The 93,891-nt window shown below is 71.4% G+C and carries 71 protein-coding genes, 2 tRNA genes and 1 riboswitch (1 of these 74 cut by a window edge); of the genes, 30 read left to right on the forward strand and 43 right to left on the reverse strand.

Features of this window, described 5'->3' with window-relative positions; translation table 11 throughout:
- The 5 genes from GWK25_RS37300 to GWK25_RS37320 form a co-directional block, all read right to left on the reverse strand.
- Positions 1-316, reverse strand: partial view of a hypothetical protein gene (locus GWK25_RS37300; RefSeq protein WP_215455884.1) — the 5' portion only. It extends 47 nt beyond the left edge of the window; the window shows 316 of its 363 coding nt (coding positions 1-316); the start codon lies at positions 314-316; its stop codon lies off the left edge, out of view.
- Between the two features lie 137 nt (positions 317-453).
- Positions 454-1,578: a hypothetical protein gene (locus GWK25_RS37305; protein ID WP_374200665.1), complete on the reverse strand. Its 1,125-nt coding sequence runs from the start codon at positions 1,576-1,578 to the stop codon at positions 454-456.
- 12 nt (positions 1,579-1,590) lie between these two features.
- A complete protein-coding gene (locus GWK25_RS37310) occupies positions 1,591-2,355 on the reverse strand; it encodes an LPXTG cell wall anchor domain-containing protein (RefSeq protein ID WP_215455885.1) in 765 nt (254 codons plus the stop codon).
- A gap of 140 nt (positions 2,356-2,495) precedes the next feature.
- Positions 2,496-3,011 (reverse strand): ATP-binding protein, encoded by a 516-nt coding sequence (locus tag GWK25_RS37315; RefSeq protein ID WP_215455886.1) that lies wholly within the window; start codon positions 3,009-3,011, stop codon positions 2,496-2,498.
- A 402-nt stretch (positions 3,012-3,413) separates the two neighbouring features.
- Entirely contained in the window at positions 3,414-3,782 is a 369-nt protein-coding gene (locus tag GWK25_RS37320; protein WP_215455887.1) for an STAS domain-containing protein, read from the reverse strand.
- A gap of 247 nt (positions 3,783-4,029) precedes the next feature.
- On the opposite strand from GWK25_RS37320, the gene GWK25_RS37325 reads away from it, so the two are divergent.
- Together GWK25_RS37325 and GWK25_RS44920 are read left to right on the forward strand one after the other, a co-directional pair.
- Positions 4,030-4,932 (forward strand): RNA polymerase sigma factor SigF, encoded by a 903-nt coding sequence (locus GWK25_RS37325; RefSeq protein WP_215457863.1) that lies wholly within the window; start codon positions 4,030-4,032, stop codon positions 4,930-4,932.
- Positions 4,933-5,162: 230 nt separating this feature from the next.
- Entirely contained in the window at positions 5,163-7,301 is a 2,139-nt protein-coding gene (locus GWK25_RS44920) for an RICIN domain-containing protein (protein WP_215455888.1), read from the forward strand.
- 39 nt (positions 7,302-7,340) lie between these two features.
- Here GWK25_RS44920 and hutI read toward each other — a convergent pair whose 3' ends face one another.
- Genes hutI through hutU form a run of 4 tightly spaced genes read right to left on the reverse strand, consistent with a single transcriptional unit; the run spans position 7,341 to position 13,115 of the window.
- Positions 7,341-8,666 carry an imidazolonepropionase gene (gene hutI, locus GWK25_RS37335; protein WP_215455889.1) on the reverse strand — a complete coding sequence of 442 codons (1,326 nt, stop codon included), beginning with the start codon at positions 8,664-8,666 and terminating at the stop codon, positions 7,341-7,343.
- Positions 8,663-10,051 carry a formimidoylglutamate deiminase gene (locus tag GWK25_RS37340; protein ID WP_215455890.1) on the reverse strand — a complete coding sequence of 463 codons (1,389 nt, stop codon included), beginning with the start codon at positions 10,049-10,051 and terminating at the stop codon, positions 8,663-8,665. The genes hutI and GWK25_RS37340 overlap by 4 nt, the downstream gene beginning before the upstream one ends.
- Positions 10,048-11,448, reverse strand: a complete 1,401-nt coding sequence (locus GWK25_RS37345; RefSeq protein ID WP_374200666.1) for an allantoate amidohydrolase — start codon at positions 11,446-11,448, stop codon at positions 10,048-10,050. Before GWK25_RS37345 ends, GWK25_RS37340 begins: the two co-directional genes overlap by 4 nt.
- Positions 11,445-13,115: a urocanate hydratase gene (hutU, locus tag GWK25_RS37350; RefSeq protein WP_215455891.1), complete on the reverse strand. Its 1,671-nt coding sequence runs from the start codon at positions 13,113-13,115 to the stop codon at positions 11,445-11,447. The genes GWK25_RS37345 and hutU overlap by 4 nt, the downstream gene beginning before the upstream one ends.
- Positions 13,116-13,272: 157 nt before the next feature.
- Here hutU and GWK25_RS37355 point away from each other — a divergent pair, with 157 nt between their 5' ends.
- From GWK25_RS37355 to GWK25_RS37385, 7 genes are all read left to right on the forward strand, one after another.
- Positions 13,273-14,694, forward strand: coding sequence for a diaminopimelate decarboxylase (locus GWK25_RS37355; protein WP_215457865.1), 1,422 nt, complete (start codon positions 13,273-13,275; stop codon positions 14,692-14,694).
- Positions 14,695-15,018: 324 nt separating this feature from the next.
- Positions 15,019-15,417: a hypothetical protein gene (locus tag GWK25_RS37360; protein WP_009327980.1), complete on the forward strand. Its 399-nt coding sequence runs from the start codon at positions 15,019-15,021 to the stop codon at positions 15,415-15,417.
- Positions 15,414-16,592 carry a hypothetical protein gene (locus GWK25_RS37365; protein ID WP_215455892.1) on the forward strand — a complete coding sequence of 393 codons (1,179 nt, stop codon included), beginning with the start codon at positions 15,414-15,416 and terminating at the stop codon, positions 16,590-16,592. Before GWK25_RS37360 ends, GWK25_RS37365 begins: the two co-directional genes overlap by 4 nt.
- 37 nt (positions 16,593-16,629) lie before the next feature.
- The gene (locus GWK25_RS37370) at positions 16,630-17,238 is read left to right on the forward strand and encodes a roadblock/LC7 domain-containing protein (protein ID WP_215455893.1); all 609 of its coding nucleotides are present in this window, start codon (positions 16,630-16,632) and stop codon (positions 17,236-17,238) included.
- 16 nt (positions 17,239-17,254) lie between these two features.
- A complete protein-coding gene (locus GWK25_RS37375) occupies positions 17,255-17,629 on the forward strand; it encodes a hypothetical protein (protein ID WP_215455894.1) in 375 nt (124 codons plus the stop codon).
- Positions 17,630-17,764: 135 nt separating this feature from the next.
- Positions 17,765-18,475, forward strand: coding sequence for a lipoprotein (locus GWK25_RS37380; protein WP_215455895.1), 711 nt, complete (start codon positions 17,765-17,767; stop codon positions 18,473-18,475).
- Positions 18,476-18,571: 96 nt separating this feature from the next.
- Positions 18,572-19,933 (forward strand): APC family permease, encoded by a 1,362-nt coding sequence (locus GWK25_RS37385; protein ID WP_215455896.1) that lies wholly within the window; start codon positions 18,572-18,574, stop codon positions 19,931-19,933.
- A 114-nt stretch (positions 19,934-20,047) separates the two neighbouring features.
- Here GWK25_RS37385 and GWK25_RS37390 read toward each other — a convergent pair whose 3' ends face one another.
- The 3 genes from GWK25_RS37390 to GWK25_RS37400 form a co-directional block, all read right to left on the reverse strand.
- Positions 20,048-20,617 (reverse strand): hypothetical protein, encoded by a 570-nt coding sequence (locus GWK25_RS37390; RefSeq protein WP_215455897.1) that lies wholly within the window; start codon positions 20,615-20,617, stop codon positions 20,048-20,050.
- Between the two features lie 121 nt (positions 20,618-20,738).
- Positions 20,739-21,599 (reverse strand): MurR/RpiR family transcriptional regulator, encoded by an 861-nt coding sequence (locus GWK25_RS37395; RefSeq protein ID WP_215455898.1) that lies wholly within the window; start codon positions 21,597-21,599, stop codon positions 20,739-20,741.
- Positions 21,596-23,230 (reverse strand): aromatic amino acid ammonia-lyase, encoded by a 1,635-nt coding sequence (locus GWK25_RS37400; RefSeq protein WP_374200667.1) that lies wholly within the window; start codon positions 23,228-23,230, stop codon positions 21,596-21,598. Before GWK25_RS37400 ends, GWK25_RS37395 begins: the two co-directional genes overlap by 4 nt.
- A gap of 170 nt (positions 23,231-23,400) precedes the next feature.
- On the opposite strand from GWK25_RS37400, the gene GWK25_RS37405 reads away from it, so the two are divergent.
- Positions 23,401-23,850 carry a hypothetical protein gene (locus GWK25_RS37405; RefSeq protein WP_215455899.1) on the forward strand — a complete coding sequence of 150 codons (450 nt, stop codon included), beginning with the start codon at positions 23,401-23,403 and terminating at the stop codon, positions 23,848-23,850.
- Between the two features lie 518 nt (positions 23,851-24,368).
- On the opposite strand, the gene GWK25_RS37410 is transcribed toward GWK25_RS37405, so the two are convergent.
- Positions 24,369-25,763 (reverse strand): cystathionine beta-synthase, encoded by a 1,395-nt coding sequence (locus GWK25_RS37410; protein WP_215455900.1) that lies wholly within the window; start codon positions 25,761-25,763, stop codon positions 24,369-24,371.
- Between the two features lie 169 nt (positions 25,764-25,932).
- Here GWK25_RS37410 and GWK25_RS37415 point away from each other — a divergent pair, with 169 nt between their 5' ends.
- The 3 genes from GWK25_RS37415 (at position 25,933) to GWK25_RS37425 (ending at position 29,703) form a co-directional block, all read left to right on the forward strand.
- Positions 25,933-27,021: an SGNH/GDSL hydrolase family protein gene (locus GWK25_RS37415; protein ID WP_215455901.1), complete on the forward strand. Its 1,089-nt coding sequence runs from the start codon at positions 25,933-25,935 to the stop codon at positions 27,019-27,021.
- 386 nt (positions 27,022-27,407) lie between these two features.
- On the forward strand, positions 27,408-28,625 hold the full coding sequence (locus GWK25_RS37420) for an acetyl-CoA C-acetyltransferase (RefSeq protein WP_215455902.1): 1,218 nt from the start codon (positions 27,408-27,410) through the stop codon (positions 28,623-28,625).
- Between the two features lie 295 nt (positions 28,626-28,920).
- A complete protein-coding gene (locus GWK25_RS37425) occupies positions 28,921-29,703 on the forward strand; it encodes a hypothetical protein (protein ID WP_215457867.1) in 783 nt (260 codons plus the stop codon).
- 55 nt (positions 29,704-29,758) lie between these two features.
- Here the strand turns inward: GWK25_RS37425 and GWK25_RS37430 are convergent, their stop codons facing one another.
- Positions 29,759-30,070 (reverse strand): hypothetical protein, encoded by a 312-nt coding sequence (locus tag GWK25_RS37430; RefSeq protein ID WP_215455903.1) that lies wholly within the window; start codon positions 30,068-30,070, stop codon positions 29,759-29,761.
- 103 nt (positions 30,071-30,173) lie between these two features.
- On the opposite strand from GWK25_RS37430, the gene GWK25_RS37435 reads away from it, so the two are divergent.
- The gene (locus GWK25_RS37435; RefSeq protein ID WP_033524870.1) at positions 30,174-30,404 is read left to right on the forward strand and encodes a DUF4287 domain-containing protein; all 231 of its coding nucleotides are present in this window, start codon (positions 30,174-30,176) and stop codon (positions 30,402-30,404) included.
- 95 nt (positions 30,405-30,499) lie between these two features.
- Here the strand turns inward: GWK25_RS37435 and GWK25_RS37440 are convergent, their stop codons facing one another.
- The 3 genes from GWK25_RS37440 to GWK25_RS37450 all read right to left on the reverse strand — a co-directional run bounded on the left by GWK25_RS37440 (position 30,500) and on the right by GWK25_RS37450 (position 31,947).
- Complete coding sequence (locus GWK25_RS37440) at positions 30,500-31,381, reverse strand: Bax inhibitor-1/YccA family protein (protein ID WP_215455904.1); 882 nt, start codon at positions 31,379-31,381, stop codon at positions 30,500-30,502.
- A gap of 164 nt (positions 31,382-31,545) precedes the next feature.
- Complete coding sequence (locus tag GWK25_RS37445) at positions 31,546-31,710, reverse strand: hypothetical protein (protein WP_215455905.1); 165 nt, start codon at positions 31,708-31,710, stop codon at positions 31,546-31,548.
- 154 nt (positions 31,711-31,864) lie between these two features.
- A tRNA-Leu gene (locus GWK25_RS37450) sits at positions 31,865-31,947 on the reverse strand.
- 511 nt (positions 31,948-32,458) lie between these two features.
- On the opposite strand from GWK25_RS37450, the gene GWK25_RS37455 reads away from it, so the two are divergent.
- Both GWK25_RS37455 and GWK25_RS37460 read left to right on the forward strand, forming a co-directional pair.
- A complete protein-coding gene (locus GWK25_RS37455; protein WP_215455906.1) occupies positions 32,459-33,229 on the forward strand; it encodes an ABC transporter ATP-binding protein in 771 nt (256 codons plus the stop codon).
- Positions 33,230-33,367: 138 nt separating this feature from the next.
- On the forward strand, positions 33,368-35,908 hold the full coding sequence (locus GWK25_RS37460) for an ABC transporter permease (protein ID WP_215455907.1): 2,541 nt from the start codon (positions 33,368-33,370) through the stop codon (positions 35,906-35,908).
- 84 nt (positions 35,909-35,992) lie between these two features.
- Here GWK25_RS37460 and GWK25_RS37465 read toward each other — a convergent pair whose 3' ends face one another.
- From GWK25_RS37465 to GWK25_RS37535, 15 genes are all read right to left on the reverse strand, one after another.
- Positions 35,993-37,294, reverse strand: a complete 1,302-nt coding sequence (locus GWK25_RS37465) for a class I SAM-dependent methyltransferase (protein ID WP_215455908.1) — start codon at positions 37,292-37,294, stop codon at positions 35,993-35,995.
- A gap of 319 nt (positions 37,295-37,613) precedes the next feature.
- Positions 37,614-38,999 carry an NAD(P)/FAD-dependent oxidoreductase gene (locus GWK25_RS37470; protein WP_215455909.1) on the reverse strand — a complete coding sequence of 462 codons (1,386 nt, stop codon included), beginning with the start codon at positions 38,997-38,999 and terminating at the stop codon, positions 37,614-37,616.
- 481 nt (positions 39,000-39,480) lie between these two features.
- Positions 39,481-40,422 (reverse strand): Ppx/GppA phosphatase family protein, encoded by a 942-nt coding sequence (locus GWK25_RS37475; RefSeq protein WP_215455910.1) that lies wholly within the window; start codon positions 40,420-40,422, stop codon positions 39,481-39,483.
- Entirely contained in the window at positions 40,419-40,970 is a 552-nt protein-coding gene (locus tag GWK25_RS37480) for a DUF501 domain-containing protein (protein WP_215455911.1), read from the reverse strand. Before GWK25_RS37480 ends, GWK25_RS37475 begins: the two co-directional genes overlap by 4 nt.
- A gap of 58 nt (positions 40,971-41,028) precedes the next feature.
- Positions 41,029-41,511, reverse strand: coding sequence for a septum formation initiator family protein (locus GWK25_RS37485; protein WP_215455912.1), 483 nt, complete (start codon positions 41,509-41,511; stop codon positions 41,029-41,031).
- Positions 41,512-41,622: 111 nt separating this feature from the next.
- Complete coding sequence (gene eno / locus GWK25_RS37490; RefSeq protein ID WP_215457868.1) at positions 41,623-42,909, reverse strand: phosphopyruvate hydratase; 1,287 nt, start codon at positions 42,907-42,909, stop codon at positions 41,623-41,625.
- Positions 42,910-43,347: 438 nt separating this feature from the next.
- Positions 43,348-44,025 carry a transglycosylase family protein gene (locus tag GWK25_RS37495; protein ID WP_215455913.1) on the reverse strand — a complete coding sequence of 226 codons (678 nt, stop codon included), beginning with the start codon at positions 44,023-44,025 and terminating at the stop codon, positions 43,348-43,350.
- A gap of 4 nt (positions 44,026-44,029) precedes the next feature.
- Positions 44,030-44,229, reverse strand: a riboswitch (cyclic di-AMP (ydaO/yuaA leader).
- 182 nt (positions 44,230-44,411) lie between these two features.
- Entirely contained in the window at positions 44,412-45,455 is a 1,044-nt protein-coding gene (locus GWK25_RS37500; RefSeq protein ID WP_215457869.1) for a transglycosylase family protein, read from the reverse strand.
- Between the two features lie 205 nt (positions 45,456-45,660).
- Positions 45,661-46,971: a cytochrome P450 gene (locus tag GWK25_RS37505; protein WP_215455914.1), complete on the reverse strand. Its 1,311-nt coding sequence runs from the start codon at positions 46,969-46,971 to the stop codon at positions 45,661-45,663.
- An 83-nt stretch (positions 46,972-47,054) separates the two neighbouring features.
- Positions 47,055-47,546 carry a hypothetical protein gene (locus tag GWK25_RS37510; RefSeq protein ID WP_215455915.1) on the reverse strand — a complete coding sequence of 164 codons (492 nt, stop codon included), beginning with the start codon at positions 47,544-47,546 and terminating at the stop codon, positions 47,055-47,057.
- Between the two features lies 1 nt (position 47,547).
- Positions 47,548-48,564 carry a nucleoside triphosphate pyrophosphohydrolase gene (locus GWK25_RS37515; protein WP_215455916.1) on the reverse strand — a complete coding sequence of 339 codons (1,017 nt, stop codon included), beginning with the start codon at positions 48,562-48,564 and terminating at the stop codon, positions 47,548-47,550.
- 56 nt (positions 48,565-48,620) lie between these two features.
- The gene (locus GWK25_RS37520; RefSeq protein ID WP_215455917.1) at positions 48,621-49,292 is read right to left on the reverse strand and encodes a SurA N-terminal domain-containing protein; all 672 of its coding nucleotides are present in this window, start codon (positions 49,290-49,292) and stop codon (positions 48,621-48,623) included.
- Positions 49,293-49,429: 137 nt separating this feature from the next.
- On the reverse strand, positions 49,430-50,923 hold the full coding sequence (locus GWK25_RS37525; RefSeq protein WP_286014685.1) for a serine/threonine-protein kinase: 1,494 nt from the start codon (positions 50,921-50,923) through the stop codon (positions 49,430-49,432).
- 44 nt (positions 50,924-50,967) lie between these two features.
- Positions 50,968-51,609, reverse strand: a complete 642-nt coding sequence (locus GWK25_RS37530) for a hypothetical protein (RefSeq protein WP_215455919.1) — start codon at positions 51,607-51,609, stop codon at positions 50,968-50,970.
- Positions 51,610-51,816: 207 nt separating this feature from the next.
- On the reverse strand, positions 51,817-53,847 hold the full coding sequence (locus GWK25_RS37535; RefSeq protein ID WP_215455920.1) for an N-6 DNA methylase: 2,031 nt from the start codon (positions 53,845-53,847) through the stop codon (positions 51,817-51,819).
- A gap of 238 nt (positions 53,848-54,085) precedes the next feature.
- On the opposite strand from GWK25_RS37535, the gene GWK25_RS37540 reads away from it, so the two are divergent.
- Positions 54,086-54,823: a hypothetical protein gene (locus GWK25_RS37540; protein ID WP_215455921.1), complete on the forward strand. Its 738-nt coding sequence runs from the start codon at positions 54,086-54,088 to the stop codon at positions 54,821-54,823.
- A 39-nt stretch (positions 54,824-54,862) separates the two neighbouring features.
- Here the strand turns inward: GWK25_RS37540 and GWK25_RS37545 are convergent, their stop codons facing one another.
- Positions 54,863-55,582, reverse strand: coding sequence for an HNH endonuclease family protein (locus GWK25_RS37545; RefSeq protein WP_215455922.1), 720 nt, complete (start codon positions 55,580-55,582; stop codon positions 54,863-54,865).
- Positions 55,583-55,706: 124 nt separating this feature from the next.
- Positions 55,707-59,240 carry a transcription-repair coupling factor gene (gene mfd / locus GWK25_RS37550; protein ID WP_215455923.1) on the reverse strand — a complete coding sequence of 1,178 codons (3,534 nt, stop codon included), beginning with the start codon at positions 59,238-59,240 and terminating at the stop codon, positions 55,707-55,709.
- Positions 59,241-59,531: 291 nt separating this feature from the next.
- Between mfd and GWK25_RS37555 the strand changes: the two genes are divergently transcribed.
- Positions 59,532-60,998 (forward strand): DUF2079 domain-containing protein, encoded by a 1,467-nt coding sequence (locus tag GWK25_RS37555; RefSeq protein WP_215455924.1) that lies wholly within the window; start codon positions 59,532-59,534, stop codon positions 60,996-60,998.
- 134 nt (positions 60,999-61,132) lie between these two features.
- Here the strand turns inward: GWK25_RS37555 and GWK25_RS37560 are convergent, their stop codons facing one another.
- Positions 61,133-63,712 carry an ABC transporter permease gene (locus GWK25_RS37560; RefSeq protein ID WP_215455925.1) on the reverse strand — a complete coding sequence of 860 codons (2,580 nt, stop codon included), beginning with the start codon at positions 63,710-63,712 and terminating at the stop codon, positions 61,133-61,135.
- Positions 63,709-64,497: an ABC transporter ATP-binding protein gene (locus GWK25_RS37565; RefSeq protein WP_215455926.1), complete on the reverse strand. Its 789-nt coding sequence runs from the start codon at positions 64,495-64,497 to the stop codon at positions 63,709-63,711. The genes GWK25_RS37560 and GWK25_RS37565 overlap by 4 nt, the downstream gene beginning before the upstream one ends.
- A 649-nt stretch (positions 64,498-65,146) precedes the next feature.
- On the opposite strand from GWK25_RS37565, the gene GWK25_RS37570 reads away from it, so the two are divergent.
- Complete coding sequence (locus GWK25_RS37570) at positions 65,147-66,562, forward strand: MFS transporter (RefSeq protein ID WP_215455927.1); 1,416 nt, start codon at positions 65,147-65,149, stop codon at positions 66,560-66,562.
- Positions 66,563-66,642: 80 nt separating this feature from the next.
- Here the strand turns inward: GWK25_RS37570 and GWK25_RS37575 are convergent, their stop codons facing one another.
- The 3 genes from GWK25_RS37575 to GWK25_RS37585 all read right to left on the reverse strand — a co-directional run bounded on the left by GWK25_RS37575 (position 66,643) and on the right by GWK25_RS37585 (position 77,358).
- Positions 66,643-66,987: a hypothetical protein gene (locus GWK25_RS37575; RefSeq protein WP_215455928.1), complete on the reverse strand. Its 345-nt coding sequence runs from the start codon at positions 66,985-66,987 to the stop codon at positions 66,643-66,645.
- 12 nt (positions 66,988-66,999) lie between these two features.
- Positions 67,000-73,494 carry a polymorphic toxin type 30 domain-containing protein gene (locus GWK25_RS37580; protein ID WP_215455929.1) on the reverse strand — a complete coding sequence of 2,165 codons (6,495 nt, stop codon included), beginning with the start codon at positions 73,492-73,494 and terminating at the stop codon, positions 67,000-67,002.
- Between the two features lie 150 nt (positions 73,495-73,644).
- Positions 73,645-77,358 carry a LamG-like jellyroll fold domain-containing protein gene (locus tag GWK25_RS37585; protein ID WP_251829216.1) on the reverse strand — a complete coding sequence of 1,238 codons (3,714 nt, stop codon included), beginning with the start codon at positions 77,356-77,358 and terminating at the stop codon, positions 73,645-73,647.
- Positions 77,359-77,722: 364 nt separating this feature from the next.
- On the opposite strand from GWK25_RS37585, the gene GWK25_RS37590 reads away from it, so the two are divergent.
- Complete coding sequence (locus GWK25_RS37590; RefSeq protein WP_215455931.1) at positions 77,723-78,193, forward strand: DUF485 domain-containing protein; 471 nt, start codon at positions 77,723-77,725, stop codon at positions 78,191-78,193.
- Between the two features lie 107 nt (positions 78,194-78,300).
- On the forward strand, positions 78,301-79,884 hold the full coding sequence (locus tag GWK25_RS37595) for a cation acetate symporter (protein ID WP_215457870.1): 1,584 nt from the start codon (positions 78,301-78,303) through the stop codon (positions 79,882-79,884).
- Between the two features lie 188 nt (positions 79,885-80,072).
- On the opposite strand, the gene GWK25_RS37600 is transcribed toward GWK25_RS37595, so the two are convergent.
- The 3 genes from GWK25_RS37600 to GWK25_RS37610 form a co-directional block, all read right to left on the reverse strand.
- A complete protein-coding gene (locus tag GWK25_RS37600; RefSeq protein ID WP_215455932.1) occupies positions 80,073-80,948 on the reverse strand; it encodes a cellulose-binding protein in 876 nt (291 codons plus the stop codon).
- Between the two features lie 263 nt (positions 80,949-81,211).
- Complete coding sequence (locus GWK25_RS37605) at positions 81,212-84,079, reverse strand: SUKH-4 family immunity protein (protein WP_215455933.1); 2,868 nt, start codon at positions 84,077-84,079, stop codon at positions 81,212-81,214.
- A 7-nt stretch (positions 84,080-84,086) separates the two neighbouring features.
- The gene (locus GWK25_RS37610) at positions 84,087-85,073 is read right to left on the reverse strand and encodes an SMI1/KNR4 family protein (RefSeq protein WP_215455934.1); all 987 of its coding nucleotides are present in this window, start codon (positions 85,071-85,073) and stop codon (positions 84,087-84,089) included.
- Positions 85,074-85,397: 324 nt separating this feature from the next.
- Between GWK25_RS37610 and GWK25_RS37615 the strand changes: the two genes are divergently transcribed.
- Both GWK25_RS37615 and GWK25_RS37620 read left to right on the forward strand, forming a co-directional pair.
- Positions 85,398-85,898 (forward strand): YwqJ-related putative deaminase, encoded by a 501-nt coding sequence (locus GWK25_RS37615; RefSeq protein ID WP_215455935.1) that lies wholly within the window; start codon positions 85,398-85,400, stop codon positions 85,896-85,898.
- A 118-nt stretch (positions 85,899-86,016) separates the two neighbouring features.
- On the forward strand, positions 86,017-86,511 hold the full coding sequence (locus GWK25_RS37620) for an SUKH-3 domain-containing protein (RefSeq protein ID WP_184893163.1): 495 nt from the start codon (positions 86,017-86,019) through the stop codon (positions 86,509-86,511).
- 211 nt (positions 86,512-86,722) lie between these two features.
- On the opposite strand, the gene GWK25_RS37625 is transcribed toward GWK25_RS37620, so the two are convergent.
- Positions 86,723-88,090 carry a sensor histidine kinase gene (locus GWK25_RS37625; protein ID WP_215455936.1) on the reverse strand — a complete coding sequence of 456 codons (1,368 nt, stop codon included), beginning with the start codon at positions 88,088-88,090 and terminating at the stop codon, positions 86,723-86,725.
- Positions 88,091-88,258: 168 nt separating this feature from the next.
- On the opposite strand from GWK25_RS37625, the gene GWK25_RS37630 reads away from it, so the two are divergent.
- The 7 genes from GWK25_RS37630 to GWK25_RS37660 form a co-directional block, all read left to right on the forward strand.
- Positions 88,259-89,119 (forward strand): hypothetical protein, encoded by an 861-nt coding sequence (locus GWK25_RS37630; RefSeq protein ID WP_215455937.1) that lies wholly within the window; start codon positions 88,259-88,261, stop codon positions 89,117-89,119.
- A 23-nt stretch (positions 89,120-89,142) separates the two neighbouring features.
- Positions 89,143-89,217: transfer RNA gene (locus GWK25_RS37635), tRNA-Gln, on the forward strand.
- A 121-nt stretch (positions 89,218-89,338) separates the two neighbouring features.
- Entirely contained in the window at positions 89,339-90,787 is a 1,449-nt protein-coding gene (gene glmU / locus GWK25_RS37640) for a bifunctional UDP-N-acetylglucosamine diphosphorylase/glucosamine-1-phosphate N-acetyltransferase GlmU (protein ID WP_215455938.1), read from the forward strand.
- A 109-nt stretch (positions 90,788-90,896) separates the two neighbouring features.
- Positions 90,897-91,871, forward strand: a complete 975-nt coding sequence (locus GWK25_RS37645) for a ribose-phosphate diphosphokinase (RefSeq protein WP_059079911.1) — start codon at positions 90,897-90,899, stop codon at positions 91,869-91,871.
- A gap of 177 nt (positions 91,872-92,048) precedes the next feature.
- Entirely contained in the window at positions 92,049-92,642 is a 594-nt protein-coding gene (locus GWK25_RS37650) for a 50S ribosomal protein L25/general stress protein Ctc (protein WP_215455939.1), read from the forward strand.
- 75 nt (positions 92,643-92,717) lie between these two features.
- A complete protein-coding gene (gene pth, locus GWK25_RS37655; RefSeq protein WP_215455940.1) occupies positions 92,718-93,320 on the forward strand; it encodes an aminoacyl-tRNA hydrolase in 603 nt (200 codons plus the stop codon).
- 78 nt (positions 93,321-93,398) lie between these two features.
- A partial coding sequence (locus GWK25_RS37660; protein ID WP_215455941.1) for a hypothetical protein occupies positions 93,399-93,891 on the forward strand: 493 nt, incomplete at its 3' end.

Genomic DNA, 93,891 nt, shown 5'->3' on the forward strand with positions numbered 1-93,891 from the left:
AGCCGCAGCGCACGGTGGACGTCTTCTTCGGCGCAGCCCAGTCGCCGTACAGCGTCCACTGAACCACGTGTTCCCGGGCTCCTTGCACCTGTTCGCAGACGATCTTGGCGCGGTGCTGGTTCAGCGCCTTGCCCCTACGACTCCTCCAGCATTCGGAATAAGCTTCGGGCCGCCCCAGCTTGTCCAGTTGGAAGTACGCCTTGCACTTGTACCTGACCGGCGCGGCCTCAGCGGGCCCCGCCGTGGACAGGTACAGGCCCGCCATCATGAGTACGGCCGCACACGTCCCGGCCGCTGCCCGCTTCACCCGGATCATTCGTTCCTCTTTCGCACGCCACTCGGCAACGGATGGCACCACCACTACCACCGGCCTGTTCTCCCGACGGACAGCCCGTTGCCTCGATCGTCTGCGTGCCCTGGGAATCCCGAGGGTTCAGGGCTGCCGCAGCACGTTCAGGTGTCACCCTTTCGGGTTCGGCCCGCCGCGGCCTCCGAAGCCTCCGTCTGTGTGTCCGTATCGGAGGTGAACCACGGCAGGGGCGCGGATGTCGTGCGTGGGGAGGGTGGCGGGGTACGGGGCTGGGCGTGGGCGGCGGTGGTGGGGCCCGGGGTGGGAAACCAAGTGGGGAGTCGGGGTGTGCGAGGTGTCCGTCGCTTCGCGTCGAGGGACATGTGGGCAGGGCGTAGCCGGTCCACCACCGCCATGCCGATCCGGAACAGCGCGGCGGGCACGACGAGGCAGAGCATCAGCCAGAAGAGGGTGACGCCCCAGGGGCGGCCCACGCTCCACGTCTGCTCGGTGAGGACCCTCCCGCCGTACTTGAGGGAGACGGTGTAGTCGCCGTGGGCCCCGGCCGCGAGGTCGACGGGCAGGGTGATGCGGGCCTCGCCGCCCGGCCGGACCGTGCCGCGCCACCGCTGTTCCTCCCAGCGCGGCGCGAACACGCCGTGGGAGGTACCCACCTGGAACACCGGGTCCTTCACCGGGGAGGTGCCGACGTTGCCGACGGTGAGAACCAGTTCACGGGCGGGCGGCGCCCCGAACCAGGTCAACAGGCCGCTGGAGCCCGTCAGTCGGCCGTCCGTCAGCAGGGACAGCCGTCCGCCGGCCGCCTCCCGCGGCAGCGGCTCGACCGAGTGCCCCGCGACCCGGAACGCCGCGTCGGCCTCGGACTTGGGGCCGGTGATGGTGGAGACGTGCACGACGCACGGGCACGGCACCGGGGGCTCCGCCACCGGCAACTCCCGGCGGAACGCGCCCTTGTCGTCGACGGTGACGGCGCGTCCGTCGGCGTTGGCACAGGAGTCCGTGCCCCCGGGCACACCCCTCGACGGCGTCGACCGACCGCAGATCAGCACCATCAGGATCGCCTTCGGCCGCCAGCCACCGCCGGTCACGGTGACCGAACCACCGGTCCCCGCCTCCGACTTGGACAGCTTCACGGTCTGCTCTCCCGCGGCCGCCCGGGCCGGTGCGGGGCCGTCCACGAGGGGTGCCACAAGCCCCAGGGCGAGGGCGAGCACCACCACCGTGGGCACCCGTACGCACGACGTCGGGATCCGCCGCCTTCTCGTCACGTTCGGCTCCCGTCAGCGACGTACCGCCTGGTTCCTGCGCGTCACCCACAGCACGCCTGCCGTGCCCGCGAGCAGCACCGTGCCGCCGAGCGTGCCGAGGGCCACCGCCGAGTCCAGGGGCCCGGTCTGCGGCAACTCGCCTCCCGATCCACCCGAACCATCGGAACCACCCGTACTGCCCGTACCGCCCGTGGTACTCGACCCGCCCGAGCCACCCGTGTCGGACCCGCCCCCGGAACCGCCCGCGGCGGTGACGTCGAGGGTCAGCGACGGCCCGGGGTCGTTGCCCGGCGTGCAGGTGGTCACCGTGCCGAGGGCCTTGATGGTGAGCACACCCGCCGTGAACTCGACCTTGCCGGTCTCCTTCGGGGTGTACGTGCCGCTCAGGTCGTTGATCTTGATCGGGACGTTGGCCGGGATCGCCTCCTGGTTCGCCGGCCCCGTCACCGTGAGCGTGCCGCTCTCCGCACCGCCCAGTTCGATGGTGGCGCTCGGCGTCATCGCGCCCTTGCCCAGCTCGACCGGGCTGGACGAGACACCCTTCTGCCACGACATCGTGATCTTGTAGCCGTCGCCGCTCTCGACGCCCTTGATGTCGATCGGCGACACCGCGGACTTGTCCCCGATCGGCGTCTTGCAGTTGTACTCGACGTCCACGACCTCGGCACGGGCCATCGGGGCGGCCATCAGCACCGCCGAGCCGGCCAGGGCCGCGAGGGTCGCGAGCGCGGCGGTTCGTTTCTGGTACGTCCGGTACGACACCTCGGCACCCCACATTCTGACGGAACATCAGATCGGCGGCTCAAGGTACGCCGGGGGCCTTGGAGAAGGAAGACACGCGCAAGTGTCGGATGTGTGTCGACGGCTTCGGCGCGGACCTCCACGGCCGCCCGCGGTTCACAAGAAAAAGGGCGCGGCTACGCGGGTGCGCCCAGCTCCGCCCACACCGTCTTCCCGGCCGCCCCGGGGGCCCGTACGACTCCCCAGTCCAGGCAGAGCCGCTGCACGATGAACATCCCGTGTCCGCCCGGCCGTCCGGCCCGGTGCGGTGTGCGCGGCGCCGGGCTGCCCGTCCCCCGGTCGGACACCTCGATGCGCAGCACCTTGTTGTCGCACCCGATGCGCAGTTCGGCGGGACCCCCGGCGTGCAGGCAGGCGTTGGTGACCAGTTCGGAGACGACCAGCAACACGTCCTCGGCCGCGGCCCGCTGGTCCGCGGTCGCCGCCGGCAGCCACCCCCACGCGTACAGCGCCTGGCGGGTGAAGTCACGGGCGAGCGGCACCACGCCGCTCTCGCCGTCGAAGCCGAGTCGACGGGGAAGCCGGCTCGCGGCAGCGGCCTCGGGCGGGTCTCCGCCCGGCACCCCGGAAGCGCCGCCGGCACCCGGTTCCGGGCCGCGGTCGCCCGGCGAGAACGGCCGGGTGGTGCTCATCAGCGCTTCACCTCACCGATTCACCAGTTCACGATTCAGGACTTGTCACAGGACTTATCAAGGGTGCGGGACGAAGACCCGCGGTGCATGCCGTTCTCTGCAGTCATCCGTTGCGCCATCCGTACTTCCGTCACACCTCGCGGTGCACCCGTGCCGCCGGGCCGGGACCCGGTCGTATCCGGGTCACCACCGACGCGTTCAGGATGTCTCCTGCCCGAGCGAACCGTCAGAACACCCACGTTTTCGGCACAGAACCTGTGACGCGAATAACCCGACGACAGGGGTGCGACACCCGAGGGCGCCCCGGAACGCATGAGCGGCGGAGGCCGCCGACCCGCCGCCGTCGACCCTCACGGTCGACGGCACCCGTGACGGAGGTCACGGGCGGACCGGTCGGCGGCCCTAGTCACCCAGGGCGGCCTCGAGGTTGTCGTGGACGGTGAACACCGCGTCCGCCCCGGTGATCTCGAAGACCCGCGCCACCGCCGGGAGCATGCCCGCCAGATGGACGCCGCCGCCCGCCGCCTCCGCCCGGAGTCGAACGCCCAGCAGGACGTTGAGCCCGGTGGAGTCGCAGAACTCCAGGCGTGAACAGTCCACCACCAGACGGGCGAACCCCTTGTCCAGGCAGCTCTCGAGTGGCTCACGCAACAGATCGGCGGTGTGGTGATCGAGCTCACCCGCCGGGGTCACGACGGCGCTGGGGCCCTCTTCCCGCACCTCGACCCGTAGTCGGCCCGACTGTGCGCTGCCGACCGTCCCACGGTCCATGCCGTCTCTCTCCCGACCGTCGTGACTGCTGACTCGCTCTCGAACACTACGCCTTCTCCACACTCCCCGACACCCGAACAATCGCCCACAAAGGGACATTTCGCCACAGGAGGCACTTGCGACGACCTCGGGAAACCGGGTAGGGCTAGTAGTGACACCAATCGACACGGCCGGCTTTGGAGGCGCCGCACACCGCAGTGCACGTATTGGCATCGGCGGCCATATGCCGAGAACGATGGAGGACATCATGTCACCCCGGCTCGACGAATCGCATACCCAGAGGGCGACGTCGGCATCCGCCCCGGAAGAGACGCAGGACGACCTCGCCCACCATCCGGGCGACGCGCTCGCCGACCTCCCGGAGATCCCCCCGTACGACGAGGTGGGACCGGTGGACGCACGAGCCCTGTCCAAGACCCTCTTCGAGCGGCTCGAATCCCTTGAGGAAGGCACGTACGAGTACTCGTACGTCCGCAACACCCTGGTCGAACTCAACCTGGCGCTGGTGAAGTTCGCCGCCTCCCGGTTCCGCTCGCGCAGCGAACCCATGGAGGACATCATCCAGGTCGGCACGATCGGGCTCATCAAGGCGATCGACCGCTTCGAACTGAGCAGGGGCGTCGAGTTCCCGACGTTCGCGATGCCGACGATCGTCGGCGAGATCAAGCGCTTCTTCCGCGACACGAGTTGGTCCGTGCGGGTGCCGCGCAGACTCCAGGAGCTCCGGCTCGACCTGGCCAAGGCCGGTGACGAGCTCGCTCAGAAGCTCGATCGCGCTCCGACGGTGGGAGAGCTGGCGGAGCGCCTCGGGCTGACGAACGACGAGGTCGTCGAAGGCATGGCGGCGTCCAACGCGTACACCGCCTCGTCACTGGACGCCCAGCCCGAGGAGGACGACTCCGAGGGCGCCCTGGCGGACCGGATCGGCTACGAGGACCATGGCCTCGAAGGCATCGAGTACGTCGAGTCCCTGAAGCCGCTGATCGCCGAACTGCCGCCGCGCGACCGGAAGATCCTGTCGCTGCGGTTCGTGGCCGGCATGACACAGTCCGAGATCGGGGACGAACTGGGCATCTCCCAGATGCACGTGTCCCGATTGCTGTCGCGCACGCTGGTGCGTCTGCGCAAGGGGCTGACGCTGGAGGAGTGACCGTCCGTCGCGACGGAGATCGAAGTCGGCCGGGTACGGCGGGAGTTGCGACACTCCTGACGTACCCGGCCGAACCGTTCCCGGCCCGACCCCTGTCTCACCCCCTCTCACCCCCTTACCGCAAGAAACCCCTTCCCTTCGGTTCACCTTCAGCCACTATGGTCACGCGCCAGACTGTTCGGTATGCCGGAAGCCGACGGGTGGCCACGGGGGTGCGAGGAGGCACGAGGATGACTCGGGCTCGGGACGAGCGCCCCGGCGGCGACGACGGCCACGAGGACCACCGGAGCACCGGCGCGCCGGGCGCACGCCCCGACGACGTGTCCGAGCACCGGCACGCGAACGCGTCCGACACCCGGCTCACCGCGCTGTTGCGTTCCGACTCGCCGACCGCGTACGCGGCCCTGCGCGAACTGCGTGAGCGCCACCACCCCTCGGTCCTCGCCTACGCCCGGCTGTGCGCCGCGAGCGAGTCGGCGGCACGGGAGCTGGCCACCCAGGCGTTCACGGTCGCCACCAAGGAGACGGCCCGAGGCGTCGAACCGACCGTCCCCTGGCGCCACCGGCTGCTCCTGCTGGCCGCGCGGGTCGCCGCCGGCTGGGCCACCGGCGGCGGCGCGACCGGTCTCTCCCCCGCCCTGCGGGTCGTGCTGGACACGACGGGCCCCGGCGGCCGGGTCCCGCCCCTGCTCGCGGCGTTCGAACTGCTGCCGTCCCGGCCGCAGGGCCTCATCTGGTACGGCCTCGTGGAGCGGGAACCGGACGACCGTACGGCCGTCCTGCTCGGCCTCACCCCCGACGACGTCAAGTACAAGCGGGAGTCCGCGCTGCACTCCCTGCGCGAGGCCTGTCTGCGCGTGCGGCTGGCCGCCTCCGACGACCCGCGCTGCCAGGACTTCCGCCGGCTGATCGAGGAGTCCGTACGGCCGGACACCCCTCGCCACAGCACCGATCTGCAGGCCCACATGGAGCACTGCCCGTACTGCTCCGGCGCGTACGAGGAGCTGTGCGCCCTGCGCGACAGCCCGCGCACGACCCTCGCGGAGGGGTTGCTGCCGTGGGGCGGTACGGCGTACACGCGGGGCGCGACCGGGACGCGGGCCGAGGGTCCCGTCGGCGCCCTGGACGGCACGGGGGCGCGGGACGACGGGCTCAAGGCCCGGGGCGGGACCGGGGCTCGGGACGGGGCCGGTGAGCGGGGCAGTGCGGCGGAGGACTGGGCAGCGGCGGGGACGGAGACGGGCTCGGCAGCGGCGGCCGAGGCGGTGGCCGAGGCTTGGGCCGCCATTCCTGCCGGCCCTGGTACCGGTACCGATTTCAGTTCCGGTGCCGGTTCGTCTTCGGGTTCGGGTGCCGTTCCGGGTTCGGGCGGCGGCTCCGGTGTCGGTGGTGGGGAGCGCGCGGCGAGCGGCGCGGGAGCGGTTGCCGCGGCCGGGTCGGCCGGGTCGGCCGGGGTGTGGCTCGGGTCCGGTGTCGATGGCCAAGGCGGTGCGGGGAGCGGTGCCGGCCCCGGGATCGGTGCCGGACTCGGTGGCGGAGCAGCAGGAGAGAGCGGCGGTGGAGCGGCCCGGAGTGCGGGCTGGATCCGGTCGTCGCCTTCGAGTGGCGGGGAGGACGCGGCCGGGGCCTCGGGGTCCCAGTGGTCGTCGCCGCGTCGGATCGCGTTGACCTCGGTGGCGCTCGGCGTGGCGTTGGCGCCGCTGTTGGCGTTCCTGGTGTTCTCGGGGTCGGTCGGCTCGTCGTCAGACGACGAGGCGGGCTCCGGCACCACGCCTGCCGTGCCTGCGCCGAGCACGGTGACCCCGACCGTCCCGCCGAGCCCGACACCGTCCCCGACCCCCTCCGAGACCGCGAGCCCCTCGAAGCCCCCGCGGAAGGAGAAGCCGACGCGCAGCCCGAGCCCGAGTCCGTCCGACACGGGTTCACCGACGCCGTCGCCACCGTACGGAGGGCCGCTGAGCGGCGCCTACACGCAGGTGGTGAACGTCGCCTCGGGGCTGTGCCTGGACATCCGGGGCGAGTTGGCGAAGGGCACCGACGTCGTCACGGCCAACTGCTCCTCACGCGCCACCCAGCGCTGGCGGCTCGACTCCGATCGTGCCGCCCTCCAGTCGTTCGCCGATCCCGACCTGTGCCTGGACAGCCGTGGCGCGGTCGACGACGGCGTGGGCATCTGGGAGTGCGACTCGCTCGACGGCGACAACGGCGACAACCTCAGGTTCGAGGTCGACTCCCGGGGGGCGATCCGCCCGGCGATCGCGGGGCGGTTCGCCGTGACGCCGGACGCGCTCGGTTCCGTCGGCTTCGCCGTGGCGTCGGGGCGCGACGGGCAGCGGTGGCGGGCCGGGGCCGGACCGGCCCCTTCCTGAGACCGTCCCCAGAAGGCGACCGGGGCGGTCCGGGACCGGTCAGACGACGCGGACGCCCCTGCGCCACACGGCCGTGACCAGGGGCACTCCCGGCCGGTAGGCGAGGTGGACGTGGCTCGGCGCGTCCAGCAGCGCGAGGTCAGCGAACGCGCCCGGCGTGAGGCGGCCGATGTCGTCGCGGCGAAGCGCCCTCGCGCCCCCGGCCGTGGCCGACCAGACGGCCTCGTCCGGCGTCATCCCCATGTCCCGCACGGCGAGCGCGACGCAGAAGGGGACGGACGAGGTGAAGGACGAGCCGGGGTTGCAGTCCGTGGAGAGAGCGACGGTGACGCCCGCGTCGAGGAGGCGCCGGGCGTCCGGCCACTCGGCGCGGGTGGAGAACTCGGCGCCGGGGAGCAGCGTGGCGACCGTACGGCTGTTCGCGAGGGCGTCGACGTCGGCGTCGGTGAGGTGGGTGCAGTGGTCCGCGCTCGCCGCGTCCAGTTCCACGGCGAGGCGGACGCCGGGGCCGTAGGAGAGCTGGTTGGCGTGGATGCGCGGGTGCAGGCCCCTGGCCCGGCCGGCCGTGAGGATCGCGCGGGCCTGGTCGCCGTCGAAGGCGCCCTTCTCGCAGAAGACGTCGATCCAACGGGCGTGCGGGGCGCAGGCGTCGAGCATCTCGCCGGTGACGAGGGCGACGTAGGCGGCGGGGTCCTCGGCGTGGTCCGGGGAGACGATGTGGGCGCCGAGGTAGGTCACCTCGTCCGTGTGCCGCGCGGCGATGCGCAGAGCCCGTGCCTCGTCCTCGACGGTCAGGCCGTAGCCCGACTTGGTCTCGAAGGTGGTCGTGCCCTGGCGGAGGGCCTCGCCGAGGTAGCGGGTGAGGTTGGCCTCCAGTTCCTCGTCGGTGGCGGCGCGGGTGGCGGCGACGGTCGTGCGGATGCCGCCCGCGCTGTAGGCCCGGCCGGACATACGGGCGTTGAACTCGGCGGTCCGGTCGCCCGCGAAGACGAGGTGGGAGTGGGAGTCCACGAAGCCCGGGATCACCGCCCGCCCACCGGCGTCGACGCGATTGTCAGTGGCGGGTGCTTTGCTTTGATCACCGGTCCACGCGATGCGTTCACCGTCGATGACGACGGCCGCGTCCTGGATCAGTCCGAGGGGGGAACCGTCGCCGAGGGAGGGGTCGTTGGTGACCAGGGCAGCGATGTTGGTGATGAGCGTGCTGGCGGTGCTCGCCGAGTGGGCGGGGCTGTCGGTCGTCGGGCTGCTCATGGCGTCCTTGGTTGCCTGGTCGGCGGTCGGGTCGGGTTCGGGAGCGAAGTGGGGTTCGCGGACGGAGTCGGGTGCGGGGGCGGGGCGCCCGCTCGTGCCGCCGGGGGTCATCCGCGCAGTGCGGCGACGGCGTCCGCGAGGGCTCTCGGCACATCCGGCACGAGCGCGTGCGCCCCGTCCCGTACGACGTGCCGACCTCCCACCACCGTGTGCGACACGTCTGCTGCCGACGCGGCGAATACAGCCGTCTCCGCCCCGAGCCGTGGAAGCGGCCCCGCTGTCCTGACGGAGTCGAGCGCGATCGTCGTGAAGTCGGCGAGCGCTCCCGTCTCCAGGGTGCCGGCGTCGTCCCAGCCGATCGCCGCGTGGCCGTCGGCCGAGGCCGCCCGCAGCAGGGCGGCCGCCGTCCAGTGTCCCCGCGTACGGGTCCGCAGCCGCTCGTTCAGCTCCATGGCCCGCGCCTCTTCGAGCAGGTCGACGACGGCGTGGCTGTCGGAGCCGAGGGAGAGCGGGGAGCCCGCCCGCTGCAGGGCGACGGCCGGTCCGATGCCGTCCGCGAGGTCCCGTTCGGTGGTGGGGCACATACAGGTGCCGGTGCCGCTGCCGCCGAGGAGGGCGATGTCCTCGTCGGTGAGGTGGGTGTTGTGGACGCCGGTGGTACGGGGGCCCAGGACGCCGTGGTCGGCGAGCAGCCGGGTGGGGGTGCAGCCGTGCGCCGCGTGGCAGGCGTCGTTCTCCGCCGTCTGCTCCGACAGGTGCACATGGAGCGGGGCCCGCCGCTCCTCGGCCCACCGCGCCACCGTCGCCAACTGTCCCGCCGGCACGGCCCGTACGGAGTGCACGGCCGCACCGATCCGTGCGTGATCCCGGTCCTTGAGAACTGAACAGCGTTCGGCCCAGGCCTCGGCCGTGCCGTCGGAGAAGCGGAGCTGGTGGGGGTCGGGGGCCTTGCCGAAGCCGGCGGAGAGGTAGGCCGTGTCGAGGAGGGTGATCCGGATGCCCGCCTCGGCGGCGGCCTCGATCAGCGCCTCACCCATGGCGTTCGGGTCGGCGTACGGCGTGCCTCCGGGGGCGTGGTGCACATAGTGGAACTCGCCCACGGCCGTGATCCCGGCCAGCGCCATCTCCGCGTACACGGCCCGCGCGAGCGCGTGATAGGTGTCCGGGGTCAGTCGGTCCGCCACCTGGTACATGACCTCGCGCCAGGTCCAGAAGGTGCCCGAGCCGACCTGGACGGTGCCGCGCAGGGCCCGGTGGAAGGCGTGGCTGTGGGCGTTGGCGAGACCGGGCAGCGTCAGGCCGCGCAGGACGACCGCGCCGGGGGGCGGGGTGGGCGTCTCCGTGCGGACGGCGGTGATACGGCCGCCGGAGCGGTCGGAGTCACCGGAACCGCCCGAACCACCTGAGCCGCCGGTGGTGGTGACCGTGAGGGTCACGCCCGGCTCGACGTCGGTGCCGAGCCAGGCGTGTTCGAGCCAGTAGGTCGTCTCCGTCACCTGCGGGCCAGCCCTTCCAGTACGTCGGCGAGCGCGGTCACCCCGGCCAGGCAGTCGTCCTCGGCGGCGTGCTCGGCCGGGGAGTGCGAGACGCCCGTCGGGTTGCGTACGAACAGCATGGCGGTCGGGACGGTCCCGGAGAGGATCCCGGCGTCGTGTCCGGCGCCGGTCCCGAGCACCGGCACCTTCAGGTCGGCCGTGTCCCGGCCCAGGATGCGGGCGATCTCGTCCCGCAGGGCGTGTTCGAACTCGACGACGGGGGTGAAGGACTCCCGGACGACGTCCAGTTCGACGCCGTGCTCGTGGGCGACATCACGGGCCGCCTCCTCGATCGCGCCGACGACCGTGTCCAGCGTCGTCTGGTCCTCGGCACGGGAGTCGAGCCAGCCGCGTACGAGGGAGGGGATGGCGTTGACGCCGTTGGGCTCGACGGAGATCTTGCCGAAGGTGGCGACGGCTCCGGCGAGCCGGGCCTCACGGCGGGCCGCGAGCACGGTCTCCGCGTACGACAGCATGGGGTCCCGGCGGTCCACGAGCCGTGTGGTGCCCGCATGGTTGGCCTCGCCGCGGAAGTCGAACCGCCACCGGCCGTGCGGCCAGATGGAGCTGGCGATGCCGACGGCGTCGCCGGAGAGGTCCAGGGCCCGTCCCTGCTCGACGTGCAGTTCGACGAACGCGCCGATCCGTGCGAGCCGTTCCGGGTCCGGGCCGATGCCCTCCGGGTCGTACCCGGCCGCCTCCATGGCCCGCGGCAGGGTGACCCCGTCCGCGTCGGTCAGCCGGCCCGCCTGCTCGACGGTCAGGTGCCCGGCGGCGAGCCTGGATCCCACGCAGGCCAGCCCGAACCGGGCGCCCTCCTCGTCGCCGAAGTTGACGATGGCGAGCGGCTTGTCGAACCGGGCGCCCCGGGCGCGCAGTTCGTCGAGCGCGGCGAAGGACGACACGACGCCGAGGGGGCCGTCGAAGGCTCCGCCGTCGGGCACGGAGTCGAGATGCGACCCGGTGACGACAGCGTCCCCGGCGGCGGGGTCGCCGAGCCAGGCCCACTGGTTCCCGTTGCGGTCGACCTCGTAGTCCAGCCCCCGGTCCCGGGCCTGCTCCTCGAACCAGGCCCGGCAGTCGGCGTCGGCCCCGGTCCACGCGAACCGGCGGTATCCCCCGGACTCGGAGTGCCGCCCGATGGGCCTGAGCTCCCGCCACATCTGGTGGAAGGAGGCACCCTGCGCGAGGGGCGCTCGCCCAGGCTGTGGACGGTCGTTCCGCTGGGCGACGGGGGTGTCCCCGCTCGAACGGAGTCGAGAGTCGGGGAGGGTGGGCACGGCCGGGTCCGCGGGCGGCGACGAGGCCTCGGACCCCGCCGAAGCGCTGCCGCCACGCCTCCCTTCGCTCCGGGTCACGCGTCCTCGCCCTCACCCTCGCGCATCGGCACCCGTACGCCCCGCTCGTCGGCGACGGACTCCGCGATGTCGTACCCGGCGTCCACGTGCCGGATGACGCCCATGCCCGGGTCGTTGGTCAGTACCCGGCGGATCTTCTCGCCGCCCAGCTTCGTGCCGTCGGCCACGGTCACCTGGCCTGCGTGGATGGAGCGGCCCATGCCCACGCCACCGCCGTGGTGCAGGGACACCCAGGACGCCCCGGAGGCCACGTTGACCATCGCGTTCAGCAGCGGCCAGTCGGCGATCGCGTCGGAACCGTCGAGCATGGCCTCGGTCTCGCGGTAGGGGGAGGCGACGGAGCCGCAGTCGAGGTGGTCGCGGCCGATCGCGAGCGGCGCGGCCAGTTCCCCGGAGGCCACCATGTCGTTGAAGCGCTCGCCTGCCTTGTCGCGTTCGCCGTAGCCGAGCCAGCAGATGCGGGCCGGGAGGCCCTGGAAGTGGACGCGCTCGCCCGCCATCCTGATCCAGCGGTGCAGGGACTCGTTCTCGGGGAACAGGTCGAGGATCGCCTTGTCGGTCTTGGCGATGTCGGCGGGGTCGCCGGAGAGGGCCGCCCACCGGAAGGGGCCCTTGCCCTCGCAGAACAGCGGCCGGATGTAGGCGGGGACGAAACCGGGGAAGGCGAACGCCCGTTCGTATCCGGCGAGTTGTGCCTCGCCACGGATGGAGTTGCCGTAGTCGAAGACCTCCGCCCCGGCGTCCTGGAAGCCGACCATGGCCTCGACGTGCCGGGCCATGGACTCGCGGGCGCGCGTGGTGAAGCCGGCCGGGTCCTTGGCCGCGTACGACGCCATGTCGTCGAAGTCGACGCCGACGGGCAGGTAGGCGAGCGGGTCGTGGGCGGAGGTCTGGTCGGTGACGATGTCGATGGGTGCGCCCATGGCGAGGAGCCGCGGGACCAGGTCGGCGGCGTTGCCGAGGACGCCGATGGACAGGGGGCGGCGGGCGTCACGGGCCTCGACGGCCAGCTGGAGGGCGTGGTCGAGGGAGTCGGCCTTGACGTCGAGGTAGCGGTGCTCGATGCGGCGCTCGATGGCGCGGGGGTCGCAGTCGATGCAGAGCGCGACGCCGTCGTTCATGGTCACGGCGAGGGGCTGGGCACCGCCCATGCCGCCGAGGCCGGCGGTGAGGGTGATCGTCCCGGCGAGGGTGCCGGAGAACTTCTTGGCGGCGACGGCGGCGAAGGTCTCGTAGGTGCCCTGGAGGATGCCCTGGGTGCCGATGTAGATCCAGGAACCGGCGGTCATCTGCCCGTACATGGTCAGCCCGAGCTGTTCCAGCCGGCGGAACTCCTCCCAGTTGGCCCAGTCGCCGACGAGGTTGGAGTTGGCGATGAGGACACGGGGGGCCCACTCGTGGGTCTGCATGACGCCGACGGGGCGGCCGGACTGGACCAGCATGGTCTCGTCCTGCTTGAGCGTCCTCAGGGTGCGGACCATGGCGTCGAAGGAGCGCCAGTCGCGGGCGGCCTTGCCCGTGCCGCCGTAGACGACGAGCTTGTCGGGGTGCTCGGCGACCTCGGGGTCGAGGTTGTTCTGGAGCATGCGCAGGGCGGCTTCCTGCTGCCAGCCCAGGGCGCTGAGTTCCGTACCGCGCGGGGCTCGAACGGGGCGGGGTCCTGACACGGTCTGCCTCCAGCTCTATACAGCAACTATTCACATCCTTACTTACTGAATAGACCTAGTCAATACGCCTGTAGGGCCAGCGGTGGCGCGCCGTGGATGTTTGGCTGGACACACTGGCCCTGTGGGTGCGGACGACGACACGGCAACGGGGGACGAGATGGGAGACGTGACGAACGGGACCGAAGGGGAGCGGCCCGCCGGTCGGCACGACGAGGAGGAGGCCGAGCGCACGCTGCGCCTGTTCGACACCGACGGCGAGCGGGCCGCGCGGCGGGACGAGGCGGTACGGGCGGCGGTGGAGCAGGGGCTGCTGGGCCCCGGCGAGCCGGTCGTGGCCCTGCTCGACGTGACCGGGATCCGGGCGTCGGCCGGGGCGCTGCGCCGGGCCTTCGACGCGGTGACGGCGCCGGGGACGCCGGTGCTGCACGCGTTCGCGGTGAAGGCGACGCCCCTCGTGCCCGTGCTGCGGCTGCTGCGCGAGGCGGGGATCGGCGCGGAGGTGGCGAGCGCCGGGGAGCTGGCCCTGGCGCGGGCGGCCGGGGTGCCGCCGACGCTGACCGTGCTCGACTCCCCCGCCAAGACGCCGGCCGAGCTGCGGGAGGCGCTGGCGCTGGGCATCGCCGTCAACGCGGACAACCCGCAGGAGCTGGACCGCATCGACGCGCTCGTCCGGTCGGCCACCACCCGCTCGCCCCTCGGCATCCGGGTGAACCCGCAGGTCGGCGGTGGCGCGATCGACGCGCTGTCCACGGCGACGGCGACCTCGAAGTTCGGCGTGGCGCTCCGGGACGAAGACGCCCGGGAGTGGGTCGTACAGGCGTATCTGGAGCGGCCGTGGCTGAGCCGGCTGCACGCGCACACCGGGTCGCAGGGGATCCCGCTGTCGCTGATGACGCGCGGGATCACGGAGGTGTACGAGCTGGCGGAGGAGATCAACCGGCGGATCGGACGGCGGCAGATCGACACGATCGACATCGGCGGCGGACTGCCGGTGAACTTCGCCTCGGAGACGGCCACACCGACGTACGAGCAGTACGCGCGGCTGCTGGCGGAGGCGGTGCCGGGGCTGTTCGACGGGCGGTACGCGCTGGTGACCGAGTTCGGCCGGTCGCTGCTGGCGAAGCACGGGACGGTCGTCGCCCGGGTGGAGTACACGAAGAGCGCGGGCGGGCGAGCCATCGCGGTCACCCACGCCGGGGTGCAGGTGGCGACCCGGACGGTGTACGCGCCCGGGTCCTGGCCACTGCGGATCGCCGCGTACGACGCGAAGGGCCGCGTGAAGGAGGGGCCGCCGGTGCCGCAGGACGTGGCGGGGCCCGCCTGTTTCGCCGGGGATCTGCTGGCGCAGGGGCGTTCGCTGCCGTTGTTCGAACCGGGGGACTACGCGGCCGCGCTGGACACCGGCGCGTACTACTTCGCGCACCACTACGCGTACAACTCCCTGCCCCGGCCCGGGATCTACGGGTACGCACCCGGGGAGGGGCGGATGCGGTTCGCGGTGGTGCGGCGGGCGCAGACCGTGGAGGAGATCGTGGCCGAGGCGGGGGGAGCGGAGCGGTCGGGGCTGCTGAGCCTCTGACCGGCGCCCACCGGCTCGCGCTTGTGCAGGGCTTGCTCGCGCCCCAAGTTCGCAAGAGCTCCCTCTCGCACGCCCCTCGCGCCCCTCAGAATGGTGAATGCGAGGCGTTCCGTCCGCGCCCGCCATGCGCGTCGGCCGCATAGGTCCACCTCAGCGCGCCGGGCCCGTCCCCGGGCCCAACAGCGGTGAAAAGCAGGCAAGTCGACCCACCCTAGTCACCTGTCCGCATGTTCCGCCGGAAAATGCCAGATCTCTCACCCCTCGCGCACACGTTGCGTAGCGTCTGCGTCACTCAGCCGAACCGCAGGCAGGAGGGGAGCCACGGTGCCCGGAATCGACGAGTGTCTGGTGGAAGCCATGAGGCTGCCCGGTGCCTTGGGCGCCGCGGTGGTCGACTGGACCAGCGGACTGGCGCTGGGCACGGTCGGGGAGGCACCCGGCGGTGACCACGAGACGACCGCGGCGGAGGCGGCGGAACTGGCGCGGCTCGCGGCGGAGCACCGGGCGTTCGCGCCGGAGGAGGGGTCCGACTGGTCCGGGGCGGACCTGCCGGTCGAGGACCTGATCGTCAGCAACCGGGACACGTACCACGTGCTGCGGTTCGTGCGGACGACGTTCGACAGCAGCGTGTTCCTGCACCTGTGGCTGGCGCGTACGGACGGCAACCTCGCGCTGGCCCGGATCCGGCTCGGCGAGATGGCCGGACGGCTGGTGCTGGCATGAGCGTGATCACCACACCGGCGCCCCCGCTGCCCGTGCGCGGAGAACACTTCCGGCAGGCCGTCTCCCCGATGCTGAGCCGGCTCGCCGCCGAGCGGGCCACCGGCGTCCTGCTGCGCGAGAGCGGGTCGCTGTACCTGTCCGAGGGGAAGGTCGTGCACGCCGAGAGCCCCCGCTCCCCGGGCCTCGACGTCCTGCTCGCCACCGGCGGCATCCTGGACTCCGACGGCTGGCGGGAGGCGGTCGACACGGCCGGGGCGGGGCTGCGGGTCGGGCGGTTCCTGGTGGACAGCGGCCGGGTCGCCCGGGGCGCACTGGAGCTGTGCCACGCGGGCGCGCTCTTCGACGCGGCGTACTTCGTCCTCGGCCCGAGCAGCGCGCCGGCCAGCTTCCGTTACGGGGCCGCGCACTGGCTGGGGCCGATCCGGCCGGTGCCGGTGGCCACCGTGGAGCGCGAGGCCCGGCGCCGCCGCGACCTCCTGCACCGCATCTGGCCCGACCCGGCGACGGACGAGGCTCCCCTGGTCAGAGCGGTCGGCCCGGACGCACCGCCGGTCCCGGCCCGGCAGGGAGCCGTGCTCGGCCAGGTCGACGGCTTCCGCACAGCCTCCGAGATCTCCCGGAGCCTGGGGCGCCCCGCCTTCCACACCCTCGTGGACGTGCGAAGACTGGCGGCGGCCGGCCTCATATCCACGGCCCGCCGCGGCCCGGCCCCGGCACCGCCGACCCCCGCAGGGCGGGCCGCTACACCACCGGCTCCCACAGGACCGGACCCCGCCCCCGCCGCCCGCCGGGAACGCGCCTCCGCGACCCACCCGAGCCTCACCCCCGCCCGCCCGCCGGGCCCTCCGCCACCACCACCCGGCCCGGACCACTCGCCGATGCCCCACCCGGACCACCTCGTGCCGGTCGAGTCGGGCCACCCCGCGCCGCTCGACCCGCACCGGCTCCCACCGGCCGACCCCGGCCGTCCGAGCCCGCTCGCACCGCCCGCACCCGGGCACCTCAACCCTCTCGTCCCCAGGCAACCCGCACCGTCCGCCCCGGGCCGTGATCCCTCGGCCGGGCTCACGGCCGGTGTCGAGGCGGCGCACCTCACCCCACCTTGGCCGCTCACCACCCCCGACCCCGACGTGGCTCTACTGCAAAGGCTCAGGGATGCGCTGGAGGCCCTTTGAGCGGCAGCGGGAGCGTCCCGCCGAGAGGAGACTGCTGATGGCCGCGGAGGCCGAAGTCCTCGACGAACTGCACCGGTTGAGGGCCCGTGTACCCCAGTTGACCGGCGCGCTGGCGGCCAGTGTGGACGGGCTGGTCCTCGCCCACGACACCCCCGGGGTGGAACCCGAGGGCCTGGCGGCGCTCACCGCGGCCGCGCTCGGCGTCGCCGTACGGATGACGGACGCCGCCGGCCGGGGCGATCTCCGTGAACTGCTGCTGCGCGGCGACCAAGGCTATGTGGCGACGTACGCGGCGGGTTCCTCCGCCGTACTGACGCTGCTGACCCAGGACCGGGTCAACGTGGGCCGGCTGCATCTGGAGGGCCGCCGGGCGGGCGGCCGGATCGGCGAACTGGTGGATGCCCTGCCACGGCCCGACGAACAGCCCGCGGCGGGCGCCAGGTCGGCCACCAGGAACGCGGCCCGGTCCGTGGCCAGAACCGCCAACGGAGCAAGTGGCACCAACGGGACCACGGCCGCGGCCTCGCCCCAGGCACCGGCCAAGGCCACGGTCAGGTCGACCATGCCCCGCCGGACGCCCCGTGCCACCACCCCACGCCCCACCCCCCGAACCACTCCCAACACACCTACCACCAGTGAGAGTTGAAAGGACACCGCACACCATGACCAACACCGAGACCGCGCTGAAAGAGGCCCTCGCGTCCATCGAGGGCGCGACCGGCGCCGCCCTCGTGGACTACACCAGCGGCATGGCACTGGGCACGATCGGCGGCAGCAAGGGGTTCGACCTCACCGTCGCCGCCGCCGGCAACACCGACGTCGTCCGCGCCAAGCTGCGCACCATGGAACACCTCGGCCTCAAGGGCGAGATCGAGGACATCCTGATCACCCTGACCGACGCGTACCACCTGATCCGCCTGATCACCGGGCGCGGCGGCAACGGCCTCTTCCTCTACCTGGTGCTCGACGCCAAACGCGCCAACCTGGCCATGGCCCGGCACCAGTTGCGGCGGATCGAGGCGGAGTTGGAGGTCTGACCGCCCTGATCCGACGGCCGTGATTCCGATCGGCCCGGTACGACGGCTCCGGCGGCGCCCCCCCCACCCGGGGAGCGCCGCCCGCGCACACCTCGGCTACCGTGTCCGACCTCGAACGACAGGGGGAGGGTGACCGTGGGAAGAGCGGTACGGGGGACGGTGGTGGCCCAGTTGGTCCTGCTTGCCGGGGTCCTGACAGGGTGCTCGGAGCCGGCGCCGGACGGCCACGCGAAGCCGTCGGCGAGCACCACCGGGGCGGCGACCGCCGGAGGAAAGGGCACCGCCGAGGACGCGGGCGCCGCGAAGAGCGGCGGCAATGTCGGCCCGGCCGGTTCCGCCTGCCCCCTCCCGGTCACGTTCGACACGGCCGAGGAGTGGAGGCCGGAGGCCGTCGAGACCGGCACGCCCGGCGACGACGGCGGTTCCGAGCAGGACGAGCTCGCGGCCGAGCTGGCCGAGGGGCTGCTGCGGCAGGGCCCGTTCACCGCCGCGTGCGAGATCGACGCCAAGCCGGCCGGGAACATCGGCTTCATCCGGGTCTGGACGGGCGAGAAGGGAGCCGGGGAGGGCGACGCGGAGGCGCTGCTCAAGGAGTTCGTGGCAGCCGAGGGGGACACCAGCGAGGCGAAGTACAGCGCGTTCACCTCCGACTCCGACGTGCGGGGCACCGAGGTCGAGTACCTCTACACCAGCGAGGCGCTGGACGAGACCAAGAAGGAGCGGGCCTTCGTCGCCGTCACGCCGGACGGGCCCGTCGTCGTCCATCTCGGCGGCCTCGACACACAGGAGCACGAACAGATGCTCCCGGCGTACGAGCTGGCCAAGCGGACACTGAGCACGACCTGATCGCCCTCCCTGCGCCGAGAACCGGCCGCGCAGGCATCCACGGCCCGCGACCGGGCATGAGTCTCCCGGACGGATCACCGACCGGGGGAGGTTCTCTTGTCCACCGCCGAAGGCACCGCCGCGACACCCGCGCCCGCCGAGGAGACCGGCCTCAAGCGGGTGCTCGGCCCCAAGCTGCTGATCCTCTTCGTGATCGGCGACATCCTCGGCACCGGCATCTACGCGACCACGGGCAAGGTCGCCGGGAAGGTCGGCGGAGCGCTCTGGCTCCCCTTCGTGATCGGCTTCGTGGTGGCGATCCTGACGGCGGCGTCGTACGTCGAACTGGTCGGCAAGTACCCGAAGGCGGCCGGGGCGGCGCTCTACACGCAGAAGGCGTTCAAGCTGCCCTTCCTGACGTTCATCGTCGCCTTCATGGTGATGTGCTCCGGCCTGTCCTCCGCGAGCGCCGCCGCGCGTGCCTTCAGCGGTGACTATCTCGACGAGCTGACGAACGGGGCCCTGCCGCCCACCCTCGTCGCCATCACCTTCATCGTCCTGCTGGCCGCCCTGAACCTGCGGGGTGTCTCGGAGTCGGTGAAGACGAACGTGGTGCTGACCCTGGTCGAGCTGACCGGACTGCTGATCATCCTCACGATCGGCGCCTGGGCGGTGCTGAGCGGCGACGGCGAGCCGTCCCGGCTGACCGAGTTCGAGGCGAGCGGTACGGGATACGCGCTGCTCACCAGTGTGCTCGGCGCCACGGCCCTCGGGTTCTTCGCCTTCGTCGGGTTCGAGGACTCGGTGAACATGGCGGAGGAGACGAAGAACCCGACCCGGACCTTCCCCCGCGCGATCTTCATCGGGGTGGCCGTGACGGGCACGATCTACGTGCTGGTGGCCCTGGTGTCGTCGCTGCTGGTCGACGCCGGGACCCTGGAGGGCTCCAGCGGTCCGCTCCTCGAAGTGGTGAAGGCCGGCGGGGTGGACTTCCCGCACGAACTCTTCGCCCTGATCGCCCTCTTCGCGGTCACCAACTCGGCCCTGATCAACATCATGATGGCCTCCCGCCTCTGCTACGGCATGGCCAACGAACGCATCCTCCCGCGCGGCATGGCCCGCGTCCTGCCCCGCCGCCGTACGCCCGTCGTGGGCATCGTCTTCGTCACCCTCCTCGCGATCGGCCTGGTCTCCACCGGCGAGATCGAGGGCCTCGGCGACACCACCGCGTTCCTGCTGCTCTGTGTCTTCGCCGTCGTCAACATCACGGTCCTGGTCCTGCGCCGTGACCGCGTCGACCACGCCCACTTCCGGACGCCGACGGCCCTGCCGGTGCTCGGCGCCCTGACGGCCCTGATCCTGGCGAGCCCGCTGGCCGACCGCCCGGCCGACGTCTACATCCGCGCGGGCGTGCTCCTGGCCATCGGCATCGCCCTGTGGGCGGTGAACAAGCTGGTCCTGCGCACACGCGGCGAGTAGCGCCCGCACCGCCCCACCGGAGCGCGCCTCCGCGCCCCCTCCCCGACGACCGGGCGAGCCCCTCTCCCCGCCGTCGTCGGGCGGCGGCCATACGCCTGTCGGCCACCCCTGGTCCTACGCCCGTCGGCCGCCGCCGGGCGCCGCGTCGCCCGCTTCGATGCCCGTGAGCCGGTAGCCGGGCACCCGCTTGCCTGCGGGGCGGCCGGCCCGTGCGGACAGCCAGTCCACCCGGACCCAGAAGAGCTGCCCGGCGGCACGTTCGCGGCGGCCGAGCCAGGCGGCCTTGAGCCGGAGGCCGGTGCCGAGGCCGGCGAGGAGCAGCCCGCCCGCCGCGGGAAGGGCGAAGGACGAGCCCAGGGCGGCCGCGAAGCCGAGCAGCAGCCACCAGCGGTGCCCCCGGCGCCAGGCGCGCAGCGTCACGGCACGGTCCTGGAGGACATCGTGCTTGCCGGCGCGCACGCCCTCCCGCGCGGGCGCGAGATAACGGCCGCGCCCCACCCAGGCCACCACGGCGGCCGCGACGATGAACACGGCGGCGCCCGCCAGCACCCCGATCCTCCGCCCGGTCAGCCCGGACGGCAGGACACCGATCCCGGCCGCGAGCACTCCCAGCCACCACAACGGCGCCGCCCCGGCCCGCACCACGACGGCCACCCGAGCAAGCCCCTGCCCTCCGCGCGCCACGCTCCCCGCCTCCCCTGAACTCAGGTCGTACGACAGTCGCGGGCACGCTAGCGGGAGAACGTGAAACGCGCCTGAGAATCGCGAACCTCGGCCGATCGCGCGGGCTGTTCCACGACGCGGACTACTCCACGAACAGTCCCCGGGTCGCGGCCTTCGCGTCGAACTCCTCCAGCCGGGCCTGGGCCTCCGGCAGGTCGTCGCACATGGCTTCCAGAAGCACCCGGCCCAGCAGCATGGGGGCGCAGGCCGTGTCGAAGGCGAGCCCGGTGCCGACGGCGGCGGGCAGCAGCAGGTCGGAGACCTTGGCGACGGGCGCGAACGCGGAGTCGGCGACCGTGACGACGAAGAGCCCCGCCTCCTTGGCGTACGCCAGGGTCTCGACGACCTCGCGGGGATGCCGAGGCAGCGCGAAGCAGAGCAGCGCGGTCGCGCCCCCGCGCACGGCCGCGTCGACGCGGTCGTGGAGCATGCTGCCGCCCTCGTGCAGCAGCCGCACGTCGGGGTGGACCTTGGCGGCGAAGTAGGCGAACCCGTACGCCTGGGACGCCGCCGCCCGCAGCCCGAGCACCGGCAGCGGCCGGGACGCGGCCAGCAGCCGCCCGGCCCGGGCCACCGGGGCGGGGTCGGCGAGCATCTCGGCCAGGTGCCGCAGGTTCTCGATCTCGGCCTCGACGGCCTGCTGGTACTCGTTGTACGCGGTGGTGTCCGGGGCCGGCTCCGCGGGACCGACGTCCCGCAGGTGCCGGCGCAGCGCCGGGTAGCCGTCGAAGCCCAGCGCCACCGCGAACCGGGTCACGGAGGGCTGGCTCACCCCGGCCAGCTCGGCCAGTTCCACACTCGACAGGAACGGCACGTCCGCCGCCCGCCGCACCATGCTGTGGGCGATGCGCCGCTGGGTGGGCGTCAGCCGGTGCCCCTCGAAGAGCGTCTGCAGCCGCGCGGCGGGACCGTCCGTCCCGCCCGTGCCCTTGTCCGCGCTCATGACGCGCTCCCCCTCAGTGGGTTCGCCTGGACGTCCGTCCAGATCTCGGTGAACCGATCGAGCAGTACGGCCGCCGCGCCCACGTCCGCCGTCAGCGGCCGGTCGGCCGGGTCCGGGTCGAGCACGGCCTCCGCGAGTTCCAGCGCGCGCCCGACCGGCAGCCCCGGGTCCGGCCGCAGGTCCCGCTGACGCAACGCCCGTACGGCCGCGACGAGTTCACAGCCGACGACGAGCCGGTACGCGCCGCACGCCCGCAGCGTCTGCCGGGCGGCGAGCGAGGCGAAGCTGGCCTGTTCCTCGACGCCCCGGGAGAGTACAGCGTGGCCGAGCGACGCGGGCGCAGAGAAGGCCCGCAGGTCACCGAGGGCGGCCCCGGCGGCGTACTCCAGGATCATCACACCCGAGGAGGCGGGCTCGTGGTCGGCGAGGAAGGGCCGCAGCCGGGTGTACGCGGGCTCGTTGAGCGAGGAGAGCCGGGAGGTCGACAGCCGGGCCACCTGGGTCACGGCGAGCCTGAAGTGGTCCAGGGCGAGGGCGAGTTGGGCCTGGTAGAAGCCGCCGTGGTGGTACGCGGCCATGTCCTCCGGGATGATCAGCGGGTTCTCCGCCGCCGCGTTGAACTCCACCTCCAGGACGCCCTCCAGCGCGTCCGCCGCGTCCAGCGCGGGGCCGTGGATCTGCGGCAGGCACCGGAAGCCGTACGGGTCCTGGATCCGCCCCAGCGGGGGTGTGGGCCGGTCGGCCGCCCCGATCAGCTCCCGCATGCGCCGGGCCACCTCGCGCGACCCCCGGTGGGCGCGCGCGACGTGCACGGGCGCCGCGTACGCCTCGTGCGAGCCGTCCACGGCGAGGAGCGAGAGCGCGGCGACGACCTGCGTGGCCGCGATCAGCCCGCGCAGCTCGTGCAGCGCGAGCGCGGCCTGCCCGAGCGTGAGCGCGTTGCTGCTGATCAGCGCGAGGGCGTCGTTGTTGTCCAGCGGCTGCGCCTCGGGCACGCCGACACCGGGCCCGGGCCCGCCCCCGTACTGCGGCCGCGCCTCCGGCACCCCAGGCACCCCAGGCACCCCAGGCACCCGCCACGGATGCTCCCCCGCCAGCGCCAGCCCCACCTGGGCCAGGGCCGCGATGTCACCCGTCCCCACCGAACCGAACTCGTTGACCACGGGGTGCGCCCCGCTCTCCAGCGCGGCGCAGAGCGCGGTGACCACGGTCGGGCGGAGCCCGGCGCCGCCCGCGAGCAGCTGGTTGGCGCGTACGGCGAGCATGGCGCGCACCTGCCGGGCGGGCAGTTCCTCCCCGATGGCCCCGGCGTGGCTGCGCAGCAGCCGCAGGCCGTGCTCGGCGGCGGCCTCGGTGGGCACGTCCTCGGTGCGGTTGGCACCGACGCCGGTGGAACGGCCGTACACGCGCCCGGCCGCCGCGATCAGCCGGGCGGCCTCCCAGGATTCCTCGACCCGCCGCACCGCCGCCCCGTCGGGCACCGGCCGTACGACGCCGTCGGCGAGCCGGACGACGTCGGCGACCCGCAGCGCCCGCCCGTCGAGGGCGAGGAGCCCGGCCTGCGCGGCCGGCGCGGCCTGCGCGGTGACGGCGGCAGGAGCGTCCGTCGCGCCCATGATCCCAGAGGACATACCCGCAGCCTCCTCAGCCTCGGCGGAACCACATATTCAGACACCGAGAACTCTGCATGAGGCTATGCAGGACGGGCAAGGGCGGCCGGGCGGGAAACGGGGAGAGCCGTACGCCGACTGGGGGGCTAACCCCAGTGCCAGGCGGCTCCCGGCTCCCTACCGTGAAGAGCATGACCGGTATGGATGCCCGTGACGCGCAGCTCGGCGAAGCCGAGCTGAAGAAGGAACTCGCCGCCACCCTGCACGCCCGCAGAGAACTGGGCGAGGACTACGAGTCCGCGCTCGTCGACTCGTTCCTGGAGAAGGTCGACCAGCGCATCGACAGCGTGGTCGACCGCCGGGTCAGGCGTCAGGTGGCCGAGCAGCAGATGGTGGTGGCCCGTGGGAGCCGATCTCCCGACAGGTCCACCGACAGCTGGGGCGAACGCTACGGCTTCGGCGTGGTCTCCCTCGTCGCCGCCATCCCCCTGTCCGGCATCGGCGGCGGCGTGGCCGAACTGCCCGGTCTGTTCGTCACCTGGGCGGGCATCGTCGGCGTGAACGTGGCCTGGGCCCTGCGCAACTCGACCACCCTGGGCAGGCGCCGGGGCAAGAGCGGGGACGCGGACTGGGAAGAGTGACCTCGCCTTCGTTCCCGGAGCGCGTTCCCGGAGAAGGTGGAGGAGAGATATGCGCGGGGACCGCCGCACCCCCGTGTGACGGGGGGCGGGACGACGGCGGTCCCCGCGAGGGACGCGGGCCGGGTCAGGACCGGGCTGGCGCGTCCGTGGCGTCCATGGAGGTCCGGGAGCCGCTCCGGAGGTCCTTGACGCCGTTTCGGTTGCCGGCCGGGGCGGGGAGCCGCTCCCGCCCTGCCGACATCCACTAATGTGCCGGACCCGTGTTAAGCGGGTGCTGCGCGGACGTGACGCGCTCGTACCACTTCTGCGAAGTCAAACCCCCGACTGGCGCAAATCTTCGACGAAGAAGGGCCGTTCCCGGGATTTTTCCCCCGAATCAGGCGCCCTGCCCGTCAGCAGCGGCCTCTCCCTCAGGCAGACAGAAGGGCCCCTCCCGTCAGGCAGAGGCCCCTTGCGTCAGGCAGAAGCCCCTCCCGTCGGGCAGAGGCCCCCGTCGCCCGGTGCGGCCGGCAGCCGCCCTACTGCTTGACCCCGCCCTTGGCGAGGAACGCGAGCAGGTCCTGTCGGCTGACCACACCGGTCGGCTTGCCCTCGACCAGCACGATGGCCGCGTCCGCCGACCCGAGCACGGTCATCAGGTCGCCCACCGGCTCACCGGAGCCGACCTGCGGCAGCGGCGCCGACATGTGCTTCTCCAGCGGGTCGTCGAGCGAGGCGCGCTGGGTGAAGAGGGCGTCCAGCAGCTCGCGCTCGACGACGGACCCGACGACCTCGGCGGCCATGACGTCCGGGTGACCGGCGCCCGGCTTCACGATCGGCATCTGCGAGACGCCGTACTCACGCAGCACCTCGATCGCCTGACCGACCGTCTCGTCCGGGTGCATGTGGACGAGGGACGGAATGGCGCCGTGCTCCTTGTGGCTGAGGACGTCGGCGACGCGCGCGCTCGGTCCCTCGTCCTCCAGGAAGCCGTAGTCGGCCATCCACTCGTCGTTGAAGATCTTGCTGAGGTAGCCGCGTCCGCTGTCGGGCAGCAGGACGACCAGCACGTCGTCCGGGCCGAGCCGCTTCGCGACCTCCAGCGCGGCGACGACGGCCATGCCGCAGGAACCGCCCACCAGCAGGCCCTCCTCCTTGGCCAGCCGCCGGGTCATCTGGAAGGAGTCCTTGTCGGACACGGCGACGATCTCGTCGGCGACGGTCCGGTCGTACGCGGTCGGCCAGAAGTCCTCACCGACGCCCTCGACGAGGTACGGCCGCCCGGACCCGCCGGAGTACACGGAACCCTCGGGGTCGGCGCCGATCACCTGGACGCGGCCGTCACTGGCGTCCTTCAGGTACCGGCCGGTGCCGGAGATGGTGCCGCCGGTGCCCACGCCGGCCACGAAGTGGGTGATCCGCCCCTCCGTCTGCTCCCACAGCTCAGGGCCGGTCGAGTGGTAGTGGGAGAGCGGGTTGTTGGGGTTGGAGTACTGGTCCGGCTTCCAGGCCCCGGGCGTCTCGCGGACCAGCCGGTCGGAGACGTTGTAGTAGGAGTCGGGGTGCTCGGGGTCGACCGCCGTGGGGCAGACGACGACCTCGGCACCGTAGGCCCGGAGCACGTTGATCTTGTCTGTGCTCACCTTGTCGGGGCACACGAAGATGCACTTGTACCCCTTCTGCTGGGCCACGATGGCGAGGCCCACACCTGTGTTTCCGCTGGTCGGCTCGACGATCGTGCCGCCGGGCTGCAGCTCCCCGCTCTTCTCCGCCGCCTCGATCATGCGCAGCGCGATGCGGTCCTTCACGGAACCGCCGGGATTGAAGTACTCGACCTTGGCCAGGACGGTCGCCTGGATGCCCTCGGTCACGCTGTTGAGCCTCAGCAGCGGGGTGTTGCCGACGAGGCTGATCATCGAGTCGTGGATTTGCACCGTTGTCTCCGGAGCCGCAAAAAGGGATGGTCGTAATGTCCAGCCAGCCTAAGCCCCGTCCTCACTGATCTCCTCCCTTCTCCTCCCTGTTCACCTTCCGCCGGGATTGGCCGAGGGCCGGTACGGGGCAAGGAGTGGGTGTACGGCTACGAGGAGGTGGCGGCGACGCATGACGAGCATGTCCAGAGCAAGGGTGGCCCGCCGCATCGCGGCGGGCGCGGCGTACGGCGGTGGCGGCATCGGTCTGCTGGGCGCGGCGGCGGTGGGTGTGCTGCTGGCCGAGGTGCGGCTGGCCAAGCGGGTCGTGGGCAACGGGCACAGCCCGCACCCGCCGAGCGCAGAGGGCGTCTACGGCCACACGCACGGCAGCCGGTACGGCCGCGCGTACGGCTACGGCTCTTACGGCAGTTCGTACGACGTCCCCGACGATCCCCCGCTCCGGCTCGTCATGCTCGGTGACTCCACCGCCGCCGGCCAGGGGGTCCACCGGTCCCGGCAGACCCCGGGCGCGCTGATCGCCTCGGGGCTCGCGGCCGTCGCGGAGCGCCCGGTGCTGCTGCGCAACGTCGCGCTGCCGGGGGCCCAGTCGGACGACCTCGACCGGCAGGTGGCGCTGGTCCTGGAGGACCCGGCCCAGGTCCCCGACGTCTGCGTGATCATGATCGGCGCGAACGACGTGACCCACCGGATGCCGCCGACCCGCTCCGTCCGCCACCTCTCCGCGGCCGTACGGCGGCTGCGGACCGCCGGGGCCGAGGTGGTGGTGGGCACCTGTCCCGACCTCGGCACGCTCGAGCCCGTGCAGCAGCCGTTGCGCTGGCTCGCCCGCCGGGCCTCGCGGCAGCTGGCGGCCGCCCAGACGATCGGAACCGTCGAACAGGGCGGTCGTACCGTGTCGCTGGGTGACCTCCTCGGCCCCGAATTCGAACAGAACCCCCGCGAGCTGTTCGGCCCCGACAACTACCACCCCTCCGCCGAGGGGTACGCGACGGCGGCGATGGCCGTCCTGCCGACGGTGTGCGCGGCGCTGGGTCTGTGGCCGGAGGAGGAGCGGCCGGACGTCAGCCGCCGCGAGGGCTTCCTGCCGGTGGCTCGGGCCGCCGCGGAGGCCGCGTCGGAGGCCGGTACGGAGGTGACGGCGGCGATGCCGACGGGGCCGCGTGGGCCGTGGGCCCTGCTGAAGCGGCGGCGTCGGCGGCGGGTACCGGCGACGGACCCCGCGCCGACCGCCACCGCGGAGGCGCAGCCGGGCGCCTAGTAGCTCGGGGCGCGCTGCGATCAGGCGACTGCGGGTGCGTGGGGGCTGATCGCGCAGTTCCCCGCGCCCCTGAAAAGCCGGGGCTGCGCCCCATGCTTTTCAGGGCCCGCAGGGCCTGATGCTTTCAGGGGCGCGGGGAACTGCGCGAGAAGCCCCACCGGGCCCGCGCCCGCCCACGAACCCGCAGCCCCGAGTCACCAGGCACCCGAACCAAAAAAGCAAGCGCTTAGAAAAGTGCGGTCGGCGTCACACCCTCATGCCCGTGACCCGGACCATACGTACGGGTAACTTCCCCCACAGCCCTGCTTTCCGTACCCCCGCCCGTCGCCCGACCAGCGCCCCTCAACGAGGCGCTGCGCGCCGCACCTTCTGAACATGGAGCCGTGATGCCCGAAGCCGTGATCGTCTCAGCCGCCCGCTCCCCCATCGGCCGCGCTTTCAAGGGCTCGCTGAAGGACCTGCGCCCCGACGACCTGACCGCCACCATCGTCGCGGCCGCCCTCGCGAAGGTCCCGGAGCTGGACCCGAGGGACATCGACGACCTGATGCTCGGCTGCGGCCTTCCCGGCGGCGAGCAGGGCCACAACCTGGGCCGCATCGTGGCCGTCCAGCTGGGCATGGACCACCTGCCGGGCTGCACGATCACCCGTTACTGCTCCTCGTCGCTCCAGACCTCCCGCATGGCCCTGCACGCCATCAAGGCCGGCGAGGGCGATGTCTTCATCTCGGCCGGCGTCGAGGTCGTCAGCAGCAGCGCGCGCGGCACCAGCGACATCCCCACCGCCCGCAACCCGCTCTTCGCCGAGGCCGAGGCCCGCACGGAGGCGGTCTCCAAGTCGGTCGGCGCCTCCTGGCACGACCCGCGCGAGGACGGCCTGCTGCCCGACCCCTACATCGCGATGGGTCAGACCGCCGAGAACCTGGCCCGCCAGTGGGGCGTGACCCGGCAGGAGATGGACGAGTTCGGCGTCCGCTCGCAGAACCTCGCCGAGGAGGCCATCGGCAAGGGCTTCTGGGAGCGCGAGATCACCCCGGTGACGCTGCCCGACGGCACGGTCGTCAGCAAGGACGACGGCCCGCGCGCCGGCGTCACCCTGGAGGCCGTCCAGGGCCTGAAGCCGGTCTTCCGCGAGGACGGCCTGGTCACCGCCGGCAACTGTTGCCCGCTGAACGACGGCGCCGCCGCCCTGGTCATCATGTCCGACACCAAGGCGCGGGACCTCGGGCTCACCCCGCTCGCCCGGATCGTCTCCACGGGCGTCTCGGGCCTCTCCCCCGAGATCATGGGCTACGGCCCGGTGGAGGCGTCGAAGCAGGCCCTGTCCCGCGCGGGTCTCACCGTCGACGACATCGACCTGTTCGAGATCAACGAGGCCTTCGCCGCCCAGGTGATCCCCTCCTACCGCGACCTGGACATCCCGCTGGACAAGCTGAACGTGAACGGCGGCGCCATCGCCGTCGGCCACCCCTTCGGCATGACCGGCGCCCGCATCACCGGCACGCTCATCAACTCCCTCCAGTTCCACGACAAGCAGTTCGGCCTGGAGACGATGTGCGTCGGCGGCGGCCAGGGCATGGCGATGGTCATCGAGCGCCTCAGCTGACCGAGCGGCCCCGCGCGCGTCCGTGACCGCACGGAAGCGCACGGTGATGCCGTGGCCCGGAGTCCCGGAAACCGTGGGACTCCGGGCCGTTTTGTGATCCAATCTCCCCCAGGATGTGACCTATCTCCCCCCGGAGAGCGATTTACGCAGGTCAGAGCCGTTTCGCCACCAAACATCGGGGCAAGATTCCTGCCCGTTTCGTGACGTTACGCACTGACAGCTGGTTAGTCCGCCCTTCAAGCTGATGTAGGAAGTCGGGGGTCGACTTTGAACCGGGAGTACGTCAGTGAGCGCTATGCCGATCGCCTTGCTGCTCACCACGGCCGCCACAGCCGCCGTGGGCGTCGCCGTCCTGCGCACCCTCGTGGGGCTGCGCCGACAGGTCGCTGCCTTGCGCACCGAGCTGGCCGAGAGCCGGGCCGCCGGGACGCGCGCCCTGGTGCCGGCCGCCCGTCCGGCGGCCGACACGGAGGAGATACGCGCCGCCGTCGCCGAGGCCCTCGCCGAGGAGCGGGAGCGTGAGCTCGCCGAGGCCCGGGCCTTCTGGGCCGCCCAGGAGTCCCGTGACGTCACGGACACGCCTCCGCTGCTGGGGCTGCCCGAGAGCGACCTGTTCCTGCCCCGGCAGTCCGATTTCGCGGGCCTGGAGCACCTGGAGCCGGTGATCGAGCCCGGCCTGGAGAGCGACGACTACGCCGGTGACTCCGCCGAGCTGGCCGCGGCCCGCCGCCGTCACCCCTCGCACCCCGATTTCGTACCGGTGCAGTCACCCGTCACCAACGACCACGAGCGCACGGTCGCCTGCCTGGAGGACCTCGCCGCGTCCCGCACGGAGCTGGCCGACGTCCGCCCGGGCCCGCTTGGCACCCTCGACGTCTACGTCTTCGCCGACGGCACCACGCTGTGCATGACCCCCGGCCACCGCGAGACCGCCGAGCGGCTCGCCACGGCCCTCCAGACCGGCGACGTCCCCGTTCTCCTGGGCGGCTCGGGCATCTCCGGCGCCTACACGCTCACCTTCGAGTGCGGCGAGGACATGGTCTACATCCTGGCGGACAGGGTGATCGCGTCGCTGTAGCCGGCGCCTTTCACGCCGCCGGGTGGTGCGACGCCCTTCAGGGGCGCGGGGAGCCTCAGACTCCCGCCCGCCGCTGAGCCTCCTCCACGAGGGCCACCGCCTCCGCCAGCGCAGCCTCGTCGCCCAGCACCAGCGCGAGATCGTTTCCCGCGACGGTCACCTGGTCGGCCGCCGCGAACATGCCCGCGTCCGGCATCTCGTGAAACGGCCCCTCGGGCATCTCCAACCGCTGGGCACGCAGTGCCAACTCCCTGGCCAGCGCCAGCGCCTCCGCGGCGGCGCTCCGCTGGAGCCGGCTCTGCGGGGCCGCCCGCAGCCGGTCGGCGAAATGATCCACGGCACGGGTCAACGGCGTCGTATCAAGCACGCCGCGAGAGTACGCGCCTTGGCCGGACTGTTGCCAACAGGCCGCCACTCAGGCAACGTGACCTGAAGGACCGGCTTACATTCCCTTTCGTCCGGAGGCGCCGATGTCCCAAGTCTTCTCCGAGGAGACCCATCGCAACCTGCTCGCCCGCATCCCCCACTGCACCGGTCGTGAAGTCTCCGACTGGATCCGCAAAGTCGACGAAGGCCCCGCTCTCTTCAATTTCGAGGAGAAGGTCAGCTGGCTCCGGCACGAGTACGACCTCGCGTACGGCCACGCCAAAGCGATCATTCACGAGTACGACCTGAGGAGGGCCGCGCGGAAGCTCCGGTGAAGCCGCCGAGAACCTACGAAGGGCCCCCGAACCGCGAGGTTCGGGGGCCCTTCACCGAGGGGGCCGGGGTAGGTCCCGGCCACCGCTCGTCACTCCTAGTCGTCGCCGCTGAAGATGGCGACCAGGCGGAGCATCTCGATGTAGATCCACACGAGGGTCATGGTCAGGCCGAACGCGGCCAGCCAGGCCTCCTCGCGCGGGGCGCCGTAGGCGATGCCGTCCTGGATCTGCTTGAAGTCCAGGGTCAGGAAGAACGCGCCGAGCAGGATCGCCAGGATGCCGACGATCGCGCCGAGCGGGCCCATGCTGCGCAGTCCGCCGTCGGGGGCGAGCCCGAAGACGACGAGCAGCAGGTTGACCGCCATGACCAGGATGAAGGCGATCGCGATGGTCATACCGATGCGGGCGTACCGCGCGGTGACCCGGATCCAGCCCGCCTTGTAGACCAGGAGGGTGGCTCCGGAGACGGCCATGGTGCCGAGCACCGCCTGGAAGGGCGCACCGCTCCACTGCGCGTTGAACATCTCACTGAGCACGCCGAGGAAGACACCCTCGAACGCGGCGTACGCCAGGATCAGCGCGGGCGAGGCCTTGCGCTTGAAGGACTGCACCATCGCGAGGACGAAGGCGATGAGCGCGGCGCCGATGGCCAGGCCGTAGCTCGTGGGCGACACCGGCAGGAGGGCCCAGGCGAGGACCGCGCCGACGACGACCGTGCCGAGCGTCATGGCCGAGCGCATGACGACGTCGTCCATGGTCATGGCGCCCGTGCGGGCCGGGGCCTGCGGCGGGGTGCCGTGCTGGACGCCCTGCTGGGCGTACGGGTTCGTCGCGTACGGGTTGCCGCCCTGCTGGGCGTAGGGGTTGCCCTGGGTGCCGACAGCTGCTCCCCCGGCCTGCGGCGCGGTGTTGAAGCCCGCGTAGCCGTTGTCGCGGCTGAACCCCCGTCGCGAGAAGACCGGGTTGCTGCTCCTCATTTCACTCCTCCATGGCCACCCTGCGTGGCCTTGGCTCAAGAGTAATAGGTAGGCAAAGGATTGACCCTAGTGCTTGGGGAGGATCTTTCCCCTGCCCTGACATCGAACACGCTACGCGTCCCCATGATTCCCCGCCCCACCCCCCTCAACCCGGCCCCACCCCGCTACACCCCCGTGACCTCCCAGAGACCTGCCGCACCCGCCGCGCCCGTCCAGGAGCGGTGGGTGACCTCCCCGCCCTCGGCCATGGTCGTGACGTTCGCCGTCACGGTGGCCGTCGCGGTGGCTCCGGCGGCGTCGCCTCGCTCGGAGTCACCACCGAGGGCCACTGCGTTGCCCGATGTCCGTGCGGCGGGCCACGCGAGGGCCCGCTGGAGTGCCGGGGCTCGTGCAGGAGAGCGTGCGCCAGGCGATTGAGAGGCGCACCTTGCCGCTGGGAGGTGGGTGGGGGTTTGGGGGTAAATGGTCTGGTTTGATCGGAGGTGCCCGGAACCGGACTTGAACCGGTACGCCCGCGAGGGGCAGCGAGGTTTAAGCTCGCCGTGTCTGCATTCCACCATCCGGGCAGGCCATGGGCTCCGCGCTGAGGTCCCGAGCCTATCGGGACGCTTCCCCCGAACAGTCGAAGAGCGGACCGATGTTGTCTTATTTTATTGACGTCTGAGGGTGCATCAGCCCACGGAACACGCCATCCGCACTTGCCAATAGCCTTACGGACGGCAAGACCGCCCGTGTGCGGAATGACGGAATTTCACCGCCCGAACGAGCGGTCCCTCGTGTGACACGTGCGGTGACGCGGTGACTCGTGTCTGCCAGGGCCCCGCCACTCGGGGTCTGAGCCCACCGTCATCCCCAGGTATGACGCGACGTCCGCCGGTCCGTCAGAAGTCTGCCCCCGGAACCGGAACAGCGGCTGACTACACGGCGCCCCCGCGCCGAGACGATGGAGCCCTCCACGAAACGAGCAGCGAACGGCCCCGGCATGCCCCCGGCACGCGCCACGAACCGCCCGTCGCCCGGCCCGCCCGGCCGTTCCCGCACACCTCAAACGCCGTCGTCCCGACAGGAGTTCCACCCGTGACCAGCACCCCTCTCGCCGCCCGGTCCACCGCCGTGGCCGCCCGCGCCACGGAACTGTCGAAGGTCTACGGACAGGGCGAGACCCGGGTGGTCGCGCTGGACCAGGTCACCGTCGACTTCCGGCAGGCCCAGTTCACCGCGATCATGGGCCCCTCGGGGTCCGGCAAGTCCACGCTGATGCACTGCGTGGCCGGCCTGGACACCTTCTCGGCCGGTTCCGTCCGCATCGGCGAGACCGAACTGGGCTCGCTGAAGGACAAGCAGCTCACCAAGCTGCGCCGGGACAAGATCGGCTTCATCTTCCAGGCGTTCAACCTGCTGCCGACCCTGACCGCGCTGGAGAACATCACCCTCCCGATGGACATCGCGGGCCGCAAGCCGGACAAGCAGTGGCTGGACACCGTGATCCGGATGGTGGGCCTGGCCGACCGGCTGAGCCACCGGCCCGCCCAGCTCTCCGGCGGCCAGCAGCAGCGCGTCGCCGTGGCGCGGGCGCTCGCCTCCCGGCCGGACATCATCTTCGGGGACGAGCCCACCGGAAACCTCGACTCGCGCTCGGGCGCCGAGGTGCTGGGCTTCCTGCGCAACTCCGTACGGGAGTTGGGGCAGACGGTGGTGATGGTGACGCACGACCCGGTGGCCGCGGCGTACGCGGACCGGGTCATCTTCCTCGCCGACGGGCGCATCGTGGACGAGATGCACGAGCCGACGGCGGACCTGGTGCTGGACCGGATGAAGAGGTTCGACACCAAGGGGCGGACGAGCTGAGGGAGTTCGCCCCCTCGTCACCTCCCCCTCGCGCATCCCGCGTACCGCGCGCCACGCACCACGCACCACGCACCCGCGCTCCGCGCCTCCGCGCGCACATCCGCTCCGCCCTGCCCGCCCCGACCCCAGGACCCCTTCATGTTCCGTACCGCCCTGCGCAACGTGCTCTCGCACAAGGCCAGGCTCCTCATGACCGTGCTCGCGGTGATGCTCGGCGTGGCCTTCGTGTCCGGCACGCTCGTCTTCACCAACACCATCTCCGACGCGCTGCAGAAGAGCTCGGCCAAGGGCTTCGACCACGTGGACGTCGCGATCCGGCCGGGGTTCCAGCCGGACGAGGGCGACACCGTCGCCGACCAGCCCAAGCTGACTCCCGAGATGCTGGAGAAGGTCGAGCGGGCGCCCGGCGCCGAGTCGGCGATCGGCGTGGTGAGCGGGTTCACCGCCCTCGCCGGCAAGGACGGCAAGCTGATCGGCGGCGGCTTCCAGTCGCAGGGCGCGAACTACTGGGGCACGGACGACCCCCGGTACCCCATCCGGGACGGCGGACGCGCGCCGAAGGGCGCGGACGAGGTCGCGATCGACTCGGAGACCGCGCGGCGGGCCGGGTACGAGGTGGGCGACACCGTGCGGCTGTCCGTCGACGGCCCGGTCCTCACCCCCACGGTCAGCGGCATCTTCACGACGGACGACGGAAATGTCGCCGCCGGCGGCAGCCTCACCCTGTTCGACACGGCGACCGCGCAGAAGCTCTTCCACCTGGAGGGCGAGTTCGACACGATCAACGTGACGGCGGCGGCCGGCACCAGCCAGGCCCAACTGCAGAAGTCCGTCGAGGACGTCCTGCCGAAGGACTCCGTCGACACCACCACCGGGCAGCAGCTCGCGGACGAGCAGGCCACGCAGATCGCCACCGAGATGAGCGGCCTGAAGAACGCGCTGCTGGTCTTCGCCGGGATCGCCCTGTTCGTGGGCACGTTCATCATCGCCAACACCTTCACCATGCTGGTGGCCCAGCGCACCAAGGAGCTGGCGCTGCTGCGCGCGGTCGGCGCCTCCCGCCGCCAGGTGACGCGCTCCGTGCTGATCGAGGCGTTCGTGGTGGGCCTGGTCGCCGCGGTCACCGGCCTGGCCGCCGGTGTCGGGATCGGCGCCGGAATGCGGGCGCTGATCAGCGCCCTCGGCGAGACCGTCCCCGCCGGCCCGCTGGTGGTCTCCCCCGGCACGGTCGCCACCGCGCTGCTCGTCGGCGTACTGATCACGATGCTGGCGGCCTGGCTGCCGGGCCGGCGTGCGGCGAAGATCCCGCCGGTCGCGGCGATGAGCAGTGTGCACGCGAAGGAGACGACCAAGTCGCTGGTGGTCCGGAACACGATCGGCGCGCTGTTCGCCGGCGCGGGCGTGGCCACCGTGCTGTACGCCACCACCATGGACGGCTCGGACGGGCAGGCGCCGATGGGCATCGGCGCGGTGCTGCTGATCATCGGTGTCTTCGTCCTCACCCCTCTCCTGTCCCGCCCGCTGATCGCGGCCGCGGCTCCCCTCATGCGGGTGTTCGGGATCTCCGGCAAGCTCGCCCGGCAGAACTCCGTGCGCAACCCGCGCCGCACCGCGGCGACCGCCTCGGCGCTGATGATCGGCCTGACGCTGATCACCGGCATGACGGTGATGGCGGGCAGCCTCCAGGCGGCCATCGGCAAGATGGCCGCCGACGCGATCAAGGCGGACTACGTCGTCTCGATGGCCAACGGCAACTACCTCTCCCCCGACGTGGAGAAGAAGCTCTCCGCCACCGAGGGCGTCACCGCCGTCTCACCGCTGCGCAACGCCGAGTCCCGGATCGGGGACGAGACCGAGTACCTCACGGGCGTGAACGGCACGGCCATCGGGAAGCTCACCAGCCTGCCGCTGGACAACGGGACGTTCGAGGTCGGCGGCGGCAAGGTCGTGGTGGACGCGGACACCGCCGAGCGGCGCGGCTGGAAGGCCGGTTCCGAGTTCACCGCCGGGTTCGAGGGCAGCGAGAAGGAGAAGCTGACCGTCTCCGGGGTCTACCAGAGCAACGAGCTGATCCGGGGCATCCTGCTGGACAACGCGACGCTCACGAAGCGGCTGCCGGCCGGCGCGGACCCGGCGGACATGATGGTCATGGTCAAGACCTCGGCCGGAGCCTCCGACGCCACCAAGGACCGGCTGGAGAAGGCACTCGGCGAGAACCCGGCCATCAAGGTCCAGAGCGGACAGGACCTCTCCGACGACATCGCGCAGATGTTCACGCTGATGCTGAACATGCTGTACGGCCTGCTGGCCATGGCGGTGATCGTGGCCGTCCTCGGAGTGATCAACACTCTCGCCATGTCGGTGTTCGAGCGCTCGCAGGAGATCGGCATGCTCCGTGCGATCGGTCTCGACCGGCGGGGCATCAAGCGGATGGTCCGTCTGGAGTCCCTGGTCATCTCCCTCTTCGGCGGTGTCCTCGGCATCGGCCTGGGTGTCTTCTTCGGCTGGGCCGCCGGCGAGCTGATCGCCAGCCGGATGCCCACGTACGAACTGGTCGTCCCCTGGGCCCGGATGGCCGTCTTCCTCCTCCTCGCCGCCACCGTCGGCATCCTGGCCGCCCTGTGGCCGGCCCGCCGCGCGGCGAAGCTGAACATGCTGGCCGCGATCAAGTCGGAGTAGCCGCCCGGGAGACGGCGGGAGAGCCCTGCGGGAGACATACGGACGGGGGCGCGTACATGACCGTACGCGCCCCCGTCCGGGCGTTCACGCCCCCCAGGTCCGGGCCCTGAGCGGGAGGCCCGACGCACCCCCTTCCGGCGGCCGTACGGCCAGTACCTGGTTGACGCCGAGGTGGTTGCGTTCGAAGCCGAGGGCGCAGGCCGCCATGTACAGGCGCCAGACGCGGGCCCGGCCGGGACCGACCAGGGCGACCGCGTGCGCCCAGCGGGCTTCGAGGTTGGTGACCCAGGCGCGCAGGGTCAGGGCGTAGTGCTCGCGCAGGGACTCCACGTCGCGGACCTCGAAGCCGGCGCGTTCGAGCTGGGTGACGGTGGTGCCGATCGGGGCGAGTTCGCCGTCCGGGAAGACGTACGCGTCGATGAAGCCGTCGAGTGAGTACGCGCTCTCGTCGAGCCGCGGCCGCCGGGAGATCTGGTGGTTGAGCAGCCGCCCGCCCGGGGCGAGCAGCCGGTACAGGTTCTCGGCGTACTCCAGGTACCGGTCCGCGCCCACGTGTTCGGCCATGCCGACGGAGGAGATCGCGTCGTAGGGCCCGTCGACGACGTCGCGGTAGTCCTGGACACGGATCTCGACGCGGTCGGTGAGGCCCTCGTCGGCGACGCGTTTGCGGGCGTAGGCGGCCTGCTCCTGGGAGAGGGTGACGCCGACGACGTGGACGCCGTACTCGCGGGCGGCGTGCGCGGCCATCGAGCCCCAGCCGCAGCCGACGTCCAGCAGCCGCTGCCCCGGGCGGAGGCCGAGCTTGCGGCAGATGAGGTCGAGCTTGTCGTGCTGGGCGGCCTCCAGGGTGGTGGTGCCGTCGGAGGCGGCCCAGTAGGCGCAGGAGTACACCATCGACGGGCCGAGGACGGCCTCGTAGAAGTCGTTGCCCACGTCGTAGTGGTGGCTGACGGCCCGTCTGTCGGTGCGTCTGGTGTGCCGGTGGCGGCTGCGGACCTCCTCGCGGGGCGGTGCGGGCGGGACCAGGACGGCGGGGCCGGCCAGCTTCAGCAGCTCCTTGACGGCCGTCCGCGCCTGCGGGTCGCGCAGGACGTCGGCGAGGCTCCGGGCGTCCTCGTCCCGCTCCCACACGTGTGCGGCCACCAGGTCCAGTACGGCGTACAGGTCGCCGTCGACAGCGAGGTCACCGGCGACCCAGGCGCGGGCCAGGCCCAGTTCGCCGGGCTTCCACAGCATTCGGCGCAGGGCCCTGCGGTTGCGTACGACGAGGGCGGGCGCCTGAGGCGGTCCCGCCGTCGATCCGTCCCAGGCCCGCAGGCGGACCGGGAGCGGGGCCCCCGACAGCTGCTCGAACAGGGTCTTCAGCCGCGACGCGGCGTCCTGCATGGCGCACACCTCCGTGACAACAGATCCCGGAATGTCCAACGTCACGGTAATCACCGGCGAGGCCGTGCCGTATTCCCCGTGCGAGGTGTGTTGTTCGGCCGCGGGTGCGCAGGGGCTGGTCGCGCAGTTCCCCGCGCCCCTTGAAAGCACCGGGCGCGACCCATGCCGCCAGGGGCGCGGGGAACTGCGCGAGAAGCCCCACCGGGCCTGCGGTCGCCAACGCATCCGCACCCCCGAATTCTTCGGCACACGCCGAAGGGCCCCCCGCACCACGGATGGCGGGAGGCCCTTCAGGTCGAGCAGAGGGTGACCGGCAGGGTCAGGAGGCCTTGGCCTTCTCCCCGGTCTTGGCCGGAGCCGCAGCGACCGGCGCCGGCTTGGCCGCCTCGTAGAACTCCTCGCGCGGAGTCTCGATCGCACCGAGGGAGACGACCTCGCGCTTGAGGAACATCGCGAGCGTCCAGTCGGCGAAGACCCGGATCTTGCGGTTCCAGGTCGGCATGGCGAGACCGTGGTAGCCACGGTGCATGTACCACGCCAGGCGCCCGCGCAGCTTGATCTTCATCTTGCCCATGACGATCATCGCGACGCCCTTGTGGAGGCCGAGACCCGCCACCGCGCCCTTGTTGGAGTGCGCGTACTCCTTCTGCGGGAAGCCCCGCATGCCGGAGACCACGTTGTCGCCGAGGACCTTGGCCTGACGCAGCGCGTGCTGCGCGTTCGGCGGGCACCAGGCGTTCTCGACGCCGGCCTTGCGGGCGGCGACGTCCGGGACCTGGGCGTTGTCGCCCGCGGCCCAGATGTAGTCGGTGCCGGTGACCTGGAGCGTCGGCTGGGCGTCGACGTGGCCACGCGGGCCGAGCGGCAGGCCGTAGCGGGAGAGGACCGGGTTCGGCTTGACGCCGGCGGTCCAGACGATCGTGTTGGAGTCGACCTCCAACCCGTTCTTCAGCACGACGTGGCCGTCGACGCAGGAGTCCATGGAGGTGTTGAGGTAGACCTCGACCCCACGGCCCTCCAGGTGCTCCTTGCCGTACAGGCCGAGCTTCGGGCCGACCTCGGGGAGGATCTTGTCGGCGGCGTCGACGAGCACGAAGCGCATGTCCTCGCGGGACACGTTCTTGTAGTACTTCGCGGCGTCGCGGGCCATGTCCTCGACCTCGCCGATGGTCTCCGCGCCCGCGAAGCCACCGCCCACGAAGACGAAGGTCAACGCCTTGCGGCGGACGTCCTCGTCGGTCGTGGAGTCGGCCTTGTCCAGCTGTTCGAGAACGTGGTTGCGCAGGCCGATGGCCTCCTCGATGCCCTTCATGCCGATGCCCTGCTCGGCGAGGCCGGGGATCGGGAAGGTGCGGGAGACCGCGCCGAGCGCGATCACCAGGTAGTCGAAGGGCAGCTCGTACGCCTCGCCGACCAGCGGCGCGACGACGGCGACCTTGCGGTCCTGGTCGATGGTGGTGACCCGGCCGGTGAGGACCTCCGCCTTGGGGAGCACGCGTCGCAGCGGGACGACGACGTGTCGGGGGGAGATGCTGCCGGCGGCGGCTTCGGGGAGGAAGGGCTGGTAGGTCATGTACGACCGGGGGTCGACGACCGTGACGGTCGCCTCTCCGTAGCGCATCTTCTTGAGAATGCGCCGAGCTGCGTACAGGCCTACGTACCCACCGCCTACTACGAGGATCCTGGGACGCTCCGTGGTGCTCATGCCATCGAGTATGTACCCGCCATACGGGGGTCGCTCGTGCGCCCCTTCACAAGCTTCTTCACACCCTCTGCTACACTGCGCGACCCCTCTGGCGAGGCACCTGACCCACCAGGGGACCGGCCGGGGGGTTTGACCGTTGTCAAGGCCGCGTGAACTGCCGTTCCGGCCTCTCGGGGACCCTGGACCACCCTTCCGTTTCACACGGACGAGACCCCCGCGAAAACCCTTCGGGGACGCCCCGTTGACCCCTTGGAGCCCCGGAACGCTCTGCGGAGCCTCAAAACATCGCTCAACAGGGGCGATTCTCTTGTGAAGAACTTCACGAAGTTTGTCGGCGCCGGGTCGACGAGAGGTGCCGGAGCACCCCTCGGACGCGCTCATACGTTATCCGAACAGCTCAAGCGAGGCTACCGGCGAGTAGTAAACACTTGCTCACAAGCGCCCGCGGGCTGCCGGGAGGACCCCGGCGGCCACCCCCGGACTACGCCACGGACCAGGCGATGCCGTCCAGAATGTCGTGTTCGCTCACCACGACCTCCGCCGCCCCGATCCGCTCCATGATCGACAGCAGGACGAGGGCGCCCGCCGCGATCACGTCCACCCGCCCGGGATGCATCGAGGGGACCGCCTCCCGCTCGGCGTGCGTGGACCGCAGCAGCCACTCGGTGATCTCGCGGACCCGGTCGTAGGCGATCCGCGAGTGGTGGATGGCCGCCGAGTCGTACGCGGGCAGGTCCTGGGCGATCGCGGACAGGGTGGTGACCGAACCCGCCAGCCCGACCAGGGTGTGCGCCTCGCGCAGCGGCACGTCCCGCTCGGCGAGGTCGAGGGCCGCCTCGATGTCGGCGCGGATCGCGGCGATCTGCTCCGGCGCGGGCGGGTCGACGACCGCCCCGTCCCTGACGAGGTGCCGCTCGGTCAGCCGTACGCAGCCGATGTCCACCGAGCGGGCCCCGCGCACCCGCCCGTCGCCGACGACGAACTCGGTGGAGCCGCCGCCGATGTCCACCACCAGGTACGGCGTGGTGAGGTCGGTGCGGCCCGTCAGCTCCTTGGTGGCGCCGGTGAAGGAGAACTCCGCCTCCCGGTCGCCGGAGATCACCTCGGGCTCGACGCCGAGGATGTCGAACACGCCGCGCACGAAGTCGTCCCGGTTCTCGGCGTCCCGGGAGGCGGAGGTGGCCACGAAACGGATCCGCTCGGCGCCCAGCTCCTTGATGACGGCCGCGTACTCACGGCAGGCCGCGAAGGTCCTCTCCAGCGCCTCGGGGGCCAACCGGCCCGTGCGGTCGACCCCCTGGCCCAGCCGCACGATGATCATCCGCCGGTCCAGCTCGACGAGGTCACCGGTGGCCGGGTCGGCGTCGGCGACGAGGAGCCGGATGGAGTTCGTACCGCAGTCGACGGCGGCGACCCGGGTCACTGGTCCTCCCCCTGCTCGGTCTTCTCGGGCGCCGACGCCGGCACCACGCACGGGCCCTTGGCCCACCACTCCGGCAGCATCGCGATCGCCTCGTCGCCCAGGGGGTTGACGCCGGGACCGGCGGCCAGCGAGTGGCCGACCAGGACGTGCAGGCACTTCACCCGGTCCGGCATGCCGCCGGCGCTCGGGAAGCCCTCCAGGACCTCGATCTCGTCACGACGGGCGATGTAGTCCTCGTGCGCGGCCCGGTAGGCGGCGGCCAGCTCCGGGTCGGTCCCCAGCCGCTCCGTCATCTCCTTCATCACGCCGTTCGCCTCCAGCGTGCCGATCGCGGAGGCCGCGCGCGGGCACGTCAGGTAATACGTCGTGGGGAAGGGCGTCCCGTCCGGCAGGCGCGGCGCCGTCTCGACGACGTCCGGCTGTCCGCAGGGGCAGCGGTGCGCGATGGCGCGCAGCCCGCGCGGCGGGCGCCCGAGCTGCTGCTGGAAGGCCTCGACGTCGGCGTCGGTCGGCTCGGTGCGCGGGGTGGGCGGCGGAGGGGTCTGCATAACCTGCTACTCAAGTCCTCGGTGTGGCTCATCGGTTGACGGTCACGAAGGTGGCCGTTCAGCTGTCGGCGGCGTCGGCCTTGTCGACCCCGTCCCAGACATTGGTGTACCAGGGACGGTCGGCCGCCCCCTGGTTCGTACGGGACTGCTTCGCCGCGTCCGGGTCGATCATCGTGTAACCGGTCTCGCCCGGCATCACATAGTGCAGCCGCTCGCGGATGCGCTGCTCGGCGTACGCGTCGTCCTGCCAGCGCGCCTTGAGGTCGCGCAACTCCTCGACCCGCTCGCGCGCCTCCTCCCGCTCCCGCTGCATGTCGGCGATCTCGGCGCGCTGGGAGACGTACTGCCTCATGGGATAGGCGAGCGCCACGATCATCGAACAGAGGACGAGGGCGAGCAGCGCGGCCCGGCCGGTCAGCCGGGAGCGGCGGACCTGGCGCTTGGCCTGGGAGCGGTAGACCCGGGCGGCCGTCTGCTCGCCGAGCACCTTCAGCCGGGTCGCGGTGGAGAAACGGTCCCGGTCCCGGTCCTTCACGGCCATGTCCCGCTTCCCCTTCCGCTTCTGCCTTCTCCGGCGCGCACGCACGTACGTCCCCGCACACGGTACGGGACCGGTACGGGGACGTACGTACGACGCTTCCTACTGTTGCCGTCAGCCCTTGAAACGGGGGAAGGCGCTGCGGCCGGCGTAGACCGCGGCGTCGTCGAGGATCTCCTCGATGCGCAGCAGCTGGTTGTACTTGGCGACGCGGTCCGAGCGGGCCGGGGCGCCGGTCTTGATCTGGCCGCAGTTCACGGCGACGGCGAGGTCGGCGATGGTGACGTCCTCGGTCTCGCCGGAGCGGTGGGACATCATGCACTTGAAGCCGTTGCGCTGGGCCAGCTCGACGGCGTCCAGGGTCTCGGTCAGCGAACCGATCTGGTTGACCTTGACCAGCAGGGCGTTGGCGGAGCCCTCCTCGATGCCGCGGGCGAGACGCTCGGGGTTGGTGACGAAGAGGTCGTCGCCGACGATCTGGACCTTGTCGCCCAGCTTGTCGGTGATGGTCTTCCAGCCGGCCCAGTCGTCCTCGAACAGCGGGTCCTCGATGGAGACGAGCGGGTACGACGCGACGAGGTCGGCGTAGTACTCGGTCATCTCGGCGGCGGAGCGCTCCTTGCCCTCGAAGGTGTAGACGCCGTCCTTGTAGAACTCGGAGGCGGCGACGTCGAGCGCCAGGGCGATCTGCTCGCCGGGGGTGTAACCGGCCTCCTTGATGGCCTCGATGATGAGGTCGAGGGCGGCGCGGTTGGACTCCAGGTTCGGGGCGAAGCCGCCCTCGTCGCCGAGACCGGTGGACAGGCCCTTGGTCTTCAGCACCTTCTTGAGGGTGTGGTAGACCTCGGCGCCCCAGCGCAGGGCCTCGGAGAAGGACTCCGCGCCGATGGGGGCGATCATGAACTCCTGGATGTCCACGTTGGAATCGGCGTGCGAGCCGCCGTTCAGGATGTTCATCATCGGAACGGGCAGCAGGTGCGCGTTCGGGCCGCCCAGGTAGCGGAAGAGCGGCAGGTCGCTGGCCTCGGAGGCGGCGTGGGCGACGGCGAGGGAGACGCCGAGGATGGCGTTGGCGCCGAGGGAGCCCTTGTTGTCGGTGGCGTCCAGGTCGAACATCGCCTGGTCGATGAGGCGCTGCTCGGTGGCGTCGTAGCCGACGAGCTCCGGGCCGATCTGCTCGATCACGGCGAGGACGGCCTTCTCGACACCCTTGCCGAGGTAGCGGTTGGGGTCACCGTCGCGCAGCTCGATGGCTTCGAAGGCACCGGTGGAGGCGCCGGACGGGACGGCGGCACGACCGGTGCTGCCGTCGTCGAGGCCGACCTCGACCTCGACGGTGGGGTTGCCTCGCGAGTCGAGGATTTCCCGGGCTACGACGACGTCGATGGACGGCACGAGCATCTCCTTCATGGGATGTGACGCGGAAGTGCGGGGCCCGCGGGCCTTGCGACTAGAGCCTAACCGCCCCGGGCGCGTCGGCAGCCGACCGACCGTCCCGTGGACAGACAGACGGTACCCATTGTTCCAGTCCGGAACAAAGGGGGGTGGGCGAGAAAGTGAACCGGAAGGGTCCGATGGGGCGGGCCCGAGGGGTGCACGGGCATGAAAAAACCCCGCCCCGGTGCGTACGGGGGAATGCGCACCGGGGCGGGGAGCCCGTGGGGACGGGGGGACGGCCTCACGGGGTCTTCACTACGGAGGACACGGATGTGAGCGGGCGGTGGTTCAGCTGGGAAGCGGCCCGATTTTCTCGGCCCAGCCGAACCCGCCCCGCCTGCCCGGCCATGGGGGCGGCCGTGGGGGCGGCAGGCGTGTGGTGGCCGTCGCCTACGCCAGGGGTCAGCTCAGGTGGAGCTGCTGGCCCGGGTAGATGAAGTCGGCATCGTCGATGATGTCCTTGTTCAGCTCGAAGAGCTTCTCCCAGCCACCCTTGACGTTCTTCTTCTCGGCGATGGTGCTGAGGGTGTCGCCGCTGACGACCTTGTACTCGCCGTCGCCCTTCTCGACCTTCTTGCCGGTCGGGGTCTCGACGGTGGCGCGCTCGGAGGAACGGGAGGCGCGGCTCTCCTCGCTGCTCTTCTCGGTGCTCTTCTGCGAGGAGCCGGAGTTCGAGGAGGAGGAGGCGGCGGCGCCGTCGTACGAGGCGCTGGACAGGCCCTTGCCGCAGACCGGCCAGGCACCCTCGCCCTGGCCCGCGAGGACCTTCTCGGCGATCGCGATCTGCTGGGCCTTGGTCGCCTGGTCGGCGGTGGAGGCGTACTGCGTGCCGCCGTAGCCGGCCCAGGTGGAGGCGGAGAACTGCAGACCGCCGTAGTAGCCGTTGCCGGTGTTGATGGACCAGTTGCCGCCGGACTCGCACTGGGCGACGGCGTCCCACTCGGAGGCGGTGGCGGCGGAGGCGCTGCCGGCGGCCATCAGCGGGGCGGCGACGGCGGCGGCGCCGGTGACACCGGCGACGGCGATGGCGCGAGCGGCCTTGGACGGACGACGGTGCTTGCCCTTGCTGGAAAACAGCATGGAGAGATCCCCTCACCGACGCCTGCGAGGTGAGCTGTCGGGTTCGGGCCGGTTGAGTTGCCCGGCCGCACCCGCTCGCCTCTCGGCTCACGTGGCGCGGCTTCACCCCGAGCCGGTTCCGGACGTACGCCCCCGAAGGGCCGCAACCACCGGACCCGGCACTTACCTTGGGTCCCCCGCTCCTGCCTACGGCGCTTGACGCGACGACTGTTCCTTGCGGCCGTTGGCAGGATTCGGCGTACCGACCGCAGGGGCCCGCTGTGGCGAGCGGTCACGACCGTAAACAGGTGATTGCCCGAATTTCAAAGACGATCAGGGGGTCTGTGATTCATCTCCCACAGAGATCAAAACGGGCATTCATGGGCGAAAGGTGACCCGAACTCTCGCTACTTTTCGCCCGTTTCGGCACCGACTTCGAGGGTCTGACCGGGCAGGATGAGGTCCGGATCGGTCCCGACCGTGGTCTCGTTCTCGGCGTACAGCTCGCGCCACCCACCGGTCAGGTCCAGCGAGTTGGCGATCCGCGTCAGGCTGTCGCCCGCACGGACGGTGTACGCGCCGTCCGCGGCCTCCCGCGCCGTGTCGCCGCCACGGGAGGCGTGACGGCCGGAGGGGGTGGCGTCGACGGCGCGAGGACCCTCGGCCCCGTCCGTGCCGGCCTCCGCGTCGGCGGCGGCGCTCTCGTCGGCGCTGGCGCCGCGGTGGCGGCCGGTGCCGGCCTCACTCTCGTCGACCGAAGAGCTGTCGCTCTGTGCAGACTTGTCTGACTTTGCACCCTCGGAGGTCGCGGAGTCGTCCGTGCCGGCCTCGGCCTTGGCGGAGCCGTCGGCGTCGCCGGAGGCGGAGCCGGCCGAGCCGGACCCGTCGGCCTTCCCGGCCGAAGTGGACGAATCAGATGAATCTGCCGAATCTGCCGAATCTGCTGAATCCGCCGAGTCGGAAGAATCCACGGAACCGGAGGAGTCGACCGAACCGGATGAATCAGATGATTCGGCGGAATCGCCCGACTTCGCCGAGTCGTCCGCGACGCCCGTGTCCACGTCGGCCGAACCGGAGTCGCCACCGAGGTTGTGCAGCAGACCGCACGTGGCCCAGACGCCGACGCCCTGGTCGGCGAGCACCTTCTCGGCGACGGCTATCTGCTGCGAACGGCTGGCCTGGTCGGCACTGGTCGCGTAGTCGAGGCCGCCGTACTTCTCCCAGTTCGCCTGGGTGAGCTGGAGGCCGCCGTAGCGCCCGTTCCCGGTGTCCGCGCTCCAGGAGCCACCGCTCTCGCACTCCGCCACCTGGTCCCAGGTGGTTCCGCTGGCCGCGCTCGCGCCGGTGGCGCCGAGCAGGGGGATCGCGATGGCCGAGCCGGTCACTCCGGCCGCGACGAGGAGGGCGGGTGCCTGACGGGGGCGACGGTGACGACCGTTCCCGGAGAGCATGCGGTTGCCTTTCACACGACAGCAGTGACCGGTGCGAAGGGAAGCGATGCCCCTTCGCACTGACGTGTGAACGTAGCCGCAGTCGATCAGTTGTCACAAGTTAATGCAGCGTAGATCACGTGAAGATCACAGAGTTGAGTGAGCGTCATTTTCCGCCATGGAATGCGGTAGTGCTACGGGCTGCCCGGGTACTACTACGTACCGTTCACGCGCCGCCCACGAACCGCCCCTGCGGGGTGAATTGCACCGGAAGCGTGCGCAATCCCCGCATGATGAGCCCCCCTCGCCATCTCAAATCGGTTGAATCCACCGCGAGTCGAAGGTCGGGGAGGCGGGTGAGGAGCGTCGCCAGCGCGGTCTGGCCTTCGAGGCGGGCGAGGGGGGCGCCGAGACAGTAGTGGATGCCGTGGCCGTAACCGAGGTGCTGGTTGTCACGGCGGGAGAGGTCGAGGGTGTCGGGGTCCTCGAAGCGGGCCGGGTCGCGGTCGGCGGCCGCGAGGACGACGAGGACGGGGTCGCCCGGGGCGATGTCCTGCCCGCCGACGGTGAGGGGGCGGGTCGCGAAGCGCCAGGTGGCGAGTTCCACGGGGCCGTCGTAGCGCAGGAGTTCCTCGACGCCGGTCTCGAGCAGCGCGGTCTCCCCCGCGGCGAGGGAGGTCTGGAGCCGGGAGCGCTGCTCGGGGTGGGTGAGCAGGGCGTAGGTGCCGTTGCCGATGAGGTTGACGGTCGTCTCGAAGCCGGCGAAGAGCAGGATGAACGCCATCGCCGCGGCCTCGTTCTCGGTGAGGTGCTCGCCGTGGTCGGAGGCGCGGATGAGGCCGGAGATGAGGTCCTCGCCGGGGGCGGGGTGCTCGGTGAGGGCGTCCCGCTTGCGGTGGATGAGGTCGGCGAGATAGCCGCGCATCTTCTTGACCGAGCGCGCGACACCGCCCCTCGGGCCGCCGCCGTGCCGGATCATCATGCCCGCCCAGTCCCGGAAGTCGTCCTGGTCCTCGCGGGGGACGCCGAGCAGGTCGCAGATGGCGTGGATGGGCAGGGGGAAGGCGAAGTCGTGGATGAGGTCTGCTTCGCCCGTCTCCGCGAAGCGGTCGATGAGCTGGTCGGTCAACTCCTGGACCCGCGGGGCGAACTCGGCGACGCGGCGGGGTGTGAACGCCTTGGAGACGAGGCGGCGGAGCCGCGTGTGGTCCGGCGGATCGATGTTGAGCAGATGGGTCATCAGCTCGGCCTTGCGCTCACCGGGGATGCCGGTCTTCCCCTTGGCGTGGGCGGGCTCGGCGTGGTGCGCGGGGTTCTTCGACAGGCGCGCGTCGGCGAGGGCCTGCTTGGCGTCGGCGTAGCGGGTGACCAGCCAGGCCTCCACACCGCTGGGAAGCCGGGTCCGGTGGACCGGCGCGTGCTCCCGGAGCCAGGCGTACGCCGGGTAGGGATCGGTGGCGAACTCCCAGGTGAACAGGTCGGGCGCGGGGGATGCCGCGGGAGTGCCGGTGGGGGTGGGTGCGGGCTGCTCGGTCACCCGTCGACGGTAGCGGGCGCCCCGGGCGACCTCCCTCCCGGCCAGGGTCTGGTCGTCCCGCGCACCCCCGGGGTCGACGGGCCTCAGTCACCCAGCACCCGGACGCGGCCGAGCACGGGGTCGTAGCCGAGCACCGGGTGGTCGTACGCCCCCTCGGGGCACATCACGACGGGCTTGCCGAGGTGGCGGCCGAGGTCACGCAGAAACCCACAGAACGCGTCGAGCCGGTCCTGGCCCTGGATCTCCCGCAGGTCCATGTCGAAGTCGATCTCCTCGTCCGAGAGGAAACGGAAGATCGCGAGCATGCCCCCCGTCGGCCACACCCTCAGCTGAGGGCATTCGGCGCCGACCGGTCGCGCGAGGGCGTGGGCGGCACTCGGCACGGCCAGCGGGGTGCTGCCTTCCAGGTACTCGTGCTTCCAGCCGCTCCGCGCGGCGAGATCGAGCAGTGCCTGCCAGTGCCGCGCCGAGGTGGCCGGGACGTACAGGTCCGGCAGGGTGCCCATCAGTCCGGGGTCGAAGCACTCCTTCACCTCGTGCCACAGCAGGTCCGGAGGCTCGTCGTTCCGGGTCATGTCAGCCCGCGTCCAAGCCCTCCGCGGCTCGGATCGCGTCGCGGTAGGCGCGGGACGCCGCCCGCAGGGCCGCCTCCGGGTCGACGCCCTCGGCCTCGGCGCGGGCGGCGAGGGTGAGGAGTTCGTAGCCGACGTCGTGGCCCTGGGGCGGCGGCACGGCGAGGCCGGCGGTGCGGACGCGGAAGGCGAGCTTGGCGGCGAGGGCGAGGCCGGGCTGGCCCAGGGGGACGCCGTCGGTCACGGACTCCCGGCGTTTCTCTATCGCCTTCGTGCGCAGCCAGTGCGCCTTGACCTCCTCCGGCGTGGTGGCCGTGGCGTCGCCGAAGACATGGGGGTGACGGTGGATCAGCTTGGTGATGATGCCGGCGGCGACGTCGTCGATGGAGAAGGGGGCGTCGGGGTCGTCCTCGGCGATACGGGCGTGGAAGACGACCTGGAGGAGGACGTCGCCCAGTTCCTCACGGAGTTCCTCGCGGTCGCCCTCCTCGATGGCCTCGACGAGTTCGTACGCCTCCTCGATGCCGTACTTGGCGAGGCCCTTGTGGGTCTGCTGGGAGGACCAGGGGCATTCGGCCCGGATGCGGTCCATGACCTGGACGAGGTCGAGGAGACGCGCGCCGGGGAGGTCGTAGGAGGCGGGGAGCAGTTCCAGGGACGGCATGGTGAGGCGGCCCGAGCCGGCGAGGCGGGCGAGACCGTCGGTGAGGCGGGGTTCGCCCTCGCCGGCGGCCACCACGACCACGGTGCGGCCGCCGGCGCAGGCGTCGACCAGTTCCTCGGCCGTCGGGGTCGCCCGCTCGACCGTGACGCCGGCCTCGCGCAGATAGGGGAGCTGCGGGTGCGCCTCGTCCGCGCAGAGGACACGGTCCGCCCCGTGCAGCGCCTGCCACGCGGGCCAGGACAGCAGGCCGGGCGCCACCCGGTGGCTGGTGGTGAGCAGGACGACTCGGCCGGGGTCGGAGGACGACGTCTGGGGGGCCGTGGGGGCGGGGTCGCCGTCGGGGCGGTGTGCGTTCACCCCACGAACGTAGCCCACGCCACCGACGGCCCCCGAAGCTCCGGTTCCGCCCGGCGCTACGCCGACTGCTGTGATCCCGCCCCGGTGACTTCCTTCACCCACGGGGTCTTGGCCTCCAGGAGACCGACGCGGCCGGAGGTCTTGTCGACGCCCCAGCTGCCGTAGCGGGGGTTGAGGTCGACGTCGAGTTTCTCGGAGGCCGCCGAGAGGGCCTTCCAGAAGACCTCGCCGCCCTGCGGGCTGTTCAGGTCGGCGCCGAGGGCGGCGGCGAGTTTCTGGACCTCGACATCGCTGCGGAGGCTCTCGTCCAGCTGCTCGGGGGCGACGCTGTAGCGCTGCAGGTAGGCCGCTTCGAGTGCCTCGGCGCCGCCGGCCTCCGTCTCCAGACCGGAACGGTACTGCTGGACCTCCTTGCGGGTGACGGTCACGCCCGCGTCCTTCAGCGCCTGGTCGAGGACCTTCTCCAGGACCATGCCGTTCAGGGTGTTGCGGGTGAGGGCGCTGGTCTGGGCGACGGCCTGCTGGTACTGGCTGTCGTCCTTGCTCGCGGCGCGCTGGGCGGCGCGCACCTCGTTCACCCGGTTCTCCAGCTGCGCGACGGTGATCCGGTCGTCGCCGACGACGGCCGCCGCGCCGGGATGCGCGTCGCTCCCGCAGGCGGTGAGGAGCGGGGCCGCGGCGGCGATCGCTGCGGAGAGGAGGAGCGCGGTGCGACGGCGGCGGTGCAAGTGAGCCTCCCGAGGAGATTGTGCGGCGGTGCACAAGGTCTTGCGGTGATCGATGGTAGGCAGTGGCCCTGCTCTCGGCCAGCCATTCGACCAACGATTCACGTCGACTTCCGGCACCGCCTCGTGCCACGTCCGGCTCAGCCCCGCACTTGCCCCAGCCACTGCAGGGTGCGCCGCACCTCGCCCGCCAGCGGGTGGCCCGGTCCCCGCAGCCGTTCCACGTCGAGCAGGAGCCGGCCCAGGGTCTCGTGGGCGGCGCCGCGGTCGCCGAGGGCGAGGAGCAGGTGGCCCATGCGGCGGCGGACGTCGAGGGCGAGATCGGGGTCGCCGCCGACGTACTGGTTCTCGTAGTACGGCAGCAGGGAGCGGTACTCGGCGAGGGCCGCGGCCGGTTCGCCGAGCTGTTCGAGGCACTGGGCGGAGTCGTAGCGGAAGCGCAGTGCCTGGGTGTCGGCCTGGCCGGCCTCGGCGGCGCGCTCGTCGGCGAGCCGGCGCAGCTCGGGCAGGGCGCGGCGGTACTGGCCGTCGTCCATCAGGGTGGCCGCGTACTGCTTGCGCAGGGTGCGGACGACGGGTGAGTGCTCGCCGTGCTGGGCGGCGGCGGCCGGGAGGATCGCGCCGAGGATGTCGACGGCCTGGGTGATGCGGCCCTCGCCGAGGAGGCGCTTGACCTCGTCGACGGCGCCGGCCACGTCGGGCTTGTCGGCCGCGGGCGCGGGGTCGGGCGCGGCGGACGGCTGGGGCGCGGGGATGCGGGCGCGGTCCGGCCAGGGGGCGTGCGGGCGCAGGAAAGGGCGCGTGGGGTCGAGCGGGGAGCCGGTGGGCATACCGCGCGCGGGCAGCAGCGGGAGGAGTTGCTCGTACGTCTCCTGGGCGGAGGACGGGCGGTGCTGCGGATCCTTGGAGAGCAGCCGGAGGACCAGGGCCTCCAGGTTCTCGGGGACCTCGGGGCGGATGCGGCGGACCGGGACCGGCGGCTCGTAGAGGTGGCGGTGGAGGACGCCGAGGGCGGTCGAGCCGGTGAACGGGACGTTCCCGCTGAGCAGTTCGTGCATCAGCACACCGAGGGCGTACAGGTCGGTGTAGGGGCCGACGGCGCCGCCCATGGCCTGTTCGGGGGCCATGTAGGCGGGGCTGCCGATGGGCGAACCGGTGTGGGTGAGGCGGGTGGTGTCGGTGTCCATGACGGAGGCGACGCCGAGGTCGAGCACGGTGACCGTGCCGTCCTGCTTGACCATGACGTTCCGCGGCTTGAGGTCGCGGTGGATGATCGGTACCGCGTGCACGGCGGACAGCACGGCGCACAGCTGGGCGGCGACCGAGACGGTCCACTGCCACGGGTACGGGTCGTGTTCGGCGAGGTGGTCGGCGAGGTCGGCCCCGTCGACGTACTGCATGACGAGGAACAGTTCCTCGCCCTCGCTGCCCGCGTCGTGCACGGTCACCAGGCCGGGGTGGTCGACCTGGGCCGTGACCCGGCACTCCCGCACGAAGCGGCGGCGCAGCTCGTCGGCCTCCTGGCCCGCGACCTTGTCCGGGCGCAGCAGCTTGACCGCCACCCGCCGGTCGAGGCGCTGGTCGTAGGCCGTCCACACCTGGCCCATGCCGCCCTGTCCGATGAGCGTGGACAGTTCGTAGCGGCCGGTGATCAGGCGGCCGGTCCCCTGCCCCTGGGTCACCGGTCTCCCTCGTGGTTGCGGAGATAGTCACTGAGCTCGTCCAGCTCGGCGCGCACCTGGTCGATACGGGCCGGCCCGGGGCGCTGCGGGTCCGGGCCCTGCTGGTGCTGCGGCGGGGGCTGCTGCACGGGCGGCTGCGGGACCGGCGGGGTCGGGGTGTAGGGCTGGGGGACCTGGACCGGCGGGTAGCTGTAGCCGGACTGCTGGGGGTTGTAGCCCGAGGACTGGGTGTTGTACCCGGTCTGGCCCGAGTACGCCGTGGTCTGGGCGAACGGCGGCGGCGGAGCCGTACGGGCGAGGCTGAAGTGACGTATGTCCGCGTACAGGTAGTAGGCGACGATCGCCGTGAGTCCGCCGAAGAGCAGCCCCATGCCGACGTCACCGCGCCAGGTGGTGAACTCTTCCTTGCCCGGGTCGGTGCCGATGATGTACAGCGTCACGACTATGTGGACGAGCGCCAGGGCGAACAGCCACCAGTCGCGGGGCCTGCGGGTCACCGAGGCGAGCCGCAGCAGGCAGGCCCAGGCGAGCAGCCCACAGCTCATGACCGCGACCACCACGAAGATCACACGGAGTGTGACCTGGCCCCCCTGGTTGGGGCCGGGGGGCGGTGTCGGCGCGTAGCCGTGGCCTTGCATGGCTGCTCCTGAGGGCCTGGTGAGAGTGGACGTGCGATGTCGTCCCGAGGGTATCGGTCGACCACGACATGAGGTCCAGGGTTGTGGACAACCGTTGTAGTACCGCAGTGCTGGTCACGCCGTCCGGGGCCGGAGCGGTTCCGTCCGCCAGGCGTGGGAACGGGCGGCGCCCGGGAGTTGGTGACGCGCGGTCGGCCGTGCGCCGGCTCAGTCCGGGGCGACCGTGCCGTCCGTCAGGCCGTCGTACATGCCGCGCACCAGGCGTTCGCCGAGGCGGCCGGCCCGCCTCAGGGCGTCCTCGAAGGCGGCGAGGGCACGGAAGCGTTCGCCGTAGCGGCGCTGCTGCTCCAGCGGCAGGCGGGGCAGTTGGAGGCGGCGGACGTCGAGCCGGGTCGCGGTGGAGGCGTAGCTGCTGGCCTGGCGGCTGTTGGCGGTCGAGCGCAGGAACCCGGCGACGAACCAGGGGTCGAGCGCCGCCGTGTCGGGTCGCAGCAGGGTGAGGTTGCGGCCGAGGGCGGCGCCCGCGGTGTCCTCGTCGACGACCCGCGCGATCCCGCCGCCGCCGAGGACGGGGACGACGACGTCGCCGGGCGCCACCAGCACGGGCGCCTCGCCCGCGGTCTCGGGCAGCGTTCCGGAGGGTGCCGTGCCGGCCAGGACGTCGTGGTCGGTGAGCACGCGCGCGTGGGGGCCGTTCCCGCCGGTGCGCAGCACCAGGGCTCCCCCGCGCGCGAGTTCGCCGACCGTGGTGAGCGGCCAGCGCGCGAGCCGCGCCTCCTCGGGGAGCGGGGGCGTGAGGTCGGCGGTCAGCCGGAGGGTCTCACCGAGGCGTGCGCGCACGGCGGTCAGTTCCTCGGCGCCGCCGCCCGCGGCCGGGGGCGGCAGGTGCCGGGCGGGGGCCAGGTCCACGTCGTCGTCGAGCAGGTCGATGACCGGCAGCGCACGGCTGAGCCCCGGCCGTTCCACCGCCTCGCCCACGCGGTCGAAGGGCCGCCAGGCGTCGAGCACGGCGGCGCGCACCGCCGCCCAGTCGAACCCGCTCCGCCCCTCGGGCACGAGCCGTCCGGTGTCGACGAGCAGCAGCCGCGGCGGCACGGCCGCCCTGCCGGGCCTGCGCAGCACCCACAGGTGCAGGGGGATGTTGTACGGGGGCGCCGCGCCGACCGGCAGGGCGATCACGGCGCGCAGGGCGCCCCGGCGCAGCAGGTCGGCGCGGATCCGGCGCCCGGAGCGGCGGCTCGCGGCGGCCGGCGGCATCAGCAGCACGGCGGTGCCGCCGTCCTCCAGACGGGCCAGCGCGTGCTGCACCCAGGCGAGTTCGGACTCCGTTCGGGCCGGGAAGCCGTACTCCCAGCGCGGGTCGTAGGCGAGTTCGTCGTGGCCCCAGTTGCGCTCGTTGAACGGCGGGTGGCACAGGACGGCCTCGGCCCTGAGGTTCTCGTAGGCGTCCGCGCGGAGGCTGTCCCCCGGGGCGGTGCGGACGGTGCCGCCGGTGCGCAGGGCGAGGCGGAGCGCGGTGAGGGCGGCCAGTTCGCCGGCGCTGTCCTGGCCGTACAGCTCCTGGCCGGGGCGAGTGGCGACGGCCCGCAGGAGGGCGCCGGTGCCGCAGGCCGGGTCGAGCACCGACCGGGCGGGGCCGGCGAGTTCGGCCATCAGCTCGGCCAGTTCGCCCGGAGTGAGCGTGTACTGGCGCGGGTTGGCGTCGAGGTGCCGGGCGAGCAGGAACTCGAAGACCTGCCGCGCGCCGAGGTCGGCCGCGAGTTCGGTGGCACCGCGCAGCAACGGGATCGAGGGCAGGATCTCGGCGGGCAGCGGCCGGGGCACGGCGGGCTCACGGGCCGGGCCGAAGCGCGGGGTGAGGACCTCCCCCAGCGGCTCGGGCAGCAGCCGGGCCAGTTCCCCGTCGTCGGCGACGGCGCTCAACTCCAGCCAGGCCAGGGGCCGTTCGTGGAGGAGCAGCAGGGCGCAGCCCGTGTGCACCAGGGCGGTGACGGGTCCCTCCGGGTGACCGGTGACCTGCTGCCAGACGCGCTCCTTCAGGGGCACCTCGGCGAGTTTGCCCTGGTCGCGCAGCCACTCCTCGACCTCGCTGAGCGCGAAGGCCGGACTGGTCTCGGTGCCGCCGACCGGTTTGGGGAAGTCGGCGTGCCGACGGCGCCAGTTGCTGACGGCGGCGCGACCCACCCCGGCGAGCCGCGCGATGTCCGCGGCCGTGACCTCTGTCTGGTTCCCCTGCACGCGCCCGGCTCCCCTCGTACCTGGTGGTGTGACGTCGAGCATACCGACGCACGCAAGATCTACCCCTTCACGCCGTGAACTCACAGGCTTCCGTGAACCGTGTTGACTCGGTTCACAAGCTCTGCTCTTATTGACCCATCGAACGGCGGACCGCCCGATCCAAGTGATCACACGTCTGCGCGCTGTGTACCGACGCCCGCCGCTCCGCTCACTCATCGATTCCCAGGGGGGAACTCCCATGCGTCGCACCGCTCTCGCCGCTCTCTGCATCGCCGCCGCGGCGACCTTCTCGCTCACCGGCTGTCTGCCCGGCGAGGAAAAGGCCGAGGGCCCCTTCGCGGGCCTGACCGGCGGCGAGATCGCCGACAAGGCCGTCAAGGCCACGTCGGACGCCGAATCGCTCCGGATGAAGGGCGAGATCCAGGACGAGTCCGCCGGCGGCACGGTCCAGATGGACATGGCGATGAACAAGAAGGGCGACTGCGCCGGCACCATGAGCATCGGCGGCGAGGGCGAGGCCGAGCTGATCAAGGTCGGCGACACCCTCTACATGAAGTACGACGAGGCCTTCCTGCGCGCCCAGTCGAAGGACTCCTCCAAGGAGGAGGCGGACATGGTCGTCGACATGCTCGCCGGCAAGTGGACCAAGACGTCCGCGACCGCCGCGGACTCCAAGGACATCGCGAGCTTCTGCGACCTCGACACCGTCCTCGCCGACTTCGAGGACGTCGACTCCGGCGCCACCCGCGGCAAGACCGCCGAGGTCGACGGCACCCCTGCCTTCACCCTGAACGAGAAGGACGGCAAGGACCGTTACACCCTGTACGTCGCCACCGAGGGCAAGCCGTACCTGCTGCGGGTCGTCAGCAAGTCCGCGAAGGAGCCCGGCGACCTCGTCTTCACCGACTACGACAAGCCGGTGCCGGCCAAGGCCCCCGAGGGCAAGGTCATCGACCTCGACAAGGACTTCAGCTGACCCGTCCCGCTTCCGCGAGGCGGCAACCCGACGAAGGCGTCAGTCCGCGTGGAAGCGGGCCGGCGCCTTCGTCGGGTTGCCGCCGGTGGGCAGCTTCTGCTCGGGGCAGGTGCTCAGGACCCGCTTCATCGCGTCCTGCTCGGCGGCGGTGACCCACAGGCCGTACTTCGCCTTCACCGCGACCTGCGCGGCCACATAGGTGCAGCGGTAGCCCTTGTTGGGCGGCAGCCAGGTGGCCGTGTCACCGTCGCCCTTGCCGCGGTTGGTGCCGGAGTCGACCGCGAGCAGGTTGAGCGGGTCGTTGGCCAGCGCGATGCGTTTGCTGTCGTCCCACTGCTGGGCGCCCTTCTGCCAGGCGTCGGAAAGGGCCACGATGTGGTCCACGTCGATCCTGCTGCGGCCCCGGACGTACGGCACGTCCTCCCCGGTGTACGGGTCCGGGTCGAGCACACCGGAGACCACCGTGCAGTCGTCGTCCCGGAACTTCACGTCGTCCAAGTCGCGCTTGAGTATGTCGTCGCGGGTGTCGCAGCTGTTGGAGTCGGTGTCGGCCCAGGGGCTGCCGAACTCGCCGCGGTCGTAGTTGCTCTTGGGCGCCCGGCCCTTGACGGTCAGCGCCTCCGCGGCGGCGAACGCGGCACCGCCCCCGCCGGGGACCTCCTGCGGTCCGGCCGCGCCGCCCGCGTTGTCCAGTTCGCAGCCGGTCGCGGTGACCAGTACCAGAGCGACGGCGGCGACCCCACCCCTCAGACGCACCACGCGACACCCCTTTCCTCTGTCTGTGCTCGCACGCGGTCCTGCGAGGGTTCCCCGTCCCCCCGGCTCGACACCGCGGCCGGCCGGGGGGACGGGGACACGAACCCTACGACCCCGGGATCGACCCCTACGACCCCAGGATCGACGCCAGGAACTCCCCGGTCCAGCCCAGCAGTTCCCGCCCGACCAGCGGCTTCCCGCCCACCTTCGCCGTCTTCGGGCGCGGCACCAGCACCTGGTGGACGGCCGGCTTGATGACCGTGCCCGGGTACAGCCGCTTCAGGCGCAGCTCCTGCGACTCCCGCAACTCCACCGGGGCGAAGCGGATGTTGGTGCCCTGGAGGACGATCTCACCGACGCCGCAGGCACGGGCCAGCATGCGCAGCCCGGCCACCAGCAACAGGTTCTCCACCGGCTCGGGCAACTTGCCGTACCGGTCGACGAGTTCCTCGCGCACGGCGGCGATGTCGGCCTCGGTGTTGACCGAGGCGATGGCCCGGTACGCCTGGAGCCGCAGCCGCTCGCCCGGGGCGTAGTCGTGCGGGACGTGGGCGTCGACGGGCAGCTCGATCTTGACCTCGAGCGGCGGCTCCTCCTCGATCGCCCCGGTCTCCAGCTGCCGCCGGTAGTCCGCCACCGCCTCGCCGACCATCCGCACGTACAGGTCGAAGCCGACGCCCGCGATGTGGCCGGACTGTTCCCCGCCCAGCAGGTTTCCCGCGCCCCGGATCTCCAGGTCCTTCATCGCCACGTACATGCCCGCGCCCATCTCCGTGTGCTGGGCGATCGTCGCGAGGCGCTCGTGGGCGGTCTCCGTCAGCGGCTTCTCCGGCGGGTAGAGGAAGTACGCGTAGCCGCGCTCCCGGCCCCGGCCGACCCGGCCGCGCAGCTGGTGCAGCTGCGACAGACCGAAGGTGTCGCCGCGCTCCACGATCAGCGTGTTCGCGTTCGAGATGTCGATGCCCGACTCGACGATCGTGGTGGAGACGAGCACGTCGAACTTCTTCTCCCAGAAGTCGACGACGACCTGCTCCAGCGCCTGTTCGGACATCTGGCCGTGGGCGGTCGCGATGCGCGCCTCGGGGACGATCTCGCGTAGCCGGGCCGCCGCGCGGTCGATGGACTCGACGCGGTTGTGGATGTAGAAGACCTGGCCCTCGCGCAGCAGTTCGCGGCGGATCGCGGCGCCGATCTGCTTCTCCTCGTACGGGCCGACGAAGGTCAGGACCGGGTGCCGCTCCTCCGGGGGCGTCGTGATCGTCGACATCTCGCGGATGCCCGTGACCGCCATCTCCAGGGTGCGGGGGATCGGGGTCGCCGACATCGTCAGCACGTCCACGTTGGCGCGCAGCTTCTTCAGCTGCTCCTTGTGCTCGACGCCGAACCGCTGCTCCTCGTCGACGATGACCAGGCCCAGGTCCTTGAACTTGGTCTCGGAGGAGAACAGCCGGTGGGTGCCGATCACGATGTCCACGGCGCCCTCGCGCAGGCCCTCCAGGGTGCCCTTGGCCTCGGTGTCCGTCTGGAAGCGGGACAGGGCCCGGACGTTCACCGGGAACTGCGAGTACCGCTCGCTGAAGGTGCCGAAGTGCTGCTGCACCAGCAGGGTCGTGGGCACCAGCACCGCCACCTGCTTGCCGTCCTGGACGGCCTTGAAGGCGGCCCGGACCGCGATCTCCGTCTTGCCGTAGCCGACGTCGCCGCAGATCAGACGGTCCATCGGGACCGTCTTCTCCATGTCCTCCTTGACCTCGGCGATCGTCGTCAGCTGGTCGGGCGTCTCCGCGTACGGGAAGGCGTCCTCCAGCTCCCGCTGCCAGGGCGTGTCCGCGCCGAACGCGTGACCGGGCGCTGCCATCCGCGCGGAGTACAGCTTGATGAGGTCTGCGGCGATCTCCTTGACCGCCTTCTTCGCGCGCGCCTTGGTCTTCGTCCAGTCGGCGCCGCCGAGCCGATGCAGCGTGGGCGCCTCGCCACCGACGTACTTGGTGATCTGCTCCAGCTGGTCGGTGGGGATGTAGAGACGGTCGCCGGGCTGGCCGCGCTTGGCGGGGGCGTACTCGACGACCAGGTACTCACGGGTCGCGCCCTGCACGGTGCGCTGGACCATCTCGATGTAGCGGCCCACGCCGTGCTGCTCGTGGACGATGTAGTCGCCCGGCTCCAGGGTGAGCGGGTCGATCGTCTTGCGGCGGCGGGCGGGCATCCGGGCGCCGTCCTTGCCGGCCGCCTTCTGCCCGGACAGGTCGGTCTCGGTGAGCACCGCGAGCTTCAGGGCGGGGTCGACGAAGCCGTAGTCGATGGAGCCGCAGGCCACGTGCACGACCGACGGGGCGATCTCCCCCAGCTCGGCCTCCAGCCGGGCCGCGATGCCCTCGCCGCCGAGCACCTCGACCGTACGGGCGGCCGGGCCGTGGGCCTCGGTCACGAACACCGTGCGCCAGCCGTCCGCCAGCCAGCCCTTGGTGTCGGCCAGCGCCTTGGCGGTGTCGCCGCGATAGGTCTCGGGGGCGTGCATGCCCAGCTTGAGGGTGTCGGCCGACAGCTCCTCGTCCGCCGCGAACGGCGACACCGACCACCACATCATGTCCAGCTCACGGGCCCGGTCGCGGACGTCCGCGATGGACCACAGGGAGGCCGCGTCGACGTCGATGGGGGCCTCGCCGCCGCCGGCCGTGGCCGCCCAGGACGCCTGGAGGAACTCCTGCGAGGTGGCCACCAGGTCCGCCGCGCGCGTGCGCACCCGCTCCGGGTCGCACACGATCGCCATCGCGCCCTTCGGCAGGACGTCGATCAGCAGTTCCATGTCGTCGACGAGGACCGGGGCGAGGGACTCCATGCCCTCGACGGCGATGCCCTCGGCGATCTTGCCCAGGAGTTCACCCAGCTCGGGGTGGCGCTCGGCGAGGTCGCGGGCGCGGGCGCGCACGTCGTCCGTGAGGAGGAGCTCACGGCAGGGCGGGGCCCACAGTCCGTGCTCGGCCACCTCCAGCGATCTCTGGTCGGCGACCTTGAAGTACCGGATCTCCTCGACGTCGTCGCCCCAGAACTCCACCCGCAGGGGGTGCTCCTCGGTGGGCGGGAAGACGTCCAGGATGCCGCCGCGCACGGCGAACTCCCCGCGCTTCTCGACCAGCTCGACGCGGGAGTACGCGGCTGCCGCCAGGGCCTCGACCGTACGGTTCAGATCCGCCGTCTCGCCCGTGCGCAGCGCGACCGGCTCCAGGTCGCCGAGGCCCTTGACCTGCGGCTGGAGGACCGAGCGGATGGGTGCGACCACCACCGACACCGGGCCGGTCTCCGGGTCGTCCGGGCGGGGGTGGGTCAGGCGCCGCAGGACGGCGAGACGACGGCCCACGGTGTCGCTGCGCGGGCTGAGGCGCTCGTGCGGAAGGGTCTCCCAGGCCGGGTACTCGACCACGCCGTCCGGGGGCAGCAGGGAGCGCAGGGCCGCCGCCAGGTCCTCGGCCTCGCGGCCCGTCGCCGTCACGGCGAGCACGGGGCGGCCGGCGTCGCGGGCCAGGGCGGCCACGGCGAAGGGGCGGGCGGCCGGGGGGCCCACCAGGTCGATGTGGGTGCGGTGGCCGTCGGACGCCGCCCTGATCGCTTCCGCGAGGGGGGCGTCCTTGACTACGGCGTCTAGCAGACCGTGGAGGCTCATTCGGGGCGTTTCCCGTCCGGGTGGGCTCGGCTGTGGGGCGGCGGATTGGGCTGCGGATCGGCTGCCGGGGGCAACACGAACGCCCGGACTCGTGGGAACGGCCGGGGGTGTCCAGGGTACGACGAGCGGTGTGGGGGTGGTGGGGGACTTTTCCGTGGGTGGGTATGCGCGCGTCCGGTGGGGGTTCTCGCGCCGTTCCCCGCGCCCCTGGAAAGCAGGGGCTGCGCCCTCTGCCTTCCAGGCCGCCTACCCTCTTAGGGCACCCAAGACCCCACCCGAACGTGAGCCCCCATGGTCCCGAGCGCCCCGTCCGCGAATCCGTCGGCGCTCATACCCGCGCCGGTCACGGCTTCGGGTTCGCCCGCTCGTCCTGGCCGGCGCTTCTCCCTCGCGGGCCGGGAGCCGTACGTGCTCGCGGTCCTGCTGTTCGCGGCGTACGCGACGGTCTCGGTCGGCCGGTACCTGCGGCTGGGGACCCGCTCGTACGACCTCGGCATCTACGAGCAGGCGGTGCGGGCGTACGCGCACCTCCAGGCGCCGATCGTCGAGCTGAAGGGGCTGGGCTACAACGTCCTGGGCGATCACTTCAGCCCGGTGACCATGCTGCTGGCGCCGTTCTACCGGGTGTTCCCGTCCCCCGTGACCCTGCTGGTGATCCAGGCCGCGCTGTTCGCGCTGTCGGCGGTGCCGGTGACCCGGGCGGCGACACACATGCTGGGGCGGGCGCGGGGGCTCGCGCTCGGGGTGGCGTACGGGCTGTCGTGGGGGCTGCAGAACGCCGTGGACTTCGACTTCCACGAGATCTGCTTCGCGGTCCCGCTGATCGCGTTCTCCCTGGAGGCGCTGCTGCGGCGGCGCTGGCGGGCGGCGCTCCTGTGGGGGCTGCCGCTGGTGCTGGTCAAGGAGGACCAGGGGCTGACGCTCGCGGCGATCGCGGTGGTGGTCGCGCTACGGGCCCGGCGGGAGGGAGCGTCCCGCGTGGTGCCGTACGCCATCGGCGTCGCGTCGTTCGGCGCGGTCGCCACGCTGCTCGCGTTCACCCTGATCATCCCGGCCTTCAACACCGCCGGCGCCTCCGACTACCTGGCCAAGGTCGGCGGCTCCGGCCCCCTCGACGGTGTGGACGTCAAGATCCGCACCGTTCTCTGGCTGCTGATCCCCACCAGCGGACTGCTCGCCCTGCGCTCCCCGGTGCTGCTCGCCGTCCTGCCCACCCTGGGCTGGCGGTTCGTCTCCTCCGACGACAACTACTGGGGCACGGCCTGGCACTACAGCGCCGTCCTGATGCCGATCATCACGCTCGCGCTCGTCGACGCACTCCCGGCCGCCCGCCGCAGCTCCCGGCCCTGGCTGCGCTCGTACGCCCTGCAGCTGCCCGCCGCCGTCCTCGCGGCCTCACTCGCGCTGACGACCGCGCTGCCACTGGGCAACCTGACCAAGGCGGACGCCTATCGGGTGCCCGCCGAGGTCGGGGCGGTCGACAGGATGCTCGACACCATCCCCGACGGGGCGACCGTCGAGGCCAACATCGGCCCGATAGCCCGCCTGACGTCCCGCTGCCGGGTCTTCTGGATCGGCCGCGCCAAGGGGCTCGCGCCCGACTACATCGTCTTCAACAACCGCTCGCGCTGGGTGAAGGACGTCCCCGCGTTCGCCCGCCAGCTGCACCCGCGCGACACGTACGTCCTGCGGGGCGTGATCCAGGGATTCGTGCTCCTGAAGCGCACGTCCCCCGCCACCACGCCCCCGCCCTCCTGACAGGGCTGGAGCCCGGCACCCGGAAGCTTCCGCCTCCGAGCGCCGGGCTCTCCCCCGTTCCCCCGTTCTCCCCTTCCCCCGTTCTCCCCCGTGTCCCCGTGCCCCGTTCCCCCGTGTCCGGTGGCAGCCGGTGGTTACTCGGTGGCGATCGCGTTCAGGACGTTCATGCGGCCCGCCCGGAACGCCGGGACCAGCGCGGCGAACAGGCCCACGAAGGCCGAGCCGATGAAGACCCCGATGATCGTCGGCCACGGGATGTCGAGGACCTTCAGGCCCTCCAGGGCGAGGAGCTGCTGCGCGGTGGCGCCCCAGCCCATGCCCAGCCCCAGGCCGAGGAGCGCGCCGAAGAGGGCGATGACGACCGACTCCAGCCGGATCATGCGGCGCAGCTGCCGGCGGGAGAGGCCGATCGCCCGCATCAGGCCGATCTCCCTGGTCCGTTCGACGACCGACAGGGCCAGCGTGTTCACCACTCCCAGGATCGCGACGATGATCGCCAGGGCGAGCAGGCCGTAGATCATGTTGAGGAGCTGGTCGATCTGGCCCTTCAGGGCCTCCTTGTAGTCCGTCTGGTCGCGGACCTCGTACTGCGGGTAGTCGTGCAGCGCGTCCTTGAGGGACTTGTACGCGGCCGCCTCCTGGCCCTCCTTCGCCGAGGCGAAGAGCAGCTGGTCGAGGGGCATCCGGTCGGCGGGGACGTACTTCGCCATCGTGTCGATGGAGGTGTACATCGCCCCGGCGTCGATGACGACGTCACTGCTGGTGATGGCGCGGACGGTCAGGTCGGCGGTGCGGCCGTCCTTGAAGTCGACGGCGATCTTCGAGCCGAGCTCGACGCCGTGGTCCTCGGCGAACTTCTCGTGGACGGACATCGAGTCGGGCCTGTAGGCGTCGGCCAGCTTGCCCGCGACGACCTCGGTGGCGAGGTCCGTGGCGTAACTCGGGTCGGCGGCGGTGATCGCCGTCTCCTTGAGCGTCTTGCCGTCGGGGGTGGTGAAGTCGGCCTGGGTCCACTTGTACTCGGTGACGTTCTTGACGCCCTCGGCGGACTTCGCGGCCTTCACCGCCTGCGGGGTGATCAGCTGGCCGGTGTCGGACTGGATGATGAAGTCCGTGCCGACCGTCTTGTCGAGCTGGTCCGTGGCCGAGGCGACCATGGACGAGCCGACGACGGAGAGACAGGCGACCAGGGCCAGACCGATCATCAGGGCGGCGCCGGTGGCGCCCGTCCGGCGGGGGTTGCGCAGCGCGTTGCGCTCGGCCATGCGGCCGACGGGTCCGAAGGCCCGCAGGAGGGCCGCGCCCAGCACCCGCACCACCGCGCCGGCGAGCAGCGGGCCGATGACGACGAAGCCGATGAGGGACAGGACGATCCCGCCGCCGAGCCACATCGAGCCCTCGCTCGCCTTGGCGGCGGCGGAAGCCAGGTAGAGGCAGTAGCCGCCGGCGCCGGTCAGGAGCAGACCGATCACGGCCCGGACGAGGCCCGCCTTGGCGTCCAGCGGGGCGCCGGCGTCACGCAGGGCGGCCATCGGGGAGACCTTGCCGGCCCGCCGCGCCGGCACATAGGCGGCGAGGACGGTGACGACGATGCCCAGGAGCAGACCGACCGCCGGGGTGGTCCAGGCGATGGTCAGGTCGTCCGTGGACAGGTTCATGCCGGTGGCGCTCATCAGCTTCATCAGGCCGACGGCGAGGCCGACACCCCCGGCCACACCGAGGACCGAGCCGAACACGCCGAGGAGCAGGGCCTCGACGAGGACCGACCGGTTGACCTGGCCCCGGCTGGACCCGATGGCCCGCATCAGGCCGATCTCGCGGGTCCGCTGGGCGACCAGCATCGAGAAGGTGTTGATGATCAGGAAGATGCCGACCAGGAAGGCGATCCCGGCGAAGCCGAGCATGGCGTACTTCATCACGCCCATGAACTCGCCGACGTCCTTGGCGTTGGCGTCCGCGATCTCCTTGGCGGTCTGCACCTTGTAGGCGCCGCCCAGTTCGGCGGAGACGTTCTTCTTGACCTGCGCGTCCGTGAAGCCGTTCGCGGCGGTGATGTTGACGTTGGTGTAGACGCCCCGCTCGCCGACGAGGGCCTTCTGCGCGGTCTCGGTGTCGAGGTAGAAGATCGCGGCGCCCGGGTTGGTGACCTGGAACTCGGCGATGCCGGAGACCTTCGCCTCGTGCGTGCCGACGGCGCTGATGACGCCGATCTCGTCGCCGAGCTTCAGGTCGTGCTTGTCGGCGGTGTCCGCGTCGACCACGATCTGGTCGGGGCCGCGCGGCGCGTTGCCGGACGAGATCTTCATGGTGCGGGCGTCGTTGGCGTTCCAGTTGCCGACGATGGTCGGGGCACCGCTGGTGGGCGAGAGGTTGTCCTTGTCGGCGTCGACGACCGTCACCGAGGTCGAGAAGACGGTGCCCTCGGCCGACTTCACTCCGTCCGCGCCGCCCACCTTGTCCACGACCGACGCCGGCATGACCGGCGGCTTGCCGTTGTCGGACTGCGTCTCACCGCTGTCCGAGGCGCCCTTGGCGCTGACCGTGACGTCGGAGGAGGTGGCCGCGAACAGCTTGTCGAACGTGGTGCCCATCGTGTCGGTGAAGACCAGGGTCCCCGTCACGAACGCCACCGACAGCAGGACCGCGATGGCCGAGAGGGCCATGCGTCCCTTGTGCGCGAAGAAGTTGCGCATCGAGGTCTTCATGACAGTCATGACGTACGCCCCCGGGCGTCGAAGTCCTTCATGCGGTCCAGCACGGCGTCGGCGGTCGGCTTGTACATCTCGTCGACGATGCGGCCGTCGGCCAGGTACAGCACCCGGTCCGCGTACGAGGCGGCCACCGGGTCGTGGGTGACCATCACGATGGTCTGGCCCAGCTCGTCGACCGACCTGCGCAGGAAACCCAGCACCTCGGCGCCGGCCCGCGAGTCAAGGTTGCCCGTCGGCTCGTCACCGAAGATGATCTCCGGCCGGGCGGCCAGCGCGCGGGCCACGGCGACGCGCTGCTGCTGGCCGCCGGAGAGCTGGGTGGGCCGGTGCTTCAGCCGGTCGCTCAGACCGACGGTCTCGACGACCCGGCCCAGCCACTCCTTGTTCGGCTTGCGGCCCGCGATGTCCATGGGGAGCGTGATGTTCTCTATCGCGTTCAGCGTGGGCAGCAGGTTGAACGCCTGGAAGATGAACCCGATCCGGTCCCGGCGCAGTTGAGTGAGCTTCTTGTCCTTGAGCCCGGTGATCTCGGTGTCGTCGAGGTGGATCTGCCCCGAGGTCACGGTGTCGAGCCCGGCGAGGCAGTGCATGAGGGTGGACTTGCCGGACCCCGAAGGGCCCATGATCGCGGTGAACTGTCCCCGCGCGATGTCCACGTCCACGTGGTCGAGGGCGACGACGCGGGTCTCACCGGACCCGTACGCCTTCACGACCTGCCGCGCCCGCGCGGCAACGGCCGTAGTCCCTCCAGTACCCCCGTGCCTGGTGATGGTCACAGCCGATGTCACGGTATGTCTCCTAAGTCGGGCAGCGGATGGTTACGCCGCTCAGTGGACGATCCAGGTGAGCCGTAGGAGCGGCTCGACTTCGTATGCCGGTGAGTCTGGCCCCCGGACGGGGTCCGGCGCGCTGGTGCCCAGCGCAGTCTTCTGCGGGGGTAAACCCCACCCCCGCGGGTCCGGTACGCCGCCCCCCAGCGGCGTAAAGCCAGATTAAGGACGGACGGCGTCCCGTCTCGTCCTCCGGCGGTACGAACCGGCCCCCAGCAGTAGTACGGAGGTACCCCTAAGGGATCTCGCCCCCTGGGAGGAGACCGTCTCGGGGTACGCCTCCTCCCTCCGTCCCCCACCGGCACGACCAGGCTGCACCCTGCCGTGGCGTGAGGGTCAATGGCAGGGTGGTCGGCGGCAGATAGGTGCAAGGGGAAGGCATCCTGTGGACGGCGATCGGACGGGCGGCGACCAGACGGACGGCGATCAGGCGGGCGACGGTCAGGCGGGCGGGGTGCGACCCGCGACACACGACCCGACACAGCCCACCGGGGGGACCGGACAGCCCGCCGGAGGGGCAGCTCAGCCCACCGGCAGGGCAGCACAACCCGCCGAAGCCGGACCACTCGCCGGGGCCGGGCGTCGAAGGGCCGTCACCGTCGCGCTGATGCTGGCCATGGGACTGGCCGCGCTGGACGCCACGATCGTCTCGATCGCCGTCCCGCAGATCGTCGCCGACCTCGGCGGGTTCTCCGTCTTCTCGTGGCTCTTCTCCGGCTATCTGCTCGCCGCCACCGTCACCCTCCCGGTCTACGGCAGGCTCTCCGACACCTTCGGCCGCAAACCGGTCCTCGTCGTCGGCGCCGCCGTGTTCCTGCTGGGCTCGCTGCTGTGCGCGCTGGCCTGGAACATGGCTGCCCTGATCGCCTTCCGCATCGTCCAGGGCCTCGGCGGTGGCGCCCTCGCGGGCACGGTGCAGACGCTGGCGGCGGATCTGTACCCGCTGGAGGAACGACCGAAGATCCAGGCGAAACTGTCCACGGTGTGGGCGGTGTCGGCGGTGGCGGGCCCCGGAGTGGGCGGTGTCCTGGCCGCGTACGCGGACTGGCGCTGGATCTTCCTCATCAACCTGCCGCTCGGCGCGGTGGCGTTGTGGCTGCTGGTCCGTCATCTGCACGAGCCGCCCAGGGAGTCGACGGGCGGCCGGCCCCGGACCGACTGGGCGGGAGCCCTGACGATCCTCGCCTGCGGAGGGGCCCTGCTGACGGCGCTGGTGCAGGGCGGGGTGGCCTGGCCCTGGCTCTCCTGGCCCTCGATCACGCTGCTGGGCACGGGAGTCGCCCTGATCGGCGCGCTGGTGCTGGTCGAACGCCGGGCCGCCGAGCCGATCATCCCGGGCTGGGTGTGGCGCCGGCGCACGATCGCGGCGGTGAACCTGGCGCTGGGGGCGCTCGGCCTGTTGATGGTCGCGCCCACGGTGTTCCTCGCGACCTACGCCCAGTCCGTACTGGGCCTGGCGCCGGTGGCCGCCGGTTTCCTCGTGTCCGTCTGGACGCTGACCTGGCCGTTGTCGGCGGCCCTGAGCCAGCACGTCTACCGGCGTATCGGCTTTCGGAACACGTCGGTGCTCGGGATCACGGTCGCCGCGCTCGCCCTCTTCTCGTTCGCCTTCCTCCCCTACCCCGGCGAACCCTGGCAACCGACGCTGCTGATGCTCCTGCTGGGCGCCGCGCTGGGGCTCTTCCAACTGCCGCTGATCATCGGCGTGCAGTCGTCGGTGGAGTGGGAGGAGCGGGGCACGGCCACCGCCTCGATCCTGTTCTGCCGCCAGACCGGGCAGACCCTGGGCGCGGCGGTGTTCGGGGCGGTCGCGAACGGGGTGCTGGCGTCCCGGCTGGGCGGCTCGGGCAACCTCGACGCCGTCACCCACGGCCTCGGCACCGGAGCGGCGGCCGAGCCGTACCGCCACGCGATCGCGGACGCGGTCCACGCGGTCTACCTGGGAGCGGGCTGCGCGGCGGTGGCGGCCCTGCTGGCGCTGCTGGCGTTGGCGCCTCGGAGATTTCCGGTGCTGAAGGACTGAGCACGACGCGGGGCGGGCACGCCATGACGCGTACCCGCCCCGCACTTCTCACTTACGCTCCGTCGTCCCGAACCTCCCGGTTATTCCGCTCCCTTTTCGAGGTAGGGGGCGAGATCCTCCAGATACTCCCGGTGCTCGACGTGAACGCGAGCATCGGGAATGTCCCGGAGCGGGGTCAGGTCCGCGACGCCGATCCGGTCGGCGGTGTCCAACTCGGACAGGGCATGGAGCTGAGCTTCCAGGCACTCCCGTGACTCCTCGAAGGAGGCCATGAGTGCCAGTGTCTCGGCGATGAACCTCGCCTCTTTCGGGGAGTAGGAATTCATCCAGTCCTCGACACGGTCACTGCCGGTCTCGCGCAGCCGACCGTCGTCGCTGACCAACTCCCTGATCAACTCGGCCAGTCTTCTGTTGCCGATACCCATCGCGGTCTCCGATCAGTACGGCAGCTTGTGCTGACTGGGCCAGGGAATATGTGTCGCGTTCGCGGCGGCGGCATTGTAATTCGGGCTGGCCGGTTTGTGGATGTTCTTGTGGTAGAGCTTACCGGTGACGTCCTGGAACTGATTTCCGATCTGGATACGGACGATGTCGCCCTTGGCCGCGTTGCTGCCGGCCGGCGCGCTGGGGTCCGCGCTGTGCACGCGGAGACGTACCGTCTTGCCGGTCACCGGATCCGTCCACTTCCACTTGGCGCCCTTCGCCGCACCGCCCGGAATCTGCGTCCACGGCTCCGGAGTGGCGTTCTTGGGGACGATGCTGAGCGGGTCGGCGCCGCCCTGGAGGTCCCAGCCCCCGTCCTTGATCCTGGTCGCGGCCTTCGCCTGGGGCACGTCGCCCTTGGGCGTCTTCTTGCTCGTGTTCTTGAACAGCTTCTTCGCGAGCGCCCTCAGGAACCCGATGCCACCCGTGGCGAAGCTCGCCGCCTCGGCCGCCTTGTCCCCGGAGTCGTAGGCCTGCGAGTCGGTGTCGACGCCGTGCTTCTCGACGAAGTCGTCGTACATGTCGGTGCCACCGCTGCAGTCCTCGAACCAGCACACGGGGCTGAAGTTGGACATGGCCTCGAAGCCCGACACAAGGTTGTGGCCGATGCCTCCCAGGCTGTCCTTGAACGAGCCCTCCGCGCGCGGGTCCTCCGGTTCCACATTGGTGTTGCAGCCGGGCTTGTACGCCGGGTACGTGGCGGAACAGTCCGTGCCGGTTCCACCGCTGCTCGCGTAGTTGGCGCTGCCCATGGTGGACATCCCGCCGGACTGCGAGGAGGAGGCGGCCCGCCAGCGCAGGTAGTTGATCACGGCGACGATGATGCGGACGATGGCCCGGATCAAGGCGAAGATCGCGCCGAAGAACTTCCCGTCGGGGTCGGCGAAGGTGACGGGGTTGTTGTTGCTGTACGCGTAGCCGTTGATCTGCTGCGGATCGGTGACGTCGGCCACGGGGTCGACGCTGATGAACCGCCCTGTGGCCGGGTCGTACTCGCGTGCCCCCAGATGGGTGAGGCCCGTGGGGTCCTGGGTGCCTCCCACGAATCCCCGATCGCCCACCCAGGACTTCGCCGCCGTTCCCCGGGCCTCGCCGAAGGGGGTCATGTGTCTGCGTGTGACAGCCTGGGTCGCTGCGTCGACCTGCACACTCGCCGTGCCGTTGTGGTCACTAGCGATCCAGGTGAGCCCAGCCGTCGTGCGGACCGCCACCGTCTGCCCGGCATGACTGTAGTAGCGGGTGGCCTCAACCTTGCCGCTCGCCTTGTCGAGGCGCAGTTCGGTCTCGCCCAGGTACAGCGTGGTACCGGTCTTGTCCCGGCGGATCAGTCGGTTGCCGCCGGCGTCGTTCAGGTATTCGGTGGTGGTGCCGTCGGCCTCGGTGACCTTGTCGAGCTTGCCCTCCGTGTTCCAGTCGAGTCTCTGCGTCTTGCCGCTCGTCGTACGGGTGATGGCGTTGCCCGACGGGTCATAGGTGTACCCGGACTCGGCGGTGACGGTCCCGGCCGCGTTCTTGGTCTCGGTCGAGGCCAGGGCGTGCGGACGCGGCTGGTCGGCGGTCTTGTACTGGTACGACGTCGACTGCGACGTCAGATGGTTGGTGACCGACTTGCGGTTGCCGGCCGCGTCGAAGGAGAACGACTGCCAGTACGGCGCCGGCCCACCGACGTTGGTCCTGGTGGGAGTCGTGGCGCAGTCGGCGGTCGTGGTCCAGGCGGCCTTCAGCCGACGGTGGCCGTCGAAGGTGAAGCACTGCCGGTCACTGGGGCTGGTGGCCCTGTCCTCGACCTCGACGGGGTTGCCGGAGAGGTCGTAGCGGTAGTACACGTCCGAGTCGGTGCCGGAGTTGGTCTCGGAGACGACGTTCTGGCGGGCCAGCCGCTTGGTGCCGGTCTCGTAACTCCGGTTGATCTCCGTCCACTTCGCCGTGGACGACACACCGAGCGTCACGCGGATCTGTTCGCCGGCCGGCAGGTAGTCCGTGTTCTGGACGATGCCGGTGAGGCCCTGGAGCGTGTCGGGTGATCCCTTCTCCGTGTAGCCGTACTCCAGGATCTCCTGGGCCAGACCGCCCATGGCGGGAATGGTGCGCTTCTTCTGTGTACCGTCGAGGTTGAACTCGTTGGTGATCGTGTACACGCCACTGGTGCCGGCCAGGTCGCCCTCGGCCTTGCTGACGGTGTACTGCTCGCTCAGGACCCGGTAGACCTTGTCGTACTTGGCGTTGGTGGACGCGTAGACATTGCCGGACTTGCCGCCGACGTACCGGATCGACGACGTGAGCTGTCCCTTGGCGATGGAGTCGTACGTCCAGCGCGCCAGGTACTTGGTGTCGTCGGGAGCGGGCTTGCCGTCGACCACGGCGACCTTGCCGTCGAGCTTGCCCGTCGAGCGGCCCAGCAGGTCGTAGGTGTAGCCGATGGTCTTCTTCCGCGCGTCCGTGGTCGCGACGACCTGGTCGAGGTCGTTGTACTCGGAGGAGGTCGCTCCCGCGTCGGGGTCGCTCGCGCTGGTCTCACGGCCCAGGAAGTCGAAGCCGTACGTCCAGGTGTTGCCGTCGTCGTCCTTGACGCTGGTGAGCCGGTCGGCGTGGTCGTAGCCGTAGGTGAGCCGCGTGAAGCCGCCCCCGGCCGTGTTGCCGTCGTACTCCAGTTTCTCGACCAGCCGGCCGCGTGCGTCCACCTTCTGCCGTACGGCTGACGCGCCGACGGGCGGCTCCACGACGGTGGTGTCACCCAGGTAGGTGTGCTTGGTACGGGAGAACTCCTTGTCGTTGACGAGGATCTTCTCCACCACGGGCCGGCCCGCTCCGTCGTACTCGACCGCGGTTCCGGCCGGTGCGGCGGTCAGCAGATCGGCCAGCTCTCCGGAGGGCGCCTTGGTGTCCACGTAGTCGGAGACGGCGGCGACCTCCAGCCCGCGGGTGTCGTACTTCGTCTCGGTGATCACCCGGCCTGTCCCCGTCGCGGCGGGTGTCTGGGTCTGACGCAGACGCAGCAGCGAGTCGTAGATGGCGTAACGGGTGTCGTACGTCCTGCCGTCGTTGCGGATCGCCTTGGTGGCGACCCAGGACGCGGCGGTGTTCTGGACCTTGTACTCGAACTTCTGGTTGGGGGCCTGGTCGGCGGACCGGTTCCGGTCGGCGAGCCAGACGTCGGTGAGGCGGCCGAGGGCGTCGTAGGCCATCTCGGTCCGATTGCCGTTCGGGTCGGTGGTGGAGAGGTTCACTCCCCACTCCGGCGCGAGGTCCGTGGTGACCGTGTGGTCCAGCGCGTTGGTCTCGACCGTCCTGGTCAGCGGTCCGCCGGTCGCCGGGGTGTACTCGGTGTGCTTCATCCTGGTGCCGTGGGTGTCCCAGCTGTCGGTCACCCGCCCCAGGGCGTCGTGCTTGCTGGTCGTGACCGTCTGCAGCACCGCGGAGCCGTCGGCCTTGTATCCCGTGACACGTTCCTCGCGCGTCGCGAGACCCTTCGTCGGGGCCTTGCCGTAGGCCTGGTCGTCGTACGAGGTGCGGACGTCCGAGATCACATCGGTCGTCTTCGGGTCGTTCGTCCGCTTCGGTGTGGCGTCGCAGGCCGTGGAGAGCTTCTCCACCCGCTTCGGCAGGGACAGGATCCACGCCGTCTCGTTGGTGGCGTACTCCGTGACGACGCAGTCCTTCTCGCCCGCCGCGTCGGTCTCCTCCTTCAGGGCGAGACCGCTCGTCGGGTCGTACGTCGTCGACTTGGTGGAGGTCAGCGTGGTGCCGCCGGTCACCGGGGTGCGGGTGACGGTGGAGGCGGTGCGGACCATGTACGCGTTGACCGTGCCGTAGGAGTGCTTGTCCGTGGCGGTCGTGCGGGACCAAGGGGTGTTGACGGTGCCGCTGGTCTCGGGGCCGTCGACGCCGTTGTACGTGATCTGCTCACGGGCCTGGCCGGCGAACTGCTCGGAGTCCGTCACCGCCTTGCCCGTGGAGTCGGTGACGGTCTCCTTGCGGGTGGTGTCCCCGGACTGCTTGTCGCCGTCCATGCCCCGGTAGTAGAGGGTCGTCGACTTCGAGCGGGTGCCGGAGGGCTCGCCGGTGGTCGTGGTGACCTTCTGGTAGCCGCGCCAGATGTTCCAGGTGCGGTACTTGGCCTGGGTGATGGGCGACTCGTCGTCGTACGCCCACGCGCCGCCGCCGCTGTAGGTGTAGTCCGTCTGCTTCAGCGGCGCGCCGCCGTACGGGTCGGACTCGGTGACCTGGGTGACGACGTACTTGTGGAAGAAGTCCGTGCGCGGCTTGGGGTCGGTGCCCGGCGTCGGGTTGGACGGCGGGATCCACTTGACCGGGTAGCAGCGGCGGGTGTTGGAGTCCAGGTCGGAGGGGACGTCGCTGCCGGCGACGCAGTCCTCCTTGGAGTAGTTCACCGTCAGCTTGGAGCCGGTCTCCGACAGGACCGAACGGACGCGCCACTTGATGAACGGGGCGACGTCGTCGCCGGTGCGGTCGACGCGGTTGTGCAGCTGGATGCCGCTGAAGGTGACCGAGGGCAGGGAGGCGTCGCCACCCACCTTGCCGGTGCGCTTGATGGAGTCCAGCCACAGGCCGGCGTCGGAGCCGTCGCCCGGGTCGGGGAAGGTCTGGCCCAGGTGCCAGGCGTTGACCGCGCGGTAGTCGCTCTCGGCACCCGTGCCGGCACCGTCGTACACCTGGGTGGTGACGTCGGTCAGCCGCTTGCGGGTGAAGAACGACGGGCTGGGCTGGTCGGTGCAGGGCTTGTCGGCGGCGCAGATCTGGTCGAACGGGACGTCCGGCCAGGCGTTGCGGTTGGACGAGGTGAGCGAGCCGCAGCTCTCGCCGCCGGAGACGGGCAGACAGCGCTCGGCGACGGTGAACTTCACCCGGGCCGCGGCCGGCTGGGTGGTGGAGAAGATGGTGTCGGTGCGCTGGCCGTAGTCGATGCGCTTGAGCCAGCCGCCGCGGACGTAGGCGGTGCCGTTGCCGGTGGTGCCGTTCTTGGCGTAGTGGTTGAGTTCCTTGTCGTACCAGTACGTCATGACGTTGCCGTGCGGGTCCACGACGTAGTCGAGGTTCCACCGCCAGGCCTGCGTCTTGGCGCGGCCGGAGAAGGAGTCACCGGAGGAGTACCCGGGCTCGCCGGAGTCGTCGCCGAAGACCGGCAGCGTCCAGACCGAGTTGGTCTCCGGCTTGCCCGAACTCCAGCCGGGCAGGCGGTTCTTGCCGAAGACGTACTGGGTGCCGTCGGTCGAGGTGACCGTCCAGAACTCGCCCTTGTCGCCATTCTCCCCGGTGTCACCGTCGTCACCGTTGGTGGCTCCGGTGTCGTGGACGATCCGCTCGCCGTCGTCGCTCTTGGGCCGCCACTTGCCGTCGGAGCCCTTGACCAGTGGTGTCGACTTGCCGTTGAGGACGAGGGAGGCGTTGTCCTCCTTCCAGCACTGGTCGTACTTCTTGTCCTGGCCGTCGTCCTCACAACTGCCGTACGCCCGCTCGACGTACGACGTCGACAGATCGAAACCCTCACCGATCCAGGACGACTGCGCGCTGGTGGAGGAGGTACGCCCGTCCACGCTCTGCGCGGAGTAGCCGATGGACAGGTTGGGTGCCGGACCGGCCGGGGCCGGCGGGGTCTCCAGGGGGTAGTTCCAGGTGAAGTCGCCGTTGGAACCGCCGGCCGACCAGGTCGAGGAGGCCGCCAGCGGGGTGGCCTCGTAGGTGCCCTGGTCGGAGCCGGCCGCGGCGGACAGGGCCATCACCATGGCGGCGGGCTTCGCGGCCCCGCCCACCTTGGCCTTCGGCGGGGCGACCTGGGCGGTCACCGTCTCCGCCTCGGCGTCGTTCTCGGACGCCACCGGTGTGGTCCTGCGGCACTCGGCCTTCTCCGGCGTGGTCAGGGCGCACGCGGGGAGCTGGACGAGACGCAGCCGGGAGGACCAGTTGCCGCTGTAGGCGTCGGCGAAGGAGCTGTAGTCGACGGTGGTGGCGGCCTTGGTGCCGTCGCCGCCGGAGACGGTGAACACCAGGCCGTCGATGCCGAGTCGACCGGTGGCCTTGCGGCCGAGGACCCGCACCTCGGGCGCCTTGGGCGACTTGAGTGCCTTCAGCGCCTTGGGGGCCTTGGAAGCCTTGGAAGCCTTGGGGGGCTTCGACGGCTTCACCGTCACGGCGGACTCGTCCGGCCACGTCACCTTCGCGCGGGCCTTCGCGAGCGTCTCGCGCGCGGCGGCCACGGTCGGGTCCTTGACCTTGCTGACCTTCGGGTCGAAGGGCTGGGCCTTGCCGTACTTGGCCTTCTGCAGAGCGGTGTGGTCGCGCTCGTCGTCGGCGGCGAGCGCCGGGGCGGCGCTCAGCAGCGTGGCGACGATCGCCGTGGACACGGGCAGCACGACGGACGCCAGCCGGCGCCGGCCCGCTCTGCTCCATGCCCAGCTCTTGGGCAGCAGTGAGCTGTTCCTGGACAACACGTGAGGGGTTCTCCTGGATGAAGGGATGAGGAAAGAGAAGGGGGTGGGGCGTGCCGGGCCGAGGGCCCGGCACGCCGTAGGGAGTCGTGGCGCACGCTCGCCGTAGGGAGTCGTGGCGCACGCTCGCGGAGTCAGGAGGTGCGCGCGCCGCTACTCGATCGGCACCGGCGGCTCGTCCACCGTCGCCAGCTGTGTGATCTCCGCGTCGGACAGCACGCCCGCGTAGACGCGCAGGTCGTCGAGGCGGCCGGGCAGCGGGTTGCCCCATTCGCCGTTGTCGTGGCGGCGCGAACCGCCGACCATCAGCGGCCCGGCGGGCTGGTAGGTGTCCTCGCTGAGCACACCGTCCTCGTCGCCCTGCCGCTGCCCGGAGACGTACAGCTTGATGGAGCTGTTCACCGAGTCGAAGACGGCGACGACGTGCACCCAGCCGCCGGGCGCGTTGACCTCGTCGGAGGTGACCGTCGCGGCCGGGCCGAGCAGGACGTCCGTCTCGTACCGCCCGAAGTTCCAGTCGCCGACGCTCTGGCCCTCCGGCTGCCGGTACCAGAGGCGGAAGGAGTTCCGTTCGGCGCCCGGGTGGGAGAAGACGGTCGGCGAGTGGGCGATGGTGAGGTTCTCCAGCCGCGACTGGGCGGCCAGGTCGACCCAGCCGGCCAGGGTGTAGCTGCCGGACTCGTCCAGGGGCACGGGCGAGGTGGCCCGCGAGTACCGGGCGGCGTCGAGCTCCAGGACACTGCCGTGCGCGGGGTCGTCGGTCGTGGCGAAGGCCGCGCCCTGTTCGAGGGTGAGGCCGTGGCCCCGGCCGGTGGCGTCGGCCGCGACGGTGCCGGAGGTCTCGTCGAAGCCCCAGTTGGCGAGCAGCGCCGGCTGGGTCTGCCCGGTGGCCGGGTTCTCGGCGTTGGCGATCGCGCCCATCTCGTTGTCGAAGACCACCCGGTTCCAGACCTGGATGTGGTCGAGGTCGCCCTCGAACCACGACGAGTACCGGCCGCCCGCCTTCATCCGGCCGACCTCGAAGGTGCCCTTGGCCGCCCACGGCGTGGTGAACTCGGTGGCCGCCTGGAGCTGTCCGTTGACGTAGAGCCGGATCTGCTTCTTGTTGTGGTCGTAGACGCCCATGACATGGGTCCACGCGCCCACCACCGGCGGCTTCTCGGACTGGGCGCGCACGATCGTCGGCTCGTCGGCGTCGGTGGCGTAGCGGTTGAAGACCCAGCGGTCCAGCGACTGCGAGAAGTACAGCTGGAAGGCGCCCGCGCGGGTGCCGCTCTGGGTGGCCACGGTGGAGATGTGGTCCTTGGAGGTCAGCCGTACCCAGCCGCCGACGGCGAAGCTGTTGGTGGTGTCGAGCACGGTGGACGCGGTGACACCGCCCTGTCCGCCGACGCCCGTGGTGCGCAGCGCGCCGCCGAGGCGTGCCTTGTCCGTCCAGGTCGTCGACGTCAGGGTGAGCGTGCGGTTGTTGCCGGAGGAGTCCGCGGCGGTCGTCCCGGCGCCGTCGTCGAACTTCCAGCTCGCGACCGGGTCGGAGCCCTTGGCCACCCGGAACTGGTAGTCGGCGTGCGGGCTGGCGTTGCCCGCCCCGTCGTACGTCTGCACGCGCAGGGTGTTGGTGAGCCGCTTGTCGGGCGCGGCCTCGATCTCGTACGCGGGGGTGTTGGTGGCGAAGGACTTGCTGCCGAGCTTCACGCCGTTGAGCCACCAGTCGTAGCGGCGTACGTCGCCCGCGCCGCCCTCGACCTTGAAGCCGGCGGTCATGCCGACGCTGCCCTGCTCCGGGTCGGCGGCGTCACAACTGGTGCCCGCGCACTCCTTGTAGACGGTCGAGGAGACCTTCGGCAGGACCGGGCCCTTGGAGTCCACCGTGAAGTGGCAGTAGCCCGACCACGGCCCGTAGAGGGAGTGGGTGTCGCCCTTCCAGGTGTACTTGTACTCGGTGCGGGCCCGGAACTTGTACGTGACCTTCTCGTCCAGGGTCGCGGTGACGGAGGTGCCGGCCGTGCCGCTGTCCGTCCAGGTGGTCGGCCTCAGCGAGGTCGCCGTGGTCGCACTGCCCTTGTAGAGCTCGAAGTGGGGGCGCAGCGATGCGTTGGAGGCGTCGCTCGACGTGGGCGTCGCGGTCAGCCGGGGCGTGGCGTCCCGGATCTGCGCGGGTGCCGAGGAGGCCGAGCAGGCGATCTTCGGGTCGGACATCTTCACCGACGACGGCTTGGTGTCCGGCGGGGTGACGTAGGTGATGGACAGCCGGGGCTTGCGCGCGGCGGTGGCCTCCGGGTCCAGCGGCGACATGAACTGCTTCCAGGCGATCGGGTCGCCCTCGTCGGCCCGCAGCCCCAGCGTGGTCAGCGTGTCCTTGGCCTTGGCGGTGTGCGCGACGGCCGCGGTGGCGTCGAACTCGATGTCACCGTCCTTGCATTCCACGGAGTGCCCCTTGGCGGCGGAGACCGTGTCGACCTTCGCGTGCCACTTGAGCGACCGCTCCTGCGAGTTCCAGGTGGTGGACGAGGAGATCTGGCTGGTGCGGTACAGGTGGACGTCGCGCTTGTCGCAGTTGGCCGACCAGATCGCGTACGCCGTGAAGGTGGCGTCGAGGATCTTCTTGCCGGCCACCCTGCGGGTGTCGAACTGGAACAGCGAGCGGGACTTCTTGTTGTCCACGAACGCGTCGTAGCCCACGCCGAGGGCGTGTTTGGTCTTCCAGAAGCTGGTGCCCGGCGAGTCGGACCACAGCGCCGTCCAGCCCGTCAGGGTCGCCTTGACCGCGGGCGGGTCGATGACCACCGGGTAGGTGGTGTCCCGGTCGGTCAGGAAGTCCTGGTCGGGGACGACGGTCAGGGTGTCGTCGGTGACGGCCGTGTCCATGACGGCCGTACGGGAGGTGGCGTCGGCGCCGAGCACGTCGGCGACGGTCTCGGCGGATCCGGACGACGCTGCCGAGGGAACCGAGGATGAGCCCGAGCCCGAGGCCGACGCCGATGCCGATGACGAGGAAGCCGAAACCGTGCGAGCCGCGGCTGCCGAGGAGGCCGTGCCGGGCGCGGACTTCGTCCCGGCCGACGAGGCCTTCCGCGCCGGGGAGTCCGCCGACGGCTTCGCCTCGCTGCCCGCGTCCCACATCAGCGCCGAGCCGCTGGAGACGACCGCGTGCCCCGAGGCGTCCACGAACGAGGCGGTCCCGGAGGCGTCCGTGCGCACGGACAGCCCCTCGGTCTCGACGGGGAAACTCACCTTCCGCAGCGCCGGGTCGGCGGCGGCCTCACGGCTGTGGACCACCAGGTGGTACGTGAAACCGTCCGGATGGGCCTGCACGGCGAGGTCCACGTCCGGCAGCACCGACCGGTACACCGCCGACGAGCCGTCGACCTCCGGCTTCGGCAGCTCCCACGGGGCGGAGACCGCGTACTCCTTGCCCGCCAGCACCATTCGGGCGAGCGGTTCGCCGGTGCCGCCGCCGGAGAAACGGATGTCCTCGGCGGCGCGTGGCGCGAGGGAGCCGTCGGCCCGGGTGACGAGCGTCGTGTCGATGGCGGTCCACTCGCCGTCCTTGCGGACGCGTTCGGGCGAGGTCGTCATCTCGGCGGTGAAGGTGCCGTCGGGATGGGCGACGACCCTGCTGGTCGACGACGTCAACTCGTCGACGGTGACGGACTTTCCGGAGGCGACGGCCCGCTCGGAGGCGCGTGCCTCGGCCGTGGCGGCCGGCAGCTCGTCGTCCTCCCAGAAGTCCTTGCCCCGTGCCCCGTCGTCGGCCGTGCGGCCGGTGTTCCCCGTCCTCCCCGTGTCCTGGTCCGTGCCCGTCGCCTGCGCCGGAGCGGCTTGTAGCCCGCCGGCCAGCACGAGCACCGCGGACGCGACGGTCATCGCTCCGCGCATGGCTCGACTGCGACTGTGTGGTCGCACTCTTCCCCCTGCTTTTTATTTTTTGGTTATGCGTGGTCGAAGGGAGGTTAACCAGTGACGTTTTGTTGACCAAGTGGCGATCCGTGAGGCACTTCTCACACAGTGCGCACAGCGGCCTCACAAACCTACTCCTGACCCTCGTTCAAAAAACCTGAGTTAATCCGGGTAACACCCCAGGTCAGGGGCCAGATCCTCCAAGTAAGCGCATACCGACCGATCAGTTTGCAGAAAGCCTCGCGTTCAACCGAACCCACGAGTAGCGTTCACGCCCGCCCCCCTCCCTGCGGTCCGCACCCGGACCCGAGCCGCGCAAGGAGACCAAGGGATGACCGACCCGTTCTCGTCACCCCCGCACCGAACCCCACACCCGCCCCCGTACCCGCCGCACACCTCGTCCCCCTCGTACTCGTCCCCCTCGTACCAGACCTACCCCTGGGCCCCCCAGGAACCGGAACAGCAGCCGGTCCAGGGCGCCCCGCGCCACCCCTCCCTCGGCCACCACAGCGACCTGCGGGTGCTGCGCGGCGCCTACCGCTGGCAGCGACGGGTGGCGACACTGACGGCTCTCGGCTACTTCGTGCTGTTCCTCCTGCTGTCCGCGTTCGCCCCCTCGTTCATGACGAGCGAGGTCAGCGGCGGACTCTCCACGGGCCTGCTGCTCGGCCTCCTCCAGGTCCCGGTGACCTGCCTCGCCATCTGGCTCTACGAGCACACCGCACGCCTGCGCGTCGACCCGCTGGCCGACCGCATCCGCGAACTGGCGGCGGTCGACGCGAGGCGGGGGGCCGTCCGATGACCGCCACCACCGCTCTCACCACCGTCCCCACCGTCCCCACGCCCACGGCCCTCCCCTCGACCACGACCGCGGGCGGGCTCGCCGAGTTCAGCGGGTCGGCGCAGGCGATGTCGCTCGTCGGCTTCACGGCGATCGCCACCATCACGCTCCTCCTGTGCGTGATGACCGGCCCCGACCGGGACGACCTCGACGAGTTCTACACCGGCTACGGCTCGCTCTCCCCCATGCGCAACGGCCTCGCCATCGCCGGCGACTACATCTCGGCGGCGACGGTGCTGGGCACCGGCGGCGTGATCGCCCTCTTCGGCTACGACGGAGTCGTCCTCGCCCTGAGCACGGCGCTCTCCCTGATGCTGCTGATGTTCCTGCTGGCCGAACCCCTGCGCAACGCGGGCCGGTTCACCATGGGCGACGCGCTGGCCCGGCGGATGCCCGGCCGCTCCGTCCGCGTCGTCGCCTGCGTGGTCACCATCGCCGCGCTGATGCCGATGATGCTGGTCCAACTCGCGGGCACCGGGGACCTGCTGGCGTTCATCCTCGGCTTCTCCAGCGACAGTCTGAAGACCGGTGTCGTGGTGGTGGTCGGCGCGCTGATGATCGGCTACGCGGCGATCGGCGGGATGAAGGGCACCGCCCTCATCCAGATCCTCAAGATCGTGATGCTGCTCGGCTCGGGCGCGCTGATCGCCGTCCTGATCCTGCACAAGTTCGACTGGAACCCCGGCCTGTTGCTCGACGCGGCGGCCGAGAAGAGCGGTATCGGCACCGGCTACCTCCACTCCGGCCTGCAGTTCTCCAGCGGCCCGCACCCCGAACTCGACATGATCAGCGCCCAGTTGACGGTCGTCCTCGGCGGAGCCTGCCTCCCGCACGTCACCATGCGCATGTACACCGCGAACAGCACCCGCCAGGTCCGCCGCTCACTGTCCTGGGCGGTGCCCTCCGTGGCCTTCTTCGTCCTGATCATCTCGGTGATCGGATTCGGCGCGACGGCGCTGATCGGCCGCGAGGTGATCGCGGCGGCCGACCCCCAGGGCAACACGGCCTACCTACTGGGGTCGATGGCGGCGTTCGGCGCGGAGGTGTCCACGGCGGAGACACTGCTCTTCACCACGGTCACGACAGCGGTCTTCCTGACACTGCTCGCCTCCGTGGCCGGCATGATCCTCGCCTGCGCCAACTCCCTCGCCCACGACGTCTTCGCGGCCCGCGCCGGCCGACCGCTCACGCCCCGCCGCGAGATGACCGTCGCCCGGCTCTCGGCGTGCGCGGTCGGCGTCACGGCGATCGTCCTGGCCACGATGGTCCAGCACCGCAACCTCCAGCCGCTGGTCACCCTCTCGTTCTGCCTGGGTGCCTCCGCCATCGCGCCCGCCCTCGTCTACGGACTCTTCTGGCGCCGCTACACCCGTACGGGGCTGATGTACACCCTCATCGGCGGCTCCCTCTCGGTCCTGGTCCTCATGACCGGCACCAACCTGGTCTCCGGCTCCCCCCACGCGGCCTTCCCCGGAGCCGACTTCAACTGGTTCCCCTTCACCACCACGGGCCTCGCCTCCATCCCCCTGGGCTTCGCCTTCGGCTGGCTGGGCACCACCCTCTCGGGCCGCCCCAAGGCGGAGGAACAACGCCGCCAGTACGAGGCGGTGGAGGGCTGGATCCTGGCAGGCGCGACACGAAGGGGCGACTGACACGAGGGCAGGGCTCTTGTCAGGGTCGGCCGGAACCCCGGCCGGCCCTGAAACCCCCGGGTGCCGAGCGCCCCTTCAGGGGCGCGGGGCTGTGTCGATGTGCGGCTCCGCCGCGTGGGCGCGAGAACCCCCACCCACCCGCGCCCGACAACGCACCCACCAAAGCCGCCCTCCCCGCCCTCCCCGCCCTACTCCGTCAGCGCCGACAGACTCTCCCGGATGCAATCCATGTGCGCCCGAACGTCGTCCCACCTCTCCCCGTGCTCCCGCAACACCCTCTCGGTCTCCCGGGCCACCCACTCCTCCCGCCGCCGAGCCTCCGCCAACGCCTCCGCGGCCCGCTCCTCCGCCTCTTCCCCCATCCGTGCCACATCGGCCTCCGCCTCGGCGAACCCCCGCTCGGCCTCGGCAAGCTCCGCCTCCGCGCGCGCGACCCGTTCGGCCAGCCCTTCGTCGAACGCGGCCTCCCGCTCGGCCACCTCCCGCTCGATCCCGGCCACCCGCTCGTCGTACTCCTTCTGGAGCTCCGCGAGCATCCCCTCCGCCCGCTCCCGCGTCTCCCGCAGCGCGGCCAACGCCTCGCCCCGCCCCTCCTTCACCCCACGCCGGGCCTCGATCCGCAGCTCGTCCGCCTCGGCCTGAGCCGCCAGCAGCACCTGCCGGGCCCGCTCCTCGGCCTCGTCCCGCACCTTGTCGGCGTACGCCTGCGCGGCCCCCCGCAGCCGCTGCCCCGCCTCCTCCGCGTCCGCGACGATCCGCCGGGCGTCCTCGCGCCCGCCCTCACGGACGGCCTCGGCCTCCGCGACACCGAGCTCGAAGAGTTCCCGCGCCCGCCCGCCGAGCGCCTCGTACGTCTGCGGGGCGAGCCCGGCGACCGTCTCGCGCAGCTCGTCGAGGTCCGCGCCCATCTCCCGGGCCAGCACGGTCAGCCGGGCGGCCCGCTCCCAGGCGGCGTCACGGTCCCGGGAGAGGGCCGCCGCGTGGGCGTCGACCTCCTCGGGACGGTAGCCACGCCGTACGACGTCGAACTCGAAGTCATGGGGTGCCGTCGGTGCGCTGCTCATGCTGGGCCCTCTCCGCCGGACGCACACGAAATGATGATTTCGCGCCACATCTTGATGGATCGGACCAAAGGGTTCATAACGCGACACTCCGTGCGAGGTCACGGGAGCGGACGGCCAGACACCCCCAGGGCCCCGCCCCCGACACCCCCAGGGCCCCGCCCCCGACACGCGCGAGGGCCCGGCCCGGATCACCTACGTGTCCGGGCCGGGCCCTCGTGTCCTTCGGATGGCGGGCGGCCGACGCGGAACTCAGCCGCGACGGGTCACAGCAACCCGTCCCACATCTCCTCCAGCAGCACCGACCACCAGCTCTCCGGCGACGCGAGCGCCGCCGGGTCGAGGGCCACGAGCTGCGCCTGGAAGTCGACGGTCCACCGGCCCGCCTGCTCCTGATTGAGACCGAACCGCAGCCGCCACATCCGCCCGAGCAGGGCCAGACAGCGCGCGAACTCGGGCAGACCCGTGTTCACGAACTGCGGCGGTACGGGCGCACCACCCGGCCCCGCCTCCACCGGTACGGCCACGATGTTCGCCGTGCCGTACTGCACACAGAGCGCCTTGCCGAAGTCGCTGCCCATGACGAGGTACGAGCCCGCGTCGGCCGCCGGCTGCACCCCCCGCTCCTGCGCCAGCTCCGCCAGCGTCGGCACCGGACGCCCCGGCTGGGCCTGCGCCCAGAAGAAGGGCCCCATGTCCACCGGCAGACCGGCGACGACCAGGGTGTGCGCCACGATCGGCGGAACGCCCTGCCGCGAGACCGCCTGCTGGTCGAACCGGAACACCCCCGGCCCGAACGCCGCCGCCAGCTCCTGCCCGATCACCTCCGGCGGGACCGGCGGCGCCGGCTGCACCGGCGGCAACGGCGCCCGCACCGGCGCGGGCCGCGCGGGACCGTCCGCGACCTGGTGCAACTCGCCCTGGTGAGCGAGGAGTTGGGCCATACCCTGCTGCCGGCTCGCATGGTCCTTGCCGTACGGGGCGATGGAGGTGATGCGCGCGTTCGGCCACTGCTCACGGATCATCCGCGCGCAGTACGCCCCGGGCAGCTCGCACGACTCCAGCTCGGTGTGCAGCTCCAGCACGGCCTCCGGCGGGATGTTCATCCCGCGCAGCTCGTGGAAGATCTGCCACTCCGGGTGCGGCGTGCCCGGCGCCGAACGCCGGATCACCTGCTGCTCGGACCCGTCCGGCGCCCGGAAGCGCAGGACGGCCTGATAGCCGGGGCCCACGGTCGGCTGCCCGGCGGGCGGCTGCGGATAGCCATACGCGGGCGGGGCGCCCATCGGCGGCCCCGGCTGACCGGGAACCGGCTGTCCGGGCATCCCGTGGGGAGCACCCGGCGGCATCCCGGGCGGACCGGGCGGCTGCGGGGCCCCGGGCGCACCGGGCGCCGGCCCGGCCAGCATCGTCTCGGCGTGGTGCACGGGACCGGGGGCACCCGGCGGCATCCCCGGAGCCCCGGGGGCACCCGGACCGCCCACGGCGGGCCCGGCCAGCATCGTCGCCGCATGGTGCACACCACCGGCGGGCGTACCACCGGGCGGATTCGGCGCACCAGGAGCACCAGGCGCACCCGGAGCGTGCGGAGCGCCCGGCTGGCCCGGAGCCCCAGGGGGCCCCGGCGGCAGCGGCGCACCCGGACCGCCCACGGCGGGCCCGGCCAGCATCGTCGCCGCATGGTGCACACCACCGGCGGGCGTACCACCGGGCGGATTCGGCGCACCCGGAGCACCGGGAGCCCCCGGGCCCCCCGGACCGTCCGGCCCGAGGGAGGAGACCAGTTGGGTCGGCACGTACCCGCCCGCCGGGGTGCCCGGAACACCGGGACCGGACTGCGGCGCAGGCGTGGCGCCCGGACGCGCACCCGGCGTCCCCGGGGTCCCGGGCGGGGCCGGAGGCGGCGGCGCACCGGCCGCACCGCCCCGGCGCGGCGGCGGCGCGGCCTTGCTGGTGGCGGCGTCGGCGATGTCACCGGCGTGGGGCGCGAGCGAGGGCCCCGGAGGCGGCGTACCTGGCCCCTGCGGCCCACCCGGACCCTGCGGACCGGGTCCCTGGGGGGCGCCGGGCCCCTGCGGATAGCCGTACGACTGCGGCGCGCCCGGCGGCGGGGTCCCCGGGCCGGACGGAGGCTGCTGCGACGGCTGCGCGGGGCCGCCCGGTGCACCCTGGTCGGCACCGGGGCCACCGAGGGCCGGCGCCACCGTCGTACGCGGGAGCTGGCTGCCGCCGGAGATCAGCGCCGTCCTGGCCTCCGGCAGCGCGCTGGGCGGCGGGGCGTCGTCCGTGTCACCGACCTCGGACAGCTGGGCCGCGAACACGGTGTCCGGCAGCGGCACCGAACGGTCGTCCTCGGCCTCGGCGTTGGTGTCCGTACCGGCCCACGGGGTCGCCCCGGCGGGCACCGCGTCGTGCGGATCGGCGTCCCTCGGCGGCACCGCGTCCCGCACCTCGTCGTCCGCCGACGCCGCGGCCGGCCACGGCGTCGCGTCGGCGGGCGCGTCGGGCGCCCCACGGCCGGCCGAGGGCGACCGGCCGACCGGCCCCGCCATCGTCTCGGGCAGCGAACCACCGCTCCCGGACACCCCGTTGGCACCCGGGGCACCGGAAGAACCACCCGTACCCGAACCGGAATCGACGGCACCCGCGGCGGCGGCCGCAGGACGCGACCCGCCACCATCGGACGCACCCGCACCCGCACCGGAACCGGCCGTGGAGCCGCCCCCCGAACCCGCACCCGCACCGGGGCGGTGGTCCGGAATCCCCATCCGGTCCGCCGCGTCCTGCAACCACTCCGGCGGAGTCAGCAGGAACGACGTCTGGTTCAGGTCCACCCGGGCCGCAGGCGCCGGCGCGGCGGCCGGAGCGGCCTCCGTACGGCCGTACTCCTCCTCGAACCGGCGGATCACCTCACCCACCGGCAGCGAGGGCCACAGCGTGGCCTCCCCACTGTCCCGGGCGATCACCAGCCGCTGCGCGCCACCGTCGGAACGCGGGCCGTCCGCCCGGTCCTCCGCCCACACCACGAACCCGAGCTCGAACTCCCGCACCCGCACCTCACGGTGCTGATAGCCCGGCAGATCACCGTTGATCCACTCCTCGGCGCGCTCCTGCGCCTGAGCGAACGTCACCATCGAAAACTCACTCCCCCGCGACCGGCACGGCACGCGCGAAGCCACCGTCCACCATCAGGTTGGCCACCGTCTCCAGTTCCGGCGGATTGCCCGCCAGCCGGGACAGGAACACGTCGAAGTCCTCACCGGCGGGGAGCAGCAACCGCTCCACCCGCGCGGCCGGCGACCACGACGGATCGACGTCACGGGCATCGTCGTACGCGCAGAACCAGACCGACCCGATCCGGTCGCCCTTCACCTTCACCGCGAGGATCCCGCCCTGCGCGAACGCCACGGCCAGATAGTCCTTGGTGAGATGGTCCCGCAGACACTTGTTCACGTACACCAGGTCGTTGACCGCGGCCTCGTCCCGCACCGTGAAGAACGGCTGGTCCACCAGCAGCCCCAACTCCGCGTCCAGCGCCGCCCCCACGGGAGCGCAACCGCCCGCCGCCTTCAGGAACGACCGGTACGCGCCCGGCAACCGGTACCCGAGATCCTCCTCGACGCCCTGCACCTGCGTCTCGGTCACCGCCACCGCCGACGACTTCGGCAGCCCGAAGTGCGCGGGCCGGGTCTCCTGCAACGGCCGCGTACCACGCTTGTGCTGGTCGACGCGGGCCGTCGCGATACCACCGTGGTGCCGCAGCAGCGCCTTCACCTCGACCGGCACCAGCTCCAGCCGGCGGCCACCCGGCGCGTGATGCCACGTCCAGCCGTGCGGCGTCGCCACCGGCGGGATCGTGTCCCACAGTTCGTGCCCGGACGCCGCCAGCGCCGCGTTCGCGGACACATAGTCCGTCAACCGCAGCTCGTCCACGCCGAAGCCCTCCGGGGGATCGGCGATCTCCGCCGCGGCACGCGCGTAGGGAGAGAAGTCCGGATAGCCGTGCGCGTCAACACGGACACCCCTCGGGTGACGCGCCGCCCGGACCGGATCCGGAAACTGCACGACCTGCCCGGCGTAGGCCGCGTTCGGCGGCGCGGCTTGCTGCCCGAGCCGACCTGTCGTCATGGCGGTAGCCCCCTGCGGCGTTCTGTGAGACCTGTTCTGGCTGGGTTGTTGCTGTGTCGCACTGCTCTCCGACAGCAGAAAAAGCCCTGGTACGGCCTGTTCTGTCCGCCCTCGATCACAAGACCGAACGGATCGCGGCTGTCGACAGCCTAAGCGGTACGGCGACACCGGTCATCGGGCCTCCGCTTCCGTGACCAGCCGTCACACCACCCTCACGCAACGCCGAAGACCGGGCGTGTCGTACTGCCCCAGCTTCCGCACCGGCCACACCGTTTGGCACTCTGTGTCCCCTGGCGGGGGATGCAATAGGAGGGGATCACGATCATGAGCGCGACGCAGGCGGGACCATCGGGCGACCCCCGCATCGGCTGGAGCACCGCGGAACAGCCGCACGCCCCCGTCCTCCTCCACCGCCGCGACGGCATCCTGCCGACCGTGGCCGCCGCCCTCTCCGTACGCGGCGAGACCCTCACCGGCACCGCCGCCCGCGGCGACCACGCGCCGCCCCTGCACCCCCTGGTCCAGGAGTTCCTCGACTCCCTCGCCACCGACCGGCGTGACCGCTTCACCGGCCGCTGCGCCGAGGCCATCCTCATCTCCCGCCACATCACCGGCGCCGACGCGGCCCGCAGCAAGCGCGCCGCCCGCAGACCCATGTCCAACGGCGAGGCCCGCAAGGCCCTCAAGCAGGCCAAGCTCACCACCCGCCACATCCGCGAGGACGGCGACCCCCTGCACGGCGCGTTCGCCACGCCCTGCCGCTCCTGCGCGGCCCTCAGCGCCCACTTCGGCGTCCGCATCGTGGACCCGACCCAGGAGCCCTAGGAACCCGGCACCGCGAAGATCGCGTCAGAACACACGACCAGGGCGCGAAACCACGAAACCCAGCCACGAACGACCGCCCCCGACGCACCCCCACGAACCACCGACGAACAAAGGGCAGATGCACACAGACCGCACCTCCACCACGCGCTTCTCCGTCCCCGTCGACGCCGCCCTGCGCGCCGCCGGATGGCAGCCCGGCCGCTGGGACATAAAGCAGGCCGAGATCTGGGCCGACACCCTGCGCGAGCACACCTCCCCCGCCGGCCACCGCCACGCGGTCTTCCCGGCCGCGGTCGAGGCCTGGGCCGAGTTCGGCGGCCTCCGCCTCACCGCCCAGGGACCCGGCCGCCGGCTCGCCCCCGCCGACCTGCACCTCGACCCGCTGCACGGCCTCCACATGGCCCGCACGCTCGGCGACCTCGGCCGCGCCCTCGACACCGAGGTCTGCCCCCTCGGCCACGAGACCGCCACCCGCGCCCTCGTCGCCATCGACACCGAGGGCCGCACCTACGCCCTCGACCACACCGGCGACTGGTACCTGGGCCCCACCATCGACACAGCCCTCACCACCCTCCTCACCGGCACGACCCCCACCCGCCTGACAGCGAGCTGAGCCCATATCCAACTGCGGGCAGTCGTGCCGCCGGGGCGATGAGGGCACCTGCCGCTCGAGCGAAGCCGAGAGTGGGGAGGGTGGGGAGGGTGGGCGCAGCGGCACCTCATAACCGCCGAGCTGCGGCACCCAGCCCCGCCCCACCAGAGCCGCCTGGCGCCCTGAATACCCCGGGCGCCCACAACCCCCGGCACCCAGCTCAGCCCACTCCCTACGCCGCCGGAATCACCGCAGACACCCGAAACCCCCCGGCATCCGTGGGCCCGGACACGAACACACCCCCCAGCTCGGCCACCCGCTCCTTCATCCCGAGCAACCCGTTCCCCCCACTGGGCAACCGCGCGGCCCCCGCCGCCCCCGGCTCCGGCGGCGGCCCGTTCTCCACCTGCATCGCGATCTCCGCCGCCCGATGCGCCAGCCGCACCCGCGTCTTCGCCCCCGCCGCGTGCTTGTGGACGTTCGTCAACGCCTCCTGCACCACCCGGTACGCCGTCTGCTCGACCTCCGCCGCATACACCCGCACCTCCCCCTCCACCGCCAACTCGACGACCATCCCCGCAGCCGCCGACTGCCCCACCAGCACCTCAAGCTCCGCCAGACAGGGCCCCTCCGCCGCCTCGCTCTCGGCCCGCGAAGCCGCCGCCGCGGCAGCCGCCCCCACCGCCGCCAAAGGCACCGGCGCGGGCGCCGCCCCGGACGCGGACGCCGACCCCGGCCGCATCCGCGCCATCGACGAGAACCCCTCCCCCGACCGCAACACCCCGAGCATCTCCCGCAACTCGGTCAACGCCTGCCGCCCCATGTCCCCCACCAGCGCCGCGTTCCGCACGGCCTTCTCCGGATCCTTCCGCGCCACCGCCTGGAGAGCGGCCGCGTGCACGACCATCAACGACACCCGGTGCGCGACCACGTCGTGCATCTCCCGCGCGATCCGGGTCCGCTCCTCCCCCCGAGCCCACTCGGCCCGCTCCTCCGCGCGCTCCGCGAGCAGCTGCAACTCCCGCTCCAGCGAATCCGCCCGCTCCCGCAGACTCTCCATCAACCGCCGCCGCGCCCCGACGTACAGCCCCAGCAGCACCGGCGGCGCGGTCAGCCCGATCGCCATCGTCGACGCGAGGAACACGGCGAACGCGTCCCCGCCGCCGACCGCCCCGTCCCCCTGCAGATTGCTCCGGGTCGCCTCGACGAACCACACGATGAACACACCCGCGAACGCCATCCCCGACAACGCCCCGATGATCCGCCTCGGCGCCTCCGACGCCGCCAGCGTGTACAGCCCGACGAGCCCCATCAGATAGCCCATCTGGGCGGGCGCCACGGCGATGAAGACCAGCACGACGGCGACGGGCCACATCCGCCGCACCAGCAGCACGGAGCCGGCGAGCGCGCCGAACAGCACGCCGACGGCCTCCGGCAGGGCCGCGTCAAGGGCGAACTCGACACCCTCGATCGAACACTCGACCGCCGACACCAGCGCCAGCCCGCCGTCGAGGACCGCGCTCCGCCACCGGTCCCACCACCACGGTCCGGCCCCGTCCCCCGTCCCGGCCGCGGTGTGGTCTTCCCCCGTCGTGGTCATACACCCAAGCCTACGTTCGAGCGCCCCCGCTTTTCCGGCGAGTTTCCCGTAGTGGCCCACACCACGCCCCACCTTCGAACAGAAGCGAAACCACCCACTTTCCCTCGAACTGCTGAATCGCCCGCCGTTCGACCCCGGAACCCCTCATTCCGCCCGGACGGTATGCCCATGGCACATCCACACAGCAAGTACGCCGACTTCGAGGGCCTGCGAGAGCAGGCTGTCGCCCTGCGACGGGCAGGCCGCAGCCTGCGGCAGATCAGAGACGAACTCGGCGTTCGTAACAGCGAAACACTTCAGCGACTTGTCGAAGGCGAACCGCCGCCAGAATGGACGAAGCGCCCCAACGCCAAGGACGACCTCCGCGACAAGGCACGAGAGCTCCGGCGACAGGGCTGGACGTACAACCAGATCCAGGCCGAGCTGGGTTGCTCGAAGAGCTCGGTGTCACTCTGGGTGCGCGACCTGCCGACACCGGAGCCTCGCCGCACGCCCGAGGAGCAGCGGGCACAGATGAACGCCGGGCTCACTCGGCTGCGAGCGGAACAGGACCGCGAGCGCCAGGCCGTCAAGCAGACTGCGGCAGCAGCGGTCGGTGGGCTCTCGGACCGTGAGCTCTTCCTTGTGGGTGTCGGCCTCTACTGGGCCGAGGGCTCCAAGGACAAGCCCTACCGGCGCACCGAGGTCCTGCAATTCATCAACAGCGATCCGAACATGATCAGAGTCTTCCTGCGCTGGCTGGCGCTCCTCGACGTGACATCAGACCGCTTGACCCTGCGAGTCAGCATCCACGAGTCCGCAGACGTTGAGGCCGCGGAGAAATATTGGGCCGGCATCGTCGGCGTCGACGTGTCCGCACTGAGCAAGGCCACACTCAAGAAGCACAACCCACGCACAGCCCGAAAGAACACGGGCGAGACCTATCATGGCTGCCTGACCATCTACGTCCGACAGAGCGCCGATCTATACCGTCGCATGGAAGGCGCCTGGTACGGCATAGTAGAAGGCGCCACTCGGCAGCCCGACTAAATGTCCGGTTTGGTCGAGAATGATCCCCTGTGGTGTAATTGGCAGCACTGTGGCTTTTGGTGCCATATGTCCGGGTTCGAGTCCTGGCGGGGGAGCCAAGCCAAGTTCGGGTCCTGACCCAAGCACCACGGTCAGGACCCGCTCACATTTCCCCCTCACAACGCCCCGGTATCCTGCGGATGTCAACCCCCACCGCACCCACAGCCGAAGGGCATCCCCGTGAGCGCAACCCGCCCGGCAGCCGTCGTCGTACTCGCAGCGGGTGAGGGCACCCGTATGAAGTCGGCCACACCCAAGGTTCTGCACAGCATCTGTGGCCGCTCCCTGGTCGGCCACGTCCTCGCCGCCGCGCGCGAGCTGGACCCCGAGAACCTGGTCGTCGTCGTGGGGCACGCCCGCGAGAAGGTCACCGCGCACCTCACCGAGGTCGACCCCGGCGTACGCACGGCCGTCCAGGCGGAGCAGAACGGCACGGGGCACGCCGTACGGATGGGCCTGGAGGAGCTGGGCGGCGTCGTCGACGGCACCGTGGTCGTCGTCTGCGGCGACACCCCGCTGCTGACCGGCGCCACCCTGCGCGCCCTCGCCGCCACCCACTCCGCCGACGGCAACGCGGTGACCGTGCTGACCGCCGAGGTCCCGGACGCCACCGGTTACGGCCGCATCGTGCGGGACGGCGCCTCCGGTGCCGTCACGGCCATCGTGGAGCACAAGGACGCCACCGAGTCGCAGCGCGCGATCCGTGAGATCAACTCCGGGGTGTTCGCGTTCGACGGCCAGCTGCTCGCGGACGCCCTCGGGAAGGTGAGGACGGACAACAGCCAGGGCGAGGAGTACCTGACCGACGTCCTCGGGATCCTGCGCGAGGCCGGGCACCGCGTCGGCGCCTCGGTCGCCGGTGACCACCGGGAGATCGCCGGGATCAACAACCGTGTGCAGCTCTCCGAGGCCCGCCGCATCCTGAACGACCGGCTGCTCACCGAGGCCATGCTCGCCGGGGTGACCGTGATCGACCCCGCCACGACCTGGGTGGACGTGACGGTGACGTTCGAGCAGGACTCGGTCGTCCACCCCGGCACCCAGCTCCTGGGGGCCACACACGTCGCCGAGGGCGCGGAGGTGGGCCCGAACAGCCGGCTGAAGGACACCACGGTCGGGGCGGGCGCGCGCGTGGACAACACGGTGGCGGACGGTGCCGAGGTCGGCCCGCAGGCGACCGTGGGGCCGTACGCGTACTTGCGGCCCGGTACCCGCCTCGGGCTGAAGTCGAAGATCGGCACGTATGTCGAGACCAAGAACGCGACCATCGGTGAGGGGACGAAGGTCCCGCATCTCTCGTACGTCGGTGACGCGACCATCGGTGAGTACTCGAACATCGGCGCGGCGAGCGTGTTCGTGAACTACGACGGTGAGAACAAGCACCACACGACTGTCGGGTCGCACTGCAAGACGGGCTCGGACAACATGTTTGTGGCGCCTGTCACGGTCGGGGACGGTGCGTACACCGCCGCCGGGTCCGTGATCACGAAGGATGTGCCGCCCGGTTCGCTGGCCGTGGCCCGTGGCCAGCAGCGGAATATCGAGGGTTGGGTGGCGCGTAAGCGGCCGGGGAGCGCATCGGCGAAGGCTGCCGAGGCGGCGTCCCGGGAGGGCGAAACCGAAAGCTGACTGGAAACAGGTGCGCCAAGGACGTCGTACCGTGATACATGCACACCCGCACCCCAGCTGGCGGGCGGCTTCCGCGCGCCTGGCTGAGAACCTCTGAGGAGACAGTGCTGTGACCGGGATCAAGACGACCGGCGAGAAGAAGATGATGTTCTTCTCCGGCCGCGCCCACCCCGAGCTTGCCGAGGAGATCGCCCAGCAGCTGGGTGTCGGGGTCGTCCCGACGAAGGCCTTCGACTTCGCCAACGGCGAGATCTATGTCCGCTACCAGGAGTCGGCGCGAGGTGCGGACTGCTTCCTGATCCAGAGCCACACGGCTCCGATCAACAAGTGGGTCATGGAGCAGTTGATCATGATCGACGCGCTGAAGCGTGCCTCCGCCCGCTCGATCACCGTCATCGTGCCGTTCTACGGTTACGCGCGGCAGGACAAGAAGCACCGTGGTCGTGAACCGATCTCGGCGCGTCTGATCGCGGATCTGATGAAGACGGCGGGTGCGGACCGGATTCTGGCCGTGGATCTGCACACGGACCAGATCCAGGGGTTCTTCGACGGGCCTGTGGACCACCTGTTCGCGTTGCCGTTGCTCGCGGACTACGTGGGCGCGAAGGTGGACCGGGACAAGCTGACGGTGGTCTCGCCGGACGCGGGTCGGGTGCGGGTGGCGGACCGTTGGTGCGACCGTCTGGGTGCGCCGCTGGCCATCGTGCACAAGCGGCGTGACAAGGACGTGGCGAACCAGGTGACCGTCCATGAGGTCGTGGGTGAGGTCAAGGGTCGTGTGTGTGTCCTGGTGGACGACATGATCGACACCGGTGGCACCATCTGCGCGGCGGCGGACGCGTTGTTCGCGCACGGTGCGGAGGACGTCATCGTGACGGCGACGCACGGTGTGCTGTCGGGTCCGGCCGCCGATCGGTTGAAGAACTCGAAGGTGAGTGAGTTCGTGTTCACCAACTCGCTGCCGACGCCGAGCGAGTTGGAGCTGGACAAGATCACGGTGCTGTCGATCGCGCCGACGATCGCGAGCGCGGTGCGTGAGGTGTTCGAGGACGGTTCGGTGACGAGCCTGTTCGACGAGCAGTGACGGTCTTCGTCTAGATCGATTTCTTGTACGGCCTTCCCGCTGCGTAAGCTGTCACAGTTGCTCGGCGAGGGAGGCCGTACCTGTGGGTGCGGCGGTCCGTTATCGACGCGCTCTTCGTAGCAGGCCGATGGTTTGGCCGGGTGACCACGTTTCCCCAGTTCTCTACGAGGAGTGATCATGTCCGAGGTGAAGCTCACCGCGTCGACGCGTACCGAGTTCGGCAAGGGCGCCGCCCGCCGTATCCGCCGTGACTCCAAGGTTCCCGGTGTTCTCTACGGTCACGGTTCCGACCCGCTGCACCTGACCCTGCCGGGTCACGACCTGCTGCTCGCGCTGCGTACGCCGAACGTCCTGATCTCGCTGGACATCGACGGCAAGACCAGCGAGCTGGCGATCCCGAAGTCCGTGCAGCGTGACCCGATCAAGGGTTTCCTGGAGCACGTCGACCTGCTGCTCGTGAAGAAGGGCGAGAAGGTCAACGTCGAGATCCCCGTGCACACCGAGGGTGAGCTGGCGGCGGGTGGCAACCTGCTGGAGCACGTGCTGAACGCGCTGCCGGTCGAGGCCGAGGCCACGCACATCCCCGAGTCCGTCACGGTCTCCGTCGAGGGCCTGGAGGCCGGCGCGTCCGTCCTCGCGAAGGACATCACCCTGCCGAAGGGCACCACGCTGGCCGTCGACGGCGACGCCGTCGTCCTGCAGGTTCTGGCCGCGCAGGCGGAGGAGCCGTCGGAGGAGGCCGCCGAGGGCGACGAGGCTGCGGAGGCCTGAGCCCCGGCTCCGTCATCGGTTCGTCAGCCGCTGCTTCCCTTCGGGGGGCGGCGGCTGGCGCGTATTCAAGGAGAGATGGACGTGACGACCGATCCGAGTGCCCCCTGGCTGATCGCCGGGCTGGGCAATCCCGGGCCCGAGTACGCGGCGAACCGGCACAACGTGGGGTTCATGGTGGCCGATCTGCTGGCCGAGCGGATCGGGGGGAGGTTCAAGCGGGCCGGGAAGGCGCAGGCGCAGGTCGTCGAGGGGCGGATCGGGCCCCCGGGGCCGGGGAACCGTCGGGTGATCCTGGCGAAGCCGATGTCGTACATGAACCTGTCGGGCGGTCCGGTGACCGCGTTGCGGGATTTCTACAAGGTGCCGGTGGCGAACATCGTCGCGATCCATGACGAGTTGGACATCGACTACGGCACGCTGCGGCTGAAGCTCGGCGGAGGTGACAACGGTCACAACGGGCTGAAGTCGATGACGACGGCGATGGGGTCGGACTACCACCGGGTGCGGTTCGGGATCGGTCGTCCGCCGGGTCGGATGCAGGTCGCGGACTTCGTGTTGAAGGACTTCTCCGCCGCGGAGCGCAAGGAGTTGGACTATTTCGTGGACCGGGCGGCGGACGCGGTGGAGTGTCTGGTGATCGACGGGTTGGAGCGGGCGCAGGGGACGTACAACTCCTGACCGGTTCCGCACATATCCCGTTTCGTCCGTCATCGTGCGCTGGCCTGCGGGAGTTGACCGACCGCAGCGGCATGGCCAATGATCCCGGCCATGCCCGACAGGAAAGCCCCCGCGCACCGTTCGCGGCGCCGTGCGCGCCCGAGCGGCGGTGGCGCGTCCGCCGCGCTGCGGTACGGGCGGCTGGCGGCCATGGGTGTGACGGCGGTGGTGATCCTGATCGCCGGGGTGTGGGGGTCCTGGGGCTGCGCCCAGCACGTGATGCTGAGCAAGGGGCGCGAGCAGGGCACGCTGACCGTGTCCGAGTGCCGGGACGAGACCTGCTGGGGGCCGTACGAGCCGGTGTCCACGGGGTCGCGGGCCCGGGAGCGGGTCGAGATCGAGCGGTCCGTGGCGGTGGAGACGGGTCGGACGTACACCGTGGTCGTGAAGCCGGGCAGCAGCGATGTCGTACGGACGGGCCCGGCGGGCCTGCTGCATGCCTGGGTACCGCTGGGCGGGGCGCTGCTGCTGGCGGCGGTGGTCGTGGCGGGTGGCCTGCGGATGGTCCGGTCGGCGTGGGTGCTGGGCGGGT

The sequence above is a fragment of the Streptomyces sp. ATCC 21386 genome (genome assembly GCF_018728545.1).
GTDB lineage: Bacteria > Actinomycetota > Actinomycetes > Streptomycetales > Streptomycetaceae > Streptomyces.

What these genes read in the sequence shown, in the direction of transcription:
- GWK25_RS37555 (WP_215455924.1), top strand. Translation starts at nt 59,532, where the DNA reads ATGGTCCCGAGCGCCCCGTCCGCGAATCCGTCGGCGCTCATACCCGCG.
- GWK25_RS37625 (WP_215455936.1), bottom strand. Translation starts at nt 88,090, where the DNA reads ATGACCACGACGGGGGAAGACCACACCGCGGCCGGGACGGGGGACGGG.
- GWK25_RS44920 (WP_215455888.1), top strand. Translation starts at nt 5,163, where the DNA reads ATGACTCGGGCTCGGGACGAGCGCCCCGGCGGCGACGACGGCCACGAG.
- GWK25_RS37585 (WP_251829216.1), bottom strand. Translation starts at nt 77,358, where the DNA reads ATGACCGTCGCGTCCGCGGTGCTCGTGCTGGCCGGCGGGCTACAAGCC.
- GWK25_RS37510 (WP_215455915.1), bottom strand. Translation starts at nt 47,546, where the DNA reads ATGACCCGGAACGACGAGCCTCCGGACCTGCTGTGGCACGAGGTGAAG.
- GWK25_RS37495 (WP_215455913.1), bottom strand. Translation starts at nt 44,025, where the DNA reads ATGCTGTTTTCCAGCAAGGGCAAGCACCGTCGTCCGTCCAAGGCCGCT.
- eno (WP_215457868.1), bottom strand. Translation starts at nt 42,909, where the DNA reads ATGCTCGTGCCGTCCATCGACGTCGTCGTAGCCCGGGAAATCCTCGAC.
- GWK25_RS37560 (WP_215455925.1), bottom strand. Translation starts at nt 63,712, where the DNA reads ATGACTGTCATGAAGACCTCGATGCGCAACTTCTTCGCGCACAAGGGA.
- GWK25_RS37415 (WP_215455901.1), top strand. Translation starts at nt 25,933, where the DNA reads ATGACGAGCATGTCCAGAGCAAGGGTGGCCCGCCGCATCGCGGCGGGC.
- GWK25_RS37620 (WP_184893163.1), top strand. Translation starts at nt 86,017, where the DNA reads ATGCACACAGACCGCACCTCCACCACGCGCTTCTCCGTCCCCGTCGAC.
- GWK25_RS37425 (WP_215457867.1), top strand. Translation starts at nt 28,921, where the DNA reads ATGCCGATCGCCTTGCTGCTCACCACGGCCGCCACAGCCGCCGTGGGC.
- mfd (WP_215455923.1), bottom strand. Translation starts at nt 59,240, where the DNA reads ATGAGCCTCCACGGTCTGCTAGACGCCGTAGTCAAGGACGCCCCCCTC.
- GWK25_RS37590 (WP_215455931.1), top strand. Translation starts at nt 77,723, where the DNA reads ATGACCGACCCGTTCTCGTCACCCCCGCACCGAACCCCACACCCGCCC.
- GWK25_RS37500 (WP_215457869.1), bottom strand. Translation starts at nt 45,455, where the DNA reads ATGCTCTCCGGGAACGGTCGTCACCGTCGCCCCCGTCAGGCACCCGCC.
- GWK25_RS37355 (WP_215457865.1), top strand. Translation starts at nt 13,273, where the DNA reads ATGGGAGACGTGACGAACGGGACCGAAGGGGAGCGGCCCGCCGGTCGG.
- hutI (WP_215455889.1), bottom strand. Translation starts at nt 8,666, where the DNA reads ATGACCCCCGGCGGCACGAGCGGGCGCCCCGCCCCCGCACCCGACTCC.
- GWK25_RS37630 (WP_215455937.1), top strand. Translation starts at nt 88,259, where the DNA reads ATGGCACATCCACACAGCAAGTACGCCGACTTCGAGGGCCTGCGAGAG.
- GWK25_RS37440 (WP_215455904.1), bottom strand. Translation starts at nt 31,381, where the DNA reads ATGAGGAGCAGCAACCCGGTCTTCTCGCGACGGGGGTTCAGCCGCGAC.
- GWK25_RS37435 (WP_033524870.1), top strand. Translation starts at nt 30,174, where the DNA reads ATGTCCCAAGTCTTCTCCGAGGAGACCCATCGCAACCTGCTCGCCCGC.
- GWK25_RS37365 (WP_215455892.1), top strand. Translation starts at nt 15,414, where the DNA reads ATGAGCGTGATCACCACACCGGCGCCCCCGCTGCCCGTGCGCGGAGAA.
- GWK25_RS37605 (WP_215455933.1), bottom strand. Translation starts at nt 84,079, where the DNA reads ATGGTGACGTTCGCTCAGGCGCAGGAGCGCGCCGAGGAGTGGATCAAC.
- GWK25_RS37420 (WP_215455902.1), top strand. Translation starts at nt 27,408, where the DNA reads ATGCCCGAAGCCGTGATCGTCTCAGCCGCCCGCTCCCCCATCGGCCGC.
- GWK25_RS37595 (WP_215457870.1), top strand. Translation starts at nt 78,301, where the DNA reads ATGTCGCTCGTCGGCTTCACGGCGATCGCCACCATCACGCTCCTCCTG.
- GWK25_RS37600 (WP_215455932.1), bottom strand. Translation starts at nt 80,948, where the DNA reads ATGAGCAGCGCACCGACGGCACCCCATGACTTCGAGTTCGACGTCGTA.
- GWK25_RS37485 (WP_215455912.1), bottom strand. Translation starts at nt 41,511, where the DNA reads ATGGCCGTGAAGGACCGGGACCGGGACCGTTTCTCCACCGCGACCCGG.
- GWK25_RS37325 (WP_215457863.1), top strand. Translation starts at nt 4,030, where the DNA reads ATGTCACCCCGGCTCGACGAATCGCATACCCAGAGGGCGACGTCGGCA.
- GWK25_RS37400 (WP_374200667.1), bottom strand. Translation starts at nt 23,230, where the DNA reads ATGTCCTCTGGGATCATGGGCGCGACGGACGCTCCTGCCGCCGTCACC.
- GWK25_RS37570 (WP_215455927.1), top strand. Translation starts at nt 65,147, where the DNA reads ATGCTGGCCATGGGACTGGCCGCGCTGGACGCCACGATCGTCTCGATC.
- GWK25_RS37375 (WP_215455894.1), top strand. Translation starts at nt 17,255, where the DNA reads ATGACCAACACCGAGACCGCGCTGAAAGAGGCCCTCGCGTCCATCGAG.
- GWK25_RS37610 (WP_215455934.1), bottom strand. Translation starts at nt 85,073, where the DNA reads ATGACGACAGGTCGGCTCGGGCAGCAAGCCGCGCCGCCGAACGCGGCC.
- GWK25_RS37395 (WP_215455898.1), bottom strand. Translation starts at nt 21,599, where the DNA reads ATGAGCGCGGACAAGGGCACGGGCGGGACGGACGGTCCCGCCGCGCGG.
- GWK25_RS37460 (WP_215455907.1), top strand. Translation starts at nt 33,368, where the DNA reads ATGTTCCGTACCGCCCTGCGCAACGTGCTCTCGCACAAGGCCAGGCTC.
- pth (WP_215455940.1), top strand. Translation starts at nt 92,718, where the DNA reads ATGGACGTGACGACCGATCCGAGTGCCCCCTGGCTGATCGCCGGGCTG.
- GWK25_RS37615 (WP_215455935.1), top strand. Translation starts at nt 85,398, where the DNA reads ATGAGCGCGACGCAGGCGGGACCATCGGGCGACCCCCGCATCGGCTGG.
- GWK25_RS37370 (WP_215455893.1), top strand. Translation starts at nt 16,630, where the DNA reads ATGGCCGCGGAGGCCGAAGTCCTCGACGAACTGCACCGGTTGAGGGCC.
- GWK25_RS37470 (WP_215455909.1), bottom strand. Translation starts at nt 38,999, where the DNA reads ATGAGCACCACGGAGCGTCCCAGGATCCTCGTAGTAGGCGGTGGGTAC.
- GWK25_RS37650 (WP_215455939.1), top strand. Translation starts at nt 92,049, where the DNA reads ATGTCCGAGGTGAAGCTCACCGCGTCGACGCGTACCGAGTTCGGCAAG.
- GWK25_RS37310 (WP_215455885.1), bottom strand. Translation starts at nt 2,355, where the DNA reads ATGTGGGGTGCCGAGGTGTCGTACCGGACGTACCAGAAACGAACCGCC.
- GWK25_RS37480 (WP_215455911.1), bottom strand. Translation starts at nt 40,970, where the DNA reads ATGCAGACCCCTCCGCCGCCCACCCCGCGCACCGAGCCGACCGACGCC.
- GWK25_RS37315 (WP_215455886.1), bottom strand. Translation starts at nt 3,011, where the DNA reads ATGAGCACCACCCGGCCGTTCTCGCCGGGCGACCGCGGCCCGGAACCG.
- GWK25_RS37405 (WP_215455899.1), top strand. Translation starts at nt 23,401, where the DNA reads ATGACCGGTATGGATGCCCGTGACGCGCAGCTCGGCGAAGCCGAGCTG.
- GWK25_RS37530 (WP_215455919.1), bottom strand. Translation starts at nt 51,609, where the DNA reads ATGCAAGGCCACGGCTACGCGCCGACACCGCCCCCCGGCCCCAACCAG.
- GWK25_RS37575 (WP_215455928.1), bottom strand. Translation starts at nt 66,987, where the DNA reads ATGGGTATCGGCAACAGAAGACTGGCCGAGTTGATCAGGGAGTTGGTC.
- GWK25_RS37320 (WP_215455887.1), bottom strand. Translation starts at nt 3,782, where the DNA reads ATGGACCGTGGGACGGTCGGCAGCGCACAGTCGGGCCGACTACGGGTC.
- GWK25_RS37465 (WP_215455908.1), bottom strand. Translation starts at nt 37,294, where the DNA reads ATGCAGGACGCCGCGTCGCGGCTGAAGACCCTGTTCGAGCAGCTGTCG.
- GWK25_RS37540 (WP_215455921.1), top strand. Translation starts at nt 54,086, where the DNA reads ATGCGTCGCACCGCTCTCGCCGCTCTCTGCATCGCCGCCGCGGCGACC.